Below are 109,690 nucleotides of genomic sequence, written 5' to 3'. Positions count from 1 at the left end.
CCCCCGAAAAGGGGACGGCCCGCCGTCGTACGTTCTGGCTGTGGCGTGGGGCCCGGCCCGGTCAGCGGCTGGCGTAGGCCTTCGGCAGCTTCAGCCCGCGCTGGTCCATGAGCGTGCGCAGGCGGGTGGGGTAGTCGGTGATGATGCCGTCCACGCCGAGGTCCATCAGGCGGGCCATGTCCGCGGTGGTGTTCACGGTCCACGGGATGACGGGCAGGCCGAACTCGTGCGCCTCGGCGATCATTTTCGGCGTGACGGATGCGAACGCGGGGGAGATGACGTCGTAGCCGAGGGCCTTGGCGGCCTTGGGGAGGGAGCCGTCGTAGTCGTCGATGTCGATGCCGCCGAGCTCCGGAGCTGCGCCGGGCTTGCCCACCTGCAGCCAGGCGTCGCCGCTGGAGAGTGCCACGACGGGCAGCTGCGGGGCGATCTTCCTGGTGTAGTTCAGCGTGGACCAGTCGAACGACTGCACGGTGCTGCGGCCGGACATGCCCGCCATGTAGATCTCGGTGACCACGGCCTTGGTGAGCGCCACGGAACCCGCGCCGCCGGCCTGGCCGTCCTCCACCTTGGTCTCCACGTTGAAGCGGACCTTCTTGGCGCCGAAGTCATGCACCAGCTGGAACACGTCCCTCAGCTCGGCGATGCGGTTGCCCTCGATCACCTGCTGCTCCGGGTAGCCCGGCAGCTGCCTGAAGCCGCAGTTGAGCGTCTTGATCTGGGCCAGCGACAGCTCTGCCACCCGGCGGCCCACGTACGGGTACTCGGGGTCGTTGGCGGTGGCGGGCGCGGTGTCCACGCACTTGTTGGCCTGGATTGTGTCGTCGTGCCAAACGATCACCTTGCCGTCATCGGTCAGGTGCGTGTCCAGCTCCAGCGTGCTCACGCCCAGCTTCAGCGAGTTCGCGAACGCGGCCAGCGACTCCTCGGTCCACTCGCCGCGGCCTCCGCGGTGCGACTGCAGGTCGAAGGAACCGTTGCGCTCAATCGTCTTGATAGCGGACGTTTCGCTGCCGGCAGCGTTCGACGACGGCGACCCGGCGTCCGCTGTCGGAGCGGCGACGGCGGTTCCCGCCGTTGAGGCAAACGCTGTGGTGAAAAGCGCGACGGCGGCCGCTGCGGTAAGGACTTTGCGCATGGTTTTGGTTCCTCCGGGAGTCGGTGGCCGGCGCTGAGCCGCCGACCCGTTCACCCTAGGGAGGCCAGGTTGCCTTCCGTCTGCGGGGAGGTGGCGCTGAGGTTAACGACGTTCCCCGGACCAGTTTCCAGACGGCACGGGTTCCCTCAGACTGGAGAAAAGAAACGCAGGAGGCTCAACCATGACTGTTCTTGTTGCCTATGCAAGCGCGCTAGGTTCCACCCGCGAGATAGCCCAGCACATGGCGTCACGCATGGCGGCCGCACTGGGCGAGGTCGAGTGCCGGTCCGTGGACGAGGTCGAGTCGGTTTCCCCTTACGGGGGTGTGGTGGTGGGCAGCGCCATCCACAACCAGGCGTGGCTGCCCCCGGCTGTGCAGTTCCTCAGCCAGCATGCGCCCGGGCTGGCCGAGCGGCTTGTCTGGGCCTTCAGCGTGGGGATGGCCGACGGCCTGCCAAAGCTGTTTCGGAAGCGCGCTGCGGTACTGCAGCAGCAACGTCTGGAGGCAACGCAGTTCCAGGACGTTCAGCTTCGCGGCCACGCTGTCTTTTCCGGCGTCTACCAGGCCAGCCAGTTGCCGGCGGTGCTCCGGGCGCTGTTCCGGCTCACCGGCGGACGCTTCGGGGATCTGCGGGACTGGGCGGCTGTGGACGCCTGGACGGACCAGATCACCGCCGAACTCACAAAATCCGATCTACGGTAGCCAGGCGGTTACGAAGCCTCCCCGGGACTCGCCGGGAGCTGGCTGAGGCTCCGGTGCGGACTCATCCTTTCCGGATTCGGGTTCGGCTTCCGATTCGGGTTCGGCTTCGGGGCCGGCGGCCAGGGACAGGACCCGGCCGTATGTCGAACACAGCTCCCCAACGGTGTGCCCGCTGCAGCGCCAGCCGGCTGCCTCGAGCAGCTCCACCGGGTCCGGCGGATCGGCCCGCGCCAGCAGTTCGCTCATGGGCAGGCCCGTCTGCTGGCTGAACTCCAGCAGCTTGGCTTCGATGTCGTCAGTCTTCGGCAGTGGCACCGCCCGCTCGATCACCGCCCGGGATCCGGGTGCCGACAGTGCTGCTACGTCCCCCAGCACCGCGTGCTGCGAAGCGGCATCGAGGTACGGCAGCAGGCCCTCGAGGACCCACGTGGTGGGCTGCGCCGGGTCAAAGCCGGCGGCGAGGAGCGGCTCCCGCCAGGGCAGGGACAGGTCCGCGGGCAGGCTGATCAGTTCGCACCCGGGCTTCGCGGCAAGCCGGCTCAGCACATGGGACTTGAACTCCAGGACGTTGGCGCTGTCGATCTCAATGACCTTGGCCCCGGCCGGCCACGGCAGCCGGAAGGCCCGGGTGTCGAGTCCTGCGCCGAGAACCACTGTCTGCGTTGTGGGAGGCTCGGACTGCAGGAAGTCGTCGATGAACCTGGTCCGCATGCCGATGTAGATGGAGGCAAGCAGGAGAGGCTGCTGGAGGGGAGGGGCTTCCGCTGGTTCTGCCGGCCACACTGTCGGCAGGTCCAGGTGGGAGCGCGCCGCCACCACCAGTGCTGAGGCGAAGGGATCCGCCACGAGCGGGTCGGCCCGTGACGTCTCGACAGCCCGGCCGGCCGCGACGGCCAAGGCTGTCAGCGGAAGTCCCCGGTCCTTGAATCCGCTGCTGCCCTCCAGTTCGGCACTGCGTCCCTGTTCTGTCACGCCCCTCGCCCTCCCCGCCGTCGTGGATCACTCGTGGCGAGCCTACCCCCGAATGCCTGTGATGCGGGTCATGCCTGCGCGGCGCTGTCCCACCAGCCTTCCCAGGCAGCAGACGTGAGCTGGCCCTGGGGAAAAGTGGAATTCGACGCGGCCTCGCCGAAGGTGGAGTTCCCGTCAGTGCGCGCGGTGAAAAACAGGTTCAAGGTATTCCAAAGCATGGCTATTTCCTTTCAAATGACCTGCGGATGAACCGCTCTTAGGTAGGAATTAGCGTAGCCACGGCATGTTTCACGGCGTCGACCCAACGTTTCGTTTTTGTATCCGTCTGCTCACATGGTGGCACGGGAATTCACCGCAGAACCAGGCAGAACCATCAGGCAAGAAGCATCCGGACGGTGTTGCGCAATGTCGAGGCGACGAGGACGTCCTCCAGCTCGGCCACCTTGTCGCAGAAGATCTCCGGGCAGTACCACCCGTCGTAGCCGGTGGCCTTGCAGGCGTCGGTCCACTCCTGCAGCGGAATGTTGCCCGCGCCGGTCCAGACGTTCCGGGAAACCGACTGGTCGGGGACCTCGCCGGGCGGAATGTGCAGGCCGTCGCACACGTGGACGGCGGCGATCAGGTCCGCGGGGAGGGCGGCGATGTCCTCGGGGGTGTCGCCGGAGGCCCAGAAGTGCCAGAAGTCCACGCACAGTTTGGCGTTGGGCCGGTCGATGGTCTCGAAGATCTGCAGCGCTTGGCTGACGCGGTTCACCGGGGACCAGGCCAGCGGCTCCAGGTACAGGCTCACGCCGTGGTCGGCGGCGATGTCCGCGGCCAGGGCCACCCGGCGTGCGGTGTCGGCGAGAGCCTCCTTATCGCCCATGCCCAGCGCGCCGCGGAACCGCAGGTCGTCGTCGCCCAGGGAGCCGGCGCGGAACTCCTTGACCACCCGCACGTCCACCGGGCCGGTGCACATCTGCACGAACGGCGCCCCGACGATGCTTGCCACCTCGGAGAGCCGGGCGGCATCCCGCTTGAACTCCTCGTCCGGGGCCTCCCGGATGGCGCCCACACCGGAGACTGGAAATCCGTCCAGCAGCGGCACCAGATCGTGCCCCGTGTAGCCGGCATCGAGGAAGCGGAACAGCTTGGGCGTCTGGAGTTCCACGGCGTCATAGCCGGCCGCCTTGGCCACCGCGATGTCCCGGACGGTGGTGCCGTGGAACGCCGCCGTCGAATTCATTGAGATCTTCATGTTTTCCCTTGGAAGTGCGTGACCGAGTGCCGTGTGGCGTATTTGTCAGTTTGTCAGGACATACTTCGGGATGTCAACGCGCTACCGTAGCCGAACCTAGGGAGTGCCGGCTTCGCGGGACCGGCGGTGCCGGTGGTGCGTGGAATAGTGCTCGAAAACTTCGGTGGACGTTGTGCCGGCGTGCCCGAACCTGCCCCGGAGAACCTTGGCGAGATCGTCCAATGCCGCCTCAAGCATCCGCCCGGCGAACTGCAGGTCGGTGTTGTCGCTGGCCTTGGCTTCGGACGCGAGCTGCTGGGCGTACGTGACTGTGGCCGGCAGGGAGCCCCTCTGCTCGACCTCCTGGAAATAGTACGTTTCGTGAAAGGCGAGCAGGTCTATGCTGACGGCGGCGACGCTGCCGGCCAGTGATTCGAGCAGCGCGGCGGCATGGCCTGGAGTGATGGTGGACGGTCCGCCGGGGCTTGCCGCTTCCCTGAACAGGTTCAGTTGATGGGCAAGGGCGCGGCGGCGGTTCAGGGCAGGGTACATCTGAAGGATCCACGAGACCGTGGCCGTCAGCAAGCCAAAACCCATGACTGCCTGGGCGGCCGAGACGAGCCTGAGCAAAGGATGGCCTGCCACCACCTCGCCGAATCCGACGGTGGAAAGAGTGACCATGGAGATGTAGACGGCTTCGGGGAAATCCGCCTGCCGGGGAACCCTGTCACCGTAGATGAAACCCTCGGGCAGGTGCGGCAGGTAAAGAAATGCCCAGCCCAGGACAGCCATGGTTGCCCAGGCGCCGATGACGGCAGCCATGGCCGCGGGGGCCGCGATCGAAGATGATCCGGTCCTGGACAGTCTGGAGAGCCGCCAGAATCCGTGCATTATTGTCCTGCACACGGGGCCGGAACCGTGCGGGTAAAGCAGGGTGTGGAAGACGTCGACGAGCATCAGCAGAATCAGCCCGGCTCCGGTCGCAGTCCACAAGACGTCCCAGAAGTCCATGCCTCATCTTAGGATCCCGCCATCCCTTGGGTCCCGCCAGGGATGACGATGCAGAGGCGCTCGCGGTCAGAGACTTCCGACGGCGGGGCTGCCGCCGCCGTCGCCCTGTTCCGGACGCGCCGACCGCCCCGGCGCCCACGAACTGAGCAGTGCGAGGCCGGCCGCCACCGCCGCGCTCAGCACCACCGCGCCCAACCAAAGCGAGACCGGCCAGCGGATCGCGTCCGTCACGGCGAACGCCACCAGCTGGCCCGTCCACAGCAGCGCCGCGATGCCGGCGGTGACGGCGGGCAGCCGCCGGCCCAGCCAGGTGTCCGGAATCCGGGTCAGCAGCAGGTCGGCAACAATGGCGGCAATGGTCGCGCCCGCGGCTCCGGCAATCGAATAGGGGTGCAGGCCGATCATCGCCACGGGCAGCCAGGCGGCGACCAGCACCAGCAGGGTGACGATGCCACGGGCGGGGCGCCGGGCGGTGGAGAGTGTGAAGAGGAACGGGGCGATGATTAGCGCTGTGGTCAGCAGGTAGCTCGCCAGGGTGACGACTACCGGCAGCTCCGATTGGTTGCGTCCGGGGCTGCCGAACGGCGTCGGGGTGAAGAGGGCCGTCGGTCCCGGCCGGACGAAGGCGGAGACGTAGATGAGGAAGAACGCTCCCAGCCCGGTCATGAGGACGACGGCGAAAATCGCCGCCGGGGTCAGCCGGAGATTCCCGGTGTGGCCGGCTGCGCGAACCGCCGCGCGGGCACTCCGCACGGCGGTGCCCAGGATGAGGAAGAGGCTGAAGCCGAGGAGCAGGTGCGTGGGGCTGACCAGAGCGTCCAGTGAAACCTCGATGCCCAGGAGTTCGTGCCACAGCAGGTCCAGGCCGCCGGCCGTGGCGAAGAGGGCCACGCCAGCCGCGGTCCCGCGGTAGCCCGGCGGTATTGCCTGCAGCTGCGGCTGCCCGGGTGTCCGGTTGCGCCAGATCACGACGGCGGTCCACGCCGCCGTGGCCAGCATGCCGGAGTAGAGGGCCGCGTGCCACGGGGTAAAGAACGTCTCTAGGCTCGGCAGGTTAATGTGCGCCCAGCCGTCGAGGAAGACGGCCAGCACCAGCCACAGGCCCAGGAGTTCGGTGACCAGGTCGCGGCGGCTGTCCGTTCTGGTGTTGCGCGCAGTCTCGAGCATCGTTGCCCACTTCCACGGAACCGTCAGGTGAGGGGATCGTACTGCCGCTCCGGCTGGGCCCACAAGGGAAGCGCAAAGCCGCCCTCCGCCGTCGTCATCGCGTTACCGTCCCTTGCGTCCGCGGTTCCTGGTTCGCTGCGGCCCGGTTGCGTGGCAGCAGGAAGCCGGCGGCGATCAGCCAGAGTAGCCCACCGAAGCGGCCGATCGGCAGGAGGAACTGGAGTGGCTCGACCGCCATGGACAGGAAGCTCAGTTCGGACAGGGCGGCGATGACGAGGCCGGTCCACGCCAGCCACCGCGGCATGAACCGCAGGATCAGCGACGGGACGGCGATCCCCGCCACGAGTAGGCCGAGTCCGACGACGAAGCCGACGCCTCCCGTGATGAACGCGAGAAAGGAGAGCGCGTGCGTGAGCGTGGCGTCCGTGGTGACCTCGGGCCGGCTCAGCAGCCAGGTGACGGAACCCGAGAACATGAGGAAGATGGCTGCGCTGATGCCGCCGAAGAAGCCGATCGCCGGCCCGGGAACGCGCACCCCGAGCCGAAGCTGCCTGGCGTAGACGGTGGCCGCGTAGATTCCCAACGGCACGGCGGAGCCGAACTGGAGCATGCCGCCCACCCTCGCAGCCGCAAGGTTCTGCCGGAAGAACCCGGCCACCTGGTCGGCCGGCGCGAACGGGGAAACGAACGTCTGGCCACCTGAGAGCGCAGCGGATGTGATGAGGCTGGCAAGGAAAACGCCCAGGCTGACACTGGCCAGAACCCCCGGGTGCGGGCCGCCGGAACGGGCCCGGTGTGGTTCATTCGGAACTGAACGGTTACTCATGGCTGAACCCTTTCCGCCCGGGCCCTCATGGTCGGACCGTTATTGCATCACTACTAAAATGGTTTACCTAGAGAATTATTCTGTCAAGGATGTATTCTGGAGTCATGAACTCAGTCACCCCCGGCCGATCGAAACGGACAGCATTTCTCCTGTCGCAGCTCGGTGCCGTGGCGTCGTCCCGTTTTGCCGACCGCACGCGCGAGATCGGCCTCACGCCGGGCGACGCCGGTGTCCTCCGCCTGCTGGGCCGCGCGCCCGGACTGAGCCAGCGCTCCCTCGCGGACAGGCTGGGTGCCGTCCCCAGCCGGGTGGTTTCCCTCATCGACTCCCTCCAGGAACGCGGGCTGGTGGAAAGGGTCCGCAGTAACACCGACCGGCGGAACTACGAACTTCACCTCACCGACGCGGGCCAGCGGGTGCTGCGTGAGTTGCGCGGGATCGCCGAACAGCATGAGGCGGAGCTTCTGGCGCCGCTTTCCGGCGAACAGGCCGCGCAGCTTGAACTGCTGCTCGCGCAGCTCGCCGAGGGCCACGGGCTGGACCGCGACCTCCACCGCGGCTCAGCCCCCGACGGCGGACGGGACGCCAGGCGGAAGGGCTGACCGCACGCCGGGCGCCGGCCCGCCGTCGTGCCCTAAAGCGGTGACGGCGCCAGGTGCCGTCGTGCCTTAGAGCCGACGACGGTGGCAAGCGCCGCGGTCCCCACCGTGGCCTGGATGCTGGGGCAGGGCTATGTGGCGGCGAGGTCCATGGTGGTCACCCGCAGCCACAGCCAGAGCCGTTTCTGCGGGTCCGCCAGGTCCAGGTTGAAGTCCTCGGCGAGGCGGGTCACGCGGTACCGGACGGTGTTGTTGTGCACGTGCAATTGCGCGGCTATGGCGGAGATGTTTCCGTTGGTGGCCAGGTACGCCCGCAGGGTGTTGAGGTAATCGGTTTGCTGCGCGGCGTCGTGGGCTTGGATTTTGGCGATCTGGTCCGCGCCGGCCAGTCCGTTGTCCGCAATGAACTCACCGATTTTCAGCAGGTTCAGCGGGATCTGGAAGTCCTCATAGAGCGCGACGCGGGGCGCGCTGGCGCCGCGGGCCTCCTGGTTGAGCAGGTGCTGGAGGGTTTGCGTGGCCTGGGACCTGGAGCGGGGGAGACCGTCGATGCTTTGGGCGATTCCTCCCACGGTGGCGATGACCGGGAAGGAGCTGATGGTGTGCGCGTAGGCCTCGATTTCGTGCAGGATCCGCCCGTGCGCGGCCCTGGGTGAGGACCCCTGGCACGGCAGCAGCGCGTACACCACTGAGCCGATCAGTGCGCTGTGGCTGGTGGTGAACTGGACGTTGCACACAGTGGTCACCAAATGCAGCAGACGATGGATCTCACGCACCGACTCCAGGCTCACGGTCTCCGGCCGCACGATGGAAAACGCTGCTACGGCGAGACCGCTCGCGGCATCGAGCCCGAGCTGCGCGGCCGCAAAGGAGGCATGCGGCGTATCGTCCATGAGCGTCCGGATGAGGTCCGCGTTGCGCCGTTCGCCAAAGTCCGAGGCCGAGCGGGCGTGGAGCATGTGCAGCCCGGCCAGAGGTGCCATCCGGTCCAGCGCGTTCAGGGCCGTCGCGCGTTTTTCGTCCCCGGGGTCGATGATCCAGATGGAGCCCAGCAGCTCGCCGCCGGCGCGGACGGCCAGGGCGAGCCGGGCCATGCCGTCGTCCGCGGCGGGAACCACGACCGCCCCGGGTGCCGCATAGACCACCTTGAAGTCCTGGTCAAACGCCGGCTGGGTGGTTTCCTGCAGGGTGAGCGTGGTGATCCTGCGGAGCTCGTCGATGGGCTGCCCGGGAAGCGTGGAGTAGCCGAGGATCCGGCCGAGCGGATCCACGATGCTGGCCGCGCCGTTGGTGATGGAGGCCGCGGCGTTGGCGAAGGCATAGAGATCACCCAGCCGGACCCCGGAGACCGAGTCCGCGGCCGCTCCCATCACCGATGCCCTGGCCAGGGCCACCAAACGCGTCCAGTCGGCATGGTCCGGGGCCACCAGCACGGCCAGGCTGTGCAGGACCGCGGCGGAACGAAGCTCCTCCATCCTGGCGCCGTGCGCCTTGACGATCACGGCTGCCGCGTTGCTGTTGGCTGCCCGGTGCAGGAGCTGGTTGAAATCCGGTGAGCCGTAAGTGCACCCGACGGCCAGGATGATCCGGTCATCCACGCTGGACCAGCTGTCCAAGGGGTCGTACATCAGGACGTCCGAGACGGGGTGCCCGAGGTTCTCGGGCGTGGGGTTGGCGTGCACCAGATCGGCCTGCATGAGCTGGATGCAATCGGACAACCGCACCACGGCCTGCTGCATGCCCGGCTGGGATCGGTCGGGCTGGGATCTGTCCTGGGACCGCTCTGCCGGGGATCGCTCTGCCTGAAGGGGGTCCGGTAACCGCGCTGCGTCCATCTATGGAAGTTATCACAAGTGAAGTCCATATCTTATGGAGGAACTTACATATAGACCGGGAGAGATCTGCGTCACTATTGGGGAAGCCGCTGGACGGGTTATCCCAGCAGGAACGTAAAGGACACATCATGAAATTGAAGGACATCAGGGCGCTGGCCTCGGTGCAGGGACCGGCCCGGTCGGTCTCCGAGCGCCTCGCCAGGAGCTGCTACAGCGTTGAGGACATGCGGAAGCTGGCGGCCAGGCGCCTGCCCAAGAGCATCCTCGAATACATCGAGGGCGGGGGTGAGGACGAGGTATCGCTGCGCCGCAACCTGTCCTCATTCGATGACTGGTCCTTCCTGCCCAAATGGGGATCGGTGGAGGACCTTGACCTCGGGTCAACCCTGTTGGGTGGCCCAGTGGCGATGCCGGTAACACTCTCGCCCACCGGCGGAACCAGGCTGTTCCACCCCGGTGGTGAATCCGCCGTCGCCCGGGCCGCCTCCGCCGCCGGCATCCCGTACGGCCTGGCGCACCTGAGCACCACCCCCATGGAGGACGTCAGCGCCGCCGCGCCGGGGCTTCGGCGCTGGTTCAATCTGGAGCCCACCCCGGACACGGGCCTGCTGCAGGCCGTCTTGGACAGGGTCTCCGCCGCAGGCTACGAAGCCCTTTTGGTCAACGTCGACTGCCGGGCCATCGGACACCGCGAACGCGATTACCGCAACGGGTTCACCGCGCCGCCGTCCATCAAGCCCAAGACGGTTCTGGAGGGAGCGCTGCACCCGGCCTGGGCGCTCGGGTTCCTAGCGAACGACGCCATTGCCTTCCCCAACCTGGACGCGGAAATTCCCGAGGGTCCGCTCGCCAGCTCGCCGGACATGTGGCGGACGCTCCTCGCGGGATCCTACGAGCCCACTGACTGGGACGACATCCGCGAGCTGCGGGAACGCTGGAACGGGCCAATCGTGCTGAAGGGTGTCGTCAACCCGAACGACGCCGGACTGGCGGCTGCCCTGGGAATCGACGCCATCCAGGTCAGTAACCACGGCGGACGGCAGCTGGACCACATGGCCGCACCGCTGGACGTCCTTCAGGACATCGTCGGCAGGACTGGCCAGCGCATGGAAATCATCGTCGACGGCGGCATCCGCAGGGGTTCCGACGTGGTCAAGGCGCTGGCCCTCGGTGCCGATGCCTGCTCGATCGGGCGGCCCTACCTTTACGGGCTGGCTGCAGCCGGCCAGGCGGGCGTCGCCCACGTCCTGAACCTGTTCCACGCCGAAATCACCCGGACCATGATGCTCCTCGGAGTGTCCAGCGTCGAGGAACTGCGGGCAGAAGGCCGTGACCTGATCCGGCACCGCAGCGAAGCCTTTGCCCGTACCCAACCCACCGGAATCCCGGAGGCCCGCCTGGGCCTTGCAGAAATGAGGACCCCCTGATGAGGAAGCCCGCATCAATCCAACGCATCAAACCAGGCCTGCCGGCCGTCGTCGTCACTGCAGCGCTGATGCTGACGGTGACGGCATGCAGCCCGGCCGGCAACGCATCGCCGTCGGACCCGTCCGGCAGCCCTGCCACGGCGGGAACCGGCGTCCCTGCGCTGGAAGCCAACCCGGCCGCCGTCGAACTCTTGCCTGCGTCCATCAAGGCATCAAAGGTGCTGCGCGTGGCCATTCCCACCAACGAACCGCCCACGCAGTTCTACCGCGAAGGCACGCAGGAGATGACCGGAACCAACCCGGACGTGGCCCGCCTCATCGGCGAGGCACTGGGCGTCAAAGTGGAGATCCAGGTGGCCAATTTCGACTCCATCATTCCCGGCCTGGCCGCCAACCGCTATGACATGACGGTGTCCTCCATGACGCCCACCACCAAGCGCATGGAAGTCCTGGATTTTGTCGATTACATGCAGATCGGCACCGGCATCGCCGTCCCCAAGGGCAACCCCGGCGGGATCAAGGACCAGCACGCCCTGTGCGGCAAGAAGGTGGGGCTCCTCACCGGCTCCTACCAGCTGACCGTGGACGTGCCTGGTTACGACAAGGAGTGCGCCGCGGCCGGCAAGGAAGGCATCCAGCGCAGTGAATTCCAGGACACCCGGCAGGCCATCTCGGCCCTCACCAGCGGACGCCTGGACACCGTGCTGGCTGACTCGCCCATCCTGAAATACGCCGCCACCCAGAACCCGCAGATCGAGGTGGCCGCGACGTACGAGTTCGCCCCGGTAGGCGTGGGCGTGCCGAAGGAATCCGGCCTGGTGAAGTCCGTCTCCAAGGCACTGGATGCAGTGATCAGGAGCGGGTCATACGCCAAGGTGCTGGGGAAGTATGGCCTGGAGTCCAGCGCCATCACCGACGCCCGCGTCAACTTCGCCCAGTAATGAATGCGCTGACAAAGAAGGTGACAACCATGCAAAAGCTTGTACCTGACACCCGGGAGCCCGCCACAGCGGCGGCCGGTGACGACATTCAGGTGGTGCCCCTGAAGCACCCGCTCCGGCTGGCCCTGGCAATTATCCTCATCCTGGTGGCGCTCAGTGCAGCATGGGATGTGGCAGTGAACGAACGGTACCGCTGGGACGTGGTGGTGCAGTATGTGTTCGCCCCGCAGATCCTGGCCGGTGCCGGACTGACACTCCTGCTGACCGTGGTGTCCATGACCGTCGGCATTGCCCTGGGCACGCTGCTCGCCATCATGCGGCTCTCGGACAATCCGATCCTGAGCACCATCAGCCGTGGCTACATCTGGTTTTTCCGCGGCACTCCGCTGCTGGTCCAGCTGATCTTTTGGTACAACATTGCGGCCCTGTACCCGGTGATCGCGTTCGGGCTTCCGTTCGGCGGCCCGTCCATGGTCGTGGGATCCGCGAATGTGCTGATCTCGCCCCTGGGTGCAGCGCTGCTGGGGCTGTCCCTGAATGAAGCCGCCTACATGGCCGAGATCATCCGCGGCGGCATCGGCTCCGTGGACAAGGGCCAATACGATGCAGCCCGCGCCCTGGGGATGAGCGGCGGCAAGCTCATGAACCGGGTGATCCTGCCCCAGGCCATGCGGGTGGTGCTGCCTCCCACCGGAAACCAGGTCATTTCGATGCTGAAAGGCACTTCCCTGGTGAGCGTCCTGGCAATCTCGGACCTGCTGTATTCGGCCCAGATCATCTACGCGAACAACTACCAGACCATTCCGCTGCTCATCGTCGCCAGCCTCTGGTACCTGCTCATGACCACCGTCCTGAGCTTCTTCCAGGACAAACTTGAACGCCGTTACGGCCGCGGCTTCGACGCAGCGCCGCGACGGATCCGCAAACCCAAGACGAGGACAGCATAATGACTACCGCCATGGTGGAAGCCCGGGGAGTCCGGAAGAACTTCGGCGCTACCGAAATCCTGAAGGGCATCGACCTCAGGGTTGAAAAGGGATCCGTGACCTGCCTGATTGGCCCGTCCGGTTCCGGCAAGACCACGTTCCTGCGCTGCATCAACCACCTTGAGAAAGTCGATGCCGGCCGGCTGTACGTGGATGAGCACATGGTGGGCTACGCAGAGCGGAACGGGAAGCTCTACGAAATGAAGGAACGCCAGACAGCGCGCTCGCGGCTCAACGCCGGCATGGTGTTCCAGCGCTTCAACCTCTTCCCGCACATGACCGTGCTGGAGAACATCATCGAAGCCCCCGTGCACGTGCTGGGCCGCCCCCGCAGGGACGTGGTGGTGGAAGCCCAGGCCCTCCTGGACCGGGTGGGGCTGGGCAACCGCGGGCACTCCTACCCCCAGGAACTCTCCGGCGGGCAGCAGCAGCGGATCGCGATCGCCAGGGCACTGGCCATGAAACCGAAGCTGATGCTCTTCGACGAGCCAACGTCCGCGCTGGACCCCGAGCTGGTGGGCGAGGTCCTGGACGTCATGAAGTCCCTGGCTGAAGCCGGCATGACCATGGTGGTGGTCACGCACGAGCTGGGCTTCGCCCGGCAGGTGGCCGACCAGGTGGTGTTCATGGACGGCGGCGTGGTGGTGGAAAGCGGTCCGCCGGAGGAAGTACTGGACAGCCCCCGGCACCAGCGCACCAAGGCGTTCCTCTCCAAAGTTCTCTAAGCACAACCGAAAGGCCCACATCATGACACGGCACCAAGTCACCACCCGCCTCGCACCCAGCCCGGCCGGCCCCTACTCCCAGGCCATCGAAGCCAACGGATTCCTCTACACGGCGGGCCAGACACCACATGACCCCGTCACCGATGAGCGGGTGGGGAGCACCATCGAGGAACAGACCGTCCAGGCTATGAAGAACCTGGGCGAAGTCCTGGGCGCCCACGGACTCGACTTCTCCCACGTGGTCAAAGCCACCGTTCACCTGCACCATCCCGGGCGGGACTTCGACGGTTTCAACGCCGTCTACGAAAAGTACGTTGTTGCCCCCTACCCGGCGCGGACCACGGTGGGTTCGTTCCTGGGCGACTTCCTGGTGGAGATCGACGCGGTTGCGGTTATCCCGTAACTAGCAAATTCCGACGGCGGGGTCCCGGACAGTGCGCCCAGCGCACCGCCGGGACCCTTCTGGAAAGCAAAAAGGCAGGGCGGCTGTGAAAGCCGCCCTGCCTTTGGTGCGCGTACGGGTTCGGTCCTGCGCCCGGCTTTCGGGCTACCTGTTGCGATGGAGTGCAGGGCCGTCCCGTCCGCTTGCCGGAGGTGAATCCGGCAATCCTGCCCGTCAGCGGTCACCGACAGGCAGCAACCTTTGAGTGCTCTGCCTTGGGTGGATTACATGATGCCGGTGGGTACCAGCAGGGCCCACGCCAGGGCGGGAGCCGCGAGGACCACTCCGCCGGCGTACATCATCAGCTGCTTGTACACGCGCTGGCGGTCGTTTTCGCGGGCGTTGGCCACCACCAGTGCGCCGTCCGTGGAGAAGGGGGAGACGTCCACGACGGTGGCCGCGATGGCCAGAGCCGCGACGGTCCCGGAGGCGCTCAGTGAGCTGGTGGCCAGCAGTGGACCCGCCATGGGGATGAATGCCGTCAGCAGGGCGGTGGAGGAGGCGAAGGCGGAGCCGACGCCGATGACGTAGCAGAGGACCAGGGCGATCAGCAGCGGGGCACCGAGAGCGAGGGCCTGCTCGGCGAGGGTGTCGATGACGCCGACGTGCTGGAGCAGGGAGACATAGGTGATCATGCCCGCCACCAGCAGGACGGTGGACCAGGACACGCCGCCGACGAAGGACTTGTGCTCCTTGATGTTGACGAATGCCAGGAGGAGGCCGGCCGAGAGGGCGACGAAGCCGATGGGCATGTGGAAGCCCAGGGTGCACACGAGGATCACAGCGATCAGCGCCAGCGTGAAGACCTGCTGGCCGCGGGGGCGTCCGGTGCGGGTTGCGTCCGGGCCGGCGTACTCGTTGGAGTGGTGGTCGCGGAGCTTGCCCAGGAGGGCGAACAGCGCGATGGTCAGGGCTGAGAGGATGAGGTTGAGGGCGAAGCTGGCCGTGAAGAGCGCGCCCTGGGAGATGGGGAATCCGTTTTTCAGGGCGATGTCGTGCACCAGCACGCCGGCCACGGACAGCGGGGAGAAGCCGCCGGCGTGGGCGCCGTTGATGACGAAGGCGCCCATGAGGACCGGGTGGATGCGCGACTCGTAGGCAAGTCCGAGGGCTGCCGGAGCCAGCAGTGCGACGGCGGCGGGGGAGAAGGTGCCCAGTGCCGTCAGCGCGGCAGCCATGAGGAAGAACACCCAGGGGAGGAGCGCCGTTTTACCCCTGACCAGGCGGACGCAGGTCTGGACGATGATGTCGATGGTCCCGTTGCGTTGGGCCATGCTGAAGAAGTAGGTGACGCCGATGATCGTCAGGACGATGCTGGCCGGGAACTCCTCAAGGATCTGCTTGTCGGTCATTCCCAGCATGAAGTAGCCGACGCCGAAGGATGCCACCAGCCCCATGATGCCGATGTTCAGCGGCCATTTGGTGGCGACGACGAACATCACCACCAGGATGACGAGCGGGATGATCTGGGTGGCGGTCATGGTCGGCTCCGATTCCGAGGCGGCCGCGGGGTTGAAGAGGACACCTCCGAACAGGAGGGCGGCCAGACCCAGAATAGTGGCGGCGGCTACCGTCATCAGCAGGATACGGCGGCGGCGGTTGGGACGCTGGGAGCGGTCGTCCCGGGTGTCGCTGTCCAGGGGTGCGGTTTGTTCTGCGGTCTTAGTCATGGTGCTGTCTCCTCATTGAGTGGCGCTGGTCATTAAGAGGCGCTGGCGAGGGAGGCGTCGACGGCGCTGCCGAGGACCTCCGGGAGGTGGATGACGGTGGTTGCGAGAGTGCGGGCTGTCCGGTCGACTCCGACGAGCAGTGAGCCGTCCCGTTCCTCGCTCCAGGTTTCGATGACCCCGGCCGGTGTGCGCAGCCGCAGGGCGGGCTGGACCGTGCTGCCGGTGATGTCGTTGAGTACGGTGCCCGGGGTGCGGGCGGCGAGGGTCAGGGCGATGCTTCCAGTGATGGCCAGCGCCGGGTGCGGCCTGCCCATCGAGAGCATCATGACGCTGACGTCGCTTTCCGGGTCGGCCTGGGCCGGTGGAGCCACGATCGCCACCTTGGGGACGGCGCGCGCCGCTTCGCTGGTGGTGGCTGCGAGCCCCATGCGCACTGCCGCCTGGCGGCGGATGTGCTCCAGGGTCTCGAGTTGCAGCTCCACCCCGGCGGACCAGTTCTGGTGGCGCTCGGGGTCAAGGCCAAGGTCTTCGGCGCGGAGAATTACGACCGGTGCTCCGGCGTCGACCATGGAGACGGCCCAGCGGGTTCCGCCGGCGGTGATCGTGTCCGTGGCTGATCCCGTGGGAAGCAGCTGGCCGGTGGTTTTGCCGGCCGGGTCCTGGAAGCCGAGGCCCACCTGGTATCCGGGGAACGGCACGCCCGGCATCTCTGCCTGCGGGACGATCGGCAGGGCACCGGACGGCGTGGACACCCGCTGGATGATGATCTGGCCGGTGTTGGTGTTGCGGGTGACGATCCGCGTGACGTCGCCGGTGGGCACCACCCAGCCCTTTTCGATGGCGTACAACCCCACCACCGCCGAGCAGTTGCCGCAGTTGCTGCCCCAGTCCACGGCGGCCTCTTCGATGCCCACCTGGGCGAAGGTGAACTCGACGTCCACATCGTCGCCTGCGGGACGGTTGAGGATCATCGCCTTGCTCGTCGTCGACGTAGCCCCGCCAACGCCGTCGATCTGCCGGTGGTCGGGACTGCCGAACAGCCGGGGAAGCAGCACATCCGGGCTGGCTCCGGTCTGGCCCAACTGTCCGGTTTCGAAGACCCAGCATTTGCTGGTGCCTCCGCGCATCCATTCCGCTTCGATCTTCATGGTCGGTTCCTTAGCTTCTCTGCGCCCAATGTGTTCCCGGGCCTGATTCGAGATTGAGCCAGATCACAAATGAAGACAATGTTGGATTTCTGTTGGGTAGTGTAGTGTTCCTTCATTCATTGATTTGGAGAAGGATAATGTCGGTCCGAACCGCCTCCCGGGCCCTCTGACCGTCTGCATTTTCCCGCGCCGGAGCTGGCGGCTGCATAGAATGAACCATTGCAGAAGAAGGGTTAACACGTGCTTAACGATGAAGGCCAGGAATTATTGGATATCCGGCGGCTGGCCCTGCTGGTGGAGGTCGTGGAGCAGGGATCGATCACTGCCGCGGCCGAGCTGATGATGTACACGCCCTCCGCGGTCTCCCAGCAGCTGCGAAAGCTTGAACAGGAAGTCGGCCAGCCCCTCCTCAACCGCCGCTCCCGTGGTGTGGTGCCCACCGAGGCAGGCCAGGTGCTCGCCGGCCACGCCCGCAAGATCGTCGGGCAAATGCGGGCCGCCCAGTCGGACCTGGACCAAATCGCCGGGCTCAAACGCGGTTCCCTGACCGTGGGGACGTTTCCCACTCTCGCCGGGTCATTCCTGCCCACAGTTATCCGTGCCTTCAAGAAGAGGTACCCGGCCATTGGCCTCTCCCTGCGAAGTGCACGCTTCGATGAACTTGTGGCGGACCTGCAGTCCGGAGTTACCGGTCTGTGCCTGCTCTGGGACTACCCCTGGAATCGCTTTCACGACGATTCCATCCGGATCACGGAAGTCTTCCAGGAAAGCACCGTCCTCCTGGTGGCCCGCGGGCACCCGCTCGCCGGCCGCGACGAGATCCGGATGGAGGAGCTGCGGAAGGAATCGTGGATCGTGCGGGCCGAGGCCCACCCCGTGGTGGAAGTGCTGCAGCGCTCCGCCCACGAGGCCGGGTTCGAGCCAGCCATCGGCTTCCTGGCCAACGACTACCAGGAAGCCCAGGCGATGGTGAGCGTCGGAATGGGCGTGGCCATGGTGCCCAAGACCGCCGTCGCCCTGCAGCACCCCGATGTCAGGGTCATCAGCCTCGGCTCCGCCGCACCCCTGCGGCGGGTGCTGCTGGCCCAACGCCAGGACAAGGTCTATGCCCCGGCGGAGGTGGCTTTTCAGTCCACCTTGCTGGAAATCGCCCGCGAACATGCCGGCGACTATTTGTAGTAGCGGCGGGTTGTGGCGGTCGGGTGAAGGTGGAGTTTTTGTACAGATAATGGCCGGAAAAGGGCCTCCAACCCGCGACAGCTGTACAAAAACTCCACCCTCAGGTCGGTTGGGCAGTTGAGGTTGTTGGTCAGTCGGCCAGGAGCCCCATGAGGACGATGCTAATGGTCCGCTCCAGGGACGAGGCGAAGCCGGCGGGCAAGAATATGAGGGACGGGTCCGCGGCGTAGGCGTCCTGGACGGCCTGGGGTGGGTGGGCATGGGTCCAGAGGGCGCCGGCCAACAGCGTGATGGTTCTCGTTGCTTCTGCTGCATCCTCCTCGCTGAGCTCGGGGAGGGCCTGGCGGAGTGCGGCGGTGAACCCGGCAAGGCTGGCGTAGCCGTCCCGCTTGTACTTCGCCACCGTCTCTGCGGAGACGTTGTGCTCGAGGACGCCCGCCTGAACGCTGAGCAGTTCGCACAGCATCGGGTTTGCCGCGATCTCGCTCGCCACGGCCGTGGCGACCCCTCCCGCTCTGGCGCGGATCGACGCATCGGCTTTGACGACGTGGGGCAACTGTTTCCCGATCTGGGTGAAGAACTCCTCAGCGAGCTGGATGAGCAGGTCGAGCAGCACCGCCTCGCGCGAATCGAAATAGCGCAGCACGTTCGACTTCGCCAGTCCGACGCGGCGGCTGAGCTCGTTGAGGCTGACAGCGGAGACCGGCATCTCCTCAAGCATCGTCGCTGCCGTCTGCAGGATGACCTGGCGCCTCGCCTCCCGCTGGTCCTCGCTTCTGGCGCGCTGAAAAGTACTCATGCGTCCATTTTACAGACCAGAGGTCTCTTGACTAAAGACTGCCGGTCTCTTAGATTAGAGACCAGTGGTCCTTTATTGGACTGAAGCAGAACGAGAGAACGGAAAACCCGACATGGACAAGAAGGTTGCACTGGTCACCGGCGGCTCCTCCGGCATCGGAGAGGTCGCCGCCCGCGACCTCAAGGACGCCGGTCTCACGGTGTACGCCGCGGCGCGGCGGACTGACAGGATGGCCGCCCTCGAGCAGGCCGGCATTCGGACGATCGCCCTCGACGTCACGGATGAAGAGTCGGCACGCGCCGCCGTCGAGCGCATCATCGCGGACGAGGGGCGCATCGATGTCCTCGTGAACAACGCCGGCTACGGCTCCTACGGCTCCCTGGAAGAAGTACCTCTCACCGAGGCGCAGGCCCAGCTCGACGTCAACGTGCTCGGCCTGGCCCGGCTGACGCAGCTGGTGCTGCCGTACATGCGGACCCAGGGGAGTGGCAGGATCATCAACATCAGCTCGATGGGCGGGCGCTTCGCGACACCGCTGGGCTCCTGGTACCACGCCAGTAAGTACGCGGTCGAGGGCCTCAGTGATGCGATGCGCCTGGAGCTCGAGCCGTTCGGCATCGACGTCGTCCTCATTGAACCGGGCGGGATCCGCACAGAGTGGGGTGCTATCGCCGCCGACAATCTGCGCGCCACCTCCGGCCAGGGCGCCTACCGCATGCAGGCGGAGGCCATGACCAGGACGCTCGCCGCGAGCTCCGAGCCGGGCTACCGGCTGGCTTCGCCGCCCGAGGTCGTGGGCCGCGCCATCACGAAGGCGGCCACGGCCCGCAAGCCGCGCACCCGCTACAGCGTCGGCATCGGGGCGACCCCGATGATCTGGCTCAGCCGGGTCCTGCCCGACCGCACATTCGACTCCGTCATCAAGCGTTTCGCCGGCGTGCCCGCCTGACAATAACGGCGCCGACGCGGGCCGCACTCAGCTCAATTGCTGCTCGCTTTCAGCTGCTGAGGATCTGTTCGCGGAGGATGTCCGCGTGCCCGCAGTGCTGCGCGAGTTCGCGCAGCATGTGCAGGTACACCCAGCGCAGCGGGAGCGGGCCGCGCCGGTTGCCGTGGACCAGGTCGTCGAGGTGCAATGAGGCCGCCGCATGCCGCGATGCCTCGCACGCCTCCAGATGGGCGGCCTGGATGCCGGCGACTGTGTCCTGGTCCTCGAGGATGAACGACTCGTCCGGTGTTGCCGGGATGCCGATGTCCGCGCGGGAACGGCAGGTGATGGCTTCGTCGAACCAGACCTTCTCGACGAAGGTCGCGTGCTTGACCAGTCCCAGCAGCGTGGTCCGGGAAGGCACCAAAGACCGGCGTGCCTGTTCCTCCGTCAGCCCGTCAAGGGAGGCATTGAGCCTGCTGCGGTGCTCGTCAAGGAAGGCGTTGAACTGGATCCGCGCCGGCTGGTTGATGACGTCCTCGGCGGAAGCAATGGGAAGAGAAGGCATGCAGGCAGTATTCCAAGGGCACGGCGCGGGAGCAATGAAGAGGCCCGGATTGCATCCGGGCCTCTTCGATACCGACGCCGGTGGGATCGGTAACGTTGTTACTTCCGGACCGTCGCTACTTCCACTCGAACAGGCGGCCTTCGGACTTGCCGTCGGCCACCTGGTACTCGAACAGGACGGCGATCCCGTTGAGGCTGCTCAACTCGTCTGACGTGGTTTCGTAGAACAGGGCACCGCGCCAGGTGAGTTGACCCGGGCCGGTGAAACGGCCCACCCCGTGGCCGGTGAAGGTCGCTGTCTGCCCGCTTGAGGTGACGACGAAACCGTTTCCGTTGCCGGCGACTGTGCCGGTGGGACGGATCGTGCCGACGTAGGTGACCGTCACGTCAACCTGGGCACCGCAGAGCGTGCCAACCTGGTGGTCGGTCACTTCAGTGCGCGGACCGCGGCCGGTGTCTTCCAGAACCCGCGTGCTGATGGTTTGGCCGGTGAGTTCCCCGATTTGTTCTCCGAGCATCACGATCTCCTTTGATCAGTGGCTGGACCGAAAAAGCGATCCCAGGTCAGGATCGCGCAACTGACAATGACGGAGGCCGCCCCCAGAGCAGGTTTCCCGCCCGGGGGACGGCCGCCGTCGTCGGTTTGTAGCGAAACGCGGATGGCGCTATGGGGTAGCGCTTCCCCTCGTCCTCTCCATGGCATCCCTGCCGAGCCAGAGGCCCAGCCCGATCATGGCGACGCCGAGGACCAGGTGCAGCCAGTTGTCGGCAGTGTTAAACGGGACAAAGTTGGCGCCCCCGTCCATGTCGATCAGCAGGCCGTAGATCCACAGGACCACGTACACAGCGCCGCCGCCAAGCAGGAACCAGCGGGCCATCTGGTTTGTCCGGGCCATTGCAATGCCGGCCACGCCGAACAGCATATGCACGATGTTGTGCAGCACTGATACCTGGAATACTCCAAGCAGCATTGCCCCGGACCCATAGCCGGCAAAGCTCATGGCGCCGTAATTGCTGGTGATTCCCGGGATGAACCCGAGTACGCCAACCAGCAGGAAAACCGCACCCAGACCCAAGGCGGTGTTGTGAAGGGACAACCCCAACGCGTGGTGGTGGGCGGGGTGTGAAGCGGTAGTCATTAGTCTCCCTTTCACGCTGGTTACCGGCTCTTCAGATGGAGAGCCGGCCTCGCGGCAAGGAGTCGCAGGACTTCCTGCCGACGGCCATAGCTTACTCCTGATAACCGCGCGTATACAGGGGAAACAGCGGTTCCCGGCGCGTGACCGCGCGCTGGTTCGGTGTGCTCGAAGCCTGGGTACGCCCTGACCATCGTCGCGGTGCCGCGGCCAGGCGTGGCACCGGTGCGGCGGAAGTAGCCCAAGGCTAACGGGACCCCGGCCTGTTACCCGGCGGCAGCACCGCCGTCGGCCGTCACGGGTTCGTCTGGGGCCGGAACCGTTCGGGTAAGGGAGGTGCGCCCTCCCGGGCGCTGTCCGCTGTCCTGCCGTCCGCCGTCGGGGGTTCTTCCCGGAAGCCGAATCGTGCCGCGAGCGGCCTGATTCCGGTGCCGGTAAAGCAAAATGTCCACAGTGCTACGGACAACGCATACACGGCGAGCCAGAACGGACTGGGCCGGAGAAGAGCCACGGGGACCGCGACGGCAAAAACGAAAGCCGTGACCAGGTACACGGCTACTTTCACCCAGGGATCACCGGCGGCCCGGCCGACCCGCTCGTCCGTGTTCTCCGTGACCTGCCGACCCTGCATCTGATCCAGCAGCCCCCGAAGGTGGGCGGCCCTGTCATCGATCCGCCGGCGCGGCGGCCGACGGCGGCGCTCCAGCAGGCCGTGGAGGATCCCCCAGACGGGACCGTTGAGAAAGCTGATCAGCACACCGGCAAGCAGCAGTGACACGAGGCCCAGGATCCACCAGTCCGGCGACGGGGCGGCCGTCCAGTCATAGCGGCCCCCTGAGCACAGCCACGACGACCACCACGGATCAAGGCCGGCGCCGGGAGGCCCGCACTGCACGAGTGTCCTTGCCCAGGGCTGGGCCCCCAGCCAGGACAGCATGGCCGGGGCTGCCAAAAGACCGCTGATGGCTCCAAGGAGCCTGGTCACGCCGAGGCTTTTGACCATGACCCGGTGCGGCCGGAGGCGCCTGTCGCCCGGATCGGGCCCGAACTGGACCTCTCCCTGGGGCCTGGCGGGAAGCAGGACCAGCGAAGCGAGCGGGTCGATCACCTCGATGCGGTTTTTCGAATACGTGATGTGGTCCTTGATCAACGCGGACCGGTTGTAGACAGGATGTTCCTCCGGGCCGGGACCGCCGGTGCCGGCGCTCTTCCGGTCATAGATCTTCCTGAAAACCGGGTCGTCTCCCAAGGCCTTTGTGCCAATGGGGCCGGCCGGAACGAAGTCGAACTTTCCCCACACGTTGATCCACCGGGTCTCGGGTGCGTTGGCGAGCCAGTCAGCCACCGGATCCTCGCTGCGGCCGCCCCATTCGGCGTAGCCCAGCAGGCTCAGGCCGCTGCCGACGCTGACGAAGTTGGTTGTCCGGGCCCTGCCCGCGTTCTGGAAGAGCAGCTGCCCCGTAATGGCAGCACCCTGGCTGTGCGCCACGACGGTCACATCGACGCCGGACGCGTGGTCCCAGCGCAGCAACGTGTCGCTCACCCGCTGCCGCATGGCAGCCGCCTGCAGGGGCTTGCGCTTCCAGACCTCGGGGTCGCCGAGGAAATCCGCGAACAGCGTCACCAGTTTGCCCAGCCACCGCCGGGCGCCGGGCACCTGGGCCAGGATGACGAGGACCAGCAGCACCAGCAGCGCGGCAACCAGGAGAAAGATGCCCACTACCGCAACGGCCGCGTACAGGCCCACCTGGATGACCCGCTTCGCCAGCCACTTCAGGCTGCCCCAATTGCGCCCGCCGGGGTAGAGGTTCCAGAAGACCAGTTCCAGGAACCGGTCATAGACGAGCCAGGCGGTGGCGAACGCCCACCAGTAGGTGGATGTTGCATTGGCGGGCGTGAAGTCGGATCCCCATGAGGCCTCGGTCATGAGGATGCGGACGTAGTCCGGCTGCCGGTCGCTAGTGTAGTCGCGGAGAACGCTGACCACGACTTCAGGCGCCTCGCCCACGGCGTGGGCCTGATCGATGGTGAGCGGCGGGTCCTCGTTGTCCCCGGCCACGTCGACGGAGAGGTCGTACAGGCTCTGCATGAGCGGTTGCGCCCATTCCTGAAGCGTGCCGCCCTTCAGAGCCTTCCCCATGCCGTGCACGAAGACCACCACGTGGTCCGGCGGCCGCTCCGCGTTCGGGTGCTCGGGTGTCTCCCCGTTGCCGCTGAAGTCGAAGGGCACTGTCCCCGTAGCCATAGCTAATGATCCGCCCAGGGGTCCGGCCGGAAAAGGGGTCGTTAGCCGGCGCCCGGAACCGACGCCGCCGCGCCGGGAGCGGCGAGCATCGCCACCGTAATGCCACTGGCAATGCTGCCCGCTTTCACTGTGATCACCTCCGGCGGGCCGCCCGGGCCCTGGTCGCTGTACCACTGGTCAGAGGTGCCGCTGGTGCCGCCGAGGAACTTGACCGTGTAGCCGCCCGGCGGCAGACCTGTCAGTTCGTAGAAACCCTCAGGCCGCACCCGGGTTTCCCGCACCACCCGATGGTCCGCGTTGAATGCCTGCACGCGGATGAGGCTGTACAGGGTGCCGGAGGGAGCCCCGATGCCTCCGATGATCGACGCCGGGCCAACTCCGGGGCTGAGCCCGAGCGGCGGAACATAGGCCGGCTTCTCGCCGCAGGTACCCGCGTCTGTTGTGTCTATAAGCGTCTTTAGCGCCCCGTATTCTGCGGGATCTATCGTGAGGTTCCAGCGGGCCTTGATCCATACCCATTCGGCGGCGTAGTTGCAGTTGCCACCGTCATAGGGCGGCAACCAGCGGGCCGGGTCTGACGAGCCGCGCTCGGCATTCGTGGTGGCCGTTAGGACCCTCAACGCCAGGCCGTTGGACAGATCGTTCGCGAAGTCTCGGCGCTGCTTCGCGGTCCATGCCCAGGCGCCGGAGTGCCAGGCTTCCTCCAGCGGGACCAGATGGACGACGTCCACCTCGGCGGGGTCCACCAGGACATTGCGGTCCCAGACGGATACCCACTGCGGATGGAGCACCGTGCAGGGCGAGGCCAATGTCTTGTCGCTGGCGAACGCGATCAGGACGCGCTCGCGGGTGGTGCACCCCTGCTCATCGACCACGGGGTATTCGAATGCGGACCCACGGAATTCAGGGCCCGACGGCTCCTTCCGGACCAAGGTGTTCAGCAGGGCCCGGTTGGTGGCGTCTCCCGGGAATGGATACCCGCTCATCGGTGAAGCCACGCTTTGGCTGGGTCTGCGAGTGGGGTCCGGTGGAGGTTCGGCGGAGTTGGCAATCCCGCTCCCGCAAAGGGCCAGAAGGCTGGCCGCCACCAATATTGTCCAGTGCTTCGCAGATCGCTTCATTGCAGTGCCCGGCCTTTGAACATCATGACGGTGCCCGGATCCTACTCCGACGCAGGGGACTGCAACAGTGTCCCGGGATGGGGACTAGCCTGATGCGGACCGGGACCGGGACCGGGACCGGGAGCGGCGGCGGATGACGTATTCGGCCACCGCCAGGTTGATCATCCAGGCTGCCCCCATGAGGACGGCCCGGGTTGTCACGTCGGGCGGCCCGGTCAGGAGTTCCGGGATGATGAGGATGATGCCCTGTGTTCCGGCCGCGACTCCGATGGCGTAGGCGCGGGTCATCCAGGCGCCGTGCCTGGCGAAGTCCCGGCGCGTGATGGCAAGGACTCCGAGGACCAGGCTCACCAGCATTGCGCTGCCGAAGACCAGCCGGAGGATGAGCAACAGGAGCCCGTCGCTGGGTGGAAGTTTGTAGAAGAGGGCCATCCACAGTCCGGAGAGTGCCACCAGGAAACCGGCGGGCATCAGGATGCGTCCCGCTGCCCGGTGCCAGCTGCGCCTGCCCCGGTGAAGGGAAGGGCTGAACTGGAAAGCTCCCAGGAGGGAGTAGACGGTGACGCTGACGATGTGCGTGACCACCGGGATGGGCGAGGCGAAGAACCTCTCGTTCCTCGGGGTGATGGCGGCACCGCCGGTCAGTTCGGTGAGGCGTGCCGCTCCGGCGAGCACGGGGATGAGGGTGAGGAAGATCAGGCCGGCTGGCACCAGCCAGCCGTATCGCCGTCGTCGTTGGGAGCGGGGCCTGGAGTTGCCGGTGTGACCCGGGGTTTGGGCGGTGGTATTTCCGATGGTGTTCACGGGAACCTCCTATTCGCCGGCGATGCGGACGACGACGTTTCCCTTTTTGCGTCCGGCATCGACTAAGCGGTGCGCCTGGACGATCTCGGAAAGGGGATAGGCCCGGTCAATGACGGCCCTGTACCGGCCCGCGTCCGCGAGGCGGACGAGCCATGCGAGGTCCTCGGCGGTGTACCCGAGCTTCAGGTCCCCGGCGGTGATCAACTTTCCGCTTTTGCGGCTGTTGGCAGACGCCCGCAGTATCCCCTTCAGATCGGCGACGACCAGAAGCAGTTTCCCGCCCGGGTTCAGGCTGCTGGCGACCCGGCTGAAGGGAGCGTTGCCGACGCAGTCCATGATCACGTCGTAGGTGCGGTCCCCGGCGGCGAAGTCCTCAGCGGTGTAGTCGATCACCCGGTCTGCGCCCAGCGAGGTAACCAGGTCCCGGCTTCCGTTGCTGCAGACGGCGGTGACATGGGCTCCCAGGTTCTTGGCGAGCTGCACCGCGGCCGTGCCCACCGCGCCGGACGCTCCGTTGATGAGGACGGAGTCACCGGGCTTGATCTCGGCGCGGGCCAGGAAGCCGCGCGCGGTGAGGCCGCCGAAAACGAGCGTGACGGCCTCCTCGAAGCCCATGGTGCGCGGTTTGGCCGTAATGGCTGCGTCCTGGGCGACCGTCATGTATTCGGCGTGGCCGCCGAACTTCGCCCCGAGCATGGTGACCACCTCGTCACCGATCCGGAACTTGCTGACGGCGGATCCCGTGGCCTCGACCACGCCGGCGGCGTCTATTCCCAAAACCCTGTGCCGTGGGCGGAAGATGCCCAGTCCGAGGGCTGTCAGGATTTCCAGGCCCGCGGGGACGGTGCGGCTGCGGGCGCGGTGGTCGGCGGCGCTGACCGTGCTGGCGTGGACTTTGATGAGGACCTCGTCCGGACGCGGTGACGGCTTGCGGATTTCCTCGATGCGGACCACCTCGGGCGGGCCAAACCGGCGGTAAGTTGCCGCCCTCATGGTGACGCCGGAGTGACCGCGGCGGTCCGTCCGGTTCGGATGCCGGCTGAGATCGGCTTGCTGTGCCTTCATGGGAAGCTCCTCGTACCCATTGGTGTACGGCGTACACCTTATGAAAAAGAGGTTAGGTGTACGCAGTACACCTGTCAATGGCCTAGATTGGAATCAGCGGAAGGAGGGCTCGTGGCCCAGCAGATTGACGGGCAGCGCCGCGTGCGGCTGAACCGGGACCGCGTGCTGCAGGCTGCCGTTTCGCTGGCGGACGAGGCCGGCATCGACGAGCTCAGCATGCGCAGGCTCGGACAGGAGCTGGGCGTCGTCCCGATGGCGCTCTACAAGCATGTGGCCAACAAGGAGGAGCTCCTCGACGGCATGGTCGAAGCGATCATCTCCGAGATCGACCCGGCGGCGGGCGGCGAAGACTGGAAGAACGCGGTCAGGTTGAGGGTGCTGTCTGCCAGGGCTGTGCTCCAGCGGCACAGGTGGGCCCGGCAGGTCCTGGAATCACGGACCAACCAGACCCCTGCCGTCCTCGGGTACATGGACTCCTTCATCGCCATGTTCCTGGCCGGCGGCTTCACGGTGGACCTCACGCACCACGTCATGCACGCCATGGGCAGCCGCATCTGGGGTTTCACCCAGGAGCTGTTCGATGACTCTGCCGGCCCCGGCGGGGGAGGCAGCGTTGAGATGTCACCCGAGGCGCAGGCTGCGGTCTTCCAGGAGATGGCGGCACGCTATCCGAACATCCTTCAGGTGGCCACCGCCGCGAGCCATGACGGAGGCTCCGTGGTGGGGCATGGCTGCGACGACCAGTTCGAGTTCGAGTTTGCGCTCGACCTGCTCCTGGACGGCTTCGAGCGGCTCCACCGGCAGGGATGGACGTCGTGGCAGGCCAAAAAGGCTCAGGCTAAGGGAAGCTGATCATGCGGGCGTAGGTCCCGATCTGCCGTCGGCCAGTCCCATGAACATGGTGCGGTGCAGGATGTCCACGTGCTTGCGTGAAATTTCGACGGCGGCCGGAACGTCGCCGGCGCGCAGCGCCGCCACCAGCTCCACGTGGTCGCAGTTGGACTTGTGCAGCAGCTCGATGGGGTAGGGGATGAAGTACGCGTAGAGCTCGGCCAGCGTCTCGTGATAAACTCCGACGGCGGTCCCCAGGCAAGAGGCTGTGCCCACCAGTTGGTGGAACTGCTCGTCCGCCTGGTGGTACGCGGACCAGTCCGTGGATACGGCCATGTCCCGGGTCAGCCGCTCGAGTTCGTCCAGCTGGTCGGCGGTGGCATTAACTGCCGCGTAGTGGGTTACCGCGCACTCGAACAGCAGCCGCCGGTCCACCAGTCGGTTCACGGCCTGGGACTCCGCCGGCGACGCGGTGAGTTCGGCCAGCACGTCACGCGGCGGCTCGTCCGCCACGAACGTTCCGCCGGCCCGGCCGCGGCGGCGGACCACCACGCCCTGATCAGCGAGGCTCGCCAGTGCACGGCGGGCGGTGATCGGGCTGACGGACAAACCGAGTGCCACGTCCTCCTGGTCCGGCAGGCGCTCGCCGGGTTTCAGAAGCCCCAGTGAAATGGCCATGCCGATGCGCAGGCGCACGGCATCGATGGCGCTGCGGCGGTCGATGCCGGCGAGGGCGCTGCCTGCGATTGGGGAGGCGCCGGCGGGGGAGGAGGTGTCCTCCAACTGACGGGTCATATCCGCTACTCTACGGCCCATCCGCACCCCCCCTTCCCATTATTGGATCATTCTGATCTAATATAGTGCAGATCACACCCCAACGCGGAGACAAACCCATGCAACGCATCCTTCCCCTCATCGCTGCCCAGGCCGCGCCACGGCTCATCGGCGACCCTGTTTCGGCCTTCGCGGACGAGATCACAGCTGCCCTGGAAACCAAACCGGACAGCAACCTCGTGGTCTTCCCGGAGCTCCACCTCTTCGGCGACGGAAACCCGGACCGGCAGCGCACCGAAGCACTGCAGGACGCGGCCGAGCCGCTCGACGGCCCGCGCGTCAAGGAGCTGAAGGAGCTGGCCGCGGACCTGGGCATCTGGCTGGTGCCGGGCAGCGTCTGCGAGCGCGGCCCGGAAGGCCAGCTGTTCAACACGCAGCTGGTGCTGTCCCCGGAGGGCGAGCTGGCCGGCTACTACCGGAAGATCTTCCCCTGGCGCCCGTTCGAGCCGTACGATCCCGGCGACCGGTTCACCACCGTGGACCTGGCCGGCATCGGCCGGGTGGGCCTGAACATCTGCTACGACGCCTGGTACCCGGAGGTCTCCCGCCAGCTGGCCTGGATGGGCGCCGAGGTGATCCTCAACGTCGTCAAAACCACCACGCCGGACCGCCGGCAGGAGCTGGTGCTGGCCAAGGCGAACGCCATCATGAACCAGGTGTTCGTGGTCAGCGTCAACTGCGCCGGCCCCACAGGCAAGGGCCTGAGCCTCATCGTCGACCCCGAGGGCAACACCATTACGGAAGCCGACGGCGACGCCCCGGTGCTGCTCACAGCGGACCTGGACCTGGCCGCCGTCGAACACGTCCGCACCCACGGGACCGAGAACCTCAACCGGCCGTGGTCCCAGTTCCGGGACGGGGAGGCCGCCGTCGAACTTCCCGTCTACCAGGGGCGGATCAATCCGCTGACCTGGACGCCCCCCACTTTTAATGCTTAAGGACAACCACGTGACCACACCAATCCTCACCCGCACGCTGAAGCTGCCGTCGCTGGTGCTGTTCGGCCTGGCGTACCTGACCCCGCTGATCGTCCTGGCCATCTTCGGCCTGATCGCCGAGACCACGGGCGGGGCGGCGCCAGCGGCCTACCTCGTGGCGATGGTGGCCATGCTGTTCACGGCGCACAGCTACGGCCGGATGGCGGTGGCGTACCCGGTGGCCGGTTCCGCCTACACGTACGTGCGGAAGTCCATCGATTCCCGGGTGGGCTTCCTGGTGGGCTGGGCGATCCTGCTGGACTACCTGTTCCTGCCCATGGTGATCTGGCTGATCGGCAGCTCGTACCTGAACGCGCAGTTCCCGGGCGTGCCCATGTGGCTGTGGATCGGGGGCTTTATCCTCATCACCACGGTGCTGAACATCCTGGGCATCAAGGTGGCGGACAAGGCGAACTACCTGCTGATGGCGTTCCAGCTGCTGGTGATCGTGATCTTCGTGGCGCTGGCCGTCGGCAGCGTGGTGTCCGCCTCCGGCGCGGGCGGCCTGGTGAGCACGGAGCCGTTCGTCAACGGCACGTCCAGCTTCGCCACCATCTCTGCCGGCGCGGCCATCGCGGCGTATTCGTTCCTGGGGTTCGACGCCGTCACCACCCTTACGGAGGAAACCGTGGACCCGCGCCGGAACGTGCCCCGCGCCATCATGCTGATCGCGCTGATCGGCGGCGGCATCTTCGTGGCCGTCTCCTACGTCACGCAGCTGGTGCACCCGGGCGGGGTTTTTGAGGACTCGGCGTCCGCGGCCAGCGCCATCGCGCTGCAGATCGGCGGCCAGCTGTTCGGCGCGGTGTTCCTCGCCGGGCTGGTGGTGGCGCAGTTCGCCTCCGGTCTCGCGGCGCAGGCCAGTGCCTCCCGCCTGATTTACGCCATGGGCCGCGACTCGGTGCTGCCGAAGGCGGTCTTCGGCCGGCTCAACGCGAAGTACCACACGCCCGTGGTGAACCTGGTGGTCACCGGCATCGTCGGCCTGATTGCGATCTTCCTGGATGTGGCCACCTCGACGTCGTTCATCAATTTCGGCGCCTTCACCGCCTTCACGCTGGTCAACGTGTCCGTGGTGTTCCACTACGTGCGCCGCCGCCGTGCCGGGGAGCAGCTGAACGCCGTCTCCTACGTGGCGGTCCCGGCGGTGGGCGCCATCGTCTGTGCCTACCTGCTTTCCCAGCTGGACAGCAACGCCATTACGCTGGGACTGTCCTGGCTGGCGCTGGGCATCGTGGTCCTGGCGCTGATAACGCGCGGCTTCCGGGCCGCGCCGCCGGAAATGACGACGACGGAGAAGGCCACCGTGGAGGCCGCCGCCTAGGGTTTTCTGGGAACTCACGGGAGGAAACTGAGGTGAGAATAGCGCTCGGGCAGCTGGAGTCCGGAACAGACACCGGGGAGAACCTGGCCGCGATCGACCGGTTCGCCGCGGCGGCCGCCGCCGACGGCGCCACGCTGGTGGCCTTCCCGGAGTACGCCACGTACGAGAAGAAGATCGTGGACGCCTCGTTCCCGGCTATGGCCGAGCCGCTGGACGGCCCCGTCTGCCGGGAACTCGCCGCCACCGCGACCCGCCACGGCATCACCCTCGTCGCGGGCGTGGTGGAAACGTCCGAGGAGGAGGGCCGGGCGTACAACACGCTGGTGGCCTACGGGACTTCGGGTGCGCGGCTGGCCGTGTACCGGAAGATCCACCTGTTCGACGCGCAGGGCTTCGGGGAGTCGACGTTCATCAAGCCGGGACCGTCCACCGAGCCGGTGGTGTTCGAAGCCGGGGGAGCGCGGTTCGGGCTGATGACCTGCTACGACCTGCGGTTCCCGGAGTTGGCCAGGTCCCTGGCCGACGCCGGCGCCCAGGTTTTGCTGGTCTGCTCGTCGTGGGTGCCGGGCACCCACAAGACCGAGCAATGGCTGGCCCTGAATGCGGCCCGGGCGATCGAGAACAGCGTCTACGTGGCCGGCGTCTGCCAGGCGCCGCCGGTGTCCGTGGGCCGGAGCCTGCTGGTGGATCCGATGGGGTACGTCGAGGCGGACCTTGGGCTGGAGCCGGGCGTGCGGGCGGTGGAGGTTTCGCTGTCTACCGTGACGCGGGTGCGGGAGCAGTTTCCGATGTTCCGGCAGCGACGGCTGGGGTAAGGGTGCTGGGCGCGGCGTACCGGTCGCCAGCGAAAAGAAGAGGGTGCTTGGCCGCGGTCACTGTTCCAGCGCTAAGCCCGCGTGTCAGCCGATTATGATGGACGGGTGAGCGAGACATCCGAAATCGAAGCTATCAAACTTATGGACTCGTTCCGTGCAGACGTAGACCGGTTTCGAGAGCGGGCAAAGGCTGTTGCAAATCTCCTCGCAACAGCGTCTGGCGCCTTGATAGCCGGTCTAGTTTTTTCCAGTCAGGGTGAGGCGCTTCCTGCGTCAGCGAGAATACTGGGATATCTTGGCGTTGGGGTGCTAGCTGTAAGCGTTTGCCTATTCCTGAGTGCATCGATTTATCAACCCAAAATTGCAGATGATGAGAACAATGGACCCGACACTAGGCCAATTGAACAGTTGGTTCAGGAAGCCGATGCAAAAGCGCGTAATGCCGCAAGAAGTATTTCACGGCGAACTAAAGCTGGAAAATGGTCTGGGGTGGCCGGGCTCCTTTTGCTGTGCCTGATGCTGCCCGCAGGCATGTTCGTGCCTGATGAGAGCGTGGCTGTGGCCGTCCAATTGCTGAATCCTGTTCCTGGGGGTTTGCGGGCATGCCCGCTCGTGAAAACTCTTGTGGAAGGGGAAATGAAGCGAAAGGACATGGAGGGTGACGCTGCGATCGTGGGCGTCATCGTGAGTCGTCCACAATGCGGGGGGACGAGTGAGTCAACCCTGCTTTACCTAGAGCGCAGCAAGATCGTCATCACGGCGGATGCGCGTTGACGGAGCCTCGTTTGGTAGTCCACTACCGGGTCCTCTTGGTCCTCGGCTATGAATGGGAGACCTCAATTGAAGATGCTGCTGAAGCAGTCAAAGCAGATATGACGCCCATCTTTTTGGACTCCAACGACGGAAAAGATGCATTTCTTCATTTCTTGCTTTATCCTGCAAGTGCCCATGGGGCTCTATCTCGTGGCGATGAAATTGCCGATGCGCTTGCGGCGATAAATCCCCTTTCCACTTCTCGGGTCGTCTTGGTCGCTTGTGCCCCCACCTACCCGAACCTCGAGCAATCTGCTGTCGACGAATTCGTGGGGCAAAAACTGACCAGTTTCGTAAAGAAAAATGGAATCAGAGCCTTGGAACCCGAGTCGTTGAAAGAACAAGCTGAGGGACTTATGCGCTTTTCTCTTCGGCAACTTGGGATCTCTCCGGTGAGTGCCGATAACGGGCCGAGTGCCGATCAGAGTCAGAATGGGCTAGCGAGATATGGGGCAAGTACTTGGAGATTTTGAATTCAAATGCATGGATTGCCGCGGTGGCGGCACCATGGGCGATGGCCCCTCACCCAAACTTTTCACAGGATTTAGTTACGGGCCCAAGCCTCCTGGCCTTGGTGGCCCAATTTCGTCTTGACGATGTCGAGCGCTACGAGAAGGTGCTTTCCCCTCAGGAGCCTCTCTGGGTCCTGGATCTTGTCCACAGGGCAAAGGATTCCCTGCAATACGGAACTGTAGAGACGGGTGCCGGAGGCCTTTGGGATATATCGGTAAAGCCAGACATACCACCAGCGGCGCGGGTCGCGGCTGCTCTCTTTGCTTCCGTCGCCGAGGTAGAGATGGACGAAGTGCCCGCCGCAATTGCAAATCTTCAATCGCTTAGGGATGAATTAACAACAAGCAACCCACGAAGTACTTCCTCTCTTGCGCTGGGACTTGTAAACCTCCAGATTGCCAGTCGCCAATTCGAGCTTTTCGAGTATAATGCTGCAGGTCAGTCGCTTGAGACCGTGCTGAATCATGTATCCCAGACTGAAGAATCAGAGGCTTTCCCGGTCTCCCTTGGTATCGGTTGGGATTCGCATACTGTCCTCCAGGACATTCGCGAGGCTATTTCCGCGCACCGGTTGGAATTGGCAGCGAGGATGGAAGGGTTCCAAGGCACCACTTGGGTCGACGTAGTAAAATCCCGCGCTCCGTGGCCAGACTATCGAGGACGGATTCCCGCGGCTAACCGGGATCGCCGGTACGTCGAGCACGCCTTCGACGAGATAGTTGGGGCCAATAGAAGGCGACGGACGATCTATCACACAGATCCTATGATTACGCCCGCGTTGGAATCGTTGCTAGTGGCGGAGCTCACCGGGAACGTGAATGCGTTTATGAGGGAGCGAGCCGCGCTGGCACAAGTTCGACTACTCCAGCACCATCGAGCAGTCGATGCAAGCAATTTTTGGGACGTGCAGGAGTCCTTACGCTTGCTCCGGCGAGCGCGTGACAAGGACCATCTTAAGAACGTGTTGGAATTGATCTATCTGCAGGGACCAGATGCTGCCCTTCTGGGAGACGCAAACGCGATTCTGAGGAGGTCCAGTTTCCCCAACGATGTGACGTTGGCTGACCTGACAGTTGTGTCGTTCGCCGCCCAGTTTCTCGATCAAGAGGATCTTGAACGAGGGCTGGAAGCTGCGCTGGCCTTCATCCAGTCGCCACGGAGCACACAGGGTTCACAGGTCGCGGACGAGAGGGGCGCTTGGTCTGCAATCGGGAAGCTTCTTCCGGATAGCGGCAAGGACAATCAGGTTGCACAGGCCTCGCTGGGAGTCGTTATCAGCGGGCGACTGTCGCTCGACTTGGTGGAGGGCGAACTCCTGCGGGTGTTGCAGAACCTGAATTGGAAGGCAGTAGATCCGCAGACTGTCGATGCCTGGAAGGTATGGGGCAGTAAGCATGCGTCTGATCGACCTAGTAATGAGCTCGCGCGTCTGGCAAGTAACATCCAAGCTCCCCTCGATTACGCAGCTATATTGCCTAAGATTCCCCAATCGGCTCTGGCGGAATACCTTGTCCGAAACTATGAAGCGCTAAAGGATGTATCAGAGGAAGTAATCGAGTCAGCGGAAGTCGATTGCATTTCCACCCTGCAAGGCATCCGTGAGGAAGCCATACGCGGTGTCTTCACCTTGAAGTCGGTGGATCCAGGGGAGGTCTCCGTGATCTTTGCAAAACTGTTTCGCCGAGCAAGGGTGTGGACGGCCGTGGCTGGATTGCTCACTGACAAAAACGTAGCACGAGAGCTAAAGGAGCGGGCACTTCAACGCATCGCTGAGTTCGGCGCAAGTGTTGTGCCCACTGACGCTCGAGGGCTCCTCAAAAACGCGTGGTCGGGTGTGATTGATTCCAAGCGACAGGACATCTTCTCAGACGGAGATGCTGATCGTCAGTTCACGGAGGGGTACCGCGTCGGGGCCGTCCTAGGAATTTTTTCCAGAGACGAAATTATCGCCAAGGGTACCGAAATTTCTTGCAGCAGCATCTCAGAGGACCGGGAAGCGGCCTGCGATCTGCTTACTGAAGCAGCCGCGGTTGTGGATGAATGGGAGTGGTGTCAGTTACTACTTCTGCAACTAGCACATGATGCAGATGCGCGCGTGCGTTCGCGGGCTGCAAGGAGCCTCGCATCCGTTAGCACTATTAAGACTGGAATCTCGGCACTGGTCGAGCGAGCCGTCGTCGAAGCATTAGAGTCAGACGGCATCAACATTCCACTCATGGCCCTACACGGATTGCAGCAAATCACCCATAAGGGGGACGGGCTGGAAAGCGACGAGATCGTTGCTGCTGTCGAGCGGTTGAAGAACGGTCACGCAGCAAGGGTGATACGTAAAGCTGCTGATCATGCTTTGAACCCTGAGCATCGGGAGATCATTGAAGGTTGAGCTGACGAGCGGGCGCGAGGGTTTGGGTACTGAAATGAGCGTCTTCTTGGGCAGCTGTCCGGCATTGGTTGGTGTCCAACTAAGGGCTCCGGTTATGACCGAGCCCTTAGACAGAGGCAGCGAAGCACTTCTTTGCGGAAGACTGTTGCCGTGAGCAACTATCCCCGCACCGGCCAGCAAACCCGCCAGCGCACCGGCCTCGCCGTGGCCGGCCTCAGCCTGGGCACGGCGCTGAACCCGCTGAACTCGTCGATGATCGCCGTCGCCCTCGTGGTGCTGCGCGAGGACTTCCGGCTCGACGTCGCCACGGTCACCTGGGTGATCACCGCCTTTTACATCACCTCGGCCGCCGGCCAGCCGCTGATGGGGCGGCTCGCTGACCGGTTCGGGCCACGCCGGCTCTTCATGCTCGGCATGGCGCTGGTCGCGGTGTCTTGCGCGCTGGCGCCGTTCTCGCCCAACTTCGTGTTCGTCTGCATCGCCCGCGCGCTCATGGCCCTTGGGACGGCGACGGCGTACCCCAGTGCCATCGTCATGGTCGGCACCCTGGCGCGGCTGGCTGACACGACTTCAACAAGGCCGCTCGGTCGGATCCAGATGGCCACTACCTCCGGGGCTGCGGTGGGCCCGGTTGTCGGCGGGCTGCTGGTGAGCCTGGTCGGCTGGCAGGCGCTGTTCCTGATCAACGTGCCCCTGGCGCTGGCAGCCCTGCTCATCGTGCGGAAAGCCGCCCCACGGGACGAGCACAAAGAGCAGGGCAGCATCGCCACCCTGCTCCGCGATTCCGACATCCCCGGGATCCTCGCGTTCACCGGCGGCATGGTGCTGCTGCTCATGGGCCTGCTGAACGCCCTGCCCGGCTACCGCTGGTGGCTGCTGGGCGGGGCGATGGTCCTGGCCGTACTGTTCGCCTGGCGCGAGCTGCGGTTCGACAGGCCGTTCCTGGACCTGCGGCTGCTCGGCAGGAACCGGCCGCTGCTGCTGGTGTACCTGGGCTTCACGTTGTTCAGCTGCGTGTACTACTTCGCGTTCTTCGGCCTGCCGCAGCTGCTGCAGGAAGCCGCCGGCTACAATCCCGGCGTGGTGGGGCTGCTGATGCTGCCGCTGGCGGCCATGTCCGTCGTGGTCACCCCGCTCGCGGTGCGCGCGATCGACCGGTTCGGGGTGCGGCGGGTGCTGATCGCCGGCGTCGTGCTCCTGACAATAGCGGCAGCGGCACTCTGGCTCCTGACCCTGTCGTTCGTCCCACCGCTGGTGCTGGTGCTGACGGCTCTGATGGGCGTGCCGTACGGGTCGGTCAGCATTGCCTCCAACCAAGGCCTGTACATCTCGGCCGCGCCGGAGGACAGGGGAGTGGCCGCCGGGATCTTCCAGACCTGCCGCTACGTCGGTGCCATCAGCGCCACCGTGATGATCGGCATCTTCTACGGCACCGGCGTGAACCAGCAGAACTGGGGCCGCGTGGTGCTGGTGATGCTGGCCCTGAGCGCCGTGACGTTCGTGGTGTCGCTGCTGTGGCGGGAGCGGAAGGCGGCGTAGGGGAACGACGGCGGCAATCGCCGTGGGTGCGGAGCCGGACTGAGGCGCTGGTGCCGCTATTGGGCCGGGACGTCGGCGCTTCCTGCTCCAAGCGTTAAGCACTGAAGACCCAGTGCGACGCGCACCCTCAAGATTGGCTCAAGACCGGATCAGCGTTGTCCCAAGATCGACGCAGTTTTCGTTTTCCCACGATGCCGAGAAATAGGCTTCTCATTAGCAACATTTCGGCTTTAGACAAAAGGCCCGGCTATATGCCGGGCCTTTCTTAATGGGGATAACAATGTCGAGCTATGAGACTCTTTTCCGGCCAGGGCCAACCGGTGCGGCACCGGGCCCGCGACCGCCCAAAAAGCCACGCGTTTCCACCTTCATTGTCGGGGGCATCACTGCACTATTCGTGATCATGGGGGCGTTCAGCGGCGGCCTCGGCGGCGCACTGGTCTTCCTGGCCATCACGGCCTGCCTTACCGGCCTCTATGTCCTGGTGACCGGCCGCCGTTCATGGGCGTGGCTCCCGGCCAAGCGGAAGGCGGGGGGCATCGCCCTTGCAGTCTCCTTTGCCCTCTTTATCGGCGGTGCCGTCGCGTTGCCGCGGACAACCACCGGGACGCCTCAGGCCGCCCCCTCGGGGACCGCTGCCTCGCCAGCGTCCGCCGAAGCGAGCGTAACTGCCAAAGCGGCACCGGCGCCGTCGTCCGCTCCAACTGTGCAGGCGACGGGCGCACCGCTGGATCCTGACAGCCCCTACGTCGTGGCGCAGGGCACCAGCGTGGCGGCGCCGAAGTCGCAGCCTGCCTACGCCACCAGGGCCATCGACCTGCTGGCCAACCTTCCCGTCAAGGGTCGGGCGCCGAAGACGGGTTATGACCGGGGCCTGTTCGGGCAGGCGTGGGCCGACGTTGACCGCAACGGCTGCGACACACGCAATGACATGCTCAAGCGCGACCTGACGGGCATCAGCTACACCAACAGCGTGCCCTGTAAGGTGCGCTCCGGGACACTGGCGGACCCGTACACCGGCACCTCCATCAGCTTCCTGCGGGGCAGCGCCACGAGCAGCGCCGTGCAGATCGACCACGTTGTTGCCCTCAGCGACGCCTGGCAGAAGGGCGCACAGCAGCTGACCGCGGAACAGCGGACTGCGTTCGCCAACGACCCACTGAACCTCCAGTCGACGGACGGCCCCACCAACATGCAAAAGGGCGACGGCGACGCCGCCACCTGGCTGCCGCCGAACAAGGGCTTTCGGTGCGAATACGTTGCCCGGCAGATCTCGGTGAAGGCAACCTACAGCCTGTGGGTCACCCAGGCGGAACACGACGCGATGGCGCGGATCCTCGCCAACTGCTCGGGGCAGCTGGCGCCAACAAACGAGAAGGCGCCAGTCGTCGCGGCACCGGCACCGGCACCTGCCGCCGTCCAACCTGCACCCGTGGTGGCCGCACCTGCCCCGGCAGCGCCCGCTCCGGCTGCCGCTGCGCCGGCCCCGGCTCCTGTTGCTCCCGCACCTGTGGTGCCGGCACCGGTTCCCGCTACGCCGGCACCGGCAGCTGCCTACTACGCCAACTGCTCGGCGGCGAGGGCCGCAGGAGCCGCGCCGCTGTACGCGGGGTCACCGGGTTACCGGCCGGCTCTGGACCGCGACTCCGACGGCGTGGCCTGCGAACGCTAGACCCATTCCATCACTCCACAGTTTCAAACTTTCCAAGGGGGAAAAATGAAAAAGACATTGACACTACTTGTGCTGGCTGGCCTCATGCTGACTGGGTGCGGTGGCGGCAAACAGGCGGCCAGCCAGGTGGCACCGCAGCCGACAGAAACGGCCACGGCCACTCCAGAGACGGTCACTGTTCCAGGCGTGGTGAGCCTGACCCTGGACGAGGCCACGGATCAATTGGAAAATCTCGGGTTCGAGGTCGACTCCGTGGACATCGTTGACGGCAAAACGATCGTCCTGAAGAAGAACTGGCAGGTGATGTCCCAGGACGCCGGGGAAGGTGCACAGGTGGCAAAGGGCTCCATCGTTCACCTCGGCGTCAAGTCCCTGGAAAAGCTGGCGGCGGAAAAGGCGGCAGCCGACAAGGCCGCGGCGGACAAAGCTGCGGCCGTCAAGGCTGCGGCTGTCAAGGCGGCAGCAGAAAAGAAGGCCGCCGCGGACAAAGCAGCTGCAGCCAAGAAGGCTGCCGCCGATAAAGCAGCTGCAGCCAAGAAGGCTGCCGCCGATAAGGCCGCGGCGGACAAAGCTGCGGCGGACAAAGCTGCGGCGGACAAGGCCGCAGCAGATGCGCTGGCCGCACAGCAGGCGGCCGTACAGCAGGCGCCTGCGGCTCCTGCCGCCGCTTACTACGCCAATTGCGCTGCCGCCCGGGCAGCAGGTGCCGCCCCGCTGTACTCCGGGTCAGCGGGCTACCGTGCAGGACTGGACCGCGATCACGACGGCGTGGCCTGCGAGTAGCCGTCGCTGACGTCAAAGCCGTGGATACCCTCGTTGTCGAAGGTATCCACGGCTTTCTCGTTGCCCCCGTGCGACCCAACGGCGGGGCGGCCCACCGCGTCCCGTTAGTGGCTGACCACCCGCCCGTTCTGGACCAGGACGTCCAGGTGGTCGGCAATGTCGGCCAGCACCGCGATATCGGCAAGCGGGTCAGCGGAGAGCACCAGCATGTCGGCGTCCGCGCCGGGTGCGACGACGCCGATCTGGCCTTCGCGCCTCAGCAGCCGGGCCGCCGTCGTGGTTGCCGAGCGGATGGCGTCGATAGCCGGCTGGACCTTCCCCAGAAGCCGGAACTGTTCGTTCTGGTGGCGGTGCATGCCGCCGAGGAGATCGGATCCGAAAGCCATCTTGACGCCGGCTTCGTGCGCACGGGCGATGGCTTCGAGGCCGCTGCTGAGCACTGAATCCACCTTGCCCCACATTTCTTCCGTGAGGCCGAAGCTCCTGCCTTCCTCCTTGAGCGCCCAATAGGTGACCAGGGTGGGGACCAGGAAGGCGTCCTTTTCGAGGAACAGACGGAGGCTCTCGTCGTCGAGCAGGTTGCCGTGCTCGATTGAACGGACGCCGGCCTCGAGGGCCCGGTTGATGGCACGCGCGGTGTAGGCGTGGGCCGCGACGTAGCGGTTGGCGGCCTCGGCCTCCTCCACAGCCGCCCGCATCTCCTCCATCGAGTACTGGGTGGAGTCGATGCGGTCCGTGGGTGACGAAACTCCGCCGGAGGCCATGATCTTGATGTGGTGGGCGCCCTTGCGCAGTTCATCCCGCGCCGCCGCCCGGACGGCGTCCACGCCGTCGGCCACGCGGCCGATGCCGCAGCACCCGCGGCCGTTGGGCTCATGGTTTTCGCCGGGGAGGCGCATGTCGCCGTGGCCGCCGGTCTGGCTCAGCGCGTGCCCGCAAAAGTGGATCTTGGGGCCTTCCAGCAGGCCTTCCTGCTGCGCCATCGCCAGGCCGAAGTCGGCCCCGGAGAGGTCCCGGACGGTGGTGAATCCGCGGCGCAGCATCTGGCCCATGATCCGGGCCGTCTGGGCGTAGACGTACGACGCCGGTGTCCAGGTCAGCGAGCGGAAGTCCGCACTGGAGGCGACCACGTGGACGTGGCAGTCGATCAGCCCGGGAATGACGAACTTTCCGGTGCCGTCCAACACGCGGGCTCCCGAGGGCGCTTCGGCGTCAGGACCGATGCGGCTTATTTTTCCGTCAACGCTGACGACGTCGGCAACGGAGTAGGTGCCTGCCTCGACATCCAATACGCTGGCGTTTCGGATCACCAGCCCGGCGCTGCCGGCCGCTTCTTCGGTGGGGCTCAGGGTGTTTGGGGTGGTGCTCATCTAGATGGTGTCCTTCCCGTGGACTTCGGTGGGATGGGCTGCAAAGGCTTCGGTGAGGCCGGTCAGGTTCCGGGTGACGACGGCGACGGCGGCTTCCACGCTTTCCTGCGTGTAGCGGCCCTCGGCGTCCAGCATGGCAAGGACGCCCACCACGTTGCGGTCCTCGTCGAGGACAGGAACGTTGATGACCGCACCGCAGCCGAGCCGCTGGATGAGTTCGGAATCGGCGAAGACTTCACGCAGGGCGTTCAGGTCGGCGGCCAGGAACGGCTCCTTGTCCTGGATAACCGTTCCCAGCCAGCCCGGCGAGATTTCCACGGTTTTCTCCCCGCCCACCGGGTAGTCTGCCGGGTGGCTGGTGAAGAGCCGCCGAAGGCTGGACCGCTCCGGGATCCACTGGAGGGCCGTGAAGAGGATGACGCCGGGGTCCTTCCGCATTGCATCGAAGGTCTGCTGGAACACTGTGTCTGCTTTCCTGGAGTCCGTCATTGCGCTCATCGCTGTCCTGTTGCTGCAGGTGCCGGATCATGCTCGGCCCGGGCATTGATGTCCTCCAGGGATTTGCCCGCGGTGGAGGCGCCGAAGATGACCACGCCAAGGACGCCGATGGTCAGCACCACCGTTGTCATCACGAATACTCCGCCGAAGCCCAGGGCCACCGAGAAGATGCCGATGATGGACGGTGCCAGGATGCTGCCGATGCGGCCCACGGCACTGGCCAGTCCGACGCCGGTGGCGCGCATCCAGGTGGGGAACAGTTCCGGCGTGTAGGCGTAGACCCCGGCGTAGGTGCCGTTCAGGAAGAAGGACAAGGTTGCCGCGGCCACCAGGATCATCCCCGAGTCGTTGGACTGGCTCAGCCAGAACGCGCTGAGCGCCGATCCGGCCAGGTAAAGGGCGATGGTGTTCTTGCGGTCAATCCGGTCACACAGCCATGCCGCGGAGAAATACCCGGGAATCTGGGCGAGGTAAATGATGATTGAGTACTCGAAGCTCTTGGTGACGGTGATGCCGCGGCCCACCAGCAGGGTGGGGATCCACGAGAAGAAGCCGTAGTACGAGAACGTGATCACGAACCAGATCAGCCAGATGACAGCGGTCCGCCGGCGCATTGCCCTGGACCACATGAACTTGAGTGCGTTCCAGATGCTGATCTTTTGCCCGTGCTTGGTGATCTCTTCGCTTCCCGGAGTCAGCGGTGTGAGTTGCCTGCCGGTTGCCTTCACGACGCTCTGCTCAAAACGCTCAACCACCTCTGTTGCTTCAGCCATGCGGCCACGGCTGATGAGGAAGCGGGGCGATTCAGGCAGGCTTCGGCGCCACCACAGCAGGAGGAGGATCGGGATGGCCGTCATCACCTGGGCCCAGCGCCAGCCGTCCTCGCCCATGGGGACTACAAAGCGGCCAATCAGGGCCGCCCCAACGAAGCCGAAGGAGAAGAAACCTGCCAGCGTTCCGATGAACCAGCCGCGACGCTTCGGCGGAATGAACTCGGACAGGAACGGCGCGATGATGACGCTTTCGGCGCCGGCACCCAGGCCCGCAAAGATCCGTGCAATCAGGAAGACCTCGAAGTTGGGGGCCATGGCGGCAACCACGGACATCAGGCAGTAGAAGGCAAGCGCCCAGAGCATCACCTTCTTGCGGCCGAACCGGTCGCCCATCCATCCGGAGAGGATGGCGCCGAAGAAGAAGCCAAGCGGCGCGGCGGAGCCGACCAAGCCCAGGCTTGCGTTGCTGAGGCCCCACAGTTCCTGGATGCGCGGGAGCAGGAAGGCGACCACGGCCCCGTCCATGCCGTCAAAGGAGTACCCGAGGCCTCCGATGAGGAGAAGCTTGTAGTGTGGACGACTGAGAGCCAGACGATCCAAGCGTGCGGTGAGAGACATGGTGATTCCTGCCAAAGTGGGCCAAGTTGTACATTTTGAGGAATATGCACAAGTCTGTGCAGATGCGATGTATCGAAGTTAAGGCCAGAGTGTGAGGTAGGTCAATAGGTGAATCAAGAAATTAACTCCTCTTCGGTCACCGAGTGGCTGGACAGCCGCGTTCAGGGACGGAAATTGGCTGCGCGGCAGATGCAGGTCATCGGCATCCTCCGGTCACAGCCACGCCTCGCCTCCTACGGCTCAGTCAGCGACATCGCGGCAGCGGCGGCGTCGAACGCCTCCACCGTGACCAGAACAGCGCAGGCACTCGAATTCAAGGGCTGGGCCGACTTCCAGTTCGAGCTCCGCTCGAGGTTCCTGGCGTCGCTGAGCGCCCTGGAAGTTGCGGCCGAACACAATGGCCACATCAGCAGCCCTGCCCAGGCCGCCGTGTCCACCGACCGGGCCAACCTGGCTCACCTGGAGCGCACTCTCGATCCGGGAACTGTCCGGTCCATCGCAGAAGCGATCGCGGGGGCGCGGCAGACCCTGATTGTCGCCGCCGGAAGCTACGCGATCCCGGGCAAGGCTTTGGAGCACAACGCGGTCATCGCCGGCTACAACGTCCGGCTGCTCGACGCTGACGTGGCAGCACTGACGAACACCCTCGCGCGGGTCAGCTCCGAGGACCTCGTGATCGCGATCAGTCTGTGGAGGGTTTACGACAGCACCGTGCGCGCCATGGAGATCGCCCATAACGCCGGCGCCACGATCGCCTCTATCACTGACAGCGCCGGCTCGCCCGTCGCCGAGCACGCCGAGCAGCGGATGGTAGTCCCCACCGAAGGCGCCGGCTTCTTCCCATCGCTGACGGGCGCCGTCGCTGCGGTGCAGGCCATCGCGGTGGAACTCGCCTCCCTGGACCGTGAGCGCTCAAACAGGAACATCGCCGCGTCCGAACGGACCTGGGACCAGATGCGGATCATGCACCCCCGCTCAAGCTCCTGATTGCAGGGGAAGACGGCGTAGGGAACGGGAACACTGTCACGCCGGCACCGGCGCACTGAGCCTGCCGTCCCGCATCGTGGCCACCGCGTCGGTGAGCGGCACGAACTCGGTGTCGTGGGTGACCATCACCGTCGCCACCCGGAATTCGTCCGTGACCCTGCGCAGCAGCCGGACGACCGATGCGCTGCGCTCGTGGTCCAGGGCCGCCGTCGGCTCATCCACCAGCAGCACGCCGGGATTGCCCATCAGGGCCCTCGCAATGTTCACCCGCTGGCGCTGGCCGCCGGACAGCTGGTGCGGGCGCTTGTCCGCGTCCGGGCCGAGCCCGACCAGGTCCAGCAGGTCCGCGGCCTTCCGGCGGGCGGCCCTGAGCGGCTTCCGGCGCAGATGGTCGCCGATGATGAGCTGTTCGGCGGCAGTCAGGGACGCGAGCAGGTTGGGCTGCTGGAAGATGATGCCCACCCTGTCGCGGCGCAGCGCGGTGAGCTCCCTGTCCGGCATCCCGGCAACGTCGGTGCCGCCGATGGCCACCAGGCCGGCCGTGGGGCGGGTCAGCGTGGCGGCAACGGCCAGCAGGCTCGACTTGCCGGAACCCGACGGCCCCACGAGCGAGACCATCTGCCCGGCCCGCACCGCCAGGCTGACGCCGTCGAGGGCTTTGACGGTGCCGCTGCCGTCGGGGTACTCGAGCGTGACATTGGCCAGATTCAGGGGGAGGGGATCGGAGGGGGAAGGTACGACGGCGGGGGCCGGGGAGGCGGGGGACGTGAAGGTCATGCTGTGGTTTCCTTTGTCGAGTGCTGGGGATGGGCGGGAGGTGTTAGTTGCCGCCGAGGGCGATCAGCGCGTCCACCCTGGTGACGCGCCGGACGGCCAGCGCGGCGCCGGCCAGGCCCAGGGCGATGATCCCGAGCACCGGGAGCAGCGTGGTGGCGGGCGTCAGCAGGAACGGCGCGGCCTTGGCGGCGGAGGAACCGCCCAGGATGCCGAGTGCGCCGCCGGTGCCGGCCCCGGCCAGCAGGACGATCGCCGCCTGCGTGAGGGCGTCGCGCAGGACGTAGGAGCCGGAGCCGCCCAGGGCCTTCAGCACCGCGACGTCGCGGGTGCGCTGCACGGTCCACACGGTGAGGAAGGCCACGATGACCAGCGCGGAGATGCCGTAGAGGAAGGCCTGCATCAGCAGCAGTGAGCCGTTCTCGCTCTTGAACGAAGCCAGGGCCTGGAAGGATCCGGTGCGGGACGCGGTAACGGTGCGGGCGGCGGTGTTGCCCGCGGACTCGTCCACGCGGGTGCCGTCCCGGTAAGTGACGGCGAGGACGGTGCCCAGCTGCCGCGGGTCGGTGATGTGGGCCAGCCGGGACCAGTCGGGAAGGGCGGTCCACACCACGCTGGTGTGGGAGTACCACTGGTCCTCCACCACGGCGCTGACGGTCAGGTCGGTGCCGCCGACGCTGGCCGTGTCGCCAACGGTGAGCGAGAGGTCCCTGGCCACGGTGCTGCCGATCACCACGGTGCCGGGCGCGGCGGCGGCCGGCGCCAGCCCGCCGTCGGCCGCCACGCCGAACACCGCAACGTTCGCGGTGCCGCCGGGAGCGGAGCCGGAACCGCCGGCCTGCAGGCGGGCCTGGCTGATTCCGACCGCCCCGGCGGCGTCCACGCCGGGGACGCGCTTCCACGCGTCGAGCTGCCCGGCGGTCACCGCACTCTCGGTGTAGGACGCCTTGGGCTCGCCGGCGCCGGGGGCGCCGAAGACGATGGTGTCCACCGGCCGGGATCCGCCGGTGCCGGTGCCCAGTTTGGCAATGGCCGACGTCGACTGGTCGCCGAGGCCGGCGGTCAGCCCGGAAAGCATGACCAGGAGCAGCGTAATCAGGGCGACAACGCCGCCCATCAGGGCGAAGCGGCCCTTGGCAAAGCGGATGTCGCGGAGGGCAAGAAACACAGGAACACTTCTTTCGGTTGGCGGAGGCAGCCGTGTGGAATGGCCGCTGCATCCACTCTCCGGTGTGGGCCTGCCGCCAACATGGGGGAGAAGGATGATTCGCGCGGGACGGGCGGTTGATTCCGGAGTCAACCGATCGGTTGATCCGGCCCGGAAATCCACGGCATATGCTGAAACAATGTCTGCTCCGCCGTCCGGGACCGCGATCCTGCTTTTCCTCAAGGTCACCCTCCATGTCGGCTTCGCCGTCCTGCTCGGGGTGGCCACCCTGGGGCTGCTGGCGGGCGGCGGTGTCAATGGCAGCCGCTACGGCTGGGCGGCGCTCGCGGCGGTGCTGGCGGGTGTTTACCTGGCCGGCACGCTGGTGGAGAAGCGCTTCGCCGCGGGCACGTCCGGCTTCGACCCGCGGCGGTACGCGGTGCTGTGGCTGGGAACCGTCACGGTGCTGTGGGTGATGCTGCTGGCCGGCAGCGCGGACTTCTCCTGGCTGGCGTTCCCGCTGTTCTTCCTGCACCTGCACGTCCTGCCGCGGCCCGTGGCCCTGGTGAACATCGCACTGCTGACGGCGGCGGTGATCGCCTCGCAGTGGGCGGCCAGCGGGCAGGCCGTTCCGCATGTCGCCTTGGTGCTGGGGCCGGTGGTGGGCGCGGCCTTCTCGGTGGTGACGGGCCTGGCGTACCGGGCGCTGTACCGGGATGCGGAGAACCAGCGCCGCGCGGCCGATGAGCTGCGCCGTACCCGCGCGGACCTGGCGAGGACCCAGCACGACGCCGGTGTGCTGGCCGAGCGGGAACGGCTCGCCCGGGAGATCCATGACACCCTCGCCCAGGGGCTGTCCAGCATCCTGCTGGTGGCCCGGGCTGCGGAGAAGTCACTGCGCGATGGAGATTCGGCCACCGCAGGGGAGCGGCTGGCGCTGGTGCAGCAGACCGCCGCGGAAAACCTGGCCGAGGCGCGGCATTTCGTTCGCGGCCTGGCCTCGCCGCAGCTGCAGGAATCGTCGCTGGTGGACGCGCTGCGCCGGCTCTGCGACGAAACCGGGGCGCTCGCCGCCGCCCGGGGTTCCGGGTTGCGGTGCCGGCTGGAGGTGGAGGGCGGGCCGGCTGAGCTGCCGCAGCCGTACACGGTGGCGCTGCTGCGGGCCGCGCAGGCGAGCCTGGCCAACGTGCGGGAGCACGCCGGCGCAGGAACGGCCGTGGTGACCCTGGCATTCCTGGGCAACGAGGTGACGCTGGACATTTTCGACGACGGCGTTGGCTTTGACCCGGCCGGTCTGGATCCCGTCGGCGTTGATCCTGCCGGTCCGCGGCCCGACGGACGCGGGTTCGGGCTGCGCTCGCTGCAGGATCGCGTGGCCGTGCTGGGCGGCTCACTGGATCTGGAGTCCGCGCCCGGCGAGGGAACAGTGGTGGCGGTCCGGCTGCCGCTCGACGGTTCGGAGAATCAGGCGTGACAGAGGACATCCAGGTGCTGCTGGTGGACGACCACCCCGTGGTGTGTGCGGGCCTGCGGGCGATGCTCACGGAGTTCGACGGGATCTCCGTGGCGGCCGAAGCGGCGCACGGGGAGGCGGCGCTGCAGGAGCTGGCCCGGCTGAACGCCCACGGCGGGCGGGTGGACGTGGTGCTGATGGACCTGCAGATGGGCGCCGGCATGGACGGCGTGACGGCGACATCAAGGATCCGGCTGCTGGACAACGCGCCGCCGGTGCTCATCCTGACCACCTACGACACCGACGCCGACATCCTCGCGGCCGTCGAGGCCGGCGCCAGCGGCTACATGCTTAAGGACGCGCCGCCGGAGCAGATCAGGCAGGCGGTGCTCGCTGCCGCGGCCGGGCAGACGGCGCTCGCCCCGAGGGTGGCCGCGCTGCTCATGGGACGGATCAGCAGCCCTGCCCCCGCGCTCACGCCGCGGGAGGTGCAGCTGCTGGAGCGGCTGGCCACGGGCCTGTCCAACCGGGCCATCGCCAAGGAGATGTTCATTTCCGAGGCCACGGTGAAGACCCATCTGGTGCACATCTACGAGAAACTCGGCGTGGACAACCGCACGGCAGCCATCGCCGTGGCCACGGAACGGCGGATCATCCGCGGGCTGGGTTCGCGGTGACCGATTAGCCGCCGGAAGGGAGGCCGCAACCGTCCGGCGCGGCTACTGGGCAGAGCGCCGGTTGCGGGCCAGCCGTGCCAGCCGGACGAAGGCCAAGATGAACACTGCCTCGATCAGCACCATCAGCCCGAGCATTAGCCAGTGCCCCTGGGCGATGAACACTATCGCGCCGGTGAGGACCAGCACAGTGCCAAGGGCCAGGGCGTACACGGCGAACCCGAGAGCCACCTTTGCACTGCGCACGCCGGTGCGGAACCCAAAACCCTGCGGCAGTCCGCCCGGCAATCCCTGGACACGGTCAGGCCCGGCGGGTGGGAGCCTGTCGAACTCCTGCCACAGATCCTTGTCGTGATCCCGATCGGTCATGCTTCCATTATCCCGCGCCATGCGTGGCTCAGGCTCCCAGGGAGGAAGCTCGACTGACTTCCACCGCGGGAAACCTCCCTTGAGCTCATCGCGAGGCGAGCGTCGTCCGCAAGCTCATGCCCGGCGTCGTCCGCGTACACAGAGTAAAGAGCCGCGGCAGTCCGCGACGATTAAGCCCTCAGCCAATGCTCTTTCATCGGGCAGCCTCAAAGTTTGCTGTGAGCCAAGCCGACACAACCACCACCGTGGGCGACGAATGGCATGGCTCATCGATACTCAACTCATGGTCATCAACATCAAGCTCAGTAACCGAACGATCGCAGAGGGCGACGATCCACTTGGACGTGATTGGTACGGTTACGACAGTGCTGCAACACCCGAGGAGCTCTGGGCGCACAACCGGGGCGACTACTTCCTAAACCCGAAAAGTATCGCCGGTCAGCGCTGGGCAGCGCTCAACTATGAAGGTCACGTCGTGCTGGTCGCGGAACTCCACGATCCGGATTACGAGGTCCTGGAAGTAAAGACAGGGAGGCCAAAGAAGGCTCTCATCGGACATGTCCTGGCTGAGGGACATCCAATATACAAAGCCCTGGTCGGAACGCAGATCGAATACCCACGCGGCAGCAGGAACGCAATTCTGTATGGCCCGGACCCTGAGACTGCTGAGGCGTCGCGCCTGGACCTACCTGAGGAGCAGGATCAGCCCGTTGCACGAGGCCAAGGGCTGCAGATGGACTCTGAGGTGCGTAAGGCACTTGAAGACGCCGCACAGGATCGCTTGATGTGTCACTATCGGGACCGCGGCTGGACTGTCACAGATACCCGTTGGAATCGTCCCTACGATGCCCACGCGGACAGAGGTGGCGAGCGGATCTATCTTGAGGCGAAAGGCACTCAGAGCAGGGGTGAATCGGTGATCGTGACGCGGAATGAGGTCGACCATGCCCGACAGCATCCCGGGCTGTGCTGGATGGGGGGGGTGGTCCGGAATGCAATTCACGGACGGAATGGTGGATCATGGCGCGGGATCCTTTAGGGTTCTTGCCTTCGATCCAGACAACATCGGTCATCTCCGTCCTCGAGACTTCGACTGGACACTTCCCGACGACGTGACATGACGACGGCGGCCTGGTCACCTTCCCCGGCACCCCGGCTGTGTCATTGCTTACATTGCCCGGAAAGTTCAGGAAACTCCCGGCTATCCATGTCAATTTAACGTTGCACTGCCGATGGGCCGGATACCCATGCGGCGGGCATGTGACCTATCGACGCAGACCTGGCTGCACGGACAAAGCTGGAACAGATGATCAAAACTGGCAAGAACAACACTGAAGTGCCCGCCGGCAAGGGCGGCCAAACCGGGAACAGCCTCGGCCTGAGCGCCATCCAGGTCATCGCTGGCGGTGCCGCCGCCGCGGTGGCCGCTGTCATCGGAGGTCACCTCGGCCTCGCGGGAACCGTGGTCGGTGCGTTCGTCCTCAGCGTCATCTCGGCAGTTGCACTGCCGCTATTCCGCGCCTCGCTGGAAAAGAGCCACGAGCAGATCATGCGCGTTCTGCCCCGACGCGCCACGGATACAGGCCGGACAACGGGCCCACAGATCCACATGGAAACCGCCAGGGGACGGAAGACCGGGATGGCCATCGCCGGAACAGCCATCATGTTCCTCCTTGGGGTGGGATCGATTCTTGGCATCCAGTCAGCCACCGGTCTTGCGCTTTCGAGCGGCACCAGCACTCTCCAGTCCGGCATCTTCCACGTCGTCTCGAGCGCCAAGGACACCAACGTCGCCCCCGCCACGAAGCCGACTCCGAGCGCCCCCGTCGTGGAGCCCGCCACCGTGCCGACAGATTCGACGACAGACCCGGCCACCGACCCCGCTCAGCAACCGACGCCGGCACCCACGGAAACGGACGATCCCGCACCAAGTGCGGAAACCACGGCGCCGGCAACTTCCGACTCTCCGGAGCCGTCAAGCCCCGCTGATCCCACCGGCGGAGCATCGGACGCAGGCAGCGGCGCGGGCGGAACCGGCAGCCAGACCCAGCCGAGCGCCGGGCTATCCGACGGCGCCGCGCCTGCCAAGTAGGTTCCGGCGTTACCGGGGCAAGAGACTGTCCCCGTCAACCCGCTTGGGCGAGGGATAGGGCCCGGGGCGGTTGACGGCGGCTGCCCGGATACCTGCAGAGGTTGCGGTTTTTCGTTGTTGCGTCAGTTGGCCGGTGGGAAGATGGTCGGAGAGTTGGGCACTGATTGGGGGTGCCGGCCGAACGGCGGCGCGTGCCCGGTCCGAAAGACAGGAACGGTGACCGAGCCATGACAGAGCCCCATCTGCAGCAGCGCCGGCTGCGCGTGTCCGACGTCAACGTCGTCAACCACCGCACGCTGCGGAAAGCGCTCGGCGGGACCATCGTGGGCAACACGATGGAGTGGTACGACGTCGGCGTGTTCGGCTACCTGATCACCACCATGGGCCCGGTGTTCCTGCCCGAAGCGGACAGGGCAGTGCAGAATCTGTTTCTGCTGGGAACCTTCGGCGCCACGTTCATCGCCCGTCCCCTGGGCGGCATCTTCTTCGGCTGGCTCGGCGACAAGATCGGCCGCCAGAAGGTCCTGGCCATGACTCTTTTGATCATGGCCGCGGCGACGTTCGTCGTCGGCCTGCTTCCCGGCTACGCGGTGCTGGGGATCTGGGCGGCAGTGCTGCTGGTGATCACCAAGCTGATCCAGGGCTTTTCCACCGGCGGTGAGTACTCCGGTGCCACCACGTTCGTGTGCGAGCACGCGCCGGACCACCGCCGCGGGTTCTTCGTCAGCTTCCTGGACATGGGCAGTTACCTCGGCTTCGCGCTGGGTGCCGGGATGGTGTCCGCCCTTCAGCTGATCCTGGGCCAAGGACAGATGGAGGCGTGGGGCTGGCGCATCCCGTTCCTCATCGCCGGTCCGCTCGGCGCCGTCGCCATCTACTTCCGCATGAAGATCGAGGAATCGCCCGCCTTCAAGGCCACCCAGGAGGCCGAGGCTGTGGCCGCCGCCCACCACGAGACCGGAGATGAACTCCGTCCCGTCGGCCCGGTCGGGATCTTCAAGGACCACTGGCGCCACATCGTGCTGGCCATGATCCTCGTGGCCGCCGGCAACACCGTGGGCTATGCCCTCACGTCCTACATGCCGACGTACTTGACCACCAACAAGGGGTACGACGAGATCCACGGGACGCTGCTCACCGTTCCGGTGTTGGTGGTCATGTCCCTCTGTATCCCGCTGACGGGCCGCCTCTCGGACAGGATCGGCCGCCGCCCGGTGCTTTGGATTGGGGCAGTCAGCACGGTGGTGCTTGCGCTCCCCGCGTTCCTGCTGATCGCCGTCGGAACCGTTCCCGCCACGCTCGCCGGCCTGGCGATGATCGCGTTTCCGGTGGCGTTCTTCGTTGCCATTCTCGCGTCGGCGCTGCCGGCTCTGTTCCCCACGGCGCACCGCTACTCCGCGATGGGCATCGCCTACAACTTCGCCGTGGCGATCTTCGGCGGCACCGCCCCGTTCATCATCGCCGCGCTCATCCAGGCGACCGGTAACGACCTGATGCCGGCGTTTTACCTCATGGGGACGTCGGCCATTGCCGCGGTTGCCATCTACTTCCTGCCGGAATCCGCGAAGCGGCACCTCCCCGGTTCCATGCCCAGCGTGGATTCCGAAGCGGCCGCCCGCGAGCTGGTGGCGACGCAGGACCACAACCCGCTGCTGGAGATGGACACGCTCCCGTTCGACAGCAGCTACGAGGCCGCACAGGCTGCGCACGGGGAACGTCCCAACAGGCCGACGGTGATGTGAACAGGGTCGGGTGACCCGTCCCCAATTCGGCCTTAGCAACTGGGCGTTGACTATGGCCCGCGTCGGCCTACGATGAGGCGCATCAGGACATTTCAAGGAGGAGATGTGTGATGTCACGCGCTGAAGTAGAGCAGCTCGACGACCGCGGAATGGCGGCCTGGGACCAGCACGACACGGCGGCGTTCGCCGGCCTGCTGGCCGATGATTTCACCTTTGAGGACGTGATGGCCCCTGCACCCTTCCGCACCCGGGAAGAGGTCCAGGCTTACATGAACGCATGGTTCGAGGCGTTCCCGGACATGCACGCCAGGACCACTCGAAGGGTGGTCAGCGACGACGAGGTGGCGGCGGAGATCGAATTCACCGGCACCAACACCGGGCCGCTGCACATGGGAGACAAGGAAATCCCGCCCACGGGTAAGTCGGTGGTGGGGTCCGGGACGTACTTCGCCTCCGTCAGGGACGGAAAGATCGTCTCCTTCCGCGCCCACCCGGACGTTGCCTCCATGATGGGGCAGCTGGGGCTGATGCCCGGGATGTGAGCCGGGAAGGAAGGATTTGAGCATAAAAGGAGGCCGGCATGCCGGCCTCCTACTTCGAGTGCGCGCTCGGCTCGGACGAGCCGTATTCAATAGGAACCTTGCGAACACGATGGGGTCGCCGTTCGTTGCATCGACCCCATCGTTTTCAGGCGTGCATGCCTGGGCGGGCAGAAATCAGCTGCCGAGGTGCCAGGAGTAACTGGCTTCGTTCCAGTTGGCTGTCGCGGAAAAGCGGTAGCCGGACTCTGAGCCATCTGCTTCGGTTTTGTTGACGGCAATGCATTCGAAGGTACCCGTGATTGCAGTCAGATCGTCTGTGGACCCTCCGCCCAGCGGCGTGCAAGATGCGCGTTTAATGGGTCCGTCGAGGACACCCTTGTCGACGCGGGACTTTGCGTCCTTCAGAACGGACTCCTCCAGCGCTGCGACAATAGCAGTTCGCTTCGCTCGCTCGGCAGAGTCAGCTTCTTCTTTTGCAGCCGCGGATGCCGAGGCAGCTGCCGAGGCTCGGGCTTCCTCGGCCTCGCGTTCCTTCTGAGCGTCTGCTGCTGCGGCCGCAGCAGCCTTTTCTGCACTCACCTGATCGTTGTGCTGAATGCTAAGCGCGATCGCGAATCCAGCGATGACAACAATCAGAACTCCGACAGCAATGAGAACTATTCGCTTGCTAAATTTCGGGAACTTGCGCCCGCCAGCATAGCTAGCACCGCAATGGGGGCAGAAGCTGCCAGCGGTCTGCGTTTGCACGCTGCATTTAGGGCAAACCTTCGTCGGGGGTTCCTGGAGCTCAACGGACTCCGCCGCCCGGTCCGGAACGGGGAGGGCAGTCGTGCCGGCAGGGGGCTCGGGCTGGTTATCCTGGGCTGCGATCGTTTCCGTTGGCGCGTCAGCGCGTGTGGGATTACTCAAAAGGGGTACTCCTTGCCAATATTTCGTGATCCCCGACGCCAAGCAGTGGCCACGCGGTGGCCACAGATTCACGCCGGGCTGGGCGACGGCCTGCGCATCGAGGGGGGACGAGACAGTCAGACGTGAAAGGGCTGGTACCGGCTGACAGTTCAGCGCCCGGTACCAGCCCTATCGCAGATCTACTTCTGCCAGGTGTTTCCTGAACAGGAAGCGTGGGCACCGGTGCCCTTGCCCGTGTTCTTTCCTGCGCTCTTGCCGTCGATCAGGATCTCGCAGGTCACGGCGGCGGAAGCGTCACTGAAGCTGCCGGTGACCGAGATGCTCGTGATGTTGAATTCCTTCGACGTGATGGACTTCTTCCATCCGGCCGTGATGTCTTCCGTGGAGGTTCCGCCCGGCGTCCAGTACGAAACGCTGGCCGGACCTGACGTAGTGACGACGTACTGGACGGTGTGCTCGGCATTGATGCTTTCGTCAATGGACTTTGCGGCAGCGCTGACGCCCGCAGTCACTATTCCGGCGACGATCAGGCTGACGACGCCAAGGATGAATCCAGCGATTGCCATTCCCTTTTTCCGATTCCTAAGGCAGAACGCAATGATGCCGAGAATGATGGCGACCGGACCAAGGAAGAAAGCGATCATTCCTACGAGAGGAATGATGCTGAATACTGCGGCGACGATACCCACGACGAGGGCCGCCACGCCGACGCCGTTCTTGCGCTTTTCCTCTACCATCCGGACGCGGTGTATCGGCTGCTCAGGCAATGCTGAATATGCTGTGTCATTCTTGATGTCGGACATATTTTCCCCTTTTTCTGATGCTGTTCAGACCCTCGCGGGCCGGTATTTGTGTTGCCCTCCACAATGACCAGCTGGCGGGCGACGGATTGCAGGACTTCCGGAGCATGCGCCTCACATTGATGTGAGAACTACAACCGCGTTCTCCACAGGCCGTTCTGAGGCCCGACTGTCGGTGCGAGTGACAGACCAGTACGCAGCTAGGCATTCATGCCCGGTACGATGGCGGGAATGGTGGCGGTTGTCGGAGCGACACTTCGCTAGACGCTGCCGTCATAGCTGTAGCTGTTACCGCGTGTATGACCCTTGGTGGCGCAGCGCCTGCTGGCGGCGTACCTCCTCCGCCACAGCCGCGAGAGCCAAGCATAAGGAGCCCCGAAGTTCAGAGTTTCACTCACCCGATTAAATCCCCCATGGAAAAGATCACCCTTTATGAACCCAGTAGGGGATGCTCAAGGCGACCGAGCTTTACCGTGCCGTTCATGCGTTTTGACCGTGACAGTACTGCCATGGCCGAACCCGGCAAAACTATTCTCCACTAGCCAAAACTCAAGATCCTGCTTCTTTAGCGAATGCTGCGGAAACCTTGATCAAAACCTGAGCGATCGGCCAGATGACGCATTATCGACGAAAAAACGATAGTGAACTCCGCGGAGTAGAATTCGGAGGGCTGTTATTTCGGGGCCGAGGTTAATGCGCAAGACCTGCGGTCTTTGTGCGTCCCGAGGAGATCAAAGCATGGCGAATTCTCCATCGGCGCTGTTGTCCGAACGCTAAAACCACAGGTGCAGGTCCAAATCTCCGCGGTGTCCACAAACCCGCTGCAGGGAACCAGCATGCCGGGCCCTAGTCAGTGCTGGAGCGCCGGCTCCGCGGCTTCCGGCTCGGACCAGCCGCGCTCCTTGCGGCCGGCCGGGTAGGCGTGCCGCTTGCCGGCCAGCGCGATGACAAAGGCGACGACGACCGGCACCGCAGCGGCAACCGGCACCACGAGCGGGCCGGCCAGAACCAGGGCGGCGGAGCCGTAAAGCGCGCCGATGGTGATGCCCAGCTGGATGGTCAGGACGGTGAGGCCGTTCGCGGCATCCCGGTAGTCGCCCCCGGCGCGGAGGATGGCGGCCTGGTTGTAGATGCCGATCGCGCCCAGGCCGGCGCCCCATACGGTCATGAGGACCATGGCTCCGGGAATGGTGCCGCCGCCCAGCGGGAGGAGGAGCATCGCGACGGCGATGGCCGCCGTCGTGATCAGCAGCGAACGGCGGGGCCGGGAGTCCACGGTGACGCCGGCGATCCAGATGCCGATGAGGCCGGAGGCGCCGAGGACGGTGAGGGAGAGGCTGATGGCGTAGTCGGGCAGGCCGGCTTCGCGGATGAACGGCGCGATGTAGGTGAAGAGTGCAAAGTGGGCCAGGACCAGCAAAGGCCAGGCGACGGCCACGGATTTCACGCCGGGCTGGGCGATGGCCTTGCGCATGGAGGGGCGAACGGCGTCGGGGATCCGGCGGACCTGGGGCAGCAGCCAGAGAGCCAGCCCGGTCAGGAGCAGGCCGAAGCCGGCCAGGAAGAGGAAGGCCGCGCGCCAGCCCAGGAGTGTGCCGAGGGCCGTGCCGACCGGAGCGCCTATGGCCATGCCCAGGCTGTTGCCGCTGAAGACGATGGCTAGGGCCTTGCCCACCTTGTCGGCCGGGACCACCCGGGAGACGAACGGTGCCATGGTGGTCCAGAGCAGGCCGTGGGCCAGGCCGCCGACGAGCCGGGCGCCCATGGCCGCGGCGAAGTTGGGGGCGAGGCCGACGAGCACGTTGCTCAGCGCGAAGGTCAGGACGAGTGAGACGAGCAGGGTCTTCCGCGGGACCCTTGCCAGCAGCCGTGCGGCCGGGATCACGGTAACCACGATGACGGCGGCATAGGCGGCGGCGAGGTAGCCGGCCACAGGCTCGGACACGTCGAGACCCTCGCTGATCTGGGGCAGCAGGCCGGACGTCAGGAGCTCGGTGGTGATGGCCATGAAGCCGGTGGTGGCCAGGACCAGCATCGCGGCGAGCGGGAAGCGTTTGGGCGCAGGCAGGGGCAGGGCGGAAGACATGGGGGAGCGGATCCGTTCAAAGGGGTGGGTAGGAGGACGGCGCCTATGCCAGAGTCCTTCGTCAAAGTTACCCGATATATTCACCGTGCGGCAGGCCCTCTCAGACCCTGTTTCAGTTGAACATCCAGGCTGGATATTTCTTTCCCGAGTCAGAGCTCCTGCGGCTCACGAGACCGGCCACGAGCTCCGCTCTGTCGGCCCGGTGGGGATTTCCGGGGCCACTGGCGCAGCATCGTGCTGGCTTTCAACTGGACGGCCGGTTCGCGGCGCCAGGTCCGTCGAACAATGCGCTGGTGCTGCTCTGGGGCACCACCACGTGGACGGCGTTGCGCTGGACAGTGAAATCGGCCGGCGTGGTGGCCGCGATCTCGCCGTCGAGGTTCACCGGCAGCGGCGGCTCCGTGACCAGCCGGACATGCCGGCTGGTCAGGTGGTACACCCGGTCGTGTTCGATGAAGCTTCCATCCTTGAGCAACCGCGCGATATTCACGTGTTCCCGGAGCGGGCCGGCCAGAATGGCATAGATGTCAAGGATGTGGTCATCGATCCCTGCGGTGGGGGACACCGTGTTGCCGCCGCCGTAGTGCCGGCCGTTGCCGACGGCCACCTGAAGCAGGTCTTCCAGCTCCAGCGGCTCGTGGTCCCCGCCCGGGAACTCGAGGCGGGCCCGGAACGGCCTGTGCCGGGCATAAGCCCGAAGCGTGGCGATGCTGTACGCCAATGGCCCGATGTACCGCTTCAGGCGGGGGCTCAGAGCCTCCGTCACAGCCACCGACAGGCCCACGGACGCGACATTGAGGAATGGCTCACCGTCAGCCCGGCCGAGGTCGATGTCCACCACCTTCCCGTCCGCGACGGTGGCGCACGCCTCGGCAAGGTTGTTCGGTATCTCCAGCGTGCGGGCGAAGTCGTTGGCGGTGCCCAGCGGAAGAACGCCGAGCACAACGTTGGTGCCGGCAACGCGGCCGGCAGCGTAGGACACGGTCCCGTCGCCGCCGCCCACAACCACCAGGTCGTGCCCGTCCGCAAGCACCCGGTCAAGCGTCCCGGCCAGCTCGCCCCCGGTCAGCACGGGGTGCACGGCGGAGACGGGCACGCCTGCTTTTCGCATGGTGTCCACCGCGAGTTCGTGTGCCGTCCCTCGGCGTGATCCGGCATTGATCACCACGGCGGCAGAGCGGGCGTCCCGGGCAGCATTCATGGTGGACATGCTAGGCGGTGGACCTGTGAATTCCTCTAGGCGGCCGGAGGTACATCAAGGGCACTAACGCGGCTACCCCGGCGTCGGGGTCGTGGTCCTCAAGCCACTTGGCTATCCGACGGTTCGCTTGTCGATGAACGCAAGGGCCATCTCGACGGTCTTCCGCGACGACTTGGCGCCCTCAGCGCCTTATCCCCGCAGCGCCGGCAGGGATAAGGCGTTGAGGTTAGTTGCTGACCTCCACGAAGATAGGGTTGGTGTAGAACCACAGGTCTTGCCACGGATCTGCGTTCCCGATCTCATCCATGGCAGGGCCGGCCGGGTCGATATCTGCGCCGAGGAAGCCTGGCTGGGACTTCTTCCCGTCCGTACCGCGAAGGCGGATGTAGTAGTGCCCGGCCGGTGTGTCGATTTCCTGCGTCCAGGTCAAAATTCCGCTCCGCAGCGTCAGATCCTTGGTCGGTAGCTGGGTGATGACGCGCGTATCGGGTGCCTGCACGGTGTCGGCGTCGGTGACCGGACCGGTCACGGTGCCGAGGATGACGTCAACCCGGGCCAGTTCAGGAATAAATCCTGCGAAGTTTGGTTTGGATGCCGGGGCGATGGAGACGGTAAGCGTAACTTTCCTGCCGCGCTTCGTCGCAAGCTTTCCGCCGAGGGTAACCGACTTTGCCTGGTCCGATACGGTCACATCGATGGAATCGATCAGGCAGCCGTGGTCCACCCAGACACGGCCCTCACGGAGTCCCTGCATCACTGATGTGTGACTGACTTTCTCGGCGCCGACATGCGTGCGGCTGTAATAGCCGGGCCAGAAGTCGTTTTCTGTGAGGTCCACCGTGCCGCTGTAGACCGGGTCGTCGGTGCGGCCCTTGGCGTCGAAGTTGCTTCCGGGCCCGCGCGTAGTGGTGTCCAGATAGACGTTGTGGCTGTCCGAGGTTGCGGTGATGGAAAACAACTTTCCTTCCGCGAGCAGGCTGTCCCACACCCCGCCGACGGTGGCTGTCATCCAGTCGAACCCACCCCACGTGCGGTACGACTCGGCAGGGTAGCCCTTGAAGGAGAAGGTGCCGGGTGCGCCGTCGTAAAGGCCGCGTGCACGATCACCGGCGTGTGGGGCGGGCAGTCCGCCGGCCTGGTGCCCGGGAGCACCCTCCATTCCGATGACCACGTCCGGTGCTGCCTGGATCCATGCCCGGATCTCATGTGGTGAGTCGATGCCCTGCCGCGAAGGGTGGTTTGGAATCATGAGAATGTCCTCCACCGTGCCTTTGGCGCGGGCGTCGGCCATGAAACGGATCCCGTCCAGCGCCAGGGCTTCGTTGGCGGCTGTTCCGTCACGCGTGCCCTTTACTCGGGCATCCCAGCGCGATTCGACTTCCTTGAGGACCGCGACGTCGTCACGGCCCGGCGCCACGAAGACTGTGGCGTGCTCGGCCCCGGGGATGTTCCACTCGAGGCCATGGTAGATCAGAATCGAATCCCCAAACTCCCTACGCACCTCATCAATGAGAGGCACAATCTGGTCGGTGCTGAGCTGGGAGTGGGCCACATTGCCGTGGTCGGTGAGGACAAGCCAGTCGACGCCGTTTCGGATGGCCTGACGTACATGGTCCACCACGCGGTACTTACCGTCGTTGCTGAAAAGGGTATGTACGTGATGGTCCCCGTTCAGCCAGAAGTACTGGCCCTTTTTCGTGCGTTGGGAACCTTCAGCGAGGGCTTGGGCCGGAGTGACCGCTGCAAGCGAAGCGCCGAGTCCTAGGACCGAACCTGTCTTCAATATTCCGCGGCGGGACATACCTTTTGTCATGAGAGCCTTTACTGCAATATTTCGGAGAAGGAAACGGCTCGACGGCTGGCACCAGGGAACCGCCCCTTCATCTTGCTCAAGCAGTCAACACACGGGACATGAACAGTTGGGCAGCGACACTTGTCCGGACAGTGAACGGGTTCTTACTCATGGGGGTGTCACCTCCAGTGCCAGCGAGTTCGTGAACGCGGCCAGGGACTCCTCGGCCGGCCAGGCGGACTACGAGGCCCACACGAAGAAGACCCCGGTCCCGTCCTCGAGATACAGGGCGAAGTCCATGGCCTGCTCCGCTAGAAAGCCCGACGGCGGCACGAGGGTTAACCCGCCACCGCCGCGTTCGCCTCCTGCTTAGCCTGCATCCACTCGCTTAGCCACGGGGCCCGCACGCTCGACGTGATCCGGCAGTCGGCCACGAAGGTTCCCTTCGCGCCGGCGTCGATCCAGTCCGTGAGCGCGGAAAGGTCCGCCAGTGAACGGATGATCGCCGACTCGGCACCGAGCGCACGGGCGATGCCGCTGAAGTCCACCTCGGGGATCAGCATCGGCTTTTCGGTCAGGCCCTGGGAGCCGTACTGGTGGATTTCGGCGCCGTAGGCGGCGTCGTTGTAGATCACGACGACGGCGCTGGCCGCCGCCCCGATCAGCGATTCCAGGTCGGACAGGCCCATCAGGAAACCGCCGTCGCCGGCGGCCAGCACCAGGGTGCGGCCGTCCTCCACCGCGCGGGCCGCCCCGACGGCGCCGGCAAGGCCCAGCCCGATGGCCTGGTAGGCGGTCCCCACCATGACCAGGTCCTGGGGCCTCGGGATGTTCCAGTACATGGGTGCCCAGCCGATAAAGTGCCCGCCGTCCTGAACCACGGTGCGGCGCTCCGGCAGCACCGCATCCAGTGCCGTGGCAAGGGCGCGCGGGTCCAGCCGGCCGTCCGGCGTCTCCGCTGAGCCTGCCGCGTGGCCCGGCCCCTCGGCCAGACGCCGACGGGCTTCCGCGCGCCAGCCGTCTGTGGGGCTGGCGTCCGGCGAGGCCGGGCCGTCCAGCATTCCCCGGAGGTGCCCCGCAGCTGACTTCACGTCCGCGCTGACGAACGTATCCACCCGGGGGTGCGTCGGCTGCAGGGCGGTGTCGATCTGGATGACGGTGCTGTCCGGACCGAGCAGGTGCCCGAACCGCATGGTGAAGGGGCTCAGGCTTGCCCCGGCCACCAGGACCACATCGGCCTCACCCATAAGCCCGGCCGCGGTGTCGGTGCCGAAACCGCCGGCGACGCCCAAGTACCCCTCGCCTTTGAGGAGGTTGAGCGCCAGGGCGGTTCCGGCGGTCAGTGCGCCGAGGCGGTCGGCGAGTTCCCGGAGCTCCGGGCCGGCTCCGGCGAGATGCGCACCGCGGCCGGCGAGGATCAGCGGCCGTTTCGCCCCGGCGAGGAGGCGGGCTACCTGCCCAAGACCGCCGTCGACGTCGTCCGTCACCTTTGGTGCGTGCGGCGCCGGCCGTTCCTCGTCCCCGGCCTCGAGTGCCGCGAGGTCGTAGGGAATGGCAATCACGACGGCGGTGCGCTTGGTCAGCGCGTACTCCACCGCCTGCTGCGTGATGGAGCCGGCGGCGTCGCGGGTGACGGTGAAGGTGGCCGCGCCAAGTGCTGCGGCGATGGCTGCCTGGTCCACGTCCTGGGGCCGGGCGCCGCTGGAGGGAGCGTCTCCGGTGACCAGCACCACGGGGATCTGGGCCTGGACCGACTCGGCGAGGGCGGTGAGTGCGTTGGTGTAGCCGGGGCCGTAGGTGGTGGTGCCCGCGGCGAGGCGTCCGGACGTCCGGTAGTAGGCGTCGGCCGCGGCGATGGCGGCGCCTTCGTGGCGGACGGGGGAGAAGCGGAGGCCCAGCTGTTCCGCGGCGTCCAGGAAGTAGACGTTTCCGTTGCCCATGACGCCGAAGACGTCGCTGAGGTAGCTGCTGAGAACCTGCGCCACGCGGCCTGAGACGGTAAGTGAAGTCATGCAGGAATCCTGCGGGCTGGGTCATAGATAGGCAAGAGGGTCGAGCTTGGTTGGGATTATTGGCAGGAGCAGGTAGGTACAAGTGAAAATATGCCCACTTGTGTCCTGCGTTACCAGCGCTTAGGTGGAAGGGCGGGACTCCTGCTCCGACAGCCGGCTCAGGAGGCCGTCGTAGCGGGGCGGCATGAGTTCAACCACGGAAATCGCCGTGCTGGTCCGCTGGATTCCGTCGATTGCCAGGATCTCGTTGGTGATGCGGTACAGGTCGGCCGTGCTGCGTGCCACTACCTTGGCCATCAGGTCCGCGTCCCCGGTGGTGGCGTGCACCTCGATGACCTCCGGGATCGCCGCGAGCCCGTTCTCCACGGAACCCGCCCGGGTCTGGCTGATGGCCAGTGATAGGAAGGCCATCAGGTCATAGCCAAGCGCGGCGGGGTCCAGCCTGCGGCTGAAGGAGCGCAGGGCGCCGCTGCGCTCAAGCCGTGCCAGCCGGGCGTGGACGGTATTCCGTGCGACGCCGAGCGTCCGGGAGAGTGCCAGGGCGCTGGCCTCGGGGTCCTTGTCGAGGGCCAGGATGATCCTGCCGTCGAGGGAATCCAGGGTGCGCGAGCTCTGGATGGTCATATTTTCACCACAGTTACTAGAAGTTGAGCAGAAGTCCCAATGGCTTGAGGGTATCTTGCATTGTGGGGCGGGTCACAATCATGATCGTTCCTCATGACCCGTGATCAGCTCCTGACCGCACCGGACTCCGCGCTTCCCGCCCTTCGTGGCGCCGTGGCCGGACTCCCGCCTTACGTCCCGGGCCGGCGCAGCGCCGGTACGGACATTGCAGCCCTCGCCAGCAACGAAAGCCACTACGAGCCGCTGCCCGCTGCCGCCGCCGCGGTGGCCGCAGCGGCCGGTACCATGAACCGCTACCCGGACAGTGCCGCCGTCGAACTCCGCGAACGGCTTGCCCGCCACCTCGGCGTCACGGCCGGAGAAGTGGCGGTGGGACCCGGCAGCGTCGGCGTCCTCCAGCAGATCATCACCGGCCTGTGCGACGCCGGGGATGAAGTGATCTTCGCATGGCGCTCCTTCGAGGCCTACCCCATCCTGGTTGAACTTGCAGGCGCCCGGACGGTCCGCATCCCGCTGGACAGCGCTGAGGGCCACGACCTCGACGCCATGGCCGCGGCCGTCACCGCCCGCACCAAGGTCATCCTGCTCTGCACCCCCAACAATCCCACCGGCGTGCCGATCAGCCACGACCGGATCGAGGCCTTCCTGCAGTCCGTCCGCTCCGACATCCTCGTGGTGATCGACGAGGCCTACGTGGAATACGCCGAAGCGGGCAGCGGCCCCGATTCCCTGGCGCTCTACCGCCGGTTCCCGAACGTCTGCATCCTGCGCACCTTCTCGAAGGCGTACGGGCTCGCCGGCCTGCGCGTCGGATACGCCATTACGACGGCGGCAATCGCCGAGGGATTGCGCCGCACCGCCCTGCCGTTCGCCGTAAGCGCGCTGGCGCAGAAGGCGGCCATCGCGTCGCTGGACGCGGGGGAGGAGATGGAAGCCCGGGTGGCCGCCGTCAAGCTGGAGCGCGTACGGATGGCCGCGCAGCTGGAAGCCCAGGGCTGGAAACTTCAGGCGAGCCAGGGCAACTTCCTGTGGATCCGCGCGGACCAACATTTGCTCGCGAGGCTGGTGGCCGCGTTCGACGCCGCCGGTATCCTGGTCCGCGCGTACCAGGGCGACGGGGTGCGGATCACCGTTGCCGATCCCTCCTCCAACGACCGCGTGCTCCGGCTTCTGGAAGCCCACGCGGCCCCGACAATCGACTGACCTGAAACCCAATCCGTTCCACCTACAACCAGAGGACTCCCCATGGAACAACAGACAAAGACGTCTGGCCGCGCACTGGGCGCGGCACTCAAACCCCGCCAGCTCACCATGATGGGGCTCGGTAGCGCCATCGGCGCGGGCCTGTTCATCGGCTCCGGCGCCGGCATCCAGGCTGCCGGCCCGGCCGTGCTGATCTCCTACCTCGTGGCCGGCACCCTCATCATCCTGGTGATGTGGGCCCTCGGCGAGATGGCCGCCGCCAATCCGGACAGCGGTGCCTTCTCGGTCTATACCGCCAAGGCCTACGGCCCGGTGGCCGGTGCCACGGTGGGGTGGCTCTGGTGGCTACAGCTCGTGGTGGTCATCGCCGCGGAAGCGCTCGGTGCGGCAGGCCTGCTGGCCACCATCTTCCCGGCCCTGCCGGTGTGGCTGATAGCGTTCGTGTTCATTGTGGTGCTCACCGCGGTGAACCTCACCAGCGTGAAGAACTTCGGCGAGTTCGAGTTCTGGTTTGCCCTGCTCAAGGTGGCAGCAATCGTCGGATTCCTCCTGGTGGGCGCCGCCCTGCTCTTCGGCTGGCTGCCGGGCGTCCAGTCGCCGGGCCTGTCCAACTTGACCGGTGCCGGCTTCGCACCCGGCGGTTTCGCGGGGATCGCCACGGCGCTGTTCGTGGTGGCCTTCGCGTTCGGCGGCACCGAGATTGTGTCCGTGGCAGCAGCTGAGACCGCCGAACCGGCCCGCAGCGTGAAGAAGGCAGTCCGGACCGTGCTGTGGCGCATCCTGGTCTTCTACATCGGCGCGATCTTCGTCATCGCGGCGGTGGTTCCCGTCGGTTCGGCGGGGTTGAAGAGCCCGTTCGCCGCGGTGCTGGATGCGGCCGGCATGCCCGGTGCGGCCACCGCCATCACCCTGGTGGCCGTCGCGGCATTGCTCTCCGCGCTCAACGCCAACCTCTACGGTGCCTCCCGGATGGCGTACTCCCTCGCGGAGCGGGGTGAAGCACCACGCCTGCTCGCTTCCGTGTCCAAGGCACGAGTTCCGGTGGTCGCAGTCCTGGCCAGCGTAGCCTTCGGCGTTGTCACGGTTGTGCTCGAGCTGGCCTTCCCGGAGAAGGTCCTTCCGGTCCTGCTCAACGTCGTGGGCTCGACGTGCCTGCTGGTGTGGACGTCCGCGCTCCTGGCCCAGCTCGCGCTGCGCCTCCGCGCCGACCGTGAGAGAACGGAGCTTCCCCTGCGGATGCCCGGCTTCCCGTGGCTCACGGGCATGGGTCTGGTCATCCTCGCGGCGATCTTCACGGTGGGATTCATCGGCGAGGATTCCCGTCCGCAGCTCCTGAGCACGTTTGCGCTCGTGGCGCTTCTGGCGGTGGGGTGCTGGGTGCACCACCGGAACGGGAAGGCTCTGCCCGGCGTCGGAGCTTCGGAGAGTGACAAGCAGCCGGTGCTTATCGACTGAAAGGCGCGCTGGGAACTACTTCGAGGGTTCAAGCGCAAGAAGGGCGCGTCCGGCTTTGGCCGGGCGCGCCCTCGCCAGCTACGCCCCGCTACACAGTTCAGGACATGTTTCGTTCCCCCGGACTTTGGGGATGAAGTAGAGGTCCAGCTACTACTGAAACTCTGATTTGTAGGTGTATTCGCGGAGGTAATAGCAGTCTGACGTGGAGCGCACTTACAGGGTCTTTGGTGACCTCACGTCAAAGGACAGGAAGATATGGCCGCCGTTCACGTGCGCCAGTTCGAGCTGATCAACGCCGTTAGTGAAGTGGTTATCGCCAGGCTTCCAACCCTCGGCCGTCATGTGCGTGAGGATGTCATCCAGAAGTTGAGTCCGGTCCACCGCGTCCTCGAGTTCGATCCACCTCATCTCACTGGACTGCCATTCCCCGTCATGACTGTTGTCCTTGGGACGCGCACAGCTGGCCAGCTCATCAGGATTATCCGAAGCCTGGACGGATGCTTCGGGAAACATCGCTTGGATTTCATCCAGGGCCGAGCTGATCATCGGCTTGACCTCCCTCAGCGTTTCGCTCTGGTCGGTACGGTGTACAGGCACGCAGGAAATCAAAGCTGGCGCCAAGACCAATGCGCAGAGTGCTGCAACCGGGCCGCTTTTCATGTGTCCCTCTCAGAGGCCATACGGCCTGATTGCTTCAACCGTATGGACGACGCCGTCGCGGTCCTTGCAATGCATTGGGGCCTTGTTCTTCAGATCGCTCTTGCTCGGCATCGGGCACTTGAGGCGGTTCCTGTCATCATCGGTAAAGATGATGTTTTTGTTGATGAGCGATCCGGTCGTTTCAGTGATCTCCACTCAGTAGGTCAATTCCACTTCCTCGTCTGCCTGTTTCACAAATGGAAGCAGCAGAACGGTGAGCAGGGCAATCACAACCGGACCGCACAGCTAGCTTATCCATCGCTGAAGCGGAGAGAGGCTGCTCTTTGCCCGTGGTGTTGTGGAACTGTCTGACATGTCTAGAACCTTATCGTCCTATGCATAGATCGTCGCCCGACTGACGTTTAGTTCCAATGCCACACTTTGACCGTGCGTATTTGGGCTCCACTAGAGCCACTCCTGCGCAGAAGGGGGAGACACTTGGTCGAGGAGTTTGAACGCGCCGCGACCTGCCAAGCCAGGATCCATGAATAGAATCACCAGAGATTCAGGTGCCACCGGCGGTTTCGCACCTATCAGCCGCATTCACACCTCCTGGAGAGGTGCAACCCCGAGGAGTAAGCGATGACCGATATTGAAAGCATCACGTTGGAAGCTGAGCTCGTCGGAGAGGACGCAACGCGCGACATTGCGAAGGCGGTTAGCGCTCGTCACACCATTGCTCGCAAGTACGTCATGAGGCTCCGCCGGCGCCATCCGGATGCGACGCCCGCTGAGGTGATCCAGATGTTGGAGCGTCACTACGCAACCTCGATCACCACTGCTGGTGCTCTCATCAGCGCCGGTGCGATCGCAGCTGATATTGGTATCGCGATGATCCCCGGAGTCGGGGCGGCAGCAGCCGGTATGAAGAGTGCGGGGCAACAGGCGGCCAAGAAGACTGGCAAGGAAGCCGTCAAATTTGCCGCAAAGAGCGCTGCGAAACAGGCAGCGAAGAACATGGCGATGGGCACTGCAAAGAACGGTGCACAGCGCGTTGCTGCTCTCCTTCCCGCAGGCGATGAACAGCTGCAGTTCGAGATCACGGCGGTGTTTGCTCTCGCTATTGCCGATATTCACGGAATGGATCTCGACAAAGACCAGGCCCTCGCCCTTGTCTATGGACTCTCGAATGAACGAGTGAGCCAGAAACAAATCGCGGCGATGGCCACTGACCTATCGAGCGCGTCGGCTGAAGGTGCCGTCGGTGTCGGCACTATGGTCGCTGCCGGCCGCACCGATTGGTCACACTGGGCGAACACGCTTGCGGAGACCCTCCCTGGAGGCGCTGCGCAGAGTTTGGTTCGGACCATGGAGACCGGTCAGTTGGAGACCGTGCGCCAAAATTTGAGCGGAAAGCAGCAGGCAACGATTGAATACGGAGTCGGCGCCTTGGCGGGAGGTGTCACGCGTTTCGTGTTCGGTCGCGAAGTCGTGACCGCCGCCCGGGCTGCGTTCGCTGAAGCCCCAGACATGTTCCCCGAACATCTTGCCATTCCTGCCGAACCTGAGGCAGAGGACGGCGACGCCGACCAGAACCGAGCTCTTGCAGCCATGGAAGATGCAGCGAAGATGACGGGAAACTGGATTGCTGGCACCGCGAGCACAGTCGGAGGCGGCGTCGCAACGGGCGCCGTGGCAGTGGGTGCCGGGGTGGCCACCGCAGCCGACACGGTATCGCGCGTGTTCCGGAGCGTGGACATCGATGGGGACGGGATTCCGGATGAGCCCCAGGCCCTGACCGCGGTAAAGGGAGTCGGTGGCGCCATCGTCGGTACGGCGGGCTCGGTCGGAGGGAGCGTCGCAGGGCTGTTCAAACGGAAGAAGCGTGGCGAACAGACGGCGGACGGGTCTGAGACCGGCGACGAGGAAGTGGTCGAAAAGTAACCCTGCACAGCAGGGGGTGGTCAGCGGCGACGTGGTGGAGTTCCACTTCAACGGCTGAATGCTGTGTGTTGCCGCCCAAGCTAGCTCCTACAGTTTTTGTGGCGGCGCCGCGGCGCCGCGTACTCGTTCCTCGGGTTCGACGCCGTCACCACCCTCACCGAGGAGACCATCGAACCGCGCGAGAACATGCCCCGCGCCATCATGCTCATTGCCCTTATCCTCGGCGGCATCTTCGCGACCGTGTCCTACGTGACCCAGCTGGTCCACCCCGGCGGCGTGTTCGAGGACTCCGCCTCCGCGGCCAGCTCCATCGCCCTGCAGCTCGGCGGGCAGCTGTTCGGGGCCGTGTTCCTCGGCTGGTGGTGGCCCAGTTCGCCTCGGGCATCGCCGAGCAGGCTAGCGCCTCCCGCCTGCTCTACGCGATGGACCCTGACTCCGTCCTGCCCAAAGCGGTCATCGGCCGGCTCAGCGCGAAGGTCCACACCCCAGTGGTGAACCTAATTCTCACCGGCATCGTCGGGCTTATCGCAATCTTCCTGGACGTCGCCACGTTTGCGGTGGCGTCTATGTGGTGGAAGGGTTGATGTGAAACAGGGGAGACGAGGGTGCTTAACCAGGCATCCTCAAAGAAAAAGGCTGTGAGCATATCTCATGACAGATCTGTAAATTGGTATGTCGCCCCAGTCACTTCTACGGCCTTAACGGGGGGCTTTATTACTATATGTTCGTCCGCGAACAAGACCAGGTTTTCTCCCCGAGGGTTCAGTGAACTTCCATACCGAATTCCTGTAATACCGAGCGACTTTACAAAATCGCAGAGGTACTGCGTGGGCACATAGTCAATCTTGTTATCAGTGCCCCGAATTGGTTTTGAGAGCTCTGTGCCAAGTCTTCGCAGATACTTCCAGGAAGCTAAGCGATCGATTCCACCCTGCTCAATCTTGAACGGATTCTCCGACTTGAGAGATGCCAAGTTTAAACAGTCTATATCTTTTGTTGTCTTGAAGATCGCCACTGAAACATAGTTATGTTGGAGAGCCCGCGATTCAATAATGCTTGTATCGCGGTCAAAAGCAGCATAAAAGTGGGGGATACCTAGGGAATTAGCGCGACCTGGAGTAGCAAGGTGCGCAGGCGGTTTTCCCATAACTTCGGGTGACAGTGGACTAGATGACGGGCCAACTCGAGCCCGGAAGAGGCTGGCGCCTGCTGCGATAGTGCGAACATTGTCGCGGACTACCTGCTCCAAATAGTCCTTTTTTATTTGTAGGGCCGGGAAGAATCTGTTGTCATCTACCAGCTGGCGCGCAAAAAGGTCCCAATCGTGTATGTGATCCTCCGCATTTTCGCTCTGTATAGCTGTAACCTTGGCAGCGCTCAGCAACTCGTGTCCACCCGGAAACATTGACATCATGAATCGCTTGTTGATTTCGGGGTCGCGGTGGGGAGGGAATATTTGCCAATCATCCTGGAGTCTGAGATGAAGCGGAAGCCCGGCGCCCGTGGTGCTGTCAGTCTCGTAGAGATCCATCACCCTGAGAAAATGTTCTGTCCACTCCGTCGTAGTCCAAACCTCTTGGCCGTGCAGATCACAAAAATCGCAAGTTCCAATCTTTGGGTCTATCGTCACAAGCTCGACCGGACTGGCTTCAGAGAAACAATGCTTGCACCCGTTCATCGAACCTCGAGAGCACTAGCCATGACGTAGAGGTGGTTCTGTATCGACAGTTTTTTTAGCATGCCGAGCCCAGGGAAGTTTCCGCTGAAGTGATATTTGCGGAAAGCATCAATCGAAGGATTCTGGATTCTTCGAACATCGGTGAATTCAAGAAGCTTCCTTACGGCCTCGCTGAATTTACCGGCCGTGTCAGAAGTGCCGTTATTAGAATCTGAACAGAAATGTCTGATATAAACGGCATTGTCGCTTCCGTCAAGATAAGTCAGGTGAATCGCGACCGTCCTGGGAAGTGATCCTCCCTCCGCATAATAGGTGCCAACCGTTTGATAGTCACCGAAACCGACATACCCGTCGTCTTTAAAAAAGAGATGATCTTCCGAGAAGACGGACTCACGTACATCGACGTAGTCTTGATTACGGGGCTTTCTGGGAAATCTGTCCCTCAGCAGAACAGACTGTGGATTCGGGAAAACTTTACGATATCGACGCACAGACTCCTTACCATCTAAGAAATGAAGCCCTATGTCCAAGTTGGATTGGATTTCCATCATGGACTCAAGCGGTAGGACGGCATCGGTGTAGATGAGGTCTACGGGTCTATGAATGTTCCACCGTCGGAGTGCCAAGACCGCCTCTGAGACTTGCCGTTCGGAGCTAAGCACGAGTCCCAGACGAAGGGACCGGTCCGCATCTAAAAGGGGCCGTAAGTCTCTGATAACGGCGTCGGGATTGGAATCTAGTTTTGCGAGTTCACCGACCTGCGGATTAACGATGACAGTCGATGGAACGGCTGCCGATGCGAGCGCTTGCAGTCCTCGGGCAAACCCCCCATTTCCTCTGATGTCCTTCACCGGTTCGATGACGGGATGGAAGTTTCCAAGCCGGCCAAGCTCGTGCGCCATTTCCTTGATCGCCAAGAGCTCGAACTGCTTCCCGCGAAGAAAAGGAAAATACATACTTACTGTCCCCCATCTAGCCATTTCAGTATCCGTTCCATCTGGGCGGCGCTCGGATTAACCTTCAACACGGCCGCCCTTATGGGTATCAGACGCTGGTCCCCTATAAGATCAGCTGCGGCAACACCTCGTTTGCGGAGCTGCCCCTCCATGAGGACAGAGTACACTTTTGCCGGGATTTCTCTGGTCGCCTCGGCATAGGTGCGAAATCGTTGTGTATTTGGTACATCGATTGGACGCCCAGTCACCCGATGGACTATGTCGGTGTATTCATCCTTCCTCAAGCATTGCATCATTGTCATTACGTCCAAATGTGAGGAGCTTTCCACCGCCGCAACTCTGGTTGACAGAGTTTTCCGCGGGGTCCAGACGACTAATCCCACGTTTGTCCCCTCGATGAGATCGGCGTACTTATCAGCCAAGGAGTGATGGGTGACGATGCTTATCAGGCGGAATGCTCGCCGGTAGTCCGCCAGCTGCTTCGCAAGTTTGATGGAGTTGTCGAGTTCCGTTTTGATCTCAAATACATGACCGGATCCGTTGATAAGAACGACGTCAGCAACGGAAGATTCGACGCGAAATTCTTGCAGAATTGTTGCGGTTGAGATTTTATGGACACCAAATAGAAGCTTTGAGACCAGGCGGTTTTTGTAAACCTGTTCCGTGCGATACGTGCTCTCTAGACGCTGGGCGAGTCTGCGTAGCCCGACCGACAGTCCTTCTCCCGGCAGCATCAGACTGTTCGAGATGAGCAGTTCGGCCCCCCTCGAGGCAACGTCGTTGGGTGCGCCGACGGCAACCGAGCGGACGGTTGAAGGGGAAAGTAGGGCCGAGAGTTCTCGCATTTGGTTTTGGTCCGGAGGGAGGCGTAAGCATTGTCTAGCCCCGATGGTACCTGAGGCGACGACTGACCAATTACGCCGTGGGCCACGCCCGTTCTCTGTCATTGGTCATTACCGCCCGCAGGAAATACCCTGGCGCAGTGACTACATCTAATGGGGGATTGGCAGCGGAGCAGCTGCCCGAGGGCTTGTACGAACTGCTTAGCACGGATGTCCTCGGTGATCACCTGAGGCAAGGGCAAGGACTCCAGCCAGTCTTCGCAGACGTAAACGACGAAGACTCCCCGGACATCCTCTCCCGCCACGTCGCAAACGCCGTTCGGCGAGCTCTCGCCGCAGCCAAACCCGCCGAACGTGTCGCCCTCGCGAACAAGCTCCTCCAGGAACTGAACACCGCAGACCGCATCGCCCCCGGTCCCACCCAGCTCCAGTCGCTCCACCGCTCGGACAAGCTCAAGCGCCGCAATCTCCGCCGCCCCACCACAAAGCTGAGTGATTCGGCCCTGCTCACCAACAGCAAGGACGATCCAAACCTCGCAGCCGAGCTTCGGGCCGAGATTGAATCTGCCAACACCGTCGACTTGCTCTGTGCTTTCGTCCGCTGGACCGGACTCCGCCTTCTCCAGCCGGCGCTTGAAGAACTCAAGGAGCGGGGAGCCCGGCTGAGAGTCCTTACTACCACGTACATGGGCGCCACCGAACGCCGGGCCATCGACGAGCTCGTCAACAGATACGGCGCCGAAGTGAAGATCAATTACGAAACCCAGGCCACCCGCTTGCACGCCAAGGCCTGGCTATTTCGCCGGAACTCCGGCTTCGACACCGCTTACGTCGGCAGTTCCAACCTGAGCCAGGCTGCGCTTCTTGACGGCCTCGAATGGAACGTCCGGCTCAGCTCAGTCGGCACACCCACGCTGCTGCAGAAGTTCGAGGTCACCTTCGACAGCTATTGGGAGCAGCGCGCCTTTCAAAGCTACGATCCGGAACGCGACGGCGAAAAGCTGGACGCCGCACTGGAACGCAACGGCGGACGGCGCACGGCAGTCCCGGGCACGGCCACTGGTCTCGAAGTTCAGCCGTTTATCCACCAGGAAGAGATGCTCGAGGAGCTGGAGGCCGAGCGTCTCAAAGGCTTCAACCACAACCTACTGGTAGCTGCCACCGGCACCGGCAAGACTGTGATCGCGGCCCTAGACTACAAGCGCCTGTGCGAGGCGGCGGGCCGTGATCTGAAGATGCTCTTCGTCGCTCACCGCCAGGAAATCCTCAACCATGCTATGCGCACGTACCGCGACGTCATGCAGGACGGTGCCTTCGGCGAACTTTACGTTGGGGAGCATAAACCCAGGCAGTGGAAGCACATCTTCGCCTCCGTCCAGTCGCTGTCCTCGCTCGGCATCGAACAGCTGGAGCCCGACTTCTTCGACGTCGTGGTTATTGATGAGTTCCACCACGCCATGGCACCCACCTACCGTCGTCTGCTGGACCACCTGCAGCCGCAGCAGCTTCTCGGCCTGACTGCGACTCCGGAACGGGGCGATGGAGTCGACGTCGCCAAGCAGTTCTTCGACGGCCGCACTGCCAGCGAGCTGAGGCTGTGGGACGCCTTGGACGCAGACCTGCTGGTGCCGTTCCACTACTTCGGCGTTTCGGACGACGTCGATCTGAGCCAGCTGGAATGGAAGCGCGGCAACTACGACACCACGCAGCTGAACAACCTCTACACCGGCAACGACGCCCGCGCCGCCAAGGTGATCCGCGAACTCCGCGACAAAGTCACCAGCACCGACCAGATGCGCGCCATCGGCTTCTGCGTCTCGGTCCAGCACGCCCACTACATGGCCGAAGTGTTCAACCGCGCCGGTATCGCCTCCGTTGCCGTCGACGGCAGCACAGACGACGCCGACCGCGCAGCGGCGCTTGAGCGCCTCCGCCAGCGGGAGATCAACTGCATCTTCGCCGTCGACCTTTTCAACGAAGGGCTGGACCTGCCGCAGGTGGACACCATCCTGCTGCTCCGGCCCACGCAGAGCGCCACGATCTTCCTCCAGCAGCTGGGACGCGGGCTGCGCCGTGCCCAGGGCAAGGCCGTGCTGACGATCATGGATTTCATCGGCCAGCAGCGCCGAGAGTTCCGCTTCGATCTGCGCTACCGGGCGCTGACCGGCTACGGGCGCAAGGAGCTGGAGAAGGCCGTCGAGAAGGAGTTCCCGTACCTGCCCTCGGGCTCGCAGATCGTGCTGGACCGCGTGGCGCAGAAGGTGGTGCTGGACAACATCAAGGCACAGCTGCGGTTCAACCGGGCACAGCTGGTCCGGGACATCGCTTCGTATGCGGAGACCGAGCTGGAGGCCTATCTGGAGCAGTCCGGTAACGACGTGAAGTCGATCTACCGTTCGACCAGGGATTCCTGGACCGGCTACCTCCGCCAAGCGGGGCTGATCAATGGGTTCTCACCGCTGGAGGGAGTCCTCAGCGGGAGGATCCAGGAGCTCGCGGATACTGATGAGAAGAAGCTCCTGAGCCGCATGGCTGCGCTTATCCACGTGGACGACCCGGAACGCGCTGAGGCGTACTCGATGCTGGTCAGCCCCGAGGCGCCCCGCTACGCGGAGCTTGGAATGCGTGAGCAAACATTCGCCCGGATGCTGTTCTACACACTGTGGGACGACGGCGGCGGTTTTCAGACGTACGACGCCGGGCTGGAGTACCTGCGCGGCTACCAGTTTGTCTGCAGCGAGATCCGCCAGATTGTGAAGCTGGGAGTTGCTGCCTCCAAGCATGCTGCCAAGGGTCTCGGCGCCGGTCTGCAACTTGTTCCGCTGCTTTCGCATGCGACGTACCGCCGTGAAGAGGTCCTGGCGGCCCTGCAATATGGATCGCTGGAGCTGGGTAAGAACGTGCAGCACCGCGAGGGCGTTGCTTGGTGTCCGGCTACGTCTACCGACGCCTTCTTTGTCACTCTCAACAAGGATGACAAGAAGCACTCGGTGACGACTATGTACAAGGACTATGCCATCAGCCCGGGGCTGTTCCATTGGGAATCGCAGAACGCGACGTCACCCGGAAGCCCAACTGGTCGACGGTACCTGGACCGGGCCTCGTACGGCTCGAAGATCCTGATCTTCACCCGAAATACTTCAGAGGACGAGACCGGCCTGACTGTTCCGTACACGAGCCTTGGCCAGGTGGACTATGTGCAGCACGAGGGGGAGATGCCGATCGCGATCACCTGGAAGCTGCACCGTCCCATGCCGGCGGACGTGTTTGCAACGGCTGCTGCGGTGGCGCAGTAATGATTACAGAGTTCAGCAGATTTAGTGCAAATGTCATTCGGGTCCGATGTTTTTCAACACTCTCTCGTCTACCACGCCAGTAATCCGCTTTTGCAGGTGCCGAATATGGTATCGACTCTTGGTCGCCGCCGCGTTGACTGTAATTCCCTTGCCGCTACTAATACGATCGTTTTCTATGGCCAGATGCGCACTAACTTCAACCCACTGGTTGGGCTCGAAAAATTCTTCATGGATTCCGTCGTAACCAATGTCTTGGCCATCCGGCATGGTTCCCACTGCTATGGATCGTGTCGCAGCTAGGACGTCGGCAAGCCTGTTGTCCTCAGTAACGAACACTGCCGGCGGCCGAATCTGAAGAATCGGATTGTTGCCCTTTCCAAAGTCTATAAGTCTGGAGTAATGCAGATCCCATGCGGCTCCCCAGATATTTGAGACAGTTGCAGAACCGGAACGGAGTTTGTTCAATTTGAGAACTGTGAGGCAGTTCTGCTGGTGCGCACCTGTACCAACAAAAATTCCGCACCCCAAAAGAAACTCACGGCTCGGCATAAAACGCAGTTCATGCTTTTGGAAGAAAGCCAATTCGCGAAACCCCTCTAGACCTCGAAGTCCCTCTAGCCACAAGCTTGTGGCCTTCAGGAGTAAGCAGTAACTCGCTGTTAGGAACTGCTCGGCGTGCTGATTGGGGTTGATCCGGTCTTCGTTGTGAGGCGATATTTGAATCATCGTGGGATCTTTGGATCCGTCAAAAATCTGCTGAAGGCCGGAGGCTCCGAGGCGAATAAAAGTCTGAGCGACATCCATCCGGTAGTTTTGCCTGTCCAAATCGTTGGGATCACCTGTGGGTCGGGCTTCCGGCTCGCTTGCTGCGTAACCGATGAGGACAGCACTTTCAGGCTGGATTCTAGCGGCCAAGTCGAGGAGTCTGGCCTGGATCTCCGGTGAGCCAGTGAATAGTTGGCCCTTATGTAGACCCTCAAACCTAGTTGCGATGTTCCAGTCGAGGATGAAAGTGGTCGGATTAGTGCATTCCGGAGGGTAGAAATTGTATGTCTGTTTCATCAGTCGAGGTACCACTCGACAATCGCATTCACGCTCACGCCTGCATCTCCTCGTAAACTAGCTCGCTTAACATCTTGAGCAGCGCCTTCATCTTCGTCTTGTCGCCGAGAGCCTGAAGGCTCAGGTTGTAATGGCTGTCCATGGAGTTGGATACCGCATCCGTTACGGCGGACTCCAAGTCTGGGCTGCTGCCGAAGTGGCTCCGAGAGTTGTTCTGCGCCTGCTTCTGCAGCGTCTCGTTCTTCACCAGCTCTCGCCGTACACCTTCGACGAAGTGCGCCACGGCATCGAGCTCCTCCCCCTCGAACGGCAGGTTGGCTTGCTGGATGATCTCTTCCCACGTCGCCAGCACAGGATCCTTGGCCTGCCCCGTACCTACCTCGGTCGGCGGCTTCAGCAGGGCGTCCTCACCCGAGAGCTGCAGCTGGGCCTGTCCCTTGTCCTTGAGCGCGTACTTCGCGAGCACCACGCCGGATAGGTCCAGCGCCACCCTGGCGTCGTTCACACGCAGAACCGACAGGAGGTGCTTGTAGTAGATCGACCGCTTCTCCAGATCCGTGTCCGCGAAGTCCACAATCTGCGAGAGGAAGTCGTAGGCGCGGACAAACGATCCGAGGTCCTTCCGGAACAGGTCAAGTTCGTCCTGGGCGGCTTTGTCGCCTTCGGCTACGGCGGCGTTGTACCGGGTGTTGAAGCGGGACTTGGCCGGGGTCACCCAGCCGGAGAGCGCGTTGTTGCCTGCCTCCAGGACGTAGGACTTGACGAGCCCGTCTACCTCGGACTCGAGGTAGATCTGTGCGGCGTCGAGCTTGGCTTGGAGATCGTGCACCACGTTCGGATCGGAGACGCCTTCCAGAGCGGCCTCGCGGAAGTACGGCTGGAAGGACGCCAAGATCTCGTCCGGATCGTTGACGAAGTCCAGCACAAAGGTCTGGTCCTTGCCCACAGCAGTGCGGTTGAGCCGCGACAGGGTCTGCACGGCCGAGACTCCGGAGAGCTTTTTGTCCACGTACATCGCGACGAGCAGCGGCTGGTCGAAACCGGTCTGGAACTTGTTGGCCACCAGCATGATCTTGTACTCGTCGGTCGTGAACGCTTCGGGCAGCGTGCGGCCCTTGAGCCCGGGATTCATGTTGAGCTCGGTGAACGCCTCGGGGCCGGATTCGTCGTCGTTCACTTCGCCGGAAAAGGCTACCATGGTGCCCAGCCCGGAATAGCCGGCGTCGTGGATGTACTTGTCGATCGCGAGCTTGTACCGGACGGCTTCCTTGCGGGAGCCGGTGACCACCATGGCCTTGGCCTTGCCGTCGAGGCGCCAGGCGACGTTGGCGCGGAAGTGCTCCACGAGTACCTGGACCTTCTGGCTGATGTTGTACGGGTGCAGCTTCACCCAGTTCATTAGGGACTTGAGCGCCTCGGACTTTTCCACTTGGGCGTCGTCCGAGTCGTAGTCCCGGCCCTCGTGGGTGAGCCGGTACGCCACCTTGTAGCTAGTGTAGTTCTGCAGCACGTCCAGGATGAAGCGCTCCTCGATGGCCTGCTGCATGGAGTACAGGTGGAACGGCTGCGGCAGCCCGTCCGGGCCCTTCCGGCCGAACAGCTCCAGCGTCTTGGCCTTGGGCGTGGCGGTGAAGGCGAAGTAGCTGATGTTCTTGGCATCGGCACGCTCGGCCATTTCAGCCGCCAGGTAGCTTTCGACGTCGAACTCGCCGCCATCGTTGACGTCCGCCAGTTCCTCCGCGGACAGCACCTTCTTCAGCTTGTTCGCGGTGGACCCGGTCTGAGAGGAGTGCGCCTCGTCCGCGATTATCGCGAAGTTCCGGCCCTTCAGCGCCTGGGAATCAGCGATGGCCTTCAGCGCGAACGGGAAGGTCTGGATGGTGACAATGACGATCGGCGTCCGCGCCACCAGCGCCGCGGTGAGTTCGGCGGACTTGGAACCGCCGTTGCCGCGGATGGGAACGACGACGCCGGACTTGTGCTCAATCTGGTAGATCGCGTCCTGCAGTTGGGCATCCAACACGGTCCGGTCGGTGACGACGATGACTGAGTCGAAGATCTTCTCGTTGTCTGGGCCGTGCAGGGAGCTGAGCTGGTGCGCGGTCCACGCGATCGAGTTGGTCTTGCCGGAGCCGGCGGAGTGCTGGACCAGGTAGCGGTGGCCCGTACCCTCGGCACGGGCGGTCTCGATGAGCTGGTTGACTACGTCCCACTGGTGGTAGCGGGGGAACAGCAGGGACTTGCGGACTTCCCGCTCGCCGGTCACGGGGTCGGTTTTGTCGCTGATATGCAGGTGCAGGAACTTGCCGATGATGTTCAGCCAGGAATCGCGCTGCAGAACCTGTTCCCACAGGTAGCTGGTGGCAGATCCCTTGGGGTTGACCGGGTTGCCGGCGTGGCCGTCATTCCCGAGGTTGAAGGGCAGGAAGTAGGTGTCCTTGCCCTTAAGTTGGGTGGTCATCTGGATTTCGTCGTTGCTGACGGCGAAGTGCACCAGGGCGCGGCGGCCGAAGGACAGGAGCGGCTCATCCTTGTTCTTGCCATTGCGGGGCAGCCGGTCCTGGCGGTACTGCTCGACGGCGTCATTGATGTTCTGCGTGAAGTCAGTCTTGAGCTCAATGGTCGCGACCGGCAGACCGTTGACGAACAGCACCAAGTCGATGCTCTTCATAGTGTCCACCGCGGAGTAGTGCACCTGCCGGATCACTCGCAGGCGGACCTTGCCGTAACGCTCCAGCGTCTCCGGGTTCAGGCCCATGGCCGGCCTGAACTGGCACATGTCGAACTTCGCGGCGACATCCTTGAACCCCGTGCGCAGCACAGAGAGCATGCCGGCTTCCTTGGCGGCCGGCTTGTCCAGGACCTTGCACAGCCGGTCCAACAGCAGCCGCTTTGCGATGTCGCGCTCGGCGGGGGAGTCCGTCGGCTTCAGGACCTTCGCCAGCTCTTGCGGCTGCGTGTCCGCCAGCCACGCGAAGACGTCCTCCGGCACAAGCGCGCGGGTAGCGTCGTAGAGCTCGCCGGCTTTGCGGTTAGGTTCATAGATCCAGCCCTCGGCCGCAAGGGCCTGGCAGATCTCGTCCTCGAAAGTCACTTCGTTGTGCTGCGCCACTGTGTTCCCCTTAGAAACTATCGAAAAAGTCCTGATCCAGCTTCTTCACGACGACGGTCCGGTCTACCTGAACGCCCACGCCGTACTCGAACATGAGCGACGCCAACCGCTGCCCGTCGATGAGAATCAGCGTGTAGTGCGCAGTGTCGGTGGCGACAGCACGCGCCCCGGTGGTGAACGTCGAGGTAGTGATGAAGATGCCCTTGGTCGCGCGGAACTGACCCAGGGCGCCGCTGAAGGCCTGAACCTCGGGTGCTCCGACATTGTTTCCCTCGGAATAGCGCTTGGCCTGCAGGTACACCCTGTCGAAACCGAGCGCGTCCTGCCAGACAATTCCGTCGATGCCCTTGTCGCCTGATCGCTGCGTGGGCTTGAGGTTGTCTTCACGGTCTGTTCCGTATCCAAGCGCCCTCACGACAAACGGAATGAGGCGTTCGAAGGCGTCGGGGGAGAGCTCGAGGAGATTGCGGTAAATCTCGTCGATGACCACACGGTTGAGCTGGTCCGCGGACTGCTCGAGGGCCTCGGAAGGATCGGCGTCGACCGCTACTTTGGAGACCACGGTAACCGGTTCTTCGCCGGGCAAAGCCGTCTTCTTGGGAGTCTTCGACGTGTTCTGGTACGCGCGGTAGGACTCGTATTCCAGCAGCGTCTGGTAAGTGATTTCCGCAGTCGAGGACACCCGGCGGAGGCCCTCGTCACTAATCTTGTACTGCCCGCGTGCCTCGCGCACCAGCAAGCCGGCCTTCATGGAATCGAAAACCGCCCAATTGATCCGGTTGGACCAGCGTGCCTCACCGGAAGACATGACCTCTGCCATGTCCTCTTCGCTCAGGCGGGTGCGCTCAGCCACAGCGGTCCTGATTTCAGCGTTCCGACGGACTTGGCCATCCGACATGATCCGCAGGACAGGGTCAATGAATCCATGCCACTGAGGCAGAGTCATGGCTATGCTGCTCCTTCTCTAACATCAATTTTGCCGGTCACCGCAGCAGAGATGAGGGCAGACCGCCGTTCGCGCAGCAAGTCGATAGACCGGACAGCCTTGCGGGTGGTTTTGTCGAGCACGTCGGTCGTTTCGCTAAGCCACTGCAGTATTGATTCCTGTTCAGTTATCGGAGGACGAACGAGTCGCAGCCGAGCGATGAGACCAGCGTTCAGGTTGTCCATAGTTGCCCCGATTGACTGCAGGGAAAGACGGTCGCGCGTGTGCTGCCCGCCGAATACCAGGGAAAAGTATTCGGGCAGGTATGCATTTGTCTGCAGACGTACGAGCAACGACCCTGTCCCGCAGAGGAACCCTTCGTCTTGTTCTGTTGATACTGCATTTCGGCCGAGCTCGCCCCTGCGGGCAACCACCACGTCCCCTGTCCGGAGGGCGTGGCGTCGAAGTTCCTGTGCTTTGTCATCGGAAACTGCCACTTCAAGGTTGGGCGCAATACGACCCTCAACAAGGTGCGAGGGGTTGATGAGGGGCGTTCCGCCAGCTACGTAGTCCTCGGCGTGTATTTGGCTCCCGAAGGGACCGGTCTGGATCAGGACGGCACACGACCCCACCGGGGATACCTGCCAATGGGCTGGGATCTGGCCGAGCCAAGGGATGCCGGCGGGTTTGGTGGGGGCGATGGGGTCCAGGCCCCTGGTGACGGCTTGGGTGATTACGGCTTGGCGCTTCTCGGCGAGCATCTCGATGAGCCGCTCCTGTTTACCGATCAGCTCGTCGATCTGTGCGGTTTCACGGTCGAGAAGATTAACAATTGCTCGCTGTTCCTGCAGCGACGGAACCAATACCGGCATGCGTGAGTGGTAGGTCGGGTCCAAATCCCACTGGTTGATCCGAATGCCCTTGGAGAGGCTCAGATAACCGGTGATGTAGCGTTCGGAGCGCAACAGGTAATGCAAGTACCTGTCATCCATTCCATGATGGCCCGCGTAGACAAAATACGCGGGGCTGACAATGCCCCGGTGGCGAGAGATGGCCACCGAACCCTGCCACGCCTTCATTTTGTTGATGACCATGTCGCCCGGCTTGACCAGCTGATACGAACTGAGATCTTCGGACGGCTTGTTGAAGTTGTCCCCCCTGCTGCTTTTCGGCACGACACCATGATCGCGATAAACCGAGAGGAGTTCTTCGTCAGGGAAGTTCGTGGACTTCCCGCGAGAGTACAAGGTCCAGAGTGGAACAACGCCCCAAGAAGCAGGAACCTCTCCGAGCCACTTCAACCCAGTCGCTTTGTACTCCGGATAGGCCCTGCCCTTCGTCACTTCTCAACCTCCGCGAGGAGGTCCGTGATCTCGGAGATGAGCTTGTTGAGGTCCGTGTCGATTTCCTCCAATGACCTGGGCGCGACGTACTTGTAGAAGTGCCTGGTGAAGGGGATTTCGTATCCGACCTTGGCCTTGGACTCATCAATCCAGGCGTCGGGGGCGTGGGGGACGACTTCGCGTTCGAAGTAGGCCGTGACGTCCTCGCCCAGTGGGACGTTTTCAGAGTCGCGGAGGTCCGTGTCTGCTTCAGGTGTCCCCTTGAGGCCCTTGCAGACGTCGGAGGTTTCGTCCCGCTCGGAGAGCCCAGCCAGCACGGACTTCAGGACCGGTGCGCTGAGCTTCAAACCGGCGCTGGCGAGAGCCGGCTTGAGGGCCTTGAGGAATGTTTCACGGTTTTTCCAGAGTTTCGTTTCGCTCTCGCCGAGCCGGGTGAGCGTCTTCTCGAGAAGCTGCCGGTCGTCGCCGGACAGCCTCTCCACCGGCTTCTGCGACAGCACGGCGTCGATGCGTTCCGGAGTGACGGCAAAGTTGAGTTTCAGTGGACGCTCGACAGTGATCGAGGAGTATCCGAAGTCGCGGTTGTTGAAGATCTTGGAGGTCTCGCCGTTGTCCTCGAAAGCACCGTACAGCCGGACGATGCTCGAGATGTCCTTCGGGCCGAGCTCCTTGCGCTTCGAACCAAGGCTTTTGCGCATCTTCTGGAAGAAGTCCACGCCGTTGATGAGTTGGATCTTGCCGGCGCGTTCCGGGTGTTTCTGTTTCTTGCTGTTGGAGAGGATCCAGATGTAGGTGGCGATGCCGGTGTTGTAGAACATGTCCGTGGGCAGCGCGATGATGGCCTCCACGAAGTCATTCTCGATCAGGTATTTGCGGATCTCGGACTCGCCGGAGCCGGCTCCGCCTGTGAATAGCGGGGAGCCGTTCAGGACGATGCCGATGCGGGAGCCGCCGTCGTGCGCCGGGCGCATTTTGCGGACCAGGTGGAGCAGGAACAGCAGGGAGCCGTCGCTGACGCGGGGGAGGCCGGGGCCGAAGCGGCCGTCGAAGCCGTGGAGCTCGTGCTCTTTTTGGATCTGGGGCTGGATCTTCTTCCATTCGACGCCGAAGGGCGGGTTGGAGAGCATGAAGTCGAACTGTTGGCCGATGTTCTGGTCGTTGGCGAGAGTGTCGCCAACGGAGATCTTGGAGATGTCCTGCCCCTTGATCAGCAAGTCGGATTTGCAGATGGCGTAGGACTCGTCGTTGATTTCTTGGCCGTACGCGACGAGGGAGGCGCTGGGGTTGAGGGCGTGGAGGTGTTCCTGGGCGACGGTGAGCATGCCGCCGGTTCCGGCGGTGGGGTCGTAGATGGAGCGGACGATGCCCTCTTTGGTGAGGACGTCGTCGTCGTAGTTCAGTAGGAGCTGGACCATGAGCTGGATGACTTCGCGCGGGGTGAAGTGCTCGCCGGCGGTTTCGTTGGAGGCTTCGGCGAAGCGGCGGATGAGTTCCTCGAACATGAGGCCCATCTCGATGTTGCTGATGGTCTCCGGGTGGAGATCGATCGTGGCGAAGTCTTTGGTGACGTGGTATAGCAGGTCTGCGCTGTCCAGCTTCTCGAGCGTCTTGTAGAACTCGAAGCGCTCGAAGATGTCCCGGGTGTTCTCGGAGAAGCCCTGGACGTAGTTGAGGATGTTGGCCTTGATGTTGGTTGGGTCATCGAGGAGCTTCGCAAAATTGAACTGGGAGGTGTTAAAAAAGCTGTGGCCCGAGGCCTTCTGTAAGAAGGTGTCCAGCGGGATGTTCAGGTCATTCTTCGCCTTCTGTTCTGCGAGGACGTCATCCTTGGTTTTTTCCAGGACGCAGTCGAGGCGGCGGAGGATGGTGAACGGGAGGATCACCGAGCCGTACTGCGCCGGTTTGTAGGTGCCCCGCAGAATGTTCGCGATGCTCCACACCAGGTTGGCGTTGTTGTTGCCGGCCACGGCTCCCACTTTCTTTGCTGCGGGCAGTGGGGCGCGCTGGCTTCCTCTTGACGTTCCGCTGGCGGCGTCCCCATTGCCGTGCAGCATTCATCGATCACGCACGTACTTGCTATGCATTGTATGGGCGAATCTCGAAGTTTGCCGATGTAGTCCAGATGAAGGTGACGTGTCCGCAGCGGCGGTCACCGACCGCAGTCCCGCCTGCAAGGCGGTAACGGCCATCAGTGAGCGACGCTTCGCATAAGCTAGCGCGTGCCAGCCGTTCGAAAAGCAATAACGGACACTAGGGTTGGTTGGGTGCCTTCGGCCCCATCCAATGGCTCAGAAAGGGCCAGCATTGGAGTCAATGACGTCGAAGCGTCGACCTGCTAACGATGGAAAACGATTTATATGCAAGCTACAGGCCAGCTGCGCGAAGTCAGGGTTACGGGATTGTTTGGTCAGCGTGATCTGCGGATTGTGCTAGGCGCCCACCATCCCACGGTGCTCACGGGCCCGAACGGTAGTGGCAAGTCAACCGTACTGCGCCTCATTCATGCTGCCGGTAAACTCGACACATTTCAACTACTTTCGTATCGGTTTCTGCGGCTACAGCTCGTCTTTGATTCAGGAGATGAGTTTGTCGTTGAAAAAAATGACCGGAAGAATCAGGCGGTAATCACTTGGCGGGGACGTTCACACAACCTCCGACTAAGTGAGAGCCTACAAAACTTACCCATTAGCATTAGGGAGGTTCTAGCAGATAGCGATTACGATCCAGAGCGTGCCCTTATGCGCCTAACGGAGCGGGGACCGAGAAGTGCGCGATCGTTTGCTGATTATCGGTTAGCCAAAACCGCCCTAGCAGACCTGGACTCCAACACGGTCAAGCCAGAGCTGCCGATCTGGTTGAACGAATTCTCCAAGTTTTTCCCCGTTGAGTTCATTAGTGATCGACGCCTCCAGGAGGCTTTGGACCTGCCTGATAGTGGTGTTATGGGGACGCGCGGCGCCTTGGACGAACGTGCGATCATGGCCGCGGCTCACCACATAGGGGTCATTCTTTCGCAAGCCCAAGCAAGGTATGGGCGAGGAACTGAGCGGCTCGACCTACGGTTATCGCGAAGGGTTGTTGACGCCATGAGATCGGGACATGGCCCGACCCAAAATGAGGTGCTCGATCTCGCGAGTGAAGTGAGAGAAAGAAGCCGAGGCTTGAGAACTGTCGGCCTATTGGAGACTCAGGAACAAGAAGATGACCTCTTCCTTACGGATGACAGTGACCCATCGGCTGTTCGACAGGTAGTGGCAGCTATACTGCGATCGACGCTGGAGCGTCTCGACCAATTGAGTGAAACCGAGGCGCAACTCAGCGCCTTCAAGGCGTTTCTTGATCGCAGATTGAGCGACAAAAGTGTTCACCTCGGTGGGCGCCGGGGTGTGATGTTTGAGACGGCCTACGGATACCAAATTCGGCCAGACCAGTTGAGTTCTGGTGAGCAGCATTTAGTTATCCTTGCGTTTGACCTAATTTTTGGGCGTCGTAGGAACTCTTTGGTCATCATTGACGAGCCAGAAATATCCCTGCATGTAGCGTGGCAGGATCATTTGTTGTCGGACTTCATAAGTTTGGGCAAGGGTAGACGACTCAAATTTCTGATGGCATCGCATGCTCCCTCTTTGATTGCTCAGATGCCCGAATGCGAGTTCCCGATGGATGATGCAGTGTGACGAACCTACAGTTCAACGGTAGTCAATTGGGGCAGAAAATTCGGATGGTTCTTCAGACGCTCCCGCCAGATCACGCCGTCATTGTTGCTGAGAGTCATGCCGACACCAGTGCGCTATCTGGGATTCTTGCTGATGCTGTCCACCTCCAAAAAGGGATGGGAAAAGCGAATTGCGTTGGTGCCTGGAACTATTTGACAGAAGATGAGAAGCGCCGCGCGCTTTTTCTGGTTGACTGCGATGGCGAAGATAACAGCCACCTCCTAGGGGACAAGGGGCTCATAGTGAGTGAGCACCGCGATCTGGAGTCGGACCTGTTTCTACGTCTTCGCGGCTTCGAGGAGCTGCTTGTTAGAAAACTCGCGGAGCAGGACGGTTCGTTGTCATCATTCCGGGCATCGGCACGAAACTGTCATGCGTTCGTCCTTGAATTAGCCACCATCGTTGGAATGATCCGTGATCTCGCAAACCGACGCACACTTCCCACGCGAATTCGCGATGAGCAGAATGGAAAGCGTCGCAAGTTTGGTGTTCGCGATTTGAAGAATCTGAATAGCTATTGTCGAACGCTGGAAGCTGCATCTTTCGACGTCGTTCTTGTCGAGTTCCAGATGTTGATGGGCTGGTCCGAAGAGCAAACTACTTGGATTCGACGAGATTCAAAAAATAACGCCTCAAAGAGTTGTCGGCGGCATGACTTGGCCGATTGCACTTACTGCAAGGGGCGACGGTTTGCCAACGGACACGAGCTGGTTGACCTGGGAGCACGCGTGCTGGCGCTCCGCCACCACCAACCGGAGCAGCACGACAACCCCAATTTTCAGGAATTTGAGAGCTTGCTACGGGCCACCGTCGCAGGCGGATCGTCGGCAGGCTGGCCCACCGTCGATAGAATGCGCCGCTTTGAGGATTGGAGTGGATTTTCAGTGCTTCGAGAATCAGCGGCGTTTCTCGGTCGCGAGGCACAAGCCTCTTGAGTGACTGGGGACGAACAGAGCCGGTCTTGAGGATCTCTGCAGGGTGCAAACGGCGTGTGGCGTCCGCCGTCGGGTGTCTCGCCCCTGAACAATCGGCGCGGTGACAATCTTGGCGGCGACGAGCGCCTAGGAGGGCCGCGGCAGCTACGAGGCTGAGGACATGAGGGAGTGGAAGTGGCATAGCCCTGCCGACAGGCAGACCCCGTGACCATTCCGGGGTCATTACGAGCGAAGGCAGGGTTGGGGGCTCTTCGCGGTTGGTGGTGAATCGGGTTCCGTGGCTTGAAAGCTGAAGGGCTCGTAGCCCTGCTGTCATGGATGTTCTCTACGCATTCATCAAAGTCAGGAGCTACGAGCCTTGATTGCGCCTACTGCCGAGCGCCCGGACGCTGCCACCGTCGTCTTCAATCTCCCCGACTACCGTGTCACCGAGACCGAACTCCTCACCTTCGGGCAGCGCCGGATCCGCGTCAACTGCCGAGGCCGGCTGCCCTGCGTGCGGGGTGGTCTATGGTCGGGTGCATTCCCGCCGGTCCCAGTGGATCCGTGACATTCCCGTCGCGGGGCCGGTCGAGGTGCGCTGGTGGAAGCGGCGGTTCTTCTGCGATGAGTACTTGTGTCCGCGGCGCACCTTCGCTGAGGAGACCGCCCAGGCCCCGCGCCGGGCCCGCTCCACCCCCGCCGGAACACCCAAAGAAGCACATCCTCGTCGGGCACGTACCAGTCACGGGCCGGAACCCGCTGGAAGCCCAGGGATTCGTAGAGACGATGGGCCCGTTCCATAAGCGTCGCACTTGTAATGCCGATCGCGCGGATGCCGGGCAACGTGCGGGCGTGTTCGATGACCCGGCGGACTACGTAGCGCCCAATCCCGCCACCCTGAACACCAGGATCAACCGCGAGCATCCGGAATTCGAGCTCATTTTCCACCGCGATCTCGCTGTACGGCTGGCCAGCGAAGGTTAGCGTCACGGCCGCGACCACCACGCCGGAGACTTCGGCCACCCACACCTCGGCATGCTCCGCCCGGTGTTCCACGTTGTCCAGCACACTCATGTAGGGATGGTCGACGGTGAAATGTCCGGCGTGGAGGTACGCGTCCCGCGTGATTCTCCGGACCTCTGAATAGTCCGCCGGCGTGGCCGGCCTAAAGACCAAATTCACCGTGCAGCAACTCCCGCACCGGCTACGCGGGCAACGTACTCCTCCAAGCGAGCCAGCGCCGGCTGGGATGACGGATCACCCACAGCATCCGCCCCGACAGCGTTGGCCACGGCAAGCGCCGCTGAGTAGTCAAGCCCAGCCCCGAGCCCCAGCACTAGGGCAGAGCAGAACGCGTCGCCGGCGCCGATGGTGTTCGCCACCGTCACGGCCGACGCCGGAGCCTCGGCCACGCGCTGCCCGTGTTTGAACATCGCCGACCCGTCCTTCCCGTACGTCACTGCCACCAGCTTGGCGTCGGCCAAGGCGGGAATCAGCTCGTACTCGGTCTCATTCACGATCACCAGGTCGCAGCGCTCCAGCAGCTCTGCCGGCAGGTCCATCGCCGGGGCCGCGTTCAGGACGAAGAACCCGGCGGAACTCCGGGCAGCGTCCAGCACCACCGGCAGGCCGACCTCGAGCTGGCACAGCACCGTCTCGTCCGGCCCGAACTCCACGCCCTCCAGGGAGAACCGAGAATTCGCCCCCGGGCAGACCACAATCTGGTTCTCGCCGTCGCGGTCCACCACGATCAGTGCGGTACCCGTCGCGCCGCCGTCGAGCACTGCCACATCCGACGTGTCCACGCCGGCTCGGGACAGTGACTCCAGCATCAGGCGGCCGGAGCCGTCGTCGCCCACCGCCCCGATCATCCGGACGCTGGCGCCTAGGCGCGCGGCGGCCACCGCCTGGTTGGCTCCCTTGCCGCCCGGCTGCTGCTGGAGGACGCCGTTGCCGAGAGTCTCCCCGGCGGTGGGGAGCCGGTCCGCGGTGGCGATGATGTCGAGGTTGATGCTGCCGACGACGGTGACGGCAGGAAGCTGAGTGCTCATGAAAAAGTCCTATCGGGTGAAGCCAAGGCGGCTGGATTAGGAAATAGTGTACGGCACTGTTGAACTTGTGCGTCATACATGGTTGTATAACAACTCACATCCCAAGGGCAGGAACCGCCCTGCAGAACAAAGGAGTTTGATGTGAACACCCCAACCTCAGTCGCCGCGTCGCCGCCGGCCGCCGTCGCCGATGACACAAAGCTCGGCGGCCGCCGCGCCGCCCTGCTGATCTCCACGCTGCTGCTCGGCGTGCTGTCCTTCCAGCTCAACGCCAGCATGGTCACCCCGGCGCTGCCGCAGATCGCGGCGTCCTTCGGCCTGGGCGCTGACAGTGCAGCCCCCGTCCAGTCCATGTTCTTCCTGGCCGGCGCCATCGCCGGGCCCGTCATCGGACGCTGGAGCGACTTCATCGGCCGCCGCACCGCCCTGCTCCTGGTCCTCGGGATCATGGGCGCAGGCACCATCCTCTGCATCGCCGCCCCCACGCTGCCGATCCTCATCGCCGGCCGGTTCCTCCAAGGCGTCTCCAGCGCGGTCTTCGCCCTCGCCTACATCGTGCTCAGCGAAAACCTGCAGACCCGCGTCTTCGGCACGTCCGTGGGCATCATCGCCGCCATCAACGGGGGAGTGGGCGGCGTGGACGGCTACGTCGGCGGCCTCATGGCCGAAACCCTCGGCTTCCGGTCCATCTTCGTCGTCGTCCTGGTCCTGACGGCCATCGCCGCTGGCTGCATCCTCAAGACCGTCCCGAATGGGCGGCCGCAGGGAGTGCGCGGCGCCATGGACTGGTGGGGCGCGGGCTCCCTGTCCGTGTTCCTGGTCTTCATCACCTACTTCGTCTCCGGCGGCTCGGCCGCCGGCTGGACCGCCCCCAGCACGCTGGCCCTGCTCGCCGGCACCGTCGCGTCCTTCGCCGCCTTCTGGATGATCGAGAAGAAGCGCACCAACCCGCTCATCGCCGTCCACCACCTGCGCTCCCGCCAGGTCTGGCCCGTCATCGCCACCACCGTCCTGACCCTCGCCGGCATCTTCGCCATCATCAACTTCACCGTGGTGCTGCTCAGCCAGGACATCCACGAGGGCTTCGGGCTCAGCGCCTCCCTGTCCGCCCTGCTGTTCCTGACCCCCGCCGCGCTGATCGGCGTCTTCGCCGCGCCCCTCGCCGGCTGGCTTGCCGACCGCCGCGGCTGGATAAAAACCCTCCGGGCCGGAACTGGGCTCAGCCTGGCCTGCGCCATCGCCGCCGCCACCTTCTCCGACAACCAGGTGGCTGTCCTGATCGCCGTCGCCGCCCTCGGCATCTTCTACAACGGCCTCTTCCTCACCGCCATCAACGGACTCTCCGTCCTGCTCTCACCCAAGGAAGCACCCGCGGCGCTGCCCGGCATCAACGGCGCCTCCTTCGGCATCGGCGCGAGCCTCGGCGTCGTGCTCGTGGCACCGTTCGCCGCCCAGGCCACCTCCGCCGGCTACACCACCGCGCTCTGGATTTCCGTTGCGATTACGATGGCGGCCTTCATCGTCAGCCTCTTCGTCGCGGCACCCAAGGGCGAAAAGCTCTAACCCCGTACTTCCACCAGCACGTCCAGCACCAACGAAACGAGAAACCCAGCATGACCACGCCCACCAGCCACCCGTTCTACCTCGACTGCGACACCGGGATCGACGATGCCCTCGCCCTGGCCTACCTGCTCGCCGCGCCGCTGGCGGACGTGCGGGGGATCGGCACGGTCAGCGGCAACGTCAGTGCCGCCGTCGGCGCCCGGAACACCCTGGACCTGCTCCAGCTCGCCGGGCACGCCCACATCCCCGTGGCACTCGGAGCCCACGACCCGCAGGCCGGCACCTTCCACGGCGGCGCCCCGCACGTCCACGGCGCCAACGGAATCGGCGAAGTCTCGCTGGAGGCCGCCGACACCGAGCTGGTGCCCGGAACCGCCGCCGAGATGCTGGTCCGGCTCGCCCACGAACACCCCGGCCAGCTGCGGATCCTGGCCGTTGGGCCGCTCACCAACATCGCCGAAGCACTGCGCCTGGAGCCCGAGCTGCCCCGGCTGGTGCAGAACATCACCATCATGGGCGGCGCCGCCTTCGCGCCCGGAAACATCACCCGCGTGGCCGAGGCCAACATCGCCAACGACCCCGAAGCCGCCGCGGACGTGCTCGCCGCCGACTGGGACGTGACCCTGGTGCCGCTGGACGTCACCATGTCCAACGTCCTCGAGGAGAGCCACCGGCAGGAACTGCTCGCGGCGGACCACCCGGTCCCGCAGGCCCTCGGCGACATGCTGGGCTACTACTTCCGCTTTTACGAGGGCATCTTCGGGCGGGCCTGCTCCGCCATGCACGACCCCCTCGCCGCGGCCCTCGCGGTGGGCGGCGTCAGCGCGGCGGTGGCCCCGTTGGTGACGGTCGCCGTCGACACCACCGACGGTCCCGGCCGCGGCCAGACCATCTGCGAGCTCCGCGGAATGTACATGGACTACCCGGAGCAGCCCGGCGCCCGCTGCCGGGTGGTGCTGTCGCTGGAGGACGACTTCGCGCCGCATTTGGTGGAGACGCTGCTTTCCTTCTCTCCGGAAAGTTCGACGGCGATGGGCGGCCAGGTGCCTGCGGTCGCCTAGACGTTGGGCTGCCCGAGTTTTTGTACAGATAATCCAGGCTTGGCACGAGTCAGGCCGCGACACCTGGGCAAAAACTCGGGCGCGCCGAGCGGACCTGGTTGTACTGCCCAGCCAATGAACGTTTGTGCAGGGGCGTTCGGTGGTTTTCGCAGGCCTCGCGATGGGAAAAAATGTACTGACCAGTAACTTTGGGTCAAAGCGGGGCGTTACCTCGGGGTGGGCAGGGTTCACCCTGGCAGCGGATTTCCGCGCACGTCCGTGCAAAACCATGGCCGTGCAGGGCTCCGTGCTGCCTACATTGGGTACCCGGACAACCCTGGCTGATCCCGCGAACACGGATTACTGCCGGGCCCGCACCCCCTGACACGCGAACAAAGAGGTTTCTATGTCACTGCTCACCAAAGCCCTGTCCGCCGCCGCCGTTGCCGTCCTTGCCGGTTCCCTGGCCGCGGCTCCCGCCCATGCGGGAACTGTGCAGATTTCCCCGCCCGGAGCGAACGACTGGTCCTGCAAACCAAGCGCAGAACATCCGTATCCGGTGGTCCTGGTGCCCGGAACCTTCGAGAGCATGGAAAAGAACTGGTCCACCCTCTCGCCGTACCTCAAGAGCGCCGGGTACTGCGTCTTCGCCCTCAATTACGGCGAGACAAACGGCGTGTACGCCACCGCGCCGGTGGCCAAATCGGCGCAGGAACTCGCCCCGTTCGTGGACTCAGTGCGTGCCGCCACCGGCGCGAAGAAGGTGGACCTCGTGGGCCACAGCCAGGGCGGCATGATGCCCCGCTACTACATGGGTTTCCTGGGCGGCGCCAAGTATGTCCACCAGCTCATCGGGATCGCACCCTCCAACCACGGCACCGAAGGTGTGATCGTCCCGTCGCCGGGCGTTGTCCCCGATCCCAACTACACCGGCCTGGGCTGTGCCGCCTGCGCCGACCAGCAGGCAGGGTCGGCTTTCATGCAGAAGCTCAACTCCATCGGCGACACTGTAGCGGGACCCTCCTACACCGTCATCTCCACGGTCCACGACGAAGTGGTCATTCCCTACAACAGCCAGTTCCTCAGCGGCCCGGCGCGGCACGTCACCAACATCACCATCCAGGACAAGTGCCCGGCCGACGCCTTCGAACACGACCAGACGCCGAACGACCCCGTAGTGCACCAGATCGTGGCCCACGCGCTGGGCCAGGCGTCCGGCCCCGCGGATCCGGCCTACCAACCCAAGTGCCTTTAGCAGTACGTGGCGGCAGGCCGCGGGAGTAATTTTCGGGCATTTGCTGTCCAGCAGGTGCTGATTGAAGCAAGATACGTCCCATGAAAAGAATCGTTGTGGCCAGCCTCGCGGCGGTAATCATAGGCAGTGGCGCAATCACGTTTGCAGCTCCAGGCAACGCGGTGACCATGAGCAACGCGGCGACCCCGTCGTCGCACATCTCCGGGCAAATCATGGTCAAGTTCCGTGAGAAAGCCTCGGCGGCCGGCGTACTGCGCCAGCACGGCCTCAAGGAGGGTCCCGGTATCGGCAGCACCGGGGCCCAACTTGTCAAAGTGCCGGCCGGCAAAGAGCTTCAGCTCATCGAAGCCCTAAGCCGAAACCCGGTCGTCGAGTATGCCGAGCCGGACGAGCTGGCTACTGCTGCCACAGCCGACGAGTACTTCCCCCGCCAATATGCACTGCAAAACAACGGCCAATCATTCACCAACACCGACGGCACGCAGACTGTGGCCACGGGCAAGCAGGACGCTGATGTCGACGCCGTCGAGGCATGGAACGTCACGACCGGCAGCGGCATCAAAGTCGCCATCATTGATTCAGGTGTGGCAAGCGACAATCCCGACATCGCGCCAAAGGTTGTTGCACGCGCCAACTTCAGTGGTACCGCAACGGGTGAAGATAACTACGGTCATGGCACACACGTCGCCGGTATCGTTGCCGCCACCGCCAACAACACGATCGGTGTGGCCGGTGTGTGCCCGAGCTGCAGCATCCTGGATGCCAAGGTGCTGAACGACAGCGGATCCGGCTCTTCATCAGCCATAGCAAACGGCATCAACTGGGCCGTCACCAGCGGTGCCAAGGTCATCAACATGAGCCTTGGGCAGCGCGTCGCATCCCGCACCCTGGAAACTGCGGTCAACAATGCGTGGAACCGAGGAGTGGTGGTAGTCGCCGCGGCAGGCAACGCCGGAACCCAGGCCAAGATTTACCCGGGCGCTTATCCAAACGTTATCGCCGTTGCCGCAACCGACAACAACGATGCCAAGGCAGCTTTCTCAAGCTACGGCGACCAGTGGGTGGATGTCGCGGCTCCCGGTGTCAATGTCTACTCGACCTTCCCGAACCACACCTTCGTCCTGGGCACGCAGAACGGCCGGCACACGGGTTATGACATTGCCAGCGGTACCTCCATGGCCTCGCCCATTGTCGCTGCAACCGCCGCCCTTGCCTGGAGCTCGCATGCCGGCGCCACGAACACGTCCGTCCGGGCAAATGTCGAATCAACCGCCGACAAAATTTCCGGCACTGGCACCCTCTGGGCGTATGGCCGGGTGAACGCAGACAAGGCCGTCCGCTAGGCATCGCTCTAAACGAAACGGCTCCGCTAGCTCGGCTGGCGGAGCCGTTTCGTTTAAGACTGGAGTGACTGCATCACCGAGAGGTGCCCGGCGCGGTCCGCGATGAGGCACTTGGCCAGGTAGAAGGGCCGGTTCGCGTGCCGCACGTACTGGGTGAGGACCAGGACGGGGTCGGACGGGCGCAGGTCCAGCAGCTTCGCGCGGCTCGGGCCCACCTGGCTCAGGCTGATCTGGCACTCGCCCGGCCCCAGTCCCCGGCCCGCCGCCCTGTTGAGCGCCGTCAGCAAGGTGGTGCCGCCGTCGTCGTTTATGTCCAAAGGCGCCGCGGCGCCGCCGGCGAAGCTGACGGGCAGGGCGGAGATGTTCTCCTGGAGGTGCGCGATGGGTTCGCCGTCGCGGATGAGGACGGAGTCCCAGAGCCAGACGTCGCTGCCGGGGTCGACGCCGACGCCGGGGGCCACGAACTCGGAGGCCGGCTGCTTCTCGACCTGGATGCGCTTGATCTCGACTTGGTGGCCGGGGCCGCCGAGGACCTCCTCGAAGGGGCGGATGCGCTCGATGCCGATGCGGGGGAGGGTGTCGGAGACGAAGCGGCCGACGCCGCGCCGGGCGCGGATGAGGCCGTCCTCCTCGAGCAGCATCAGGGCCTCGCGGACGACGGTGCGGCTGACCTTCATGTCGGTGCCGAGCTCGGTCTCGGTGGGGAGCATGGAGCCGGGCTGCAGCAGGTTGTTGCGGATGGCTTCGGCGATCCGGGAGTACACGGCGACCCGGAGCGGTGAGCCGGGCTGGGCCTCCACCGGCTGGGACAGGAACCGGACGGCGTCCTCGTGCACGTTATGCCTCGCTTGCGTATTCTTGGGGGAATCCCAGCGTAGCAAGTTGTACGGGCTTGTTGGACAAGTGCTCTCCGGCAAGGACCCGGTAGACGACGATTACCCTTTCGTTGTCCATTCTTCACCAAAGGTGCCCGCAGGGCGCCCCGTTCTCTGTTCCAATTCCCAGGCAGGAGTTACGTACGGCGTTTCACGACGTGTCATGGCTGTCTTGGGGGGACTAGCAATGCCCTGACGCTCGAATTCATCGATGGCCTTTCGCAGCATTTGGCGGTAGTCGTCGAGGGCGATTAGCCGCGGGTCGAAGTCCGCATGCGCCGTATTGCAGTTCAGATGTGCGAGACGAATGTTTCCCCAGACGTTTAGGTTTGAGACGTCAGACGCGGGCGCATATCGGCGAACGGGATTAATGTGATCGATGCTGGCCATGCCGGGATGCCCGTTTCGAAGGCCGATGTCGACCCTGAGCCCGCAGACCTGGCAAATATTTCCGTCCCGGCGCCACAATATCAGGGCGGTCTTCCGCTTGTTCGACGGGATCTTCTCGTGATCCGGGGGCCAATCCCAGTTGGCCCACATTTCGTCGGTCATCTTATCGATGGGTACCAAGAGCTCCGGCGGATCCTGCCAAGGCCTTGTGGGTTTTCGAGGGCTCTTTCGGCGAGGCCCACCCATAGACGGTGGAAGTAACTTCAACTGTTCTCCTGTGAGAACAAAGGCCTTAAGGCCTTCTTGCTCCTCTTCCACCCTGTCCCTACCTTTACATTTGAGTCGGCCCGGCTGATTGAGACCGCCAGGATTAGGCCCCTTCACCGGCCCAGCTCTCGGCGCCCTTGCATGCTTTGAGCATGTTTCCATTGCTCAGATGTTGACACGGCGGTCGGTGGGTGGACGGGCTCAATGTTGGCCCGTATCCGGCGAAGGTTGGGCTAATAGTTTGGGATGGTGCTGTCACTGCTCGCAGGTACTGGGTCCGTCGGCAGCTCATTGGTTTGCTCGGGTTCGGCCGGATAGGCATGAGGGCCACTGGCGCCGTACAGCCGTTTCATTCCACCCGCTTGCAACCGATTGTGCGCCGCCCGGTTAGCGAGCGTTTCGAGTGACCGCACTATCTCGGCTGGCGGTTGTTCCGATCTACCTGCAAAATAGCCCAGCAGCACATTCACAGCAGTGGCTTCCTTGGGCGTCATTCTGGCCATGAGGAGAACGGTAGGGCGCGAGGTCCTGAGAAGGAAGCAATTGGATCTCTCTGCAGAAAGTACCTCTATGCTGCCAGTTTCGGCGAAGCGGCTTAGCCGCCAGGCAGTGGTGCTCTGTTGGGCTCAAGGTTCGGAGTAACTGTTCCCATTTCCATGCGACAGCCTGGATATCTTGGCGCACCACATGATGGCGCAGCAAGACACGTCCTCGACGCCGGCGACACTGGTACCTGGGTCATAACAGACACGCAGTTACTCTGTACTGGTTATCCGATAACACCTCAAGGAGGCGCGTGTGGTTCGAGCGGAGAACGGGACGCTCGCGGGTGTTCTGGAAGGCAAGAAGCAATACCAGATTCCGCTTTACCAGCGCGTGTACTCGTGGGGTAAGAAGCAGCTCGACCAGCTGTGGTCAGACGTCGTCGAGTTGGAGCGTGCTCTTGCCGACGACCCGAAGGCCTCGCACTTCATCGGTTCTCTTGTGCTCGCCAGCAGTCCTGACTTCGGTGCCATTGGCGTCAATAAGTTCCTGGTCGTCGACGGCCAGCAGCGACTTACTACGCTGACTCTCCTTCTGGCGGCGCTCCGTGACCACTTGGGCGAGACAGGAAATACCGATCGGGCGAGCGGCATTGATGCGCAATACTTGGTCAACGTCTTCGATAGTGGCAAGCCGCTCAAGGTCCTGCCGACCCAGACAGATCGGCCCGCTTACATGGCCGTTCTAAATCGTTCGCCCCAGGCTGGCGGGGAAGATGGCATTGGCGAAGCGTATCGATTCTTTCGCTCGAAGATCGCCTCGGCCGAGGATCCAGACAACCCAAGTGACCTGCAGCTGCTTGAAGCCGCCGTCGTACGTGGTCTCGCGCTCGTCGTGGTAACTGCCGAGCCCTCGGACAACGCACACCGCATTTTCGAGTCCCTGAACAACACTGGTCTCCGGCTGACGCAAAGTGACCTGCTCAAGAACTATCTATTCATGCGGCTCGGTGAACGCGCAGATTCGGTCTACGAGAACGTTTGGCTTCCACTAGAGAAGAAACTCGACTCTGAGAACCTCGAACTGTTGTTCTGGCTCGACCTTGCTCAGCGCGATGAGCGAGCCAAACAGTCGGACACCTACGTTGGACAGCAACGACGGCTGGAAAAGCTAAAGACTGCCGACGAGATCGAGACCGAGGTGGTCCGCATCGCCAAGTTAGGCGATGTGCTCGCGACCATTCTTACTCCTGCGGGAGAAAAGCATGCCGAAATTCGTCGGCGACTCAACAGGATCAAGGCTTGGGGCTCTACGACAGCTTATCCAGTCGTGATGCAGATCCTTGCCCGACGTGCTGCCGGCACCGCGGCTGACGAGGAAGTCGTGCGGGCGCTGACGTACCTGGAGTCCTATTTCGTGCGGCGCATCGTGATCGGACGGGCCACTGCGAATCTGAACCGAACGTTGCTTCAGGCCGTGGGAGCCATCAGCGATGTGGACCGAATCGACATCGGGCTGCGGGAATACCTTTCCCGCGGTCGCAAGCACTTTGCGACCGACCAACAGATTCGCGAAGCTGCCGAAACAGTCGCGTTTTACTGGCAGGGCCGTGGCGCGCAAAAAAAGCTCATCCTGCAATGGCTCGAGGAGGCGTACCGCCCGAAAGAGATTGTCGAGCTCGATCCTAAGCATCTGACGATTGAGCATGTGCTGCCCCAGACAATGACTGATTCCGTGCGAACCACATTCGCGCAGGCTTTCAGCATGGGCGCAGACATTGACTACGAACATGAGCGGGTTGTGCATACGCTCGGTAACCTTACTCTTAGTGGCTACAACAGCGAGCTCAGCAACAAACCGTTCGAAGTAAAGCGGGAGCTCCTGGCCAAGAGCGGCGTATCAATGAACCAGGCGATTGCTGCCCACGCTTCATGGGGCGTCAACGAGATCAACGTACGCAGCGCTGAATTGGCAGAGAAGATCATTGAACTCTGGCCGGGTCCCGACGAGCGCATCGTTGCTGTAGGAGACGAACCGTCAGCCCTGCGCATGCAAATTGCCGCCATCATCGCAGAGATCCCATCTGGTCGCTGGACGTCCTATGGCGATGTCGCGATCGTGGCCGGCACCTGGGCCCAGCCACTGGCCGCGATAGTGGCAAACTATCCAATGGTCAACGCCTGGCGCGTCTTGCAGACCGGCGGGACCATTTCGCCGGGATTCCGATGGACCGATCCGGACCGCGCGGATGACCCGCAGGTGGTGCTTGAGGAGGAGGGCCTTCGGTTCGATGCAGAAGGGCACGCGGATCCCAATCAGTTCATTAGCGCAGAGGAGCTAGCGGACGCTGCCGGGTTAGATGTCGACAACGAGGCGATAGGCACCCGCCGTCAAAAGCTGAACGGTCGCGCTCGGGCTGTAAACCGATCGTCAGTGAAGGACGCACAGCTTGCGTTCTTCGAGCGGGTACGCGAGTACGGTGTGGCGAACGCAACCCACATCAGTTCCTGGCGCAAGCCGGCTTCCCAGAACTGGTATGACGCCGGTATTGGAGACTCTCGTGCCGTGATCTCGCTCCAGGCCAACTCGCAGAAGCCGGTAGTTGCAACGATTTTCTGGATCAACCACGACAAAGCCCTCTACGCGAAGTTGTTAGCCCAACGCGAGGGCATCGAAGCCGACCTCGGCTTCGTCCTCGAGTGGGACGATAAGCCCGGACGGAAGGCATCCAAACTCATAACCACACGTCCTGGGGACTTCCGGGACGAGGCTCAGTCCCAGGAGCTTGTCGAATGGCTCGTCACTACCGGGGACGCATTCGCCCAGGTCTTGAAGAAGTACCTGTGACGGCTTCTGCGTAAGAAAGCCGCTAACAACCCATTTCGGTAACCAGTTGAGCCGGGTTGCGTTCCGCCGGGTTCTACGGCGAGGGAGAACTAAGACAGGAATTGATGTCTACCGAACTTTATTTTAAGCGAATAAAGCCAAATAAAGTTCCTAAAACTCGATCGGCCGGATGGGGCAACGAACATACACCTCGACTCGGGCTGCGCCGCCCCGTGATTTCCGACCTAGACAGTCGACCAGACGAGGCGATTGAGGGCCGGTACTTCTGCTCCGGGTACTGGTCCTCGTCGCCGATGGTCCTCTCCGGGCACGCCCGCAGGTCGACGCCGAACTCGCGCACGTTCTGGTAGGAGCTGTTGGGGTGCTCCAGCTGGATGTGCCTGCCCGGGGTTGTACTCAATGCCCGCCAGAGACTCACAGCGGAAAGGGTTTGCTTGAGCTACCCTCGGAGCATGCCTACTCCTTCCGCTCTGATCGCAGGCGCCAGCATCGCCGGTCCGGCACTGGCCTACTGGCTGGAGCGTTATGGCTGGCGCACGACGATTGTGGAGCGGGCACCGGCTCCGCGTACCGGCGGGCAGAATGTTGACGTCAACGGAGCGGGACTTCAGGTCATCCGGAGGATGGGGCTGGAGGACCAGGTCCGTGCGGCTCACACCGGCGAGTCGGGGCTGGAGTTTGTCGGGGCGCGCGGGCAGGTGTTGGCGCGGTTCCCGGTCGGGGACCCAAGCGGCATGAGCCTGACCTCCGAGGTGGAGATCCTGCGCGGCGACCTCGCCGAGCTGCTGGTCTCCAACACCTCTGCCAGTACCGACTACCGCTTCGGCGACCGCATCGTGGCGCTGCAGCAGGAAGGCGACGCCGCCCTGGTGACGTTCGAGCAGGGCAGCGCGGAACGGTTCGACCTCGTCGTCGCCGCCGACGGCATCGGCTCCGACACCCGCAGGCTGGCCTTCGGTGACGAACCGGTGGTGACGTCCCTGGGTCTGGAGGCGACCTGGGCGACGATCGACCGCACCGGCTCGGACACCGACTGGTGGCGGTGGTTCAACACCCCAGGTGGTACCATCTCCCTGCGGCCGGACCGGCACGGCACCATGCGTGTGCTGATCACCCGCACCCTGGCGCGGGGTGAAAAGCGCAACGCCGCCAGCGGGCGGACCCCGGAGGAGCAGCGCGCACTGCTGCGCCAGACCTTCTCCGGCGGCGGCTGGGAGACCGACCGCGTACTTAGAGCGCTGGAAGACGTCGAGGACCTGTACTTCGAGGAAGTGGGCCAAGTGCATGCCGCGCGATGGTCGAATGGCCCCGTCGTTCTGGTGGGTGACGCCGCCCATTGTCCTTCCCCGATGACCGGCATGGGCACGACTCTCGCCGTCGTGGGTGCCTACGTGCTGGCGGGAGAGATCGCCAAGCACACAGCCCTATGCGATGGCTTGGCCGCGTATGAGCGGATAATGCGGCCGTGGGTCAGCCAGACCCAAAAACTGCCGCCCGGTGTACCGAGGATCGCGAACCCCACCTCACGGGCCGGTGTCGCCGTGCTGCAGGCTGCTGTGCGCGTAGCCGGCACGCGGATCGTGCGCGGGATCGCCGCCCGTACGAGCCCGGGCCGCACACCGGCCCAGACGTTCGCACTGCCGAATTACGCCCACCTCGAGTAGCCGGTATCTGCTCAGGCGCAACGACCAGATTAAGGAACACGCATTGCAGATCAACAAGCAGACGCTGAAGGACGACGGGTTCACCGGATTCCGGTCGTTCAAGCAGTTGGATATCAACAGGGTTCCGCAGGGGCCCGGAATCTATGCAGTGCTCAAACCGGAGGGCTTCGAACGGTTGTTCCTGGCAAAGAGCGTGGGCGGCAGATTCAAGCGGCGGGATCCATCGATGCTTCATACCTCCTTGGAAGCGGAGTGGATTGAGGACGCGGACGTCCTCTACATCGGGAAAGCAGGCCCGGGAAGCACCGGCAACCGGGGGTTACGAAAGCGAATTCAGGAATTCGCTGACTTCGGGCGCGGGAAGCCCGTTGGCCATTGGGGCGGGCGGCTCATTTGGCAGCTCGCCGATTCCCAGTCTCTAGTCATCGCGTGGAAGGAGTACTCAGCAGCGGAGTTGAATGCTGCCGAAGCCGCGTACCACGCGAAATTCGTCAGCATCTACGGAAGGCTACCGTTCGCCAACCTGGTCCAGGCCAGGGCCAAGGGCGTCTGAACGGGCGTCAGTTACTCTTCCCCTCGTCGATCAGGTCAGTCAGGGCCTGGGCCAGCGGCGAATCAATGATCAGCGTGGTGACGAAGCCGGCTTTGGCCACGGCCAGCACGCCTTCAGCCCGTCCCTCGCCCTGGGCCACGGCGATCACCTTCGGGGTCCGCTGCAGCTGCTTGATGGTGACGGCGATGATCTGCTCGTCCAGCCCCGACTCCACCGGAACACCTGCCGCGTCAAGCAGCCGGCCTGAACACTCGGCCACCGCGCCCGCCTCGATGGCGGCCTGCCGCAGTCCGGCGTCTGCGCGGTCCCAGATGGTGGAAGTGGCGGGCTTCCACGCCCCAATCGCCACCACGGCCAGGTCGAGTGAATCCGCCTTCGCCAGTGCCTCGGCGATCTCCGGCTGACGGCGCAAGCCTGCCGCCGTCGTCGGATCTTCCACCACCAGAGGTGCCCACAGCGGCCAGGTGAGCCCCCCGCTCACATGTCCCAGCCGCTGGATCAGCTCGAGGGGATTGCTCTCGCCTTCCGTGGGGAGGGCGCCGGCAAGCTGGACGACGTCGCACCGGGGGAGCTCCCGGACCAGCCGCGAGGCCACGTCCAGGGTGCGGGACCAGGAAATGCCCATGGTCCCGCCCGCCGGTGCCTGCCGGGAGATTTCGACGGCGGCCGCCTTGGCCAGGATGCCGCGCGCCTGGATCACATCCCCGTTGGTGTCCGCGACGACCACCTCGCCAATGCCCAGCGAGGACTCGATGCGGCGGATGTCAGCGGCGGAGACGCGGGACGGGAAGTTCACCTTGATCTCCACGATGCCCTTCTCGCGGGCCTCCGTGAGCAGCCGTGCCACCTGGAACCGCGAGATCTCGTAGCTGGCGCCGATCTCCACCTTGGAGCGGTTTTCCAGGTAGTACTCGCTGCTGATGCGCGCCAGAAGCTCTTCATGGGAGTGCTCCGTCATGCTCGTCACCTCTCGCACATCTGATCATTTGAGTATTGCCTCTTGCTCAAACGAGTATATATGACTAGAGTCACATGACAGATGAGCATTTGCTGTTGCTCATATGAGCATCTCAACTGAGAACCGACCGGGCCTAGCGGCCCTAGAGTCTGGCCCACTACTTCGGCCCGGCTCGTGTCCCGACTCTTGAGCACAAAGGAGTTCTTATGCGTCCCAACATGCGCGCCGCCTCACTGGCCGCCGGTGCCCTGTGCATCGCCTTGTCCGCCACGGCCTGCGCCGGTGCGGGCGGCGGACCAGCTGCCGGCGACCCGAACAGCATCAACGTGCTGATGGTGAACAACCCCCAGATGGAGGACCTGCAGAAGCTGACCGCGGACAACTTCACCAAGGAAACCGGCATCAGGGTCAATTACACGGTCCTGCCGGAGAACGACGTCCGGGCCAAGATCAGCCAGGAGTTCTCCAGCCAGGCCGGCCAGTACGACGTCGCCTCCCTGTCCAACTACGAGATCCCCTTCTTCGCGGCTAACAACTGGCTGGCGCCGCTGGACAGCGTGGCCAAGGATCCCAAGTTCAACCAGGCGGACATCCTGCCCGCCTACACGGCGTCCCTCACCGGCAAGGACGGCAAGCTCTACGGCGAGCCCTTCTACGGCGAGTCCTCGTTCCTGATGTACCGCAAGGACATCCTGGAGGCCAAGGGCCTGACCATGCCGGAGAAGCCCACCTGGGATCAGGTGGCCGATCTCGCCGCGAAGGTGGACGGCGCGGCGCCGGGGATGAAGGGCATCTGCCTGCGCGGCCAGCCCGGCTGGGGCCAGGTGTTCGCGCCGCTGACCACCGTGGTGAACACCTTCGGCGGGACCTGGTTCGACAAGGACTGGAACGCGCAGGTCAACGCTCCGGAATTCACGGCGGCGACCGAGTTTTACACCAAGCTGGTCCGCGAGCACGGCGAGGCAGGTGCCGCGCAGGCCGGGTTCACCGAGTGCCTGAACAACATGAGCCAAGGCAAAGTGGCCATGTGGTACGACGCCACCTCCGCCGCCGGTGCGCTGGAAGCCGAGGCATCACCGGTGAAGGGGAAGATCGGCTACGCCCAGGCGCCGGTGAAAAACACCAAGTCCTCCGGCTGGCTGTGGACCTGGTCCTGGGCTATGCAGGCGGCCTCAAAGAAACAGGACGCTGCCGGGAAGTTCATCGCCTGGGCCAGCTCGAAGAACTACGAGGAACTCGTTGCCGCCAAGCTCGGCTGGGCCAAGGTTCCCTCCGGCAAGCGCATCTCCACCTACGAGAACGCCGAATTCCAGCAGGCCGCGCCGTTCTTCAAGGCCGAACGCTTCGCCATCGAGAACGCCGACCCGAAGAACCCGGGCGCGCAGGCGCGCCCCGCCGTCGGGATCCAGTTCGTCGGGATTCCCGAGTTCGCGGCGCTGGGCACCAGCGTCTCCCAGGGTGTCAGCTCCGCCATCGCGGGCCAGGGCACCGTGGCCGACGCACTGGCCAAGGGCCAACAGGCCGCCGAAAAAGTCGGCAACAAGTACAAGTGACCTCAACCCAACCGCAGGAGAACATCATGACCACCGCAACGGCGCGTATCTCCCGTCCGGGACACAGCGCAGCCACACCTCCACGGAACACCAACTCACGGAACGCCCGGTCGCGGGAACGCGCACTGGCCTGGGCACGGCGCGCGCCGCTGCTGCCGGCCCTGGTCTTCCTCATCATCGTCACCCAGCTTCCGTTCGTGGTGACGCTGATCATCTCGTTCCTGAACTGGAACAGCCTGAGCCCGGACAAGACCGCGTTCGCCGGCCTGGAGAACTACGTCACTGTCCTCACCGACCCTGACCTGCGCCAGGCCATCTTCACCACCGTCCTCCTCACGGTCTCCGTGGTCCTGGCCAGCCTGCTGGTCGGCCTGGGCCTGGCCCTGCTGCTGGACAAGAAGTTCATCGGCAGGGGACTGGCCCGGACCCTGCTGATCGCCCCGTTCCTGGTGGTGCCCGTGGCCGCGGCCCTGATCTGGAAGCACGCCCTGCTGAACCCGACCTACGGGCTGATCAACGGCATCCTGACCTGGGCTTGGTCGCTGTTCGGCAGCGACGCCGCGCCCCAGCTGGACCTGCTGTCCCAGGCGCCGCTCATGGCAGTGATCGTGTCCCTGGTCTGGCAGTGGACGCCATTCATGATGCTCATCCTGCTGGCCGGACTTCAGTCCCGCCCGATGGACACCGTGGAAGCGGCGCAGATGGACGGCGCCACCCCGTGGGCCATCTTCCGGCACCTGACGCTGCCGCACCTGCGCCAGTACATCGAGCTCGGCGGCCTGCTCGGAGCCATCTACATCGTGCAGAACTTCGACTCCGTCTTCACCCTCACCGCCGGGGGACTGGGCACCGCCAACCTGCCCTACGCCATCTACCAGACGTTCTACTTCGCCAACGAATACGGCCTGGCCTCCGCCGCCGGCGTCGTGGTGGTCATCGGCACCATCATCGTGGCCACGTTCGCCCTCCGCACCGTTTTCTCGCTCTTCAAGAAGGAGGCAGCACGATGAGCACCCTCACCGCGCCCCACAGCACGCAGCCCGGCCCCGCTCCCGTGAAGGCAGGCTCCCGCCGCAGCTTCGGAAAGTCCGGGCGCAAGTCCCGGATGGACCCCACCCGGAACAACACCGCCGCCGGCATCGCCGCCTGGCTGCTGGCCCTGCTCTTCGCCACGCCCGTGCTGTGGATGATCCTGACCTCCTTCCACTCCGAAACCGACGCCGCCACCAACCCGCCGTCGATCGCCGCGGACCTCACGCTGGACGCCTACAAGGAGTTCTTCGGCGCCACGTCCGGGGTCAGCCCGTGGCCGCCGCTGATCAACTCCGCCACCGCCTCGATCCTTTCCACCGTCCTGGTCCTGGCGCTGGCCATCCCGGCCGCCTACGCCCTGTCCATCCGGCCGGTGAAGAAGTGGACCGACGTGATGTTCTTCTTCCTCTCCACCAAGATGATGCCGGTGGTGGCCGCGATCCTGCCGCTCTACCTGTTCGCCCGGACTGTGGGGGCGCTGGACAACATCTGGTTCCTGATCCTGATGTACACCTCCATGAACCTGCCCATCGCGGTGTGGATGATGCGCTCCTTCCTCGCCGAAGTACCCGAAGAAATGCTCGAAGCCGCCCAGATCGACGGCGCCAACCTGCTGCTCATCCTGCGCAAGATCATCGCCCCCGTCGCCATGCCGGGCATCGCTGCCACCGCCCTGATCTGCTTCATCTTCAGCTGGAACGAACTGCTCCTGGCCCGTGTCCTCACCGGCGTCGTCGCCGGCACCGCCCCGGTGTTCCTGACCGGATTCGTCTCCGGACAGGGCCTCTTCCTCGCCAAAGTCTGCGCGGCCGCCGTCGTGATCTCCCTGCCGGTGCTGTTCGCCGGCTTCGCCGCCCAGGACAAGCTCGTCCAGGGACTCTCGCTGGGTGCCGTGAAGTAGCGCCCACCCTCCCGACTTCATAAGGAACGATTTTCCATGACAACAACCACCCAGTCCGCCACCCCCGGCCAAACAGACGTGCCCGCCACCATGCGCGCCGCCGTCCTGAAACGCCAGGGGAGCATGGCGATGGAAACCCTGCCCGTCCCGCACCTCGAGCCCGACCAGGTCCTGGTGCAGGTGGCCGCCGTCGGCGTCTGCGGCAGCGACGTCCACTACTACGAGCACGGCCGCATCGGCGACTACGTCGTGGACCACCCCCTGATCCTCGGCCACGAACTCTCCGGCCGGATCGCCGCCGTCGGAACCGCCGTGGACCCTGCCCGCCTTGGCCAGCGGGTCGCCGTCGAACCCCAGCGCCCTTGCCGCACCTGCAAGCAGTGCAAGGCCGGGCGCTACAACCTCTGCCCGGACATCGAGTTCTACGCCACCCCGCCGGTGGACGGCGCCTTCGCCGAATACGTCACCATCCAGAGCGACTTCGCCTACGACATCCCGGACACCGTCAGCGACGAGGCCGCCGCCCTGATCGAACCGCTCTCGGTGGGGCTGTGGGCCTGCGAACGCGCCGGCATCAAGCCCGGCAGCCGGGTGCTGATCGCCGGCGCCGGACCTATCGGCATCATCGCCGCCCAGGCCGCACGGGCGTTCGGCGCCACCGAGATTTACATCAGCGACATCGCCGAGGACCGGCTCGCCTTCGCTTTGGAACACGGCGCCACGCACGCGGTGAACGCGAAGATAGATACTGTGGAAGGGCTCGACGTCGATGCCTTCATTGACGCGTCCGGCGCACCCCAGGCGGTCCGTTCCGGAATCAAGGCCGTTGGCCCCGCCGGAAAGGTGATCCTCGTCGGGCTGGGGGCGGACGACGTCGAACTCCCCGTCTCGTTCATCCAGAACCGCGAGATCTGGCTCTCCGGCGTCTTCCGCTACACAAACACCTGGCCGCTGGCCACCCAGCTCATCGCCGACGGAAAGGTGGACCTGGACATCCTGGTCACCGGCAGGTTCACCCTCGCCGAATCAGAGCAAGCGCTCAAGGCCGGCAAGCAGCCCGGCCAGCTCAAAGCCGTCGTCTACCCGGGCCGCTGACAGCCCGCGCCGAAAGGAAACAGTACATGCTCACGAACGCAACGCTTAAGGAACTTCCGGCCAGCCTGGGCAAGCCGTCCTACGACCGGTCGGCCCTGACCGCGGGGATCGTCCACTTCGGCGTCGGCGGCTTCCACCGCGCCCACCAGGCCATGTATCTGGACCAGCTGATGAACGCCGGCCTGGCACATGACTGGGCCATCTGCGGGGTGGGCGTCCTGCCCGGCGATGCCCGCATGAAGCAGGTCATGGACGGCCAAGACTGCCTGTACACGCTGGTGGTGAAGAACCCCGACGGCACGCGCGAAGGCCGCGTCATCGGCTCGATCATCGAGTACCTTTTCGCCCCCGATGACCCCGAGGCGGTCATCGAGAAAATGGCGTTCGACGGCGTCCGGATCGTTTCGCTGACCGTCACCGAGGGCGGGTACAACTTCCACCACGTCACCGGGGACTTCGACGCCGGGAACCCCGACGTGGTCCACGACCTCCAGCCGGGTGCCGCGCCGCGCACAACCTTCGGGCTCATCACCGAAGCCCTGCGCCGCCGTCGTGATCGGGGCCTGGAGCCCTTCACCGTGATGTCCTGCGACAACATCCAGGGCAACGGCGACGTGGCGCGGAAGATGTTCACCGCCTATGCGTCGCTCAAGGATCCGGAGCTGGGAGCCTGGGTGGCCGGAAACGTGCCGTTCCCCAACAGCATGGTGGACCGGATCACGCCCGTCACCACCGACGACGACCGCCGGGCCATCGCGGAGGAATTCGGCGTGGAGGACGGTTGGCCGGTGGTCTGCGAGCCGTTTGAGCAGTGGGTGCTGGAGGACCATTTCAGCCTGGGCCGGCCGCCCTTCGAAAAGGCCGGCGTGCAGCTCGTCGAGGACGTGGAGCCGTACGAGCTGATGAAGCTGCGGCTGCTCAACGCCAGCCACCAGGGCATGTGCTACTTCGGCCACCTCGCCGGCTACCGCTACGCGCACGAGGCGGCGCAGGACCCGCTGTTCGCCCGGTTCCTGCTCGACTACATGGACAGGGAAGCAACCCCCACCCTGCAGCCGGTGCCCGGGATCGACCTCGACACGTACAAGCGGACCCTGATCGAGCGGTTCTCCAACGAATACGTCCGCGACACCCTGGCCCGGCTGTGCGCCGAGAGCTCGGACCGGATCCCGAAGTGGCTCCTGCCCGTGGTTCGGATCAACCTCGAGAACGGGGGAGAGATCAAGCGCTCGGCGGCCATCGTGGCGAGCTGGGCCCGGTACGCGGAAGGCGTTGACGAGCAGGGCAACCCTATCGAGGTGGTGGACCGGCTGAAGGACACCCTGATGGCTGCAGCTTCACGCCAGCGGCAGGACCCGCTGTCCTTCATCTCGATCCGGGAGGTCTTCGGCGACCTCATCGACAACGAGTGGTTTGTGGCCGCCTACACCGACGCCCTGGCCAGCCTGCACAGCCACGGAGCCAAGGAGACCCTTCGCGGGCTGGAGTCCTGACCGCGTTGCTGTGGCGGAAGACTTGGCTGATCTTGCCTGAAACTTTCGCCGATCTTGAATGAACGGGTTCACCATCAATCCATAGCCTGGAAGGGGTGGACAACATGGCTGAGGACCAAGAATTGCTGGAGTGGGTTTCCCCGCGCAAACAGCGGGAAATCGACAACCAGGCGGCGTTTCTGCGCTATCTGCTGGAGCGTGAGGATGCGCAAGGGGGTGAGAAACAATGAACGATTACGTTCCCGTTCCTCGTGAACCCTATGACGCGCACTGGGTGATCAAACACGACCTGGCGAACATCATCGCCAAATACACCGACAGGGGCGACCAGGAAACCGCCGCTGTCTACATAGAGGCACTCGCCCGGTACGACCGGGACTGAGGCTGGCCCCTGCCAACCCTGGCCCGTTCCCGCGTGTAGGCGCCCGGGATGGGGGAGCGTAGAGTGTGCCTCGTGAGCGTGCAGACTCACCCCCAGTCCGTGCAGCTGCCCGTCGCCCGGGCGGCGACGATGCCAGCCGGGGATGTTCGCGCGGCGCTCGGCTCCGCCTCCGACGGGCTCGACGAGGAGGAAGCGGCCCGCCGCCTGGCCCTCGGCGCGAACGTCCTCGAGGCCCGGCGCGTCAGCTGGCCGCACGTGCTGGTCCGCCAGTTCGCGAGCCCGCTGCAGGGTTTGTTGGTGGCCGCCGCGGGTTTGTCGTTTGCCACCGGTGACCAGCTGAACGCGACCGTCATCGTTACGATCCTGCTCGGCAGCGCCCTGCTCGGCTTCGTGAACGAGTACCGGGCCGAACGCACCGCCGCAGACCTGCACGGGCGCATCAGCCACACCATCGTCGTCGTCAGGGCCGGAGCCGAGCGGCCCCTGCCCGTACGGGAACTCGTCCCCGGAGACGTGATCCGCATCGGCCTGGGGAACATCGTCCCGGCGGACGCCCGCCTGCTCGAGGCCGACCACCTCGAGGCGGACGAGGGCGTCCTCACCGGCGAATCGGCCGCGGTGGAGAAGTCCGTGCACCCCGTTTCGGCCGGCTCTTCACTCGCAGACCTCTCCAGCTGCCTGCTCATGGGCACGGTGGTCCACGCCGGGACGGCCCGCGCCGTGGTCACCGCCACAGGGCACCAGACGGAGTTCGGCCACATCGCCGCGGGCCTCGCCCAGGGCCTCCCCGAGACGGCCTTCCAGCGCGGCCTCAAGGAGTTCTCGCTCATGCTCCTGTGGGTCGGGCTGGCCCTCACCGGAGGCATCCTGGCCATCAACCTGCTGCTGCAGCGGCCGCTCCTCGATTCAGTCCTCTTCTCCCTCGCCATCGCCGTGGGCATCACGCCGCAGCTGCTGCCCGCCGTGGTGAGCACCAGCCTCGCCGCGGGCTCGCGCCTCCTCGCGAAGGACGGCGTCCTGGTCAAGCGGCTTCTCGCCATCGAGGACCTGGGCAACCTGGACGTCCTGCTGACCGACAAGACCGGCACGCTCACCGAGGGACGGATCGGCTTCGAGGAGGCGTTGCCGGTCACTCCGGGGCTGGACGCGGCCGGGCAGCTCGTCGAGCTCGCGCTGCTGTGCTGCGAGTCCGATCCCGCCGAACCCGGTGCCTCCGGTGCCGGGCAGAACCCCGTGGACGCCGCCCTGTGGGCGGCCTTTCCGGACCGCCGGCCGCCGCTCGCCGGCCAGCACCGGCTGGGCCTTCGCCCCTTCGACCACGAAACGCGGACCATGCAGACCACGGTGGCCCGGGCCGGCGGCCCCGTGCGCATCCTCAAGGGCGCGCCGGAGGCGGTCCTCGACCGCTGCGCCGGCGTCAGTCCCGACGCCCGCACGCTCCTCGACGGACTGTTCCGGCGCGGGGCGCGGGTGGTCGCCGTCGCGAGCGGGCCCGCCGCCGGGCCTGGCGCAGAAGACAAGGACGACGGCGGTACCCGCCTCACGCTGGCGGGTTTCCTGAGCTTCATCGACCAGCCCAAGGCCGACGCCCGGGCGTCGATCCAGCGGCTCGCGGGGCTCGGCGTCGAGGTCAAAGTGGCCACGGGCGACAACGCGCTCGTGGCACAGCACGTGATCTCCGTGCTCGGCATGCCCGACGGCGCCGTCCTCACCGGTGCCCAGGTCAGCGACATGGACGACGACGAGCTGGCCGCGGCCGCTGCCGGCGCCCGGGTTTTCGCCCGGGTCTCGCCGGAGCAGAAGGCGCGCATCGTCATCGTCCTGAGGCGGGCCCATGCCGTCGGCTTCCTGGGCGACGGCGTCAACGACGCGCTCGCACTGAACCGGGCCGACGTCGGCATCTCCGTGGACAGCGCGACGGACATCGCGAAGGACGCGGCCGACGTCGTTCTTCTTGAGAAGGACCTTGGCGTGCTGGCCGACGGTGTGGTGGGCGGGCGGCGGATCTTCGCCAACACCATCAAGTACCTGCTGATGGGAACCAGCAGCAACTTCGGCAACATGTTCTCCGCCGCGGCGGCCAGCGCGTTCCTGGCCTTCCTGCCGATGCTCCCGGGGCAGATCCTGCTCAACAACCTGCTGTACGACACGAGCCAGCTCGCGATCCCCACCGACAGGGTGGACGCGGACCAGCTCCGGCGGCCCGCGCACTGGGACATCGGCGCCATCCGGCATTTCATGCTCATCTTCGGTCCCATCTCATCGCTGTTCGACTTCGCGACGTTCGGGCTCATGCTCTGGGTCTTCCAGGCGGCGCCGGAGGAGTTCAGGGCCGGGTGGTTCGTGGAGTCGCTCGCCACCCAGACACTGATCGTCTTCGTCATCCGGACGCGCCGGATCCCCTTCTTCCGGAGCCGCGCCTCGGCCACGCTCACAGCCGGCGTTCTGGCCGTGGCGGCGGCCGGGGCCGTCATTCCGTACACGCCGTTCGGCAGCCTCGTCGGCTTCCGTCCCCTGCCTGGCCCCTTCTTCCTGGCACTCGTGGGAATGGTAGTGCTGTACCTGGTGCTCGTGGAGACGGCCAAGCACTTCTACTACCGGGGCGCGGACGCGAGGGCATCGCGGGAGCGTGCCGTTTCCGAGCGGGCGGTGCCCGCTGCGGTTCCCTCTGCGGCGGTTCATGCCTCGCATGGGCGGGTGCACCGCCGTGCGGTTCCGTTCCTGGTGCACACCGGCAAGACCCGCGTCCGGCGCGCCCGCGGTGCCGGGGTGGCAGGCGGGCGGCGGTAAGGTCCGGCCGGGGTTTTCGGCGTGCTCAACCAGGGGGGTGGAGGCGCTCCAAGGCCCAGTCCCAGCGGATCAGCTCCTGTTCAAGGCGGACCGACGGCCCGTACGCGTCATTGCCCAGCGCCTCATAGAGTGCAGCCTCCTCCTCCGTCAGCCTGCTCAGTACAGCCCTCGACGGGGACGGCTCGGTTCCCCACGCTTCCCGGTGCGCGAGCAGCGTATCCTCGTCCATCAGCACGCTGGCTGGTTGGGCTCCGTGAATGCTGCCATGAAAAACGAGATGGCCAGCGGGCGTTCTGGGCGCGCAGCAGGGACCAGCCTGCATGGTTCTCACGCAGCGCGTTGCTTGCGTAGTAGTCCATCGTGTCCTTCGTGCGGCGGCTCACACCCAGTCAGTTCACTCTAAAGGTCGCCGCGGAAAACTTGGGGCAGCGCGGGGTCACTTAGCGCCCAATGAAGGCGGCAAATTGGGC

At 64.4% G+C, this 109,690-nt stretch carries 97 protein-coding genes and 1 pseudogene; 51 read left to right on the top strand and 47 right to left on the bottom strand.

Translation table 11 applies throughout. The annotated features are described in order from the left end of the window. Positions 1-61: 61 nt before the first annotated feature. A complete protein-coding gene (locus ACFQ50_RS07905; RefSeq protein WP_377994974.1) occupies positions 62-1,138 on the bottom strand; it encodes a glycerophosphodiester phosphodiesterase family protein in 1,077 nt (358 codons plus the stop codon). A gap of 181 nt (positions 1,139-1,319) precedes the next feature. Between ACFQ50_RS07905 and ACFQ50_RS07900 the strand changes: the two genes are divergently transcribed. Further along, positions 1,320-1,841, top strand: coding sequence for a flavodoxin domain-containing protein (locus tag ACFQ50_RS07900; RefSeq protein WP_377994973.1), 522 nt, complete (start codon positions 1,320-1,322; stop codon positions 1,839-1,841). On the opposite strand, the gene ACFQ50_RS07895 is transcribed toward ACFQ50_RS07900, so the two are convergent. From ACFQ50_RS07895 to ACFQ50_RS07870, 6 genes are all read right to left on the bottom strand, one after another. Beyond that, positions 1,833-2,813, bottom strand: a complete 981-nt coding sequence (locus ACFQ50_RS07895) for an SAM-dependent methyltransferase (protein ID WP_377994972.1) — start codon at positions 2,811-2,813, stop codon at positions 1,833-1,835. The two genes, ACFQ50_RS07900 and ACFQ50_RS07895, sit on opposite strands and share 9 nt — an antisense overlap. Positions 2,814-2,881: 68 nt before the next feature. After that, positions 2,882-3,031, bottom strand: a complete 150-nt coding sequence (locus tag ACFQ50_RS07890; protein ID WP_377994971.1) for a hypothetical protein — start codon at positions 3,029-3,031, stop codon at positions 2,882-2,884. Positions 3,032-3,186: 155 nt separating this feature from the next. After that, on the bottom strand, positions 3,187-4,050 hold the full coding sequence (locus tag ACFQ50_RS07885; protein WP_377994970.1) for a sugar phosphate isomerase/epimerase family protein: 864 nt from the start codon (positions 4,048-4,050) through the stop codon (positions 3,187-3,189). A gap of 96 nt (positions 4,051-4,146) precedes the next feature. After that, positions 4,147-5,040 (bottom strand): potassium channel family protein, encoded by an 894-nt coding sequence (locus tag ACFQ50_RS07880; protein ID WP_377994969.1) that lies wholly within the window; start codon positions 5,038-5,040, stop codon positions 4,147-4,149. 66 nt (positions 5,041-5,106) lie between these two features. Next, on the bottom strand, positions 5,107-6,207 hold the full coding sequence (locus ACFQ50_RS07875) for a hypothetical protein (RefSeq protein WP_377994968.1): 1,101 nt from the start codon (positions 6,205-6,207) through the stop codon (positions 5,107-5,109). Positions 6,208-6,301: 94 nt separating this feature from the next. Next, positions 6,302-7,033, bottom strand: coding sequence for a hypothetical protein (locus ACFQ50_RS07870; RefSeq protein WP_377994967.1), 732 nt, complete (start codon positions 7,031-7,033; stop codon positions 6,302-6,304). Between the two features lie 104 nt (positions 7,034-7,137). Between ACFQ50_RS07870 and ACFQ50_RS07865 the strand changes: the two genes are divergently transcribed. Then, entirely contained in the window at positions 7,138-7,635 is a 498-nt protein-coding gene (locus ACFQ50_RS07865; protein ID WP_377994966.1) for a MarR family winged helix-turn-helix transcriptional regulator, read from the top strand. A gap of 128 nt (positions 7,636-7,763) precedes the next feature. Here the strand turns inward: ACFQ50_RS07865 and ACFQ50_RS07860 are convergent, their stop codons facing one another. Further along, complete coding sequence (locus ACFQ50_RS07860) at positions 7,764-9,329, bottom strand: PucR family transcriptional regulator (RefSeq protein ID WP_377994965.1); 1,566 nt, start codon at positions 9,327-9,329, stop codon at positions 7,764-7,766. A gap of 266 nt (positions 9,330-9,595) precedes the next feature. Here ACFQ50_RS07860 and ACFQ50_RS07855 point away from each other — a divergent pair, with 266 nt between their 5' ends. Genes ACFQ50_RS07855 through ACFQ50_RS07835 form a run of 5 tightly spaced genes read left to right on the top strand, consistent with a single transcriptional unit; the run spans position 9,596 to position 13,949 of the window. Continuing rightward, entirely contained in the window at positions 9,596-10,894 is a 1,299-nt protein-coding gene (locus ACFQ50_RS07855; protein ID WP_377994964.1) for an alpha-hydroxy-acid oxidizing protein, read from the top strand. After that, positions 10,894-11,835: an ABC transporter substrate-binding protein gene (locus tag ACFQ50_RS07850; RefSeq protein WP_377994963.1), complete on the top strand. Its 942-nt coding sequence runs from the start codon at positions 10,894-10,896 to the stop codon at positions 11,833-11,835. Before ACFQ50_RS07855 ends, ACFQ50_RS07850 begins: the two co-directional genes overlap by 1 nt. Before the next feature lie 29 nt (positions 11,836-11,864). Beyond that, a complete protein-coding gene (locus tag ACFQ50_RS07845) occupies positions 11,865-12,782 on the top strand; it encodes an amino acid ABC transporter permease (protein WP_377994962.1) in 918 nt (305 codons plus the stop codon). Next, positions 12,782-13,546 (top strand): amino acid ABC transporter ATP-binding protein, encoded by a 765-nt coding sequence (locus ACFQ50_RS07840; protein ID WP_377994961.1) that lies wholly within the window; start codon positions 12,782-12,784, stop codon positions 13,544-13,546. Before ACFQ50_RS07845 ends, ACFQ50_RS07840 begins: the two co-directional genes overlap by 1 nt. A 22-nt stretch (positions 13,547-13,568) precedes the next feature. Beyond that, entirely contained in the window at positions 13,569-13,949 is a 381-nt protein-coding gene (locus ACFQ50_RS07835; RefSeq protein WP_377994960.1) for a RidA family protein, read from the top strand. 263 nt (positions 13,950-14,212) lie between these two features. On the opposite strand, the gene ACFQ50_RS07830 is transcribed toward ACFQ50_RS07835, so the two are convergent. After that, positions 14,213-15,658, bottom strand: coding sequence for an SLC13 family permease (locus tag ACFQ50_RS07830; protein WP_377994959.1), 1,446 nt, complete (start codon positions 15,656-15,658; stop codon positions 14,213-14,215). A gap of 32 nt (positions 15,659-15,690) precedes the next feature. Then, positions 15,691-16,806 carry a PrpF domain-containing protein gene (locus ACFQ50_RS07825; protein ID WP_377994958.1) on the bottom strand — a complete coding sequence of 372 codons (1,116 nt, stop codon included), beginning with the start codon at positions 16,804-16,806 and terminating at the stop codon, positions 15,691-15,693. A 240-nt stretch (positions 16,807-17,046) separates the two neighbouring features. Here ACFQ50_RS07825 and ACFQ50_RS07820 point away from each other — a divergent pair, with 240 nt between their 5' ends. Further along, complete coding sequence (locus ACFQ50_RS07820; protein WP_377994957.1) at positions 17,047-17,985, top strand: LysR substrate-binding domain-containing protein; 939 nt, start codon at positions 17,047-17,049, stop codon at positions 17,983-17,985. A gap of 130 nt (positions 17,986-18,115) precedes the next feature. Here the strand turns inward: ACFQ50_RS07820 and ACFQ50_RS07815 are convergent, their stop codons facing one another. Next, the gene (locus ACFQ50_RS07815; RefSeq protein ID WP_377994956.1) at positions 18,116-18,784 is read right to left on the bottom strand and encodes a TetR family transcriptional regulator; all 669 of its coding nucleotides are present in this window, start codon (positions 18,782-18,784) and stop codon (positions 18,116-18,118) included. A 112-nt stretch (positions 18,785-18,896) separates the two neighbouring features. Between ACFQ50_RS07815 and ACFQ50_RS07810 the strand changes: the two genes are divergently transcribed. Then, complete coding sequence (locus ACFQ50_RS07810) at positions 18,897-19,733, top strand: oxidoreductase (protein ID WP_377994955.1); 837 nt, start codon at positions 18,897-18,899, stop codon at positions 19,731-19,733. Positions 19,734-19,782: 49 nt separating this feature from the next. Here ACFQ50_RS07810 and ACFQ50_RS07805 read toward each other — a convergent pair whose 3' ends face one another. The 7 genes from ACFQ50_RS07805 to ACFQ50_RS07775 all read right to left on the bottom strand — a co-directional run bounded on the left by ACFQ50_RS07805 (position 19,783) and on the right by ACFQ50_RS07775 (position 26,650). Continuing rightward, entirely contained in the window at positions 19,783-20,280 is a 498-nt protein-coding gene (locus ACFQ50_RS07805) for a DinB family protein (protein ID WP_377994954.1), read from the bottom strand. A gap of 115 nt (positions 20,281-20,395) precedes the next feature. Continuing rightward, a complete protein-coding gene (locus ACFQ50_RS07800) occupies positions 20,396-20,797 on the bottom strand; it encodes a hypothetical protein (protein ID WP_377994953.1) in 402 nt (133 codons plus the stop codon). 147 nt (positions 20,798-20,944) lie between these two features. After that, positions 20,945-21,418, bottom strand: a complete 474-nt coding sequence (locus ACFQ50_RS07795; RefSeq protein ID WP_377994952.1) for a DUF4383 domain-containing protein — start codon at positions 21,416-21,418, stop codon at positions 20,945-20,947. A 292-nt stretch (positions 21,419-21,710) separates the two neighbouring features. Then, complete coding sequence (locus ACFQ50_RS07790) at positions 21,711-23,660, bottom strand: hypothetical protein (RefSeq protein WP_377994951.1); 1,950 nt, start codon at positions 23,658-23,660, stop codon at positions 21,711-21,713. A 41-nt stretch (positions 23,661-23,701) separates the two neighbouring features. Further along, entirely contained in the window at positions 23,702-24,646 is a 945-nt protein-coding gene (locus tag ACFQ50_RS07785; RefSeq protein WP_377994950.1) for a DUF1524 domain-containing protein, read from the bottom strand. Between the two features lie 219 nt (positions 24,647-24,865). Further along, positions 24,866-25,576 carry a DUF2306 domain-containing protein gene (locus ACFQ50_RS07780; RefSeq protein WP_377994977.1) on the bottom strand — a complete coding sequence of 237 codons (711 nt, stop codon included), beginning with the start codon at positions 25,574-25,576 and terminating at the stop codon, positions 24,866-24,868. 18 nt (positions 25,577-25,594) lie between these two features. Continuing rightward, on the bottom strand, positions 25,595-26,650 hold the full coding sequence (locus tag ACFQ50_RS07775; RefSeq protein ID WP_377994949.1) for an NAD(P)-dependent alcohol dehydrogenase: 1,056 nt from the start codon (positions 26,648-26,650) through the stop codon (positions 25,595-25,597). 111 nt (positions 26,651-26,761) lie between these two features. On the opposite strand from ACFQ50_RS07775, the gene ACFQ50_RS07770 reads away from it, so the two are divergent. Next, a complete protein-coding gene (locus ACFQ50_RS07770) occupies positions 26,762-27,502 on the top strand; it encodes a TetR/AcrR family transcriptional regulator (RefSeq protein WP_377994948.1) in 741 nt (246 codons plus the stop codon). Here ACFQ50_RS07770 and ACFQ50_RS07765 read toward each other — a convergent pair whose 3' ends face one another. Continuing rightward, on the bottom strand, positions 27,503-28,276 hold the full coding sequence (locus ACFQ50_RS07765; RefSeq protein ID WP_377994947.1) for a FadR/GntR family transcriptional regulator: 774 nt from the start codon (positions 28,274-28,276) through the stop codon (positions 27,503-27,505). Between the two features lie 98 nt (positions 28,277-28,374). Between ACFQ50_RS07765 and ACFQ50_RS07760 the strand changes: the two genes are divergently transcribed. The 9 genes from ACFQ50_RS07760 to ACFQ50_RS07720 all read left to right on the top strand — a co-directional run bounded on the left by ACFQ50_RS07760 (position 28,375) and on the right by ACFQ50_RS07720 (position 39,134). Further along, positions 28,375-29,253, top strand: a complete 879-nt coding sequence (locus tag ACFQ50_RS07760; RefSeq protein ID WP_377994946.1) for a carbon-nitrogen hydrolase family protein — start codon at positions 28,375-28,377, stop codon at positions 29,251-29,253. Between the two features lie 10 nt (positions 29,254-29,263). After that, positions 29,264-30,616: an APC family permease gene (locus ACFQ50_RS07755; RefSeq protein WP_377994945.1), complete on the top strand. Its 1,353-nt coding sequence runs from the start codon at positions 29,264-29,266 to the stop codon at positions 30,614-30,616. 32 nt (positions 30,617-30,648) lie between these two features. After that, on the top strand, positions 30,649-31,431 hold the full coding sequence (locus tag ACFQ50_RS07750) for a carbon-nitrogen hydrolase family protein (protein WP_377994944.1): 783 nt from the start codon (positions 30,649-30,651) through the stop codon (positions 31,429-31,431). Positions 31,432-31,536: 105 nt separating this feature from the next. Further along, positions 31,537-32,205: a hypothetical protein gene (locus tag ACFQ50_RS07745; protein WP_377994943.1), complete on the top strand. Its 669-nt coding sequence runs from the start codon at positions 31,537-31,539 to the stop codon at positions 32,203-32,205. An 11-nt stretch (positions 32,206-32,216) separates the two neighbouring features. Next, complete coding sequence (locus tag ACFQ50_RS07740; RefSeq protein ID WP_377994942.1) at positions 32,217-32,717, top strand: hypothetical protein; 501 nt, start codon at positions 32,217-32,219, stop codon at positions 32,715-32,717. Further along, entirely contained in the window at positions 32,705-35,140 is a 2,436-nt protein-coding gene (locus ACFQ50_RS07735) for a hypothetical protein (RefSeq protein WP_377994941.1), read from the top strand. Before ACFQ50_RS07740 ends, ACFQ50_RS07735 begins: the two co-directional genes overlap by 13 nt. Positions 35,141-35,290: 150 nt before the next feature. Beyond that, entirely contained in the window at positions 35,291-36,679 is a 1,389-nt protein-coding gene (locus ACFQ50_RS07730) for an MFS transporter (protein ID WP_377994940.1), read from the top strand. Between the two features lie 403 nt (positions 36,680-37,082). Next, complete coding sequence (locus ACFQ50_RS07725; RefSeq protein ID WP_377994939.1) at positions 37,083-38,351, top strand: DUF1524 domain-containing protein; 1,269 nt, start codon at positions 37,083-37,085, stop codon at positions 38,349-38,351. Positions 38,352-38,396: 45 nt separating this feature from the next. Beyond that, entirely contained in the window at positions 38,397-39,134 is a 738-nt protein-coding gene (locus ACFQ50_RS07720; protein WP_377994938.1) for an excalibur calcium-binding domain-containing protein, read from the top strand. A gap of 104 nt (positions 39,135-39,238) precedes the next feature. On the opposite strand, the gene ACFQ50_RS07715 is transcribed toward ACFQ50_RS07720, so the two are convergent. The 3 genes from ACFQ50_RS07715 to ACFQ50_RS07705 are packed head-to-tail and all read right to left on the bottom strand — an operon-like array spanning position 39,239 to position 42,393. Then, positions 39,239-40,504, bottom strand: coding sequence for an amidohydrolase family protein (locus ACFQ50_RS07715; RefSeq protein WP_377994937.1), 1,266 nt, complete (start codon positions 40,502-40,504; stop codon positions 39,239-39,241). Further along, entirely contained in the window at positions 40,505-41,002 is a 498-nt protein-coding gene (locus ACFQ50_RS07710; RefSeq protein WP_377994936.1) for a GAF domain-containing protein, read from the bottom strand. Further along, positions 40,999-42,393, bottom strand: coding sequence for an MFS transporter (locus ACFQ50_RS07705; RefSeq protein WP_377994935.1), 1,395 nt, complete (start codon positions 42,391-42,393; stop codon positions 40,999-41,001). Before ACFQ50_RS07705 ends, ACFQ50_RS07710 begins: the two co-directional genes overlap by 4 nt. A 108-nt stretch (positions 42,394-42,501) precedes the next feature. Between ACFQ50_RS07705 and ACFQ50_RS07700 the strand changes: the two genes are divergently transcribed. Beyond that, entirely contained in the window at positions 42,502-43,380 is an 879-nt protein-coding gene (locus tag ACFQ50_RS07700) for a MurR/RpiR family transcriptional regulator (protein ID WP_377994934.1), read from the top strand. Between the two features lie 36 nt (positions 43,381-43,416). Here the strand turns inward: ACFQ50_RS07700 and ACFQ50_RS07695 are convergent, their stop codons facing one another. Next, positions 43,417-44,157: an ABC transporter ATP-binding protein gene (locus tag ACFQ50_RS07695; protein WP_377994933.1), complete on the bottom strand. Its 741-nt coding sequence runs from the start codon at positions 44,155-44,157 to the stop codon at positions 43,417-43,419. 43 nt (positions 44,158-44,200) lie between these two features. Beyond that, on the bottom strand, positions 44,201-45,322 hold the full coding sequence (locus tag ACFQ50_RS07690; RefSeq protein ID WP_377994932.1) for an ABC transporter permease: 1,122 nt from the start codon (positions 45,320-45,322) through the stop codon (positions 44,201-44,203). Positions 45,323-45,500: 178 nt separating this feature from the next. On the opposite strand from ACFQ50_RS07690, the gene ACFQ50_RS07685 reads away from it, so the two are divergent. Together ACFQ50_RS07685 and ACFQ50_RS07680 are read left to right on the top strand one after the other, a co-directional pair. Continuing rightward, the gene (locus ACFQ50_RS07685; protein ID WP_377994931.1) at positions 45,501-46,775 is read left to right on the top strand and encodes a sensor histidine kinase; all 1,275 of its coding nucleotides are present in this window, start codon (positions 45,501-45,503) and stop codon (positions 46,773-46,775) included. After that, positions 46,772-47,431, top strand: coding sequence for a response regulator (locus ACFQ50_RS07680; RefSeq protein ID WP_377994930.1), 660 nt, complete (start codon positions 46,772-46,774; stop codon positions 47,429-47,431). Before ACFQ50_RS07685 ends, ACFQ50_RS07680 begins: the two co-directional genes overlap by 4 nt. A 42-nt stretch (positions 47,432-47,473) precedes the next feature. Here ACFQ50_RS07680 and ACFQ50_RS07675 read toward each other — a convergent pair whose 3' ends face one another. Beyond that, positions 47,474-47,797, bottom strand: coding sequence for a hypothetical protein (locus tag ACFQ50_RS07675; protein WP_377994929.1), 324 nt, complete (start codon positions 47,795-47,797; stop codon positions 47,474-47,476). A 283-nt stretch (positions 47,798-48,080) separates the two neighbouring features. Between ACFQ50_RS07675 and ACFQ50_RS07670 the strand changes: the two genes are divergently transcribed. The 4 genes from ACFQ50_RS07670 to ACFQ50_RS07655 all read left to right on the top strand — a co-directional run bounded on the left by ACFQ50_RS07670 (position 48,081) and on the right by ACFQ50_RS07655 (position 52,173). Continuing rightward, on the top strand, positions 48,081-48,836 hold the full coding sequence (locus ACFQ50_RS07670; RefSeq protein ID WP_377994928.1) for a protein NO VEIN domain-containing protein: 756 nt from the start codon (positions 48,081-48,083) through the stop codon (positions 48,834-48,836). Positions 48,837-49,103: 267 nt separating this feature from the next. After that, the gene (locus tag ACFQ50_RS07665) at positions 49,104-49,889 is read left to right on the top strand and encodes a hypothetical protein (RefSeq protein ID WP_377994927.1); all 786 of its coding nucleotides are present in this window, start codon (positions 49,104-49,106) and stop codon (positions 49,887-49,889) included. Between the two features lie 227 nt (positions 49,890-50,116). Beyond that, a complete protein-coding gene (locus tag ACFQ50_RS07660) occupies positions 50,117-51,631 on the top strand; it encodes an MFS transporter (protein WP_377994926.1) in 1,515 nt (504 codons plus the stop codon). A gap of 110 nt (positions 51,632-51,741) precedes the next feature. Next, positions 51,742-52,173 carry an ester cyclase gene (locus tag ACFQ50_RS07655; RefSeq protein WP_377994925.1) on the top strand — a complete coding sequence of 144 codons (432 nt, stop codon included), beginning with the start codon at positions 51,742-51,744 and terminating at the stop codon, positions 52,171-52,173. Between the two features lie 174 nt (positions 52,174-52,347). On the opposite strand, the gene ACFQ50_RS07650 is transcribed toward ACFQ50_RS07655, so the two are convergent. From ACFQ50_RS07650 to ACFQ50_RS07620, 7 genes are all read right to left on the bottom strand, one after another. Further along, the gene (locus ACFQ50_RS07650) at positions 52,348-52,920 is read right to left on the bottom strand and encodes a DUF2510 domain-containing protein (protein ID WP_377994924.1); all 573 of its coding nucleotides are present in this window, start codon (positions 52,918-52,920) and stop codon (positions 52,348-52,350) included. A gap of 341 nt (positions 52,921-53,261) precedes the next feature. Continuing rightward, positions 53,262-53,819 (bottom strand): hypothetical protein, encoded by a 558-nt coding sequence (locus tag ACFQ50_RS07645; RefSeq protein ID WP_377994923.1) that lies wholly within the window; start codon positions 53,817-53,819, stop codon positions 53,262-53,264. A 913-nt stretch (positions 53,820-54,732) separates the two neighbouring features. Then, positions 54,733-55,968, bottom strand: coding sequence for an MFS transporter (locus tag ACFQ50_RS07640; RefSeq protein ID WP_377994922.1), 1,236 nt, complete (start codon positions 55,966-55,968; stop codon positions 54,733-54,735). Between the two features lie 244 nt (positions 55,969-56,212). After that, positions 56,213-57,169, bottom strand: coding sequence for a lipid kinase (locus ACFQ50_RS07635; RefSeq protein ID WP_377994921.1), 957 nt, complete (start codon positions 57,167-57,169; stop codon positions 56,213-56,215). Between the two features lie 226 nt (positions 57,170-57,395). After that, entirely contained in the window at positions 57,396-58,982 is a 1,587-nt protein-coding gene (locus ACFQ50_RS07630; RefSeq protein ID WP_377994920.1) for a PHP domain-containing protein, read from the bottom strand. A gap of 317 nt (positions 58,983-59,299) precedes the next feature. Next, complete coding sequence (locus ACFQ50_RS07625; protein WP_377994919.1) at positions 59,300-60,973, bottom strand: thiamine pyrophosphate-binding protein; 1,674 nt, start codon at positions 60,971-60,973, stop codon at positions 59,300-59,302. Between the two features lie 120 nt (positions 60,974-61,093). Beyond that, entirely contained in the window at positions 61,094-61,597 is a 504-nt protein-coding gene (locus tag ACFQ50_RS07620) for an Lrp/AsnC family transcriptional regulator (protein ID WP_377994918.1), read from the bottom strand. 93 nt (positions 61,598-61,690) lie between these two features. Between ACFQ50_RS07620 and hisC the strand changes: the two genes are divergently transcribed. Both hisC and ACFQ50_RS07610 read left to right on the top strand, forming a co-directional pair. Next, positions 61,691-62,800, top strand: coding sequence for a histidinol-phosphate transaminase (gene hisC, locus ACFQ50_RS07615; protein WP_377994917.1), 1,110 nt, complete (start codon positions 61,691-61,693; stop codon positions 62,798-62,800). A 42-nt stretch (positions 62,801-62,842) separates the two neighbouring features. Continuing rightward, entirely contained in the window at positions 62,843-64,255 is a 1,413-nt protein-coding gene (locus ACFQ50_RS07610; protein ID WP_377994916.1) for an amino acid permease, read from the top strand. A 213-nt stretch (positions 64,256-64,468) separates the two neighbouring features. On the opposite strand, the gene ACFQ50_RS07605 is transcribed toward ACFQ50_RS07610, so the two are convergent. Then, complete coding sequence (locus tag ACFQ50_RS07605; protein WP_377994915.1) at positions 64,469-64,915, bottom strand: hypothetical protein; 447 nt, start codon at positions 64,913-64,915, stop codon at positions 64,469-64,471. A gap of 42 nt (positions 64,916-64,957) precedes the next feature. Between ACFQ50_RS07605 and ACFQ50_RS07600 the strand changes: the two genes are divergently transcribed. From ACFQ50_RS07600 to ACFQ50_RS07590, 3 genes are all read left to right on the top strand, one after another. Further along, the gene (locus ACFQ50_RS07600; protein ID WP_377994914.1) at positions 64,958-65,266 is read left to right on the top strand and encodes a hypothetical protein; all 309 of its coding nucleotides are present in this window, start codon (positions 64,958-64,960) and stop codon (positions 65,264-65,266) included. Positions 65,267-65,536: 270 nt separating this feature from the next. After that, a complete protein-coding gene (locus ACFQ50_RS07595; protein WP_377994913.1) occupies positions 65,537-66,838 on the top strand; it encodes a hypothetical protein in 1,302 nt (433 codons plus the stop codon). A 96-nt stretch (positions 66,839-66,934) separates the two neighbouring features. Further along, complete coding sequence (locus ACFQ50_RS07590; protein ID WP_377994912.1) at positions 66,935-67,333, top strand: hypothetical protein; 399 nt, start codon at positions 66,935-66,937, stop codon at positions 67,331-67,333. 154 nt (positions 67,334-67,487) lie between these two features. Here the strand turns inward: ACFQ50_RS07590 and ACFQ50_RS07585 are convergent, their stop codons facing one another. The 3 genes from ACFQ50_RS07585 to ACFQ50_RS07575 all read right to left on the bottom strand — a co-directional run bounded on the left by ACFQ50_RS07585 (position 67,488) and on the right by ACFQ50_RS07575 (position 70,317). After that, positions 67,488-68,369 carry an RES family NAD+ phosphorylase gene (locus ACFQ50_RS07585; protein WP_377994911.1) on the bottom strand — a complete coding sequence of 294 codons (882 nt, stop codon included), beginning with the start codon at positions 68,367-68,369 and terminating at the stop codon, positions 67,488-67,490. A 143-nt stretch (positions 68,370-68,512) separates the two neighbouring features. After that, a complete protein-coding gene (locus tag ACFQ50_RS07580) occupies positions 68,513-69,496 on the bottom strand; it encodes a sce7725 family protein (protein WP_377994910.1) in 984 nt (327 codons plus the stop codon). Continuing rightward, a complete protein-coding gene (locus tag ACFQ50_RS07575; RefSeq protein WP_377994909.1) occupies positions 69,475-70,317 on the bottom strand; it encodes a sce7726 family protein in 843 nt (280 codons plus the stop codon). The genes ACFQ50_RS07580 and ACFQ50_RS07575 overlap by 22 nt, the downstream gene beginning before the upstream one ends. Before the next feature lie 137 nt (positions 70,318-70,454). Between ACFQ50_RS07575 and ACFQ50_RS07570 the strand changes: the two genes are divergently transcribed. Beyond that, positions 70,455-73,610: a DUF3427 domain-containing protein gene (locus ACFQ50_RS07570; RefSeq protein WP_377994908.1), complete on the top strand. Its 3,156-nt coding sequence runs from the start codon at positions 70,455-70,457 to the stop codon at positions 73,608-73,610. Positions 73,611-73,643: 33 nt separating this feature from the next. Here ACFQ50_RS07570 and ACFQ50_RS07565 read toward each other — a convergent pair whose 3' ends face one another. From ACFQ50_RS07565 to ACFQ50_RS07545, 5 genes are all read right to left on the bottom strand, one after another. Continuing rightward, a complete protein-coding gene (locus ACFQ50_RS07565; protein ID WP_377994907.1) occupies positions 73,644-74,525 on the bottom strand; it encodes a hypothetical protein in 882 nt (293 codons plus the stop codon). A 181-nt stretch (positions 74,526-74,706) separates the two neighbouring features. Continuing rightward, positions 74,707-77,784: a type I restriction endonuclease subunit R gene (locus ACFQ50_RS07560; protein WP_377994906.1), complete on the bottom strand. Its 3,078-nt coding sequence runs from the start codon at positions 77,782-77,784 to the stop codon at positions 74,707-74,709. Between the two features lie 10 nt (positions 77,785-77,794). Then, positions 77,795-78,730 carry a restriction endonuclease gene (locus ACFQ50_RS07555; RefSeq protein WP_377994905.1) on the bottom strand — a complete coding sequence of 312 codons (936 nt, stop codon included), beginning with the start codon at positions 78,728-78,730 and terminating at the stop codon, positions 77,795-77,797. A 2-nt stretch (positions 78,731-78,732) separates the two neighbouring features. Beyond that, positions 78,733-80,052 (bottom strand): restriction endonuclease subunit S, encoded by a 1,320-nt coding sequence (locus ACFQ50_RS07550; RefSeq protein ID WP_377994904.1) that lies wholly within the window; start codon positions 80,050-80,052, stop codon positions 78,733-78,735. Then, entirely contained in the window at positions 80,049-82,019 is a 1,971-nt protein-coding gene (locus tag ACFQ50_RS07545) for an N-6 DNA methylase (protein WP_377994903.1), read from the bottom strand. The genes ACFQ50_RS07550 and ACFQ50_RS07545 overlap by 4 nt, the downstream gene beginning before the upstream one ends. Positions 82,020-82,409: 390 nt before the next feature. Here ACFQ50_RS07545 and ACFQ50_RS07540 point away from each other — a divergent pair, with 390 nt between their 5' ends. The 4 genes from ACFQ50_RS07540 to ACFQ50_RS07525 all read left to right on the top strand — a co-directional run bounded on the left by ACFQ50_RS07540 (position 82,410) and on the right by ACFQ50_RS07525 (position 85,488). After that, complete coding sequence (locus tag ACFQ50_RS07540; RefSeq protein WP_377994902.1) at positions 82,410-83,729, top strand: AAA family ATPase; 1,320 nt, start codon at positions 82,410-82,412, stop codon at positions 83,727-83,729. Then, on the top strand, positions 83,726-84,703 hold the full coding sequence (locus ACFQ50_RS07535; protein WP_377994901.1) for a hypothetical protein: 978 nt from the start codon (positions 83,726-83,728) through the stop codon (positions 84,701-84,703). Before ACFQ50_RS07540 ends, ACFQ50_RS07535 begins: the two co-directional genes overlap by 4 nt. 358 nt (positions 84,704-85,061) lie before the next feature. Beyond that, positions 85,062-85,253 carry a hypothetical protein gene (locus tag ACFQ50_RS07530; protein ID WP_377994978.1) on the top strand — a complete coding sequence of 64 codons (192 nt, stop codon included), beginning with the start codon at positions 85,062-85,064 and terminating at the stop codon, positions 85,251-85,253. Next, on the top strand, positions 85,207-85,488 hold the full coding sequence (locus tag ACFQ50_RS07525) for a hypothetical protein (RefSeq protein ID WP_377994976.1): 282 nt from the start codon (positions 85,207-85,209) through the stop codon (positions 85,486-85,488). Before ACFQ50_RS07530 ends, ACFQ50_RS07525 begins: the two co-directional genes overlap by 47 nt. Before the next feature lie 10 nt (positions 85,489-85,498). Here the strand turns inward: ACFQ50_RS07525 and ACFQ50_RS07520 are convergent. Both ACFQ50_RS07520 and ACFQ50_RS07515 read right to left on the bottom strand, forming a co-directional pair. Beyond that, positions 85,499-85,759 (bottom strand): annotated as a pseudogene (locus ACFQ50_RS07520) (GNAT family N-acetyltransferase); the annotation flags it as partial. 104 nt (positions 85,760-85,863) lie between these two features. Further along, positions 85,864-86,736: a ribokinase gene (locus ACFQ50_RS07515; protein WP_377994900.1), complete on the bottom strand. Its 873-nt coding sequence runs from the start codon at positions 86,734-86,736 to the stop codon at positions 85,864-85,866. 141 nt (positions 86,737-86,877) lie between these two features. Between ACFQ50_RS07515 and ACFQ50_RS07510 the strand changes: the two genes are divergently transcribed. The 4 genes from ACFQ50_RS07510 to ACFQ50_RS07495 all read left to right on the top strand — a co-directional run bounded on the left by ACFQ50_RS07510 (position 86,878) and on the right by ACFQ50_RS07495 (position 91,937). After that, a complete protein-coding gene (locus ACFQ50_RS07510; protein ID WP_377994899.1) occupies positions 86,878-88,299 on the top strand; it encodes an MFS transporter in 1,422 nt (473 codons plus the stop codon). A gap of 50 nt (positions 88,300-88,349) precedes the next feature. Then, positions 88,350-89,360, top strand: a complete 1,011-nt coding sequence (locus ACFQ50_RS07505) for a nucleoside hydrolase (RefSeq protein ID WP_377994898.1) — start codon at positions 88,350-88,352, stop codon at positions 89,358-89,360. A gap of 385 nt (positions 89,361-89,745) precedes the next feature. Further along, the gene (locus ACFQ50_RS07500; protein WP_377994897.1) at positions 89,746-90,594 is read left to right on the top strand and encodes an esterase/lipase family protein; all 849 of its coding nucleotides are present in this window, start codon (positions 89,746-89,748) and stop codon (positions 90,592-90,594) included. Positions 90,595-90,674: 80 nt separating this feature from the next. After that, positions 90,675-91,937, top strand: a complete 1,263-nt coding sequence (locus ACFQ50_RS07495) for a S8 family serine peptidase (RefSeq protein WP_377994896.1) — start codon at positions 90,675-90,677, stop codon at positions 91,935-91,937. 53 nt (positions 91,938-91,990) lie between these two features. Here ACFQ50_RS07495 and ACFQ50_RS07490 read toward each other — a convergent pair whose 3' ends face one another. Next, the gene (locus ACFQ50_RS07490; protein ID WP_377994895.1) at positions 91,991-92,773 is read right to left on the bottom strand and encodes a GntR family transcriptional regulator; all 783 of its coding nucleotides are present in this window, start codon (positions 92,771-92,773) and stop codon (positions 91,991-91,993) included. Positions 92,774-92,872: 99 nt separating this feature from the next. Then, entirely contained in the window at positions 92,873-93,364 is a 492-nt protein-coding gene (locus ACFQ50_RS07485) for an HNH endonuclease (RefSeq protein WP_377994894.1), read from the bottom strand. Positions 93,365-94,267: 903 nt separating this feature from the next. On the opposite strand from ACFQ50_RS07485, the gene ACFQ50_RS07480 reads away from it, so the two are divergent. The 3 genes from ACFQ50_RS07480 to ACFQ50_RS07470 all read left to right on the top strand — a co-directional run bounded on the left by ACFQ50_RS07480 (position 94,268) and on the right by ACFQ50_RS07470 (position 99,016). Continuing rightward, positions 94,268-96,799 (top strand): DUF4268 domain-containing protein, encoded by a 2,532-nt coding sequence (locus tag ACFQ50_RS07480; protein WP_377994893.1) that lies wholly within the window; start codon positions 94,268-94,270, stop codon positions 96,797-96,799. Positions 96,800-97,251: 452 nt separating this feature from the next. Next, positions 97,252-98,463 (top strand): FAD-dependent monooxygenase, encoded by a 1,212-nt coding sequence (locus tag ACFQ50_RS07475; protein WP_377994892.1) that lies wholly within the window; start codon positions 97,252-97,254, stop codon positions 98,461-98,463. A 43-nt stretch (positions 98,464-98,506) separates the two neighbouring features. Beyond that, positions 98,507-99,016 (top strand): hypothetical protein, encoded by a 510-nt coding sequence (locus ACFQ50_RS07470; RefSeq protein WP_377994891.1) that lies wholly within the window; start codon positions 98,507-98,509, stop codon positions 99,014-99,016. A 7-nt stretch (positions 99,017-99,023) separates the two neighbouring features. Here the strand turns inward: ACFQ50_RS07470 and ACFQ50_RS07465 are convergent, their stop codons facing one another. Then, the gene (locus ACFQ50_RS07465) at positions 99,024-99,974 is read right to left on the bottom strand and encodes a sugar-binding transcriptional regulator (protein ID WP_377994890.1); all 951 of its coding nucleotides are present in this window, start codon (positions 99,972-99,974) and stop codon (positions 99,024-99,026) included. A gap of 206 nt (positions 99,975-100,180) precedes the next feature. Here ACFQ50_RS07465 and ACFQ50_RS07460 point away from each other — a divergent pair, with 206 nt between their 5' ends. From ACFQ50_RS07460 to mgtA, 8 genes are all read left to right on the top strand, one after another. After that, positions 100,181-101,527 carry an ABC transporter substrate-binding protein gene (locus ACFQ50_RS07460; protein WP_377994889.1) on the top strand — a complete coding sequence of 449 codons (1,347 nt, stop codon included), beginning with the start codon at positions 100,181-100,183 and terminating at the stop codon, positions 101,525-101,527. A gap of 26 nt (positions 101,528-101,553) precedes the next feature. Further along, positions 101,554-102,537, top strand: a complete 984-nt coding sequence (locus ACFQ50_RS07455; protein WP_377994888.1) for a carbohydrate ABC transporter permease — start codon at positions 101,554-101,556, stop codon at positions 102,535-102,537. Further along, positions 102,534-103,460 carry a carbohydrate ABC transporter permease gene (locus ACFQ50_RS07450; RefSeq protein WP_377994887.1) on the top strand — a complete coding sequence of 309 codons (927 nt, stop codon included), beginning with the start codon at positions 102,534-102,536 and terminating at the stop codon, positions 103,458-103,460. Before ACFQ50_RS07455 ends, ACFQ50_RS07450 begins: the two co-directional genes overlap by 4 nt. A gap of 36 nt (positions 103,461-103,496) precedes the next feature. Further along, positions 103,497-104,555, top strand: coding sequence for an NAD(P)-dependent alcohol dehydrogenase (locus tag ACFQ50_RS07445; RefSeq protein WP_377994886.1), 1,059 nt, complete (start codon positions 103,497-103,499; stop codon positions 104,553-104,555). A 26-nt stretch (positions 104,556-104,581) separates the two neighbouring features. Continuing rightward, positions 104,582-106,048 carry a mannitol dehydrogenase family protein gene (locus ACFQ50_RS07440; RefSeq protein ID WP_377994885.1) on the top strand — a complete coding sequence of 489 codons (1,467 nt, stop codon included), beginning with the start codon at positions 104,582-104,584 and terminating at the stop codon, positions 106,046-106,048. Positions 106,049-106,152: 104 nt separating this feature from the next. Then, positions 106,153-106,278, top strand: coding sequence for a hypothetical protein (locus ACFQ50_RS07435; RefSeq protein ID WP_377994884.1), 126 nt, complete (start codon positions 106,153-106,155; stop codon positions 106,276-106,278). After that, positions 106,275-106,430 carry a hypothetical protein gene (locus ACFQ50_RS07430; protein WP_377994883.1) on the top strand — a complete coding sequence of 52 codons (156 nt, stop codon included), beginning with the start codon at positions 106,275-106,277 and terminating at the stop codon, positions 106,428-106,430. The genes ACFQ50_RS07435 and ACFQ50_RS07430 overlap by 4 nt, the downstream gene beginning before the upstream one ends. Before the next feature lie 72 nt (positions 106,431-106,502). Next, positions 106,503-109,220 carry a magnesium-translocating P-type ATPase gene (gene mgtA / locus ACFQ50_RS07425; protein WP_377994882.1) on the top strand — a complete coding sequence of 906 codons (2,718 nt, stop codon included), beginning with the start codon at positions 106,503-106,505 and terminating at the stop codon, positions 109,218-109,220. A gap of 25 nt (positions 109,221-109,245) precedes the next feature. Here the strand turns inward: mgtA and ACFQ50_RS07420 are convergent, their stop codons facing one another. Next, positions 109,246-109,542 carry a Wadjet anti-phage system protein JetD domain-containing protein gene (locus ACFQ50_RS07420; RefSeq protein ID WP_377994975.1) on the bottom strand — a complete coding sequence of 99 codons (297 nt, stop codon included), beginning with the start codon at positions 109,540-109,542 and terminating at the stop codon, positions 109,246-109,248. Positions 109,543-109,690: the final 148 nt, after the last annotated feature.

It is taken from the genome of Arthrobacter sp. NPDC056493 (assembly GCF_042795115.1).
GTDB lineage: Bacteria > Actinomycetota > Actinomycetes > Actinomycetales > Micrococcaceae > Arthrobacter.
The sequence above is the reverse complement of the archived record's forward strand: the minus strand, read 5'-3'. Positions and strand labels throughout refer to the sequence as shown.

Excerpts from the sequence above, each read along its gene's own strand:
- ACFQ50_RS07640 (WP_377994922.1), bottom strand. The coding sequence starts at position 55,968 with ATGTCTTCCGCCCTGCCCCTGCCTGCGCCCAAACGCTTCCCGCTCGCC.
- ACFQ50_RS07880 (WP_377994969.1), bottom strand. The coding sequence starts at position 5,040 with ATGGACTTCTGGGACGTCTTGTGGACTGCGACCGGAGCCGGGCTGATT.
- ACFQ50_RS07845 (WP_377994962.1), top strand. The coding sequence starts at position 11,865 with ATGCAAAAGCTTGTACCTGACACCCGGGAGCCCGCCACAGCGGCGGCC.
- ACFQ50_RS07685 (WP_377994931.1), top strand. The coding sequence starts at position 45,501 with ATGTCTGCTCCGCCGTCCGGGACCGCGATCCTGCTTTTCCTCAAGGTC.
- ACFQ50_RS07870 (WP_377994967.1), bottom strand. The coding sequence starts at position 7,033 with ATGAGTAACCGTTCAGTTCCGAATGAACCACACCGGGCCCGTTCCGGC.
- ACFQ50_RS07825 (WP_377994958.1), bottom strand. The coding sequence starts at position 16,806 with ATGAAGATCGAAGCGGAATGGATGCGCGGAGGCACCAGCAAATGCTGG.
- ACFQ50_RS07430 (WP_377994883.1), top strand. The coding sequence starts at position 106,275 with ATGAACGATTACGTTCCCGTTCCTCGTGAACCCTATGACGCGCACTGG.
- ACFQ50_RS07785 (WP_377994950.1), bottom strand. The coding sequence starts at position 24,646 with ATGAGCGGGTATCCATTCCCGGGAGACGCCACCAACCGGGCCCTGCTG.
- ACFQ50_RS07810 (WP_377994955.1), top strand. The coding sequence starts at position 18,897 with ATGGACAAGAAGGTTGCACTGGTCACCGGCGGCTCCTCCGGCATCGGA.
- ACFQ50_RS07635 (WP_377994921.1), bottom strand. The coding sequence starts at position 57,169 with ATGAATGCTGCCCGGGACGCCCGCTCTGCCGCCGTGGTGATCAATGCC.
- ACFQ50_RS07655 (WP_377994925.1), top strand. The coding sequence starts at position 51,742 with ATGTCACGCGCTGAAGTAGAGCAGCTCGACGACCGCGGAATGGCGGCC.
- ACFQ50_RS07505 (WP_377994898.1), top strand. The coding sequence starts at position 88,350 with ATGACCACGCCCACCAGCCACCCGTTCTACCTCGACTGCGACACCGGG.
- ACFQ50_RS07720 (WP_377994938.1), top strand. The coding sequence starts at position 38,397 with ATGAAAAAGACATTGACACTACTTGTGCTGGCTGGCCTCATGCTGACT.
- ACFQ50_RS07800 (WP_377994953.1), bottom strand. The coding sequence starts at position 20,797 with ATGCTCGGAGAACAAATCGGGGAACTCACCGGCCAAACCATCAGCACG.
- ACFQ50_RS07495 (WP_377994896.1), top strand. The coding sequence starts at position 90,675 with ATGAAAAGAATCGTTGTGGCCAGCCTCGCGGCGGTAATCATAGGCAGT.
- ACFQ50_RS07670 (WP_377994928.1), top strand. The coding sequence starts at position 48,081 with ATGGTCATCAACATCAAGCTCAGTAACCGAACGATCGCAGAGGGCGAC.
- ACFQ50_RS07455 (WP_377994888.1), top strand. The coding sequence starts at position 101,554 with ATGACCACCGCAACGGCGCGTATCTCCCGTCCGGGACACAGCGCAGCC.
- ACFQ50_RS07445 (WP_377994886.1), top strand. The coding sequence starts at position 103,497 with ATGACAACAACCACCCAGTCCGCCACCCCCGGCCAAACAGACGTGCCC.
- ACFQ50_RS07600 (WP_377994914.1), top strand. The coding sequence starts at position 64,958 with ATGGACGACGCCGTCGCGGTCCTTGCAATGCATTGGGGCCTTGTTCTT.
- ACFQ50_RS07675 (WP_377994929.1), bottom strand. The coding sequence starts at position 47,797 with ATGACCGATCGGGATCACGACAAGGATCTGTGGCAGGAGTTCGACAGG.
- ACFQ50_RS07575 (WP_377994909.1), bottom strand. The coding sequence starts at position 70,317 with ATGCGAGAACTCTCGGCCCTACTTTCCCCTTCAACCGTCCGCTCGGTT.
- ACFQ50_RS07725 (WP_377994939.1), top strand. The coding sequence starts at position 37,083 with ATGGGGGCGTTCAGCGGCGGCCTCGGCGGCGCACTGGTCTTCCTGGCC.
- ACFQ50_RS07775 (WP_377994949.1), bottom strand. The coding sequence starts at position 26,650 with ATGAAGGCACAGCAAGCCGATCTCAGCCGGCATCCGAACCGGACGGAC.
- ACFQ50_RS07460 (WP_377994889.1), top strand. The coding sequence starts at position 100,181 with ATGCGTCCCAACATGCGCGCCGCCTCACTGGCCGCCGGTGCCCTGTGC.
- hisC (WP_377994917.1), top strand. The coding sequence starts at position 61,691 with ATGACCCGTGATCAGCTCCTGACCGCACCGGACTCCGCGCTTCCCGCC.
- ACFQ50_RS07695 (WP_377994933.1), bottom strand. The coding sequence starts at position 44,157 with ATGACCTTCACGTCCCCCGCCTCCCCGGCCCCCGCCGTCGTACCTTCC.
- ACFQ50_RS07805 (WP_377994954.1), bottom strand. The coding sequence starts at position 20,280 with ATGCCTTCTCTTCCCATTGCTTCCGCCGAGGACGTCATCAACCAGCCG.
- ACFQ50_RS07485 (WP_377994894.1), bottom strand. The coding sequence starts at position 93,364 with ATGACCGACGAAATGTGGGCCAACTGGGATTGGCCCCCGGATCACGAG.
- ACFQ50_RS07555 (WP_377994905.1), bottom strand. The coding sequence starts at position 78,730 with ATGACTCTGCCTCAGTGGCATGGATTCATTGACCCTGTCCTGCGGATC.
- ACFQ50_RS07850 (WP_377994963.1), top strand. The coding sequence starts at position 10,894 with ATGAGGAAGCCCGCATCAATCCAACGCATCAAACCAGGCCTGCCGGCC.
- ACFQ50_RS07905 (WP_377994974.1), bottom strand. The coding sequence starts at position 1,138 with ATGCGCAAAGTCCTTACCGCAGCGGCCGCCGTCGCGCTTTTCACCACA.
- ACFQ50_RS07795 (WP_377994952.1), bottom strand. The coding sequence starts at position 21,418 with ATGACTACCGCTTCACACCCCGCCCACCACCACGCGTTGGGGTTGTCC.
- ACFQ50_RS07440 (WP_377994885.1), top strand. The coding sequence starts at position 104,582 with ATGCTCACGAACGCAACGCTTAAGGAACTTCCGGCCAGCCTGGGCAAG.
- ACFQ50_RS07875 (WP_377994968.1), bottom strand. The coding sequence starts at position 6,207 with ATGCTCGAGACTGCGCGCAACACCAGAACGGACAGCCGCCGCGACCTG.
- ACFQ50_RS07465 (WP_377994890.1), bottom strand. The coding sequence starts at position 99,974 with ATGACGGAGCACTCCCATGAAGAGCTTCTGGCGCGCATCAGCAGCGAG.
- ACFQ50_RS07630 (WP_377994920.1), bottom strand. The coding sequence starts at position 58,982 with ATGACAAAAGGTATGTCCCGCCGCGGAATATTGAAGACAGGTTCGGTC.
- ACFQ50_RS07705 (WP_377994935.1), bottom strand. The coding sequence starts at position 42,393 with ATGTCTCTCACCGCACGCTTGGATCGTCTGGCTCTCAGTCGTCCACAC.
- ACFQ50_RS07840 (WP_377994961.1), top strand. The coding sequence starts at position 12,782 with ATGACTACCGCCATGGTGGAAGCCCGGGGAGTCCGGAAGAACTTCGGC.
- ACFQ50_RS07815 (WP_377994956.1), bottom strand. The coding sequence starts at position 18,784 with ATGAGTACTTTTCAGCGCGCCAGAAGCGAGGACCAGCGGGAGGCGAGG.
- ACFQ50_RS07860 (WP_377994965.1), bottom strand. The coding sequence starts at position 9,329 with ATGCAGGCCGATCTGGTGCACGCCAACCCCACGCCCGAGAACCTCGGG.
- ACFQ50_RS07500 (WP_377994897.1), top strand. The coding sequence starts at position 89,746 with ATGTCACTGCTCACCAAAGCCCTGTCCGCCGCCGCCGTTGCCGTCCTT.
- ACFQ50_RS07715 (WP_377994937.1), bottom strand. The coding sequence starts at position 40,504 with ATGAGCACCACCCCAAACACCCTGAGCCCCACCGAAGAAGCGGCCGGC.
- ACFQ50_RS07855 (WP_377994964.1), top strand. The coding sequence starts at position 9,596 with ATGAAATTGAAGGACATCAGGGCGCTGGCCTCGGTGCAGGGACCGGCC.
- ACFQ50_RS07475 (WP_377994892.1), top strand. The coding sequence starts at position 97,252 with ATGCCTACTCCTTCCGCTCTGATCGCAGGCGCCAGCATCGCCGGTCCG.
- ACFQ50_RS07645 (WP_377994923.1), bottom strand. The coding sequence starts at position 53,819 with ATGGTAGAGGAAAAGCGCAAGAACGGCGTCGGCGTGGCGGCCCTCGTC.
- ACFQ50_RS07835 (WP_377994960.1), top strand. The coding sequence starts at position 13,569 with ATGACACGGCACCAAGTCACCACCCGCCTCGCACCCAGCCCGGCCGGC.
- ACFQ50_RS07625 (WP_377994919.1), bottom strand. The coding sequence starts at position 60,973 with ATGACTTCACTTACCGTCTCAGGCCGCGTGGCGCAGGTTCTCAGCAGC.
- ACFQ50_RS07890 (WP_377994971.1), bottom strand. The coding sequence starts at position 3,031 with ATGCTTTGGAATACCTTGAACCTGTTTTTCACCGCGCGCACTGACGGG.
- ACFQ50_RS07760 (WP_377994946.1), top strand. The coding sequence starts at position 28,375 with ATGCAACGCATCCTTCCCCTCATCGCTGCCCAGGCCGCGCCACGGCTC.
- ACFQ50_RS07660 (WP_377994926.1), top strand. The coding sequence starts at position 50,117 with ATGACAGAGCCCCATCTGCAGCAGCGCCGGCTGCGCGTGTCCGACGTC.
- ACFQ50_RS07595 (WP_377994913.1), top strand. The coding sequence starts at position 65,537 with ATGACCGATATTGAAAGCATCACGTTGGAAGCTGAGCTCGTCGGAGAG.
- ACFQ50_RS07585 (WP_377994911.1), bottom strand. The coding sequence starts at position 68,369 with ATGGATCTCTACGAGACTGACAGCACCACGGGCGCCGGGCTTCCGCTT.
- ACFQ50_RS07605 (WP_377994915.1), bottom strand. The coding sequence starts at position 64,915 with ATGAAAAGCGGCCCGGTTGCAGCACTCTGCGCATTGGTCTTGGCGCCA.
- ACFQ50_RS07665 (WP_377994927.1), top strand. The coding sequence starts at position 49,104 with ATGATCAAAACTGGCAAGAACAACACTGAAGTGCCCGCCGGCAAGGGC.
- ACFQ50_RS07420 (WP_377994975.1), bottom strand. The coding sequence starts at position 109,542 with ATGCAGGCTGGTCCCTGCTGCGCGCCCAGAACGCCCGCTGGCCATCTC.
- ACFQ50_RS07710 (WP_377994936.1), bottom strand. The coding sequence starts at position 41,002 with ATGAGCGCAATGACGGACTCCAGGAAAGCAGACACAGTGTTCCAGCAG.
- ACFQ50_RS07580 (WP_377994910.1), bottom strand. The coding sequence starts at position 69,496 with ATGGCTAGATGGGGGACAGTAAGTATGTATTTTCCTTTTCTTCGCGGG.
- ACFQ50_RS07435 (WP_377994884.1), top strand. The coding sequence starts at position 106,153 with ATGGCTGAGGACCAAGAATTGCTGGAGTGGGTTTCCCCGCGCAAACAG.
- ACFQ50_RS07515 (WP_377994900.1), bottom strand. The coding sequence starts at position 86,736 with ATGAGCACTCAGCTTCCTGCCGTCACCGTCGTCGGCAGCATCAACCTC.
- ACFQ50_RS07830 (WP_377994959.1), bottom strand. The coding sequence starts at position 15,658 with ATGACTAAGACCGCAGAACAAACCGCACCCCTGGACAGCGACACCCGG.
- ACFQ50_RS07865 (WP_377994966.1), top strand. The coding sequence starts at position 7,138 with ATGAACTCAGTCACCCCCGGCCGATCGAAACGGACAGCATTTCTCCTG.
- ACFQ50_RS07790 (WP_377994951.1), bottom strand. The coding sequence starts at position 23,660 with ATGGCTACGGGGACAGTGCCCTTCGACTTCAGCGGCAACGGGGAGACA.
- ACFQ50_RS07610 (WP_377994916.1), top strand. The coding sequence starts at position 62,843 with ATGGAACAACAGACAAAGACGTCTGGCCGCGCACTGGGCGCGGCACTC.
- ACFQ50_RS07765 (WP_377994947.1), bottom strand. The coding sequence starts at position 28,276 with ATGACCCGTCAGTTGGAGGACACCTCCTCCCCCGCCGGCGCCTCCCCA.
- ACFQ50_RS07885 (WP_377994970.1), bottom strand. The coding sequence starts at position 4,050 with ATGAAGATCTCAATGAATTCGACGGCGGCGTTCCACGGCACCACCGTC.
- ACFQ50_RS07540 (WP_377994902.1), top strand. The coding sequence starts at position 82,410 with ATGCAAGCTACAGGCCAGCTGCGCGAAGTCAGGGTTACGGGATTGTTT.
- ACFQ50_RS07620 (WP_377994918.1), bottom strand. The coding sequence starts at position 61,597 with ATGACCATCCAGAGCTCGCGCACCCTGGATTCCCTCGACGGCAGGATC.
- ACFQ50_RS07900 (WP_377994973.1), top strand. The coding sequence starts at position 1,320 with ATGACTGTTCTTGTTGCCTATGCAAGCGCGCTAGGTTCCACCCGCGAG.
- ACFQ50_RS07450 (WP_377994887.1), top strand. The coding sequence starts at position 102,534 with ATGAGCACCCTCACCGCGCCCCACAGCACGCAGCCCGGCCCCGCTCCC.